The sequence below is a fragment of the Polynucleobacter sp. QLW-P1DATA-2 genome (assembly GCF_001870365.1).
Lineage (GTDB): Bacteria > Pseudomonadota > Gammaproteobacteria > Burkholderiales > Burkholderiaceae > Polynucleobacter.
The window spans coordinates 1,161,199-1,276,541 of the sequence record NZ_LZMQ01000003.1; the positions used below are offsets into that span (position 1 = coordinate 1,161,199).

Below are 115,343 nucleotides of genomic sequence, written 5' to 3' on the forward strand. Positions count from 1 at the left end.
CTAGGCATTTTTATTACTGCGAATTTAGAAACTTACTCCAAAGTTTCTAAATAACGCTGCGCATCTAGTGCAGCCATACAGCCTGTGCCTGCACTGGTAATGGCTTGACGGTAGATATGGTCTTGAACGTCACCCGCAGCAAACACGCCAGGGATATTGGTGGCGGTGGCATTACCTTCTAAGCCAGAGTGGGTCTTGAGGTAGCCGTTATTCATATCGAGTTGGCCAACAAAGAGATCAGTGTTGGGTTTGTGGCCAATCGCAATGAATGCTCCAGTCACAGCAATCTCTTCGGTGCTGCCATCTTGTTTCTTGATGCGTACACCAGTAACACCTTTTTCATCACCGAGAACTTCATCGAGAGTGGCATTCAATTTCAACTCCACTTTGCCTTCGGCAACTTTTGCCATGAGGCGATCATTGAGAATCGGTTCAGCACGGAATTTATCGCGACGATGAATCACGGTTACTTTTTTGCAAATACCAGTAAGGTAGAGCGCTTCTTCAACTGCAGTATTGCCGCCACCAACTACACAAACATCTTGATTGCGGTAGAAAAAACCATCGCATGTTGCGCAACCAGAAACACCACGGCCCATAAAAGCTTCTTCACTTGGGAGGCCAATGTACTGAGCAGAAGCGCCAGTGGAAATAATCAAGGCATCACAGGTATAGGTGCCGGAGTCACCAACTAAGCGAATTGGTTTTTCTGTGAGGGCCGCTGTATGAATATGATCAAAAATGATCTCGGTATTAAAGCGCTCCGCATGCTTTAAAAAGCGGTCCATGAGCTCTGGCCCTTGAACGCCATCAGCGTCGGCTGGCCAGTTTTCAACATCGGTGGTTGTCATAAGTTGACCCCCCTGGGCCAAGCCAGTAATGAGGGTAGGCTTTAAATTGGCGCGGGCGGCATAGACCGCAGCGGTGTAGCCAGCAGGGCCAGATCCGAGGATGAGGACTTTGGAGTGTTTTGGGGTATTTGTAGTCATATCCAAATTATAGGTTTGCTTGTTTACAATCGGTAGAACATGGCTAGAACCGCATACCCGAAGTCCAAGACTCCCAAGAGTCCCGAACCCCCAGAGATGGGCGGGCAGGGCAGGATGCCCCGCCTTCTACTAGAGGCCCGCTGGTTTATCTCCCTGGGCTTATGCCTTGGTCTATTCGCCGTTTTACTGACGTATTCCAAGGCAGATCCAGCTTGGTCTCATGCCAGTTTTGAGACCCCCAAGAACCTGGGTGGGCGTTTTGGGGCTTATTTAGCTGATTTAATGCTGTATATCTTTGGAGTTTCTGCGTTTTGGTGGGTTGTCCTTTTTGGGCGCCGTGTCCTCAATGGCTGGCGTGAACTCTGGAGTATCCCTTTGCCACCAGATCCAGATGCCAAACCAGACTCCCTGCTAATGCGTTGGTTGGGCTTTAGCCTGACTTTAGTCTGCAGCATGGGCCTTGAGTCTATTCGGATGCATACATTGTCCTGGCAGCTTCCTAGGCCTCCTGGCGGCATTTTGGGTGAGTTGATCGGCGATCCTCTCCAGATGTCCCTTGGTTTTACTGGCGCAACCTTAGTTCTTCTATTTGGTCTTTGCGCTGGCTTATCTCTATTTCTCCATTTTTCTTGGCTGGATGTTGCTGAAAAAGTAGGGCGTTTCTTAGAAGTAAGCTATCACCGCATTCGCGAGCGTCGCGATAGTGAAGAAGATCGCAAGTTGGGTGAAGCCGCCGCTGAAGAGCGTGAAGAGTTTGTGGAAGAAATTCGGGGTCGCGTAGAAGTGGCTGCCCCAGTGCAAATTGTGCGTGCTCCGATTGAGATTCCAAAGAGTGCTCGTGTCGAGCGTGAGAAACAACAGCCACTGTTTGTAGATATTCCAGATTCAGAATTACCACCGCTGGCATTGTTAGATCCCGTTCCCGAAGCAAAAGAAACAATCTCTGCAGATGTTTTGGAATTTACTTCTCGTTTAATTGAACGCAAGTTAGCTGAGTTCAATGTACAAGTGACCGTGATCGCCGCTTACCCTGGTCCAGTGGTAACGCGCTATGAGATTGATCCGGCAATTGGTGTAAAGGGCAGTCAGATTGTCAATCTCTCACGTGACTTAGCGCGTTCACTTGGTGTTGTGAGTATGCGTGTCGTAGAAACCATTCCTGGCAAAACATGTATGGCTTTGGAATTGCCAAACCCAACACGTCAATCGGTTTACTTGTCTGAGATATTGACTTCCCAGGTTTATAACGACAATCATTCTTTGTTGACTCTGGCTTTGGGTAAAGATATTTCTGGCAGCCCAATGGTGGCTGACTTGGCCAAGATGCCGCACTGCTTAGTAGCTGGTACGACAGGCGCTGGTAAGTCAGTTGGTATCAACGCCATGATTTTGTCTTTGCTCTTTAAAGCAAAGCCTGATGAAGTGCGTTTGATCATGATTGATCCAAAGATGCTGGAGATGGCTATCTACGACAAGATTCCGCATCTGCTTTGCCCGGTTGTTACTGATATGAAGCAGGCGTATAACGCGCTGAACTGGGCGGTAAACGAGATGGAGCGTCGCTACAAACTGATGAGTAAGTTTGGCGTACGTAACTTGGCCGGCTTTAATAAGAAAATTTTAGAAGCAGAAGAAAAAGGTGAAAAGCTCACCAATCCATTTAGCTTGACGCCAGAAGATCCAGAGCCAATATACAAAGCGCCGGTCATCGTGATTGTGATCGATGAGTTGGCTGACTTGATGATGGTTTCAGGCAAGAAGATTGAAGAGTTAATTGCGCGTATCGCGCAGAAAGCTCGTGCTGCAGGGATTCATTTGGTATTGGCAACACAGCGCCCAAGCGTGGACGTCATTACCGGCTTGATTAAGGCAAACGTACCAACCCGCATTTCCTTCCAAGTCAGCAGTAAGATCGACAGCCGGACGATTCTAGATCAACAGGGTGCGGAAGCATTGCTTGGTATGGGCGACATGCTCTACATGGCTCCAGGTACTGGCTTACCAGTGCGTGTTCATGGTGCTTTTGTATCAGATGACGAGGTTCATCGCGTGGTTGAGTGGCTCAAAGAGAAGGGCGAAGCGAACTATATCGACGGCGTTCTTGAAGGTGCTGACGAATCAAACGTTGATGCGCTCACTGGAGAGGGTGGTGGTGAAGCGGATCCACTGTATGACCAAGCAGTGGCCATTGTTCTTGAAAACAAGCGCCCATCGATTTCATTGGTTCAGCGCCACCTGCGTATTGGCTACAACCGAGCAGCACGCCTCTTAGAGGATATGGAGAAAGCGGGCCTGGTATCGAAGATGGGTAATGGCGGTAATCGCGAGATTTTGCATCGCCCCTCCGAGTAAGGCTTGATTTTGCAAAAACTCTTATCTGTAGTAGCGGTTCAATTTGCAATTAGTATCGCTGCGATTCTATTTTCCGGTACCGCATTCTCACAAGCTGAAAGTGGGTCAGAACAGCTACGTCAATTTGTACGCAACTCCAAAACTGCGGAGGGTGACTTTGTGCAACAACAATTGCGCGCACCTAAGGCTAACGAGCCGCAAGACAAGGGTCTCAAGGTTGTTCGCCAAACGCAAGGTCATTTTGTATTTCAGCGTCCAGGTCGTTTTGTGTGGGATACACAAAAACCGTATGAGCAAAAACTCATCGCTAATGGCAATCAACTCATTTTGTGGGACAAGGATTTAAATCAAGCAACCTTTCGCCCAGCAGGACAAGCACTTGCATCGACGCCAGCAGCGATTCTGTTTGGTGAAAGTTCTCTTGATCAGCATTTTGATTTAATCGAAGGTGAAGAGCGTTTGGGAATGAAATGGGTAGCCCTAGTTCCTAAAAGTGATCCCAACGCTAAAAAGAAAGACGATCTTCCTTACACCAAGATCTCGATCGGCATGGTCAATGGACTGCCTAAGGCGCTTGAGTTGATGGATGGCTTGGGCAGCGTTGTCCTAGTCACTCTCGATAAGATCCAGCTCAACGTCAATTTGCCAGCAAATCGCTTTAATTTCACACCACCTGCAGGCGCAGAAGTCTTACGCTTAAACTAGAGCCTAGTTCACCTTATATACCCAAACCCATAGAGCATCACATGATTGATCCGCAATTACTTCGTAAAGATATCGCCGCTGTTGCAGCGCGCTTAGCCACTCGTAAATTTCAGCTAGATGTTGAGAAATTCAATACCTTAGAGTCCGAGCGTAAGTCTTTGCAAACCCGCACCGAAGAATTGCAAGCCAAGCGTAATCAATTGTCTAAAGCCATTGGCATGAAAAAAGGCAAAGGCGAAGACGCTTCTGCTGAGATGGCTGAGGTTGCACAAGTGAATACTGATATGGAATCTGGCTCAGCAAGACTCGGAACTCTCCAAGCGGAGATTTCAGATTTCTTAATGGGCATTCCAAATCTGCCAGATGAGTCTGTGCCAACTGGTAAAGATGAAACTGAGAATCAAGAAGTAAAGCGATGGGGTGAAGAGCCCCTGTTTGATTTTGAGATTAAAGATCACGTAGATTTAGGTGGTCCACTTGGTTTGGATTTTGAAGTAGCAGCCAAGATTAGTGGCTCACGCTTTGTAGTGCTTAAAGGACCGATTGCGAGACTGCATCGTGCATTAGCGCAATTCATGATCGATACCCACTCAACAAATCATGGCTACCAAGAGGTCTATGCGCCCTATATGGTGAACGCTGCATCCATGCGTGGTACTGGCCAATTGCCTAAGTTTGAAGAGGATCTCTTTAAGGTCCCACGCCAAATGGGTGGCGAGGATGGAGCAGGAGAGGCGAAGACTGAAAATTTCTACCTCATTCCAACAGCAGAAGTTCCAGTCACCAATTTAGTGCGTGATGAAATCGTCAATGCTGACAGCCTGCCATTGAAGTTTGTAGCCCACACTCCATGCTTCCGCTCTGAAGCAGGTAGCTATGGTAGAGATGTACGCGGCATGATTCGTCAGCATCAATTCGATAAAGTCGAGTTAGTGCAAATCACTAAGCCAGAAGACTCTATGCAAGCCCTTGAAGATCTAACAGGTCATGCAGAGAAAATTTTGGAATTGCTTGAGTTGCCGTACAGAAAAGTATTGCTCTGTACTGGTGATATGGGTTTTGGCAGCACCAAGACTTATGACTTAGAAGTGTGGGTGCCCTCACAAAAAGCCTATCGTGAGATTAGTTCATGCTCCAGCATGGGTGACTTCCAAGCAAGACGGATGCAAGCCAGATTTAAATCAGGCCAAGGCAAACCAGAATTGGTTCACACATTGAATGGTTCTGGCCTTGCAGTAGGCAGGGCATTAGTAGCACTCCTAGAGAACAAGCAACAAGTAGATGGCAGCATTGCCATTCCAAAAGCGCTACAGCCTTATCTTGGCGGCTTAGAAGTATTGAAGCCAATCTAGTTAGAAAAAACCTAATAAACACCCCAAAGCTATAATTGCTCTTCGGTTCGGAGAGGTGGCAGAGTGGTCGAATGTACCTGACTCGAAATCAGGCGTAGGGTCAAACCTACCGAGGGTTCGAATCCCTCCCTCTCCGCCAAATAAGCAACCACTATGCTAGTTTGATTAATTGCTCAAAAGCTTCAACAAATGCTTCTCTGGGTTGCGCGCCTTGCAATAGGTATTGATCGTTCAGAATAATCGACGGAACTGAATGTATACCTAAGTTTGTATAGGATGCCTCTTCATTCCTGACTTCTTGGGTAAATTCATTTGTATCGAGAACGTGTTTGGCTCTGGCTACATCAAGGCCTGCGCGCTCCACGGCATCTAATATGTTTTGCTGATCATCTAAGTCTACTGCGAGGCAAAAGTAGGTGTTGAGTAATTCTTTTTTCAGGAAAGCTTGTTTATCTGCCCCATGCTCTTTAGCAGCCCAATAGAGGAGGCGATGAGCGTTGAAGGTGTTGTAAACCCTTTTACGCCCTTCTGGATGAAACTCAAATCCAGCCTCTAATGCTTTCGCGCGGATATTGGCTTGATTGACCTTAACTTGTTCTTCGCTTAATCCATATTTCTCGGTGAGATGCTCAATAGCATCTTGACCGCCGATAGGCATATTGGGATTGAGTTCAAAGGGGCGGAAATGTACCTCAAACTCTACCTTCTCGCTTAACTGCTTCATTGCTTGATTGAGGTTGCCCAAACCAACTGCGCACCAAGGGCAGGCTACATCAGATACAAAGTCAATCTTGATAGTGGGTTTCATATTCTCGATTCTACAGAGATTGTTTTGAAAGGTCTAAATAGGGCAGCCCTAAATCTGTTAGAGTATTTCTATGAAATCAAGCTCTTATCGCTACATTATTTGTTTGGGATTTTTACTGTCCGCTTGCTCAACACCGCCTAGTCAATTCGGCGTATATCAGCAGTCTGACGGAACGATCGGCGTCCATTCACCCAAAGATGCGAAAGAGGATGAGGCTCAAGAGATGGCTCTTGCTGAGTGCAAGAAGCTAGGAAAACGAACTGTGACGATTATTGATAGTCGGAAAACGGTCAATGACCGCTTTCCGATGACGTACAACTATTTATGTAGATAAGCCTTTAATTTGGCGCTCAGAAATTAACTGAGCAACCATTTCTTAATAGACTTATTGACACACATTGCATCTAGAGCAAGACCGAAAAACTCGGAGCCATTAGTAACCATGCTTTCAATTGCCTCTACCTTGCCTGACTTAATACCACGGAGGTAAGTTGCCGCACGGTAACGCAAGAAGTGCTCAGTTTCACCTTCTTCGTTCTCGGTAGAGCAGAGTTCTAGGCTGCCATAGCGAGTTTCAGGATTGATGTTCAGAATAGACAAGCTCAACGCGCCAACCAACTTCTCAGGTACTGGAATAGGCACATAAGAGTAGAGGGAGATGAGCATCTCTTCTTCGTCCACTTCAATAATGTGATCAATATCTAAAACATCTTGCTCTGTTAATTCGGTTTCTCCGGAATCGCCGCCACCAAAAGTAGACTCAAACTGCAACATGGCAGTATTGCTGCCCTTTGAGATCTCAATCATGTCAGGATAGCCAAGCAAACCTTTCCACCAATACATCAATGAGAAGGTGCATGGTTTAACTTCAACCAAGCCTTTATTGGTAGATTTTGCAAAGTACAGGCCATAAAACTCATCATCTTTTTCAAGGCCGTATTGATCGACCTTAGATGATTTGGCGGCAGGTTTAGCGGCTGTCTTTTTGGCCGCTTTCTTTACTGCTGGTTTCTTAGCAGCTGCCTTTTTAGCAACAGGCTTCTTAGCAGGAGCTTTCTTAGCTACTGGTTTCACTACCTTTTTCACTGTCTTTTTGGCTGCTACTTTTTTAGGAGCAACTTTCTTAACAGCTTTCTTTATAGGGGCTTTTTTTACCACCTTGGTAGCTACTTTCTTCTTTGCTGGTGACTTCTTTGTAGCCATGGTTTATTACCCTTCTTTATTGGTAGTTAATGTGCTTTCGCACCTATGAATATTACTGCAAATTCATTGCATTCATAATCAAAGGTATATGGGGTTTTACCTGCTAAATGCAAGGGTAGAGTTTCAATAAAAATCTTGCCATATTGATTGTTCTCTTGGTGCGAGCTTGCTACACTGGAAATACGCAGTTTTACTAAACCTAGTTACTTCTTTATAAGGAATTCTATGTTTCCAGAATATCGCGAATTAATCACCAAATTAAAAACAACGGATCGCCACTTTTCGCATCTGTTTGATAAGCACAATAACTTGGATGCCAAGATTCTGCGCATGGAGGATCACAAAGAACCAAGTACGCCTGATGAAATTGAAACTCTCAAGAAAGAAAAATTGCTGCTAAAAGATCAAATATACGCAGTACTCAAGAAAGCCAGCACGTAATTCAATTTACCTTAGGCTTTTTTCAGGAAGCAGGCTTTCAGTAGCATATTGCCTGCTTCTGTTTTGCAATCGACCTCATGGTCACCTGAAACCAAGCGAATACCTTTAATCTTGGTGCCTACCTTTAAGGTTGTGGATGATCCCTTTACTTTAAGGTCCTTGATGAGGGTCACAGTATCACCATCGGCCAATAGATTGCCGTTGGCATCTTTGACTATCAATCCTGCTTCCTCTTCAATCGCTGCGGTCATTGACCATTCATGACCGCATTGAGCGCAAACCCAGTTTTCACCATCCGGGTAGGTCATGTCTTCCTGGCAGGCAGGGCATTTGGGTGGGTTCTCTGTACTCATGGCTACTATTTTAGTCTCGCCATATAGAATGACTATTAAATGAATAAGTCACTCAAAACTATCTTGCTTGTATTGCTCGTCATCCTAGGTCTAGGTGGTTTAGGAGTTTGGTATGCCGCCTCATCGATCAATCCAGCAAAGTTAACCCAATTGATCAGCTCGTCTGTGAAAGATGCGACCGGTAGAGAGTTAAAGATTGCCGGCCCTGTCACTTTGAGGATATTTCCATCGCTTGCTATTACTGCAGAGCATGTCTCCCTGAGCAATGCCTCCTGGGCATCCAAGCCCGAGATGTTGATAGTTAAACACGTAGAAGTCGACATCAAATTGCTTCCCTTGCTATCTAAGGAGGTTGAATTTAATGCGATTAATCTCAATGGGGTAGATGCCTACTTGCAAACTAATAAAGCGGGAGATGGTAATTGGGATTTCACGCCCGCTGTAACTGGCAATACTTCATCCGCCAGCTTGCCTGCTTCCAATGAGAGCACTTCGTCTTCCGATCAATCTAACTTCATCAAGATGAGAAACCTAGTCATCACAGACGCTCGTTTGAGTTATCAAGATTTTGGATCTTGGGTAAAGAGGATATCCATTCCGCAATTATCTTTAAATGGGAGTGGTGACGAAACAGCAATAGCCGCTCAGGCCCAGTATGAAAACTATCAGTTAGGCCTCAAAGGAAAAACCACGAGCATTCGCCAAATACTCAATGATTGGAATGTCAACCCAATTAAGGTCAATGTCGATCTGGCAGCAACCCTAAATGGCAAAACGATGAATATCAATGGCGATATTGATAAGAAACCGCAAACCTTACCCAGCTTTAATCTAAGCCTGAGCTCTAAGTCATTTGAGATGGGCTCTTTGGCAGGCTCAGCGGCACTCACTAGCCCAGGTGGCGCTAAGGCCCCGGTAGACAGCCTAACTAAATCGCATGGAAGATTCTTATTCAGTGAAGAAGCGTTACCTCTAGGTGAGCTACCAATTGCGAACGGCAAGCTTACCCTCAATATAGATGAATTGAGTATTCCAGGACATGTTCCAATGACTGGCGTCAAAGGACATTTTGTATTTGAAGGTTCAAAAATAAATATAAATGACCTTCATTTTGGGCTGGGCAAAGGAAGCGCTGATGTGCAGGCGAGCGTTGCTCAATTCCAAAGCGCCAACCCTGAAATTGCCATCAAAGGCTTGGCAAGAGGATTTACTCTTGAACAGCTTATGGATGCAGTTGACTCCAATACCAAAGTAAAGGGCGGGGATACAGAGATAGCTTTCAACCTGCGTAGTACTGGAACATCGATGCATCAATTGGCTGGCAAAGCAAATGGTGCTGTACAGCTTTCAGTAGGCAAGGGAAGTATTGATTCGCGTTTCATCGATCGAGGTGGTGACTTGCTTATTACGATCGTCAACTCTATTAATCCTATGCGCAAGAAATCTGATCAAACGATATTAGAGTGTGCAGTAGTTTATCTGCCTGTGAGCAATGGACAGATTGCCTTGAATGACTCTATTGGTGTGGTAACCGATCGTCTGGATATTGTGCTGTCTGGATCAGTAGATTTAAAAACAGAAGCTCTCAATATTAAGATTGATCCGAGAGAGAAGTCGGGGCTGACAACGGGTGTGAATCTAGCTGGATTGGTAAAACTCCAAGGTACTTTATTAAATCCTAAGGCAGGTGTTAATAAAGAAGGAGTGGTTAATAGCGCTGTCTCGATTGGCTTGGGATTTTTGACGGGTGGCGCCACAATCTTGGCAGAAAACGCTAGGTCTATCGCAACCAAGAATGCAAATCAGCCCTGTAAGGCAGCGCTACATCCTTGGTCGGATATTTATCCAGGTACAAACTAGTTTTTTAAAAAACGAGACCGCTCACAAAGAGGCTGAATAAAGAAATAAAGATGCTAGCAAAGAATGCGGTCCAGAAGCTAGAGATCGTAAAGCCACTAACGACTGCCGAGACCAGCATCAGCACCAAGGCATTTACTACCAATAAAAACAGACCCATAGTGACTACTGTTAGCGGCAATGTCAAAAGAACTAGCAAGGGTTTCACAATCGCGTTAGCAAAGCCGAGAACGAGAGCGGCAATTAAGAGTGAGCCACCATCAGCAAATCTAAGCCCACTGAAAATATAGCTAGCCACCCAAAGAGATAGAGAAGTTAAACCCCACTGCACTAGAAATAGTGTTAAGTTACCCATGATCGATTCCCCTATAGTTGTTGATAATTGAACTCTTGATCAGTTTATATAGTATCGGTAAATTAGGCAGCAATTTTCTGTCTAGGGGTTTTCATGGGTTTAAAGTGAATTTGAATTTGTGAGTTTGTAGCCTGTGCAAACTTGGCCAAAGTTCTCATTGAGGGTAGGCTAGAGCCACTTTCCAGTCTTGCAATTGCAGATTGTGAGGTTTGCATACGAATCGCAAGTTCCTCCTGGGAGAGACCGCTTTTCATGCGAGCTTCAATAATTTCTCTTGCGATCTCAAATTCAATACGGCTTTGTTCGTAAGCTTTTTTATAGGATGGCTCTTTGAGCCAGCGCTTGTGAAGGGTGGAGATCTTGGTCATATTAATTTGGCGTCTTTTGCTCTTTGTGTTGCGATCTTTAAGGCTGCAGAAGGGGTCTTTTGTGATTTCTTTATAAATACGTGCAAGATGATGATCTTCTTTGTGAAGGCAATTACATAAATACCTCTTCCAATGCCATCTCTTCCGGAGACTCTAATCTCCCACAGCTTTTTGCCCAGGCTTCTAATGTGAGGCATACCAACTTCTTTTGGACCAAATTGCTCTAGAAGCATAGAGACCCTAACAAATCGCCCTCGCATATCATTCGGAAGACTTTCCAGCTCAGCATCAACAAATGTATTTAAGGTTTCAACTTCCCAATTAGTCATCCATAAATTATATCAATATTGATATATATCAAAAATGATATCTTATAGTTACTGATAATTCAAGGGGTATTAATAATGTGGCGGAATTTCATCCTTTAGGCTGCCGCCGCCAGATCCTGCGCTACTGGCCTGCTCTTTAACGGCCTTTAATTCACGATATAGAAATTCTATTTGCTGCTGTTGCTTGTAGACGGTCTCATTGAGCTTTTCAATGAGGTCTTCAGTAAAGCTCAGTTTAATTTCGAGATTAGTGATTCGATCATCAGTCATTATTTTCCCGCCTTATTCAGTAATAAGCTCAAAGCGACCATCTTCCATTTCGGCTTTTGGTCTAATCCAGAAATCATGTGACTGCATGGATTCATAAACGTACGCAGGCTCTAGAGAAGCTTCCACATTTGCTAGCAGGACAACCTGATAAAACCCACCTGTCTTTTTATGTCTTAGCTTAGCGCCAGGCTTAAACAGCCCATCATCGGGATCTGCCATTTTGGGTTTGCTCATAAAACGCACTTTCTAGGTATGATTTGAGGATGGCCAATTCCATCCAGTACTCCATTCTAGATATATCTCCTATTCCGCAGGGGTTTACTGCTGGCGACGCACTACGAAATTCCTTAGATGTTGCTCAGCATGCAGAGAAGTGGGGCTATACCCGCTATTGGGTCGCTGAACATCACAATATGACGGGGAATGCTAGCTCGGCAACCGCTGTCTTGATTGGCTATATCGCTGGAGGAACCTCGCGAATCAAGGTAGGTTCGGGAGGTATCATGCTGCCCAATCACGCACCTTTAGTCATTGCAGAACAATTTGGGACCCTTGAATCTCTTTATCCGGGACGAATTGAGCTGGGCTTAGGTAGGGCGCCTGGTACTGACCAAATAACGGCAAGAGCATTGCGCCGTGATTTATTGGGCAGTGATGATCGTTTCCCGCAAGATGTGCGGGAGTTACAGCATTACTTTGGTCCGATTCAAGAGGGTCAATCAGTTAAGGCGATTCCTGGGGCCGATACCAATGTGCCTATTTGGATCCTAGGTTCCAGCCTCTATGGCGCCCAATTAGCCGCGCACTTTGGCTTGCCTTACGCTTTTGCAGCGCACTTTGCTCCAGAGCAACTCTTGGAGGCGATGTCGATCTATCGTGAACTCTTCAAACCATCCGCACAACAAGCGACGCCTTATTCTGCTTTTGTGATGAACGTTGTGGCGGCTGATACTGACGAAGAAGCGCAGCATTTGTATACCAGCTTGCAACAACATTTCATTCGGATGCGTCGTAATACTCGGGGGCAATTACCGCCACCCATCGATGATATTGATAGTTTCTGCGAGCCTCATGAAAAAGTTGCCGTAACGCATATGTTGCAATGCTCTTTAGTTGGTTCGCTAGAAACGATTAAAAAGGGTATGCGTACCTGGTTAGATCGCACTGGTGCAAATGAAATTCTATTTACCGGTCAAATCTTTGATCATCAAGCACGACTCAAGTCCTTCGAAATTGCTGCTCAGGCTGCCCAAAGTTTATAAAGAAACTAATTGAAGATAGCGTTGTAGTCAGAGCTAATCAGGACGTCATCTGCAGCAGCTCTGTTGGCTAGCTTTAACACCTCATTGTCTTTACTCATGAGTAGGCATGGCCTTGCAGAGTAGGCGAGGTTTAAGAAGACCTGGTCATCAGGGTCTACGCATTGCCATGGGGCTTTAGAGAGATCTACATCATCAATTACTCTGGCATGAGCGCGCCACTGATCCAATATGCGCTCCTGGGCGCTAGACTCAAGAGAGAAGAGGGGGCGACTAATGACATCAGCAAGCTCTTCTAAAGTCTGAGGGCTTGCTATGGCATCCATTTTTTTATCCAGCAAAGCTTGCTTTAGATGAATTGCTCTGAAGTCATTAAAAACAAAAATGTCGAGCAAGACATTGGTATCAAAGACAACAGACTTCATTTGATTTAGTCTTGCTTAGAACGCCAAACTTCTGGTGTGATGGTCACTTGGCCATTGTCAGACGAGACATATACCTCACCGTCTTGTACGTTAACGTGAATAACCATACTACGTTCGACCAGCTTATTCAGTTCGTTTGCCTGATCTGCAGGAATCGAAACAATCTGCAGGTTGCGTGCCCGATTGAGCTTATTGGCGATACCATCCCACCAAATTTTGCTAGTGTGTCCACCATAGCAATACACAATCACTTGATCTGCTCTGCCACAGGCTTTGAGAATGCGACGCTCATCTGGTTGACCTACTTCAATCCAAAGCTTAATCGCATCGGTAAGGTCTTTAATCCATAGGTCGGGCTCATCGGTATCGCTTAAGCCTTTGGTAAAAACAAGATCCTCGTGGGCTTGAAGCGCAAAAGCGATGATTCTGACCATCATCCGCTCTTCGGTTTCAGAGGGGTGTTTGGCGATGGTGAGGGAATGACTGCCGTAGTAGTGGCGGTCTGAATCTGCGACATGAAGGTCGGCTTTGTGAATAGTTGCGCGTAGAGCCATACGGCATTATCGCCTTTTATGCCCGAGTGGGGCCCCATAACCAGTATTATTTACTCCATGATCCGCATTACTGAACTACGCCTTCCCATCCATCACGCTCCAGAAGATCTGGAGACGGCGATTCTCAAGCGCCTCAACTTATCGCCAAAAGACTTAATCTCTTTTGAGATCTTCAAGCGGAGTTATGACGCCCGCAAGAATGTTGCTCTTGCCTTCATCTATACGATTGATCTCTCGGTAAAAAATGAAGAGACTGTACTCAAGCAGTTTTCAGGCGACACTCATATCAGGCCATCGCCCGATACAAGTTATCACTTTGTGGCAAAGGCGCCGGAGTCCATCGCTTCCGGTCAAGTATTGCGCCCAGTGGTCATTGGATTTGGTCCTTGCGGTATTTTTGCTGCATTGTTATTGGCGCAAATGGGATTTAAACCAATTGTTCTAGAGCGTGGCAAGAAGGTGCGTGAGCGCACTCAAGATACTTGGGGACTTTGGCGTAAAAATGTCCTCAATCCTGAATCCAATGTGCAGTTCGGAGAGGGTGGGGCAGGCACCTTCTCTGATGGGAAGCTCTATAGCCAAATTAAAGATCCTAAGTTTTATGGCCGCAAGGTAATTAATGAGTTTGTCAAAGCAGGTGCGCCAGCAGAAATTCAGTATGTTGCAAAGCCCCATATTGGCACTTTCCGTCTAGTGGGCGTGGTTGAAAAAATGCGCCAAGAAATTATTGATCTTGGTGGTGAGATTCGTTTCTCACAAAAGGTGATTGGTTTTGATATTCAGAATGAGCAAATCACTGGAGTCAAAATTGAAGGGCATCCGGACTTACCGGCAAATCACGTAGTGCTCGCTTTAGGACACAGTGCGAGGGATACCTTTAAGGCTTTGCATGAAGCTGGCGTATTTATGGAAGCCAAACCCTTCTCGGTTGGCTTTCGGATTGAGCATCCCCAGTCTCTCATTGATAAAGCACGTTTAGGTCCTCATGCGGGTAATGAGTTGATTGGCGCTGCAGATTACAAGCTTGTTCACCATGCCAAAAATGGACGTGCTGTTTATAGCTTTTGCATGTGCCCTGGCGGAACGGTGGTAGCAGCCACATCAGAGCCAAATCGCGTTGTCACCAATGGCATGAGCCAATACTCCCGAAATGAGCGTAATGCGAATGCGGGCATTGTGGTTGGAATCACTCCAGAAGATTATCCTGGTGGCCCACTGGCTGGGATTGAGTTTCAGCGCCAACTGGAGTCTAAGGCTTTTGAATTAGGAGGCGGCACTTATGAAGCTCCAGGTCAATTGGTGGGGGATTTTATAGCTGGCAAACCTTCCACTGAATTTGGTAGCGTTCTTCCATCCTATAAACCAGGCGTTCATTTAACGGATTTGGCTGAGGCTCTACCTGCCTACGCCATTGAAGCTATTCGGGAGGCTCTACCTGCTTTTGAGAAGCAAATTAAAGGCTTCTCCATGAAGGATGCTGTTCTTACCGGTATTGAGACCAGAACCTCTTCACCATTACGTATCACTAGGGGTGCAAACCTGCAGAGTCTCAATATTAAAGGTCTCTATCCAGCGGGTGAGGGTGCGGGTTATGCGGGTGGAATCTTGTCTGCGGGAGTTGATGGGATTAAAGTGGCAGAAGCAGTAGCGCTTGATTACCTCGCTGACTAGTCTAGAAATATTTTCATGAGATCCTAATGAACTCTGTAGCATCAAATAGCCCAACCGATGAAAAAGAAGTTTTATTTCATCCAGAGTTGCTACAGAAGTTTGATATCAATGGCCCACGCTACACGTCCTATCCAAGTGCAGATCGATTTCATACTGACTTCTCCGAATCAGATTATTTAGAGGCGCTCAAAAGAGTGGCAAAGGTAAATGAGCCTTTATCGCTGTACTTTCATTTGCCGTTTTGCCCAAATATTTGTTATTACTGTGGCTGTAACAAGATCATTACCAAAGATCATGGCCGTAGTGCAAAGTACATTAAGTATCTAGCCAAAGAGATGGCAATGGTCACTGCCGCGATGGGTGCGCAGAAAAAGATCCCCATTACGCAGTTACATTGGGGTGGTGGTACACCAACCTTCTTGTCGCACGAAGAGATGATTGAATTGATGCAATACACCCGCGAGCACTTTGACTTATTGCCTGGCGGTGAGTATTCCATCGAGATTGATCCACGTCGCGTTACCGAGCAAGATATAGCTTTGCTTGCAGACTTAGGCTTTAACCGAATTAGTCTTGGTGTTCAAGACTTTAATCTGGCAGTTCAAGAGGCTGTGCATCGTGTTCAAACGATTGAGGAGACTCAAGCCGTAATCGATTGGTCTAGGAAGTATGGCTTCAAGTCACGTAGTGTCGACTTAATCTATGGGCTTCCCAAGCAAACTCCAGAAACCTTTAAAGAAACAGTAGATATTGTCTTAGCAATGAGTCCAGATCGCCTGTCGGTATATAACTATGCACATTTGCCGCATATTTTTAAACCACAACGCCGTATTGCTGAGGCTGATCTACCGCGAGCTGCTGATAAGTTAGATATTTTGTCAAATACGATCACGCGCTTAGATGAAGCGGGATATGTGTTTATTGGCATGGATCACTTTGCAAAGCCTGACGATGAACTAGCCATTGCACAAAAAGAAGGAAAGTTACATCGCAATTTTCAAGGGTATTCAACGCAGGCAGAGTGTGATCTCTTAGCCTTTGGAATTTCCTCTATCGGTAAGGTAGATGATTGTTACTCTCAAAATGTTCGTACCTTAGATGAATACTATGCGGCACTTGATTCTGGGCATTTGCCAGTTCTTAGGGGTTTGAGGCTGGATAAGGATGACTTACTGCGTCGTGAATTAATTGGTGAGCTCATGTGTCAATTTGCCCTAAATACCAAAACATTTGCGAACGATCATCAGATTGATTTCTCTGATTACTTCAAGACAGAAATTGAAGAGCTTAAGGGCCTAGAAGAAGCGGGACTTCTGGAATGGCAAGAGGAGGCCATTTATGTGCCGATCAAGGGGCGTCTATTAGCCAGAAGAGTAGCTATGACTTTTGATCGACATTTGCGCGAGTCCCAAGCAAAAGGCACTTACTCCAAGGTCCTTTAGGTTTATCTGTAGGCCATTTGATCTAGATCAAATAAGCAGCAAAACACTGTTGCTTTTAAGCCAAGAAAAAAATCACAACATCTATTCATTTGATTTATATCAAATGACTCACAAGGTATCAATTTCACAATGAACCCATCGAAATTGATAACAAAAGGGGTAACACCATGCGTCTTAAATCACTAGTAGCAGCAATGGCTGCAGTAGCTTCCTTAGCTCCAATTGCATCCCAAGCACAATCAGCTGAAGAAAATCCTTGGATGGTTCGTGTTCGTGCAGTGGATCTCCTTTGGAATAATGGACAAACGGGTATCGCTCAGACAGCCAATATCAAAGCAAAGGATCAAGTCATTCCTGAGTTTGATATTTCCTATTTCTTTACAAAAAATATCGCAACTGAGCTAGTGTTAACCTGGCCACAGCAGGTAAATATTACTGCTACTGGCGCCAATACCAATGTAGGTAAAATTAGTGCACTTCCTCCATCGCTATTGCTGCAATATCACTTCACAGATTTGGGTGCCTTTAAACCTTATGTTGGTGCTGGTGTGAACTATACGATTTTCGGTAATCGTCAAAATTTTTATGGTGCTGGTGCGGGCCTGCAAGTTCAGCCATCCAGTTTTGGTGCCGTTGGCCAGGTTGGCGCCGATTATTTCTTAGACAAAAATTGGGGTCTTAACGTTGACGTGAAATACGCAACCATGGCAACCAATGTTCAGGCAGTTGCAGGTGGTGCAAATCTAGGAAAATTGACTTTGAATCCTTGGATGCCGGCCGTAGGTGTGACATACAAGTTCTAAGAATTCAGTTCTTAGGTCTTACGATAGAGCCCTTTAGGGGCTCTATTTTTACTTGAGCAATGCGTTTATATACATTTCAAAGTTGACTTCATCGAAGTTCAGATTGTCAAAACGCTTTATTAAAGAATGGTCTGGTGGATTTGTTCTGCGCCTGGCATATTGATCCCAATGAGTCAGCTTCCATTGATCTCTAGAGTCATTCCGCTTTTGCATGCGCAATCTGGCCTCATCTTCGGCTAAATCTATCCACGCAATAGAGATGCTGGTTTGTGGGGGTATGCCTAATGCTTCTGGGTTGAACATTCTGCCACTCTGAATTTCTTTTGAGAATGGCCCAACCAAGATGACGTTTACCCCAAGCAGTAAGTTCTCTCGCGCAATATCAATAAGCCCTTGGTATTCCCAATCACGCAGGTTCTCGAGATAGTAGGGGCTATCTCGATCATGAGGGTTTTGGGTGGTGAGTTGCATCACATGGGCGCTATATGCCCCATAAACGGTATCTTTATCCAAAAAGAAGAAGTCTTCCCCAGTCTTCTCAATAATGAGAGGTAACGCCTTCTTGGCTAAGGTGGATTTACCAGTCCCGGCATGCCCTGCAAAGAGGATCAGGCGGGGTGCACTGGGAGTGAGTTTGCAGACCATTTACGGCTAGTCTCGCAGAAATCAGCAGAAATATCTCCTCTTTTGCCGAAGTGACGATAATGTCGCCATGGCTTTAATCGTACTTACTGATGCAAAACTGGCTTTTGGCCACGTTGACCTCCTCGCAAACACTGCTTTTTCTCTAGAATCTGGCGAACGTGTTGGCCTTATTGGCCGTAATGGCACTGGCAAATCTTCCTTATTGAAGATCCTGGCTGGTATTGAAAAAATGGATGATGGCCTGTTGCAATATCAACAGGGCCTGAGAATTTCTTATGTTCCTCAAGAGCCTATCTTCGAGGCTGAAGAAACCGTCTTTGAAGCGGTTTCTAAGGGTGTAGCAGAGGCCAAGGCTCTTCGTGAGGAGTACGAGGCTCTGAGTGTGGGCGAGTGGGATGACGCCGCGCACCATCGCTTGGATGAGGTACAGTCAAAGCTTGAAGCTTTGAGCGGCTGGAACTGGGAGCAACGGGTTCATGAAACCCTGGATCGATTGCATTTAGATGCTGATATCAAAATTAGCAATCTTTCTGGTGGAACCAAAAAACGAGTGGCACTGGCCCGTGCTTTAGTAGAAATGCCAGATGTTCTATTGTTAGATGAGCCAACCAATCACTTGGATTTAGATTCAATTGCATGGCTTGAAGAGCTTCTAAAGGAATATCAAGGCTCTGTGATTTTGATCACCCATGATCGAGCTTTCTTAGATAATGTTTGCACTCAAATCGTCGAACTCGATCGCGGTATTTTGCGTAGCTACCCAGGTAACTTCACTCAATATGAAGTGCTGAAGGACCAAGAACTCAATGCTGAATCACTAGCTAATGCAAGAGCAGATAAATTATTGGCTCAAGAGGAAGTATGGATTCGGAAAGGGGTTGAGGCGAGACGTACTCGCAGCGTAGCCCGGATAGCTCGCCTCGAAAAACTTCGCGCTAGTCGTACTGAGCGCAGAGACGCGATGGGGCAAGTGAAGCTCGCCGTATCTGCTGGAGATCGCAGTGGCAAGATTGTTGCTGAGCTCGATAACGTAAGCAAGTCTTATGGCAAGCCGATTGTGAAAGATTTTACGGCCACTATTTTGCGTGGTGACAAGGTTGGACTGCTGGGGCCGAATGGCGCAGGCAAAACCACTTTGCTGAAGTTAATTCTTGGCACGATCGCTCCAGACTCTGGAACTGCCACTATGGGCACGCGCATTGAAGTAGCTTACTTTGACCAGATGCGTGAGGGCTTGGACCTCAATGCTTCGCTGGAGGATTACATTAGCCCTGGTAGTGAGTGGATTGAAATCAACGGCAATAAGAAACACGTCAAAAGTTATTTGAGCGATTTCTTATTTGCTCCCGAGAGAACCAATTCACCTGTGAGTACATTATCTGGTGGTGAGCGTAACCGTTTGCTATTAGCGCGCTTATTTGCAAGACCAGCAAATGTCTTGGTGCTAGATGAGCCAACCAATGACTTGGACATCGATACTCTTGATTTGCTTGAGCAATTATTACAAGACTACAAAGGCACTGTGTTCCTTGTAAGTCATGATCGTTACTTCTTGGATAACGTGGTGACCAGCATTATCGCCAATGAAGGCGATGGTTTTTGGCGTGAGTACGAGGGTGGGTACGAGGACTGGAAGATTCAGAAAGCCCGCTCTGACAAAATTCGTGCCGCAAATTCCAATCAAAAGTCTACTGTCAAACTGGAAGCTAAGGCCGAGGCAAAAGTGGAGCCTATTGTCGAAGTAAAGCCAGTAGTAAAAAGTGGGGTGCAAAAACTCAATGGCAAAGAGCGACAAGAGCTCGAAACTTTGCCCATAGCGATTGAGGGTCTAGAAACAGAGCAGGCGGATATTGGTATTGCGATGAGCGATCCCAACCTCTATAAGAATGAACCAGAATTAGCCGCCAGCATGCAAGCACGCTTAAGTGAGATCACCGAACAGTTAGAGCAGAAGTTGCAGCGTTGGGAGCAGCTCTTAAGCCGCTCCGAATCTTAAACCCCTGGAATTTACTCACCACGCTTGATGTGGGCGCGCAACTCAGCGATTTGATCAAGCAAGTCCAAGGCAAGAGCAACTCCAGGTACATTGAGCTCTAAATCATGAGTGAGATGAGCGGCAGTCTTCGCTCTTCTCAAAGAGTCCCCGCCAAAGCGCCAGTCTTGCGGTGAAGATCCAGTTGGACTCAAAACACCTTCAGTCACCCAAGACATGATCATGTCTTCTGGTGTACGTGACGCATGTGAGAGTTCAATAATACTCATATGCACCTCGTTCTCAACAACGCTACCTTCAATCCAGGCGATATTGGTGATGTTAGTTTGTGTCATCGGATCATCCCTTCAAATGGGTTCTAGGATTGAAATCAAAAGCTTTCTCAAAATTTTGATAAGCCTCTTTATGAGTATCCGTGTCTGCGGGCGGTAGGGCGATTGTTGGAACTACGTAGAGATCTCCGGCTTCTGCGCTGGGAATGCCTTTACCTTTAAGACGCATCTTGCGGCCTGCAACCGTGCCTGCTGGAATTTTGAGCTCTAAAGTGGATCCTGCTGGCGTAGGTACGTTTACTGAAGTGCCTAGTGCAGCTTCCCATGGCGCCAATGGAGTATCAATGTACACATCTTTGCCATCAATGCGATAAATCGAATTGGGATGGAAATCAATCTCGAGATAGAGATCGCCTGCAGGCCCCTCACCAACACCAGGACCACCTTGACCAGAGAGCCTAAGGTTCTGTCCCGCTTTAATTCCTTTTGGAATGCTCACATCCAATTTGCGCTCTTGCGTGCTGACATGTCCATTGGCATCCTGGGTTGGCATATGTAATGCAATTGTGCGTTTGGCGCCGTTGTAAGCATCCGCCAGATCAATCAAAATTTTGGCGTGGTGATCTTGGCCTTTGAAGTTCATGCCCTGGCGTGTGTGACCACCTTGACTGCCTCGACCGCCTTGACGATGTTTGCCTCTGCCAAAAAGAGATTCAAAGAATTCGCTTTGATCGCCTTCAAAGCCTCCGCCGTAACCAGGATGGCCACCACCATAGCCATCATCTGCGTATTCAAAACCTTCATTCCAGTTTGGAGGAGGAGTGAAGTCCTGGCCATTTTTCCAGTTAGCACCAAAGCGATCGTAAGCTGCGCGCTTCTCGGTGTCTTTTAAAACCGCGTAGGCTTCACCAAGTTCTTTGAATTGCTCTTCGGCACCAACTTCTTTATTGACATCTGGGTGATATTTGCGAGCTAGCTTGCGGTAAGCCGCTTTGATTTCTGCCTCGGTGGCCGTACGGGCAACACCGAGGGTTTCGTAGTAATCCCTAAATTTCATAAGCCTGTATTAATCCTGAATACGTGGTGGATTAATTCTACAGGCGTATTAGCTCATCACACCAATTTGCCAGGGTACAAATTCATAATCCCCAAGACCCAAAAGCTCGCTCTTGGACGGTTCGCCTGAGGCAGTTCTAAGGAATAGTTCAAAAATACGTTGACCCATCTCCTGAACGGAGACGGTGCCATCCAAAATCTCTCCGCAGTTGATGTCCATATCTTCAGTAAGTCGTTGATACATGGGGGTATTGGTAGCTAGCTTGATGCAGGGTGCAGGCTTAGAGCCGAACATGGATCCACGGCCAGTAGTGAAGGCGACTAAATTCGCTCCCCCTGCAATTTGACCAGTAGCAGAGACTGGATCAAAGCCAGGGGTATCCATAAATACGAAACCTTTTGTGGTGACGGGCTCTGCATATTTGTAGACTTCCATGAGTGGACCAGTGCCCCCTTTCATGGAAGAGCCTAAAGATTTTTCAAAGATATTGGCAAGGCCGCCAATTTGATTCCCGGGGCTAACTTGACCGTTAATCTGAACATCCCGACCTACGGAGTATTCGTCTTTCCACCAACGAATGCGTTTGATGAGTTTTTCACCAATCTCTTTGCTAGCTGCACGACGGGTGAGAGTATGTTCAACACCATAGATTTCTGGGGTTTCAGACAAAATTCCGGTACCGCCATGACGAGACAAAATATCAATTGCCGCACCTAACGCTGGGTTAGCAGTAATCGAAGAGAAGCCATCAGAGCCACCGCATTGCAGGCCAACAGTCAGATGACTTGCAGATACAGTCTCACGCTTTGCTTTATTTGCTTCTGGCAATAAAGCTTTTACCGCCTCAATACCTGCTTCAATTGTTTTGCGAGTGCCGCCAGACTCTTGCATGATGAAGGTATGCAAGTTAGTTCCTGCCTGAAGGTCTTCTTGTTCCATCAAGCCTTTAAGTTGGTTGCGTTCGCAACCCAAGCCAACGATGAGTGCTGCAGCTAGGTTAGGGTGGCGAGCATAACCAGCCATAGTACGGCGAAGCAATTGCATTGGCTCACCACTCATTTCCATGCCGCAACCGATATCGTGACTAAATGCCACTACGCCATCCACATTCGGAAAATCTTTTAATCTTTCTGGAGTAAACCAATCAGCAATCTTGTTTACAACTGTCGCTGAGCAGTTCACGGTGGACAGAATGCCAATAAAGTTTCGTGTGCCTACTTTGCCGTTGGGTCTCACATAGCCCTGGAATGTGGCGCGCTCTGACTCTGGCAACATTTGGGTTGGCTTGAATTCGCTTGAATAAGCGTAGTCACGATCAAATTCGCGAAACTCGGTATTGTGGCTATGAACCATGGTGCCTGGCTCAATATCGACATTGGCAAAACCGACGGTTACGTTGTACTTTAGGATCGGTTCACCTTTGAGAATCTTCTTCGTGGCAATTTTGTATCCAGCCGGAACTTGGCTACGACTGGTGAAATTTTCACTAGGCACTTCCGTGCCAATACCAACATCAACACGTGCAACCACAATGTTGTCATTCGGATGCAGGCGAATGATCGGACCTATTAAGCGTTTTTCGGAGATTTCAATCATGGATTTCTTTCGTATAGATAGTTTGATTATTCGGCAGTTGCACCAGATTTTTTGACAATGGGGCGCCACTTAGCTACTTCGGATTTGATGTACTCCCCGAGTTGAGCTGGGGTGCTCGTAGCTACTTCAAAGCCTTTGCTGTTGATTTGCCCTTTGATTTCTGGATTATTTAATACATTAATGAGTTGTGAATTGAGTTTATCAATAATCGCTTTTGGCGTATTGGCTGGCGCAACAATCGCATAGACAAGCTCAACTTCATATTTTGGTAAATATTCCGAGATTGCAGGAATCTCTGGAGCATTAGGCGAGCGCTTGAGGCTAGTGATGCCTAAAGGAATTAATTTTCCAGAACGAACATAAGGCAAAGCGGCTGGCGTGCCAACGAGGGCAGTGTCAATTTGGCCACCAAGAACATCGGTTAATGCTGGTGCAGCACCTTTGTAAGGAACGTGAAGAATATCTGTGCCCGCCTGGGTATTAAAGAGTTCGCCACCTAGGTGAAGTGGTGTACCTGATCCTGATGAGGCAAAGCTGACTTTATTAGGATTGGCTTTGGCGTAAGTAATCAACTCAGGAATAGTCTTGAATGGCGCAGAAGGAGTAGCAACAAATAAGAGTGATGACGATGCAACCAAGCTGACTGGCGCAAAGTCCTTAATGAGGTTGTAGTTTAGTTTTTTGTATAAGGTTTCATTGATTGCTTGGGTGCCGACCATCATGAGAAAGAGGGTGTAGCCATCAGGCTTGGCATTGGCAACATATTCTGCAGCTAGGTTAGCGCCAGCCCCAGGCTTATTATCAATAATGATGGGCTGGCCAAGAGTGTCTCCTAGTTTCGGAGCGAAGCCTCTAGCCAATACATCAGAGGGGCCTCCAGCGGCAAATGGGACAATCAGCTTAATAGGCTGAGTGGGATAGTTTTGAGCTTGTGCGCTTACAGCAAGGCAGGTGCTGACAAGCGACAATGCCAAAAATATTTTTCTCATGTAATGTTCTCCTTATTCTGCATCATTATTCTTATTTAATTTCGATTTCAATACTTTGTAAAAATGAAAATTACTCAGGCAAGCATCTTTCCTCTTTCAATCCCGCTTATTGAGCCAATCAAGATGGCAAAAGAGTTCATTACGGATGCCAAAACAGTGTTACTTTGCCTAACTGATGAGCAAGGTCGCCAAGGGTGGGGTGAGGCCTCTACTGCGCCACTCATGACAGGTGAAACTTTGGATAGCCTGGTTGGAAGCCTAAGATATTTAGTTGAAAAGGCACGCGCTATTGAATGGAATGATCCCAAGCATTTTTCCAGCACTTGTGATGGCATTCTGTATGACAACCCCTCAGCAAAATCTTGCCTGCAGATGGCATTGCTCGATTTGTATACCCAGAAAGAATCAATTTCTTTATGGGAGTATCTACGCACCCTTAACAACCAGACTAAAGGCTCTGCGACCACTGAAATTCCTTTGTTGCGTATGCTTGGCGGTACCCTAGACAAGGAAATAGCTGATGCTAAATCCTTTCGCGAGGCTGGCTTTAAGCATTGGAAGATCAAGATTGGCTCTTTATCGCTTGAAGAGGATTTGCATCGCGTCCAAGTGCTGACTAATTTACTTGAGGGTGATGTCGTATCTGTAGATGCAAACGGAGCGATGTCTTTGGACAATGCCATACAGTTTTGCAGATCTTCACAGGCTACTAAATTGTCATTTGCAGAACAATTAATTAATGCCAATTCAGCTTTAACGGATTTTGTTTTGCTCAAGCAACGCTCTCCCATTCCTATAGGATTAGATGAATCTATCCACGGATCTAATGAGATTGAGGAGTTCATGGAGGCGAATGCTCTAGACGGTGCTAGCTTAAAACTCATTAAGACTGGAGGCATACTGGAGGCTTGGAATTGCGCGCAAATATTGCAAAGCCATGATTTGAGTGTGAATTTAGCTTGCAAGGTTGCAGAAACATCACTATCGGGAGCTGCTACAGCTTCGATTGGCTTTGCTATTGGCAATGTTCCTTGGGGATTTAGCATGTCAAATCAATATCTACAGTTTGATATCTGTGATAGACCATTAAGCGCAAAGCATGGCCATCTTGATATCACCCAATTGAACCCAGTGGGCGTTGGCGTGACACCAAACTTGGATCGCGTGAAAGATGCTATAGCCCAAGGTTATTCAATCACTCAATATTAAGCACGTCGAAAGCTGCTTTTAATCTACGAGAATAGGAATCTGAAACCGTTTTAATTTCTTCTGGGGTCCACTTTCTAAAACCTTCACCTGCTTTCATGCCCGTTTTTCCGTCAGCCATGAGTTGCAGCACTTTTGGCGGCAGGGTAGTGATATTCGAAAGCGATGGATAGATCTCTTTAGCAGCATTAGCCATGCCATCCCAACCAGAAATTTCCTTTTGGGTCATTGGGCCTACAGCAGCATAGCGAAAACCAAAGCTATATCTCACGGCATCATCAATATCTGCAGGAGTCGCAATTCCCTCTTGAACTAGTGAGAGTGCCTCTCTCATCAAGGCATGTTGAATGCGGTTAGCTAAAAATCCGGGGATATCTTTTTTAACCAGCACTGGTTTTTTATCAATGGCTCTATATAGCTCGCAAGCTTGCTCAGCATATTTGAGCTCAGTCTTTTGACCCATGACAATCTCTACTAGAGGAACTACTTCAGCAGGCATGAAGTAGTGTGCGCCCATCATGCGATTGGCAGTTTTCAGTCCCTCTGCAATTTTGCTAATTGGGAAGCCAGAGCTGTTGCTTCCAATGGGAATATCTGCCGGTACAACTTGATCAAGATACTGAAATACTTCTTTTTTGAGTTCTAAGTTCTCTGCCACGGTCTCGATGACCCATGAGCATTGATTCCAGTCTTGCCAATCTTCTAATATGCCAACGAATTGCTGTTTCTTAATGTCAGCTTCTTCTTTGGTGGCATTGTCTCCTACCACGTCAATTTTCTTTGCGAGACCAATGGCTTTATCCAAGCAGGCTTCAGCCTTTTCTTTGGATCGACCCAATATCACTACGGGTATGTTTTGGGCGATAAAGCCTGCAGCAATGCCAGCGCCCATGATTCCGGTTCCAATAACTGCAACTGATTTCATGTTTTATAAACCTATACGGTTAAGTAAAAATAATGGATGATCGATTCAGATCAATAAGCACGTAAGATTATCATTATTTGTGGTTTAATAGTTAAATAATAAAACTTACTTATCCGTATAACTTATCCCAGGAGACTGATTTATGACCATGCATAACCCCTTCCAGCCAGTTGAAAAAATCAAAACTGAAGTTTTCTCAACCATGCCTGAGAAATTTAGAAAAAAATCTCGCACCGGCTGGTCTGATCCAAACCGCCAGGGCGCTGAAGTAGAGTGTTTTTTAGAAGGTCCATCCTTTGATCGCGAAGGAAACTTATGGTTCGTTGATATTCCTTTTGGCCGTATTTTCCGTATTGATACTAAGGGTGAGTGGGAACTGATTACTCAATATGATGGCTGGCCAAACGGCATGAAGTTTCATAAAGATGGTCGTGCCTTTATTTGTGACTACAAAGCGGGCTTGCTTGCTTTGGATCCAAAGACTGGAAAGATTGAAACCATCTTGGGTTCTATGTATAGCGAGAACTTCAAAGGTCTTAACGATTTACACTTTGCTTCTAATGGCGATTTGTATTTCACGGACCAAGGACAAACTGGTATTGCCGATCCTACTGGCCGTGTATTTCGCTTGCGCGCCAATGGCCAATTAGATCGCTTGGCACTGAATGTACCCAGTCCAAATGGTATTACCTTGAATACTCAAGAAAAGCATGTTTTTGTTGCAGCTACAAGATCACAGCAAATTTGGAGATTGCCATTGATGGCTGATGGCTCTGTGTCTAAGACTGGCGTAGCTATTCAGTTAACTGGCGGTGTAGCAGGTCCAGATGGTATTGAAATGGACTCAGAAAATGGATTGTTGGTTTGCCATTTGGGTATCGGTATCTGGAGATTTGATAACAATATGCTCCCAACCCATTTGATCTACTCTGAAAATCCACATCATCATCATTTGGCTAATATGTGCTTTGGTGGTGCTGATGGAAAAGATTTGTACATCACCGAATCTTTATCTGGCGATATCTTGAAGGCACGCCTTCCTGTCGCTGGTAAGAAGATGTTTGGACAGTCCTAAGTTGGCAGACCGATTGCCGTTATATAAGACTCTAGCTAATGCGCTAGAGCAGCACATTTATAACGGCGATTGGCCTGTTGGTTCAGTCTTGCCTGCAGAGGCAGATCTATGCAAAAGTTTTCACTCCAGTAGGCACACTTTGCGGCACGCGCTGCAGATTCTGGAGTCTAATGGTTTGATCTTCCGTCGCCAAGGCGCGCCAACACAAGTAGTTTCAAGGCAGCGCTTAAGGCGTTTCACGCAGAGTTTCAACTCGCCAATTGATATCTTGAGTTACTCACGAGATACTTATCGTATCAATATGATTGAGGAGTTTATTGAGTTAGATCAACCCCTGAGTCAAATGGTTGGTGCCCCAGTAGGATCTTCTTGGTATCACATTGGGGGGATGCGTAAGCGCCAAGAGTCTGAGGATGTAATTGCTTGGACTGATATCTATATCTTGCCGCAGTTTGCTTCGCTGACAAAAGATCCGGAGCATACTCAGGTGATGGTCTACGAGCAAATCGAGAAAAAATACGGCGCCAGAATTGAGAGGGCGGAAGTAGATGTGTATGCGGCTCCTGCATCAGCAAAAATTGCTGCTAAGTTAAATCTTGGACCTCACGATTCTTGCTTGGTGATTGTGCGTCGCTATTTTGATGACCAAGATAAGCTCTTTGAGACTACGGTAACCCATCACCCTGAAAATAAATATGTATACAGCATGGAATTTAAAGCGAGCTCCGAGGTCTAACTCACGATGAAATATTTATCTATCGCCCAAGCTGAAGCGTTTATATCAAACGCACTTCAATCCGAAAAGGTTCCAGCTGCCGATGCGAACATCATTGCAAATTTAATGGTGCAGTCTGACTTGGTTGGCGCTGATGGGCATGGCATCTTTCGCTTACCAGCGTACTTAAAAAGGATTCGTGCAGGCGGCGTCAATCTCAACCCCAATATTCATATTGAACGTGAGCAGGGTGCAACAGCGCTGATTAATGGTGATAACGCTCTAGGTCATCTGGTTATGAATAGAGCGGTAGATTTAGCGATCGAAAAAGTAAAACAACATAGCGTGTGCTGGATTGGAAGTCATTATGGCAACCATTCCGGTGCAGCATCAGTGTATGTCCGTAAGTTGGCTGAGAGGGGTTACATCGGCATCTATATGGCCGTAGGTAATGCAAACCACATGGCCCCTTGGGGTGGAATCGATTTATTGTTATCTACCAATCCTATTGCGATTGCCGTTCCTGCGGGCGATGATCCGATAGTGCTCTTGGATATCGCCACGACAGTAGCCGCCTATGGAAAAGTCAAGGTAGCAGCTCAGAAGGGGGAGTCTATTCCTGATGATTGGATGATTGATCGACAGGGAAAACCGATTACCGATCCAAAGAGATCGGCTGAAGGCTCCTTATTGCCGATTGGTGGTTACAAAGGTTATGGCTTAGCAGTGATGATTGGTTTACTTGCTGGTGCTCTCAATAATGCAGCGGTTGGTAAAGGAACTATTGATTTCAATGCGCATCATGATCTGATTACTAATACAGGTCAAACCATCATTGCGGTTGATCCAAGTGCATTTGGTGATAAAGAAGAGTTTGTAAAGCGCGTCATTGCTTTGGTAAATGACTTGAAAAATTCATCAACCCTTCCTGGTGTTAAAGAAATTCGTGTACCAGGTGAGGGTGCAGCAAAGAAAATGGCGGAGAGAATGGCTTCAGGAATTCCTGTAGCCCCCGAACTGCTTGAGGCATTAAATACTTGCGCTAAGGAGTGTGGCATAGCGCCATTGAATTTATAGAATTACTGGAGGAGACAATATGTTTAAAAAATTAATAAAAAACATAGCAATAAGTGTTGTAGTGGTCCCAGTATTAATGGGTTCAGCCTTGGCTGCATACCCAGATAAGCCCATCAAGATGATGATTGGCTATGCACCAGGCAGCTCAACGGATATTGTTGGCAGAATGATTGCCAATGATCTCAGTATTGCTCTGAAGCAACCGATTATTGTTGAGAATCGCGGTGGTGCTGCAGGTAGCTTGGCTGCCGAGGCTGTTGCTAAAAGCAATCCCGATGGTTACACCATCTTATTTGCACAAAATGGCTTAGCAATTAACGTGGCAGCTAATCCAAAGTTGCCATTTAATGGTCAAAAAGATTTGCTTCCTGTAGTAGGAGTGGCTGCTACACCGCACATATTGATTGTGAATAACAATTCACCAGCCAAGTCAGTGGCAGACCTGATTGCTATGTTAAAGGCGGACCCCGGGAAGTTCAGCTTTGGATCTTCTGGAATTGGTAACTCAGATCATATGGCGGGTGAATTATTTTTGGCTACTACTGGCTTACAGGCTATTCACGTTCCATATAAGGGTGGGGCTCCAGCCGCGACTGATTTAATGGGTGGACAGATTGATTTTTACTTTGCTGGTATGCCGGTCGGTCTTCCTTTGTATAAAGGCGATAAGGTCAGAGGCTTGGCGGTTACTAGTAAGGGGCGCTTTAGTGGCGCGCCTGAATTAGTGACGATTCAGGAGGCTGGCGTGAAAGGTTATGAGATGGCCTTGTGGCAAGGGATCTTTGTTGCAGCGGGCACTTCACCTGCCATCGTTAAGCAACTGAACGCTGCCACTCTGAAAATCTTAGAAACACCAGAGATGAAAGAGCGTTTTCAAAAGGCGGGCGTTCAAATTGCCCCGATGAATACCCAGCAGTTCTCAGATCTCTACTTCTCCGATATTGCTCGGTGGAAGGTGGTTATGGAAAAGGCAAAGATTAAGCTAGATTAATTTTCAAAATCGATTAAGAAAATGCTTAGGCGCTGAGGTCAAATACCAAGACTTCAGCGCTTTTTCCATTGGCGATATCTATTTGAGATTCATCTTGAATTAATAGCGCATCTCCAGCATTTAAGTCTTGGCCATTGACGCTGAGCGAGCCTTGAATCAAATGAACATACGCTTTGCGCTTTGGATTTAATGACAGTGAAGCCGCTTGATTGCCATCAAAGAGGCCCGCATACATCTTCGCATCCGCAGTCATACTAACTGAGCCATCCTGACCATTAGGCGAGGCCACCAAACAAAGCTTTCCTTGCTTGTTTGCTGGCGGAATGGTTTTCTGTTCATAGCCAGGCGTGATTTCTAAGGCATTCGGTTCAATCCAAATTTGCAAGAAATGGGTTGTTTGATCTTTTGCATGATTGAATTCGCTGTGGGTTACGCCGGTGCCTGCACTCATGCGTTGCACATCTCCTGGCGGAATACCTTTGACATTGCCCATGCTATCTTCATGCGCCAATTCTCCGGATAGAACATAGCTAATGATCTCCATGTTCCGATGACTATGTTTGCCAAACCCCATTCCTGGTGCGACGCGATCCTCATTGATCACTCGTAGATTCCCCCAGCCCATAAAACGAGGGTCGTGGTACCCAGCAAAGGAGAAGGAGTGAAAGCTCTTGAGCCAGCCATGGTCTGCGTAGCCTCTATCTTGGGATTTTCTGAGAAATAGCATGTATTTAGCGCCGTTTATATCGTTAAGTTAGGAATAAGGACATTATCATTAGCTTTTACGATATTTGCCAACTGGTAGCGCATGGGAAGCTTTAAGCAGAATACGCAAGAAACCTTTTTAGGAATTTCTGAGACCGCTCGGGAGAACTGGGGGGACTTCGTTCAATTTTTGAAGGAAGCTTGGCCGCTATTGGCTTTATTGCTTGTGATTTTGATGGGAATCTGGTGGTATGCTGATCCACCGCCACCAAGACATGTGCTGATGGCTACTGGATCGCCTGGTGGGTCCTATGAGGAGCTCGGTAAAAAATATGCAGAATTCTTTGCGAAGAAGGGCGTTGTGCTTGAGCTTGTGCCCTCCATGGGAGCCGAAGAAAATATTGCCCGCTTAAGCGACCGTAAAGATCCAATTCAGGCTGCATTTGTACAGGCTGGTGTTGGACACCCAAAAGATGTTAGCGGCATTCAGTCATTAGGTTCAATTGGGTATGACCCGATTTGGTTTTTCTATAACGGACCTGAATTACCGCAGAGTGATTTTTCAATTGTTAATCAACATGCGAAATATTTTTCAAATCGTAAAATTTCTGTTGGGATAAAAGGTAGCGGAACCCATGAGCAAGCGATCCATATTCTGACTGCGTCAGGAATGGATAAAGCAGGCCTGCAATTGGTTCACTTGCCTGGAGAGCAGGCTGTTAAAGCTTTGCAACGGGGTGAGATCGACGGAACCTTTATCGTAGATGCCTTTGAGGCACCCAACGTTCAGGAGTTGCTCAATGATCCCAAGATTCATTTGGTGACCTTCAGGCGTGCAGCTGCTTATGCCAAGCGTATTCCTTTCTATCATATTTTAGATGTGCCTGAGGGCGCTTTTGACTTAGGGCGTAACTTTCCGAGTGAAGATATCAAGTTATTGGCCACTTCCACGAATTTATTAATTGACGATCGTATGCATCCAGCGATCCAATTTTTATTTCTTGAGGCTGCTAGAGAGATCAATGGCAAGGCTTCTTTCTTTGCACATAGAGGTGAATTCCCCTCCTTCAAAGATTCTCTTTTTCCAGAGAGTCCAGTAGCGGTTCACTACGAGAAAAATAATTACCCCTTACTCTCCGCGTATTTCCCATTTTGGGCAGCTGAATTTATTAGCCGTCTACTCTTTGTATTGTTGCCATTCTGTGTGCTTGCTTACCCTGTATTGCGGGTACTGCCAAGCTACCGCATGCGCTTGATGTATAACAAAATCAACCGCCTATATGGAACGTTGAAAACATACGAACAAGATTTATTAATGGGCTTTTCTGCTGAGAAACGCGATGATTATTTAAAGAAGCTCGATCTGCTGGAATATCAGGCTTTGAACATTCAAGTCTCTAAGCGCCTGGCGGGTGACTACTACGCCTTGCGCACTAGTATTGATTACGTGCGCAACTGTTTAAATCGAGGAATGCACCCTTATCAATCGAATGAAGAGCCTCAGCCCTATCAATACACTGACGGTGTTGACCCCGACCTTTAAAACCAGACTTTTTTATTCATTATCGTTATTTCTACTAGGGAACTTGAAGGACGCGTAACGCACTACTGCATTGGCTAATGCCAAAATGAGAATAGTGATGCCCATGAACAAAATGGCCATGTCTGCCTCATGCTTGGTATTTACGAGATCGATAATCAAGCGGGTAACTGCTGTGATGGCAACATAGATCAAGAAGCGCACAGGCATGTGATTGGTCTTGAAATAAATGCCCACCATGGCACCAATCTCTAAGTAGATAAATAGCAGCAATAAATCTTCAATTGAGGCTGAGCCCTTGCTGACCATTCCTAAGAATGCAACGGCTGCTGACCATACGGTGGCAGCGCCAATTCCAAATAGGGCGATACGATGAAACAGAGAAACAAATAAGTTGCCAATGGGGACTGTCCACTTTTCAATGGCGTCTTCTAGCTTAGTGGCATCTTTTGGTGAGGTAGGGGTCATACTCATAAAGCCTCCAGCGTTCTATTGATGGATCTCAGTATATTTCTCAATTCGGAGAAGTAAATCAAAAAAGAGGCGCAAAGGCCTCTTTTTTTGCAAGAGTTGACTTTCGTCAACCCAGGGAGTCCGCCCAGATATTGTGCGCCCACCCCCATGCATAAATACCTTCAAGCGCACTAGGCCCTGGTGACACCCCGCCAGATCCGTGGACGGGCTTGAAGGTTTTCTCAGCAGTGATGTATTGGTGAACGCTATCAACGTGGATAACATCCGTGGCATTGACGAAGCTGTAGCACGCATTGGTTAAAACAGGTGAGGGATTAATTTCCCAATCATTAAGTTCGGCAACGATAGCCGCTGCTGCAACTTTGGCTTGTTGATTGGCCATATGCCCAGATTTTGGCATTGCATTTGCTACCTGAATTGAATCTCCCAAGACGTGAATATCTTTTTGTGCAGTAGATTCGAAGTTCAGAAAGTTCACGTTTACCCAGCGACCATTAGAGTTGGCCAGACCAGTTTTGACTGCAATCTCACCTGCACTCATAGCAGGCAATATATTTAAAACATCTCCCTGTATTTGATCTTGGATTTCAAACTTCACAGTTTTAGTCTTTGCATCTACTGCAATCACATTGTATTGGGGGAGGTATTTAATAATTCCAGCGTATTGTTCAGCCCAGACCTTTTTAAATAAAGCAGCCTTGGTCAATACATCCTGGTTAGCATCGAGGATCAATACGGTTGATTTCGGCTTGTGTTGCTTGAAATAATTTGCCACTTGACAGGCCCTCTCATAGGGTGCGCTGGGGCACCGAAAGGGCGCTTCAGGAATGCTAAGAATGAAGGTTCCACCATCACGCATCGCCTTCAATTGTTGATAAAGCGCAACAGTTTCAGGTCCCGCTTTCCAGGCTTGTAAAGTAGCACCTTGCCTATTCGCTTGTGCAAGACCTTCAATGGAGTTGGTTAGCATGCTGATACCGGGGGAGAGCACTAATTTGTCATAAGAGAGTGTCTTTCCATTGCCAAGTTCCACTAGCTTTCGATGGGCATCAATCTTTATAGCGCTGTCCTGAATAATGTTAATGCCGTGAAGTTTGCTCAGATTGCTATACGGAATAGTGATATCAGCCAGCGTACGCGATCCTCCAACAACGAGATTGGAGAGAGGGCACGATATAAAGGCGGCATTTGGTTCTATTAAGGTAACCTTGGCCGTGTTATTTGAGAAAAGGCGCAGGTATTTGGCAGCTGTTGCTCCGCCATAACCACCGCCAATGACTAAGATTTCTGCCTTGGGTATATTCGCGCGCGCTTGAGTTGAAAAGCCAGATAGTAAGCCTAGAGCAGCAGCACCCTGTCCAATGAAATGTCGACGATTCATGATGCCCTTTATTCTTTTTTGCCGAGTTGCTGGGCGATGATTTCGATTTGCTCTTCAGAATAGCCCCGCATTAGTTGGGGCATGATTGTGCCCTCAAGAGCCCCAGACTTATAAGCCTTGAGTTGAGCTAGCATTTGCTCGCTAGTGATGTTGTTAATTAAGGGCATACCTCCGTCCACAACGCCTTTGCCATTAGTGCCATGACAATTTGCGCAGGTTGCTGCAAGACTGCGCTGATAGAGCGTAATAGCCTGGGGAGACTGGGAGTGACATAGAGTGGCAAAGGCACATAGGCTGCTGAAAAGGCAAGTGGCTATGGTCTGCCGGATCCGTCTTACTTGCAAAAAAATCATCTTCATCCTATTTTGTTACACCACTGTCTGTAAATACTATGCTCACTCTATCTTAAACAAGAAGTATCAAAAAGGTGGGTTTGAACACAAGCCCTATAAACTATAGGGATGCGTGGCTCATTTACCCTTCGATACGCCTTCTTAAGCCTGGTTTTGGCAATATTTGCCTATTTATATGGATTAGATAGTCGTTTTGCGCCTAAAAATGGTGATGAGTATCCCTACATGCACATTGTTCGCATGACAGCTGATGCTGGAAGCTGGTTGCCCCTTCAGTCCCAAATGGATGGCATCAAAAATACCAAGCCACCTCTGATATTTTGGCAAGGTATTGCGAGCACCCATTGGGCAAGTCAGTGGAGCTTGGAGTATCTACGTTGGCCGAGCGTGCTCTATACGGCCTTAACAGCCTTCTTTTTATTTTTAGCTGTGCGTCGCTTTAGTGGAAAAACGCAAACAGGATTTTTAGCCGCCTTAGTATGGTTATCCTTTTTTGCAACGTACCGCTATGGCCGTCCTTTTCTAACGGATCCTCCGGAAGTCTTTTGGATCAGCCTGCCATTTTTGGCCATCTTGTATTGGGGAAAGAGTGCCTTTGAATCTAAATTCTTTTTTCCAGTGCTGGCTGGTATCTGTTTTGGTTTGGCGCTCTTTGCTAAATCATTTGCCTATATTGCACCTGCCACCTTAGCCCTGGGTTTGTATTACTGGCATTGGCGACAATGGCGCATTTCTCAAACACTGATTCGTGATCTGTATAAATTAGTGTTTGTAGGGGTACTGGCCTTAGCAGTATTTGCTGTGTGGTTTGCGCTTGATCCCCAGCCGGAGGCGGTTTGGAGGGAGTTTGTGTTGGGTGAGAATGCTGGCAAATTTACGGCACGAAGCTCCAATTACTTATTAGATTTCGTCCGAGGTGGCGATAGCATTTGGATGCTCTTGCTCACTACGCTTGCCAATGCGGGATTATTTACTTTTGTTTTGATCTCAACGCTGATGCAATGTTGGCGTGAGCGTCGTTTTCTGTCTGCAGAGGAAGTTCTACTCTTGCTGCTGATCGCTGCATTCTTTCTTGTCTTTTCTTTGCCAAGCCAGCGTTCTGGCCGTTATCTTTTGCCAGTTATGCCGGCGTTTGCTACTTTAATTGCATTGCATTGGGATCGTTTGCCATTGTGGGGATTCCGGATTGCTTTGTTATTGCAAGTCCTTGTTTTAGGTCTCTTAATTTGGCTTGGTCTGAATTTGCAACTCTCTGGTTTTATGGGTGAGGCTGGGTCATGGATGTATAGCCCAATTCATTGGGTGTTCATGGCGATTAGCGTAGCCCTCGTCATCATCGGCTTCATCAAACGAGAGCAATGTAAAGCATTTGCCCTCATGGGCTGTTTTCTGACTTACTGTGCACTCACCAGTAGCTTAAGCCCCCTGGAGAGTCAGTTGGGGCGTTTCTCAGCGGCAAGCATTGCGCAAGTGCAGGGTAAGGATGTCTGGATTCCTTGTGACTACCGCGCTAAGGACGAGGAGTATCGCTTACTCATTCCGGGGGCCCAGCTGCATGGTTATCTTGCAAAAGATGCAGGAAATGTGGATGGTCTTACTAAAACCTATCCTCTAGTGGCGGTTCAGGCTCCATTGGGCGTTACTCCCGTCATCTGTGAGTCATGTCAGGTTATTGGTCAAAGAATGGAAATGAGGGCACGTCATTCTGACGAAGAAATTAAAGCAATGCTGTTAGGTCATATTGGCGAGCATCTTTTTGTTACTGAATATTTGATTGCAACACCCGTTTCTAATCCAGACCTTTTGAGTGCGAAGGACGCTTGTAGATGAACCGCGTCATTGCCCTATGTTTTTTATTGCTAGCTGCTGTGCTGGGTTTCATCCACATTGAAGGCCATCCTGCGTGGGCGCCATTTGCGATTCCAGAAGTCGCTCAAATAGAATCTGAAGAAGTTCAATCAGACTCCAAGCTGGGAGCATCTAAGCTCAAGTTGGTAACTCAGTCCGCAATAGCTGCCCCAAGAGCTGATTGGGTGCCTGACACTGGCGTCGCTTCAGTGCATGCTGCATCCTTAATTGCCTTAAAGGATGGAAACGTCAGAGCCTTTTGGTTTGCTGGTAGCCGAGAGGGTGCAGCTGATGTGGTGATTAATTCTGCGGTATTTGATACTAAGACAAATGCCTGGAGCACACCTGTAGTAGTGATGGATAGAGTCGCTGCAGAAAAGGGTTTGGCGCGCTATATCGCTAAGTTAGGCAATCCCGTCCCCGCAAGATTGTCGGATGGCCGACTGCAACTATTTTTTGTCACCGTTTCGATTGGTGGTTGGGCGGGAAGCTCTATCTCAACCATCTTTTCCGATGATGAGGGCTCAACGTGGAGCCGTCCTCAGCGCTTGATTACTTCACCATTGATTAATTTAAGCACTCTCGTGAAGTCACCCGCAGTCCAGTTTTCTGATGGCCGCTTAGGTTTACCGGCTTATCACGAGTGGATTGGGCGTTTTGGCGAATTCTTGAGATTGGACGCTGCTCAAGTGATTGATAAGCGGCGCATGAGTTCTGGCCGAAGCGCTATTCAACCGCTAGTGTTTGTCAACGCAGCCGAAGATGCCACTGCTTATTTCCGTCAAACAAGAAGTGCGGGACAGGCAAAGCAAATTCCCGTAAGTCATACTCAAAATGCAGGGCAATCCTGGCAATCTGTGAGTGATCTTGAAGTAGCTAATCCCAACTCTGCTGTAGCTGGTTTAACACTTCAGAGTGGCGCGCATTTACTAGCTTTAAATAATATCGAAGCAGGGCGTCATCGTTTGGTTTTGCTGATGAGTGATCCGAAGGTGGGGCAATGGCAGGTGATAGATGTGCTGGAAGATGATGAAGCGTTACCAAATGAGCAGCGCAAGGAATATTCCTATCCTTATTTAATGAGTGCCACTGGTAATGATGCCCATCTGGCCTACACCTGGGATCGCAAAAAGATTCGACATGTCTATTTCTCGAGTGCGTGGCTGACTCGAGCTTTTAGTCAGTTGCCACAGCAATCTAGCGCCCAATCCATGCCCGATTCTAAGGAGGCTCCATGATGAATAGCCTCATGCAAACTTTTGCATTGCTAGAGATGTCGATTACATGCTCTCTGATCCTGATTTGGATTCTCCAGAAAATTGCACAAGAGGTATTCCCATTTATCGTAAAAGTATTGCTTTTACTGATACTCGCTAATCTCTTTTTCTGGCCATTGGGCATGTCTCTTGAGCTACCTTTAGCAGCTTACGTGCGAGGTGTGACTGGCGACCTCAGCATTGTCACCACATTATTGTTATGGAGCACCTTGGTACACAACAATAAATCTACGCCAATTGCAGTGAAGTTTGTCATTCTGATAATTGCCCTTGCTTTTTATCCTCTTGCATTAGGTCTTGGCATGCATGATCCATACGCATGGGGTTATGGCTCAATTACCTTCTTGTTGTTTGTACTTCTACTCGCTCTAATCTGTGGGCTGGCCAATTGGAGCAAAGGCTTTTGGATTGTTGGTTTGGCCATCATCGCTTGGAGTGTCCATTGGCATGAGTCTGCCAATCTTTGGGATTACCTTTTAGACCCGTTCTTGGCTTTATGGGCATTCTGTTCATTGTTTGCTGCCGTTCTTGCTAAACGAAAAGAAAAAGCCCGCTCTGGTTATTTATTTAGACCAGGTTAATTCTTGCTCAAAAACAAAGTAGTAAAGTAGAGTGAACCGAGTAAGCTATTTGCAGAGATGAATACTGAGGCAGACATGAGACAGGAAGGTCATAAAAATATTTCAGCACTGAAGAAAAAGAGCTTACTTCTAGGCTTAGTTATTGCCTGCGGATCTCTTCTGGATGGATGTGTCATGAACCCAGGCCCTTATCAACCGAATGGATATTATTACCCTCAGGGATATATGCAAAGCGGGGGCTATGGTAGTCCTGGCTACACTCAAGATCCAAGCTATAACGCTGGACCGCAAACGATTTCTTCAGCGCAATTGGAATCATTGGTTTCTCCTATAGCGCTTTATCCAGACTCTTTACTTTCGCTGATGTTGCTGGCTTCGACTTATCCACTGGAAGTGGCGGAGGCGCATAACTGGCAAATGAGTAACGCTTCCTTGAAGGGCGATGCCTTGCAGAACGCACTTAAGGCCCAGTCGTGGAACGATAGTGTGAAATCGTTAATGTCGTTTCCAAAAGCATTCAATCTGATGGGTAAAAAATTACAGTGGACTCAAAACTTAGGAAATGCCTATAAGTTACAAGCCGCAGATACTATGAAGGCGGTTCAAGCTTTAAGAAAACTCGCTGTTAAAGCAGGCACCCTGAAGTCCAATAAGCAAATTACCGTAACTACGGATGCAAATGGCAATATCTTGATTGCTCCGGCGAATGCCAAAGTGGTTTACATCCCAAGCTATAACCCCACTGTAGTTTATGGGCCATGGCCATACCCCGAATACCCGCCATATCCTATTTATGACCCAGCCTGGGGCCTCATGGATTTTGGTTTTGGCTTTGCTGTTGGTGATGATTTTTGGACTTATCCAAATTGGAATAATGGCACGATTAATTCCACGAACATCAATCCATCTGGGCGCATACCTTCTCGCCCCGTTATTGGGCCAGCAAACATTGTGAATCAACAACGCTTGCTCAATGATTGGCAAAACAAAGCAACCCCGGAGGAGAAAGAGGCGGCTCGCATCGATGGCCAGCGTGCCAACAATGCGTTCCAGAAAGATGCCACTCCCCAAGAGAGAAATCAAGCGGCTCGCCTAAATCAGGAGGCGCGCAACGATGCGCAGATGGATAGGGCTGATCCAAATATCTATCGTGAGGCTGCTCAAGAAAATGCCCTACGCGAACAAGCGCGTTTTGATGGTGATCAAGATCGCTCACGTGGCTTTGGCGGAGGTCATATGGGTGGCTTTGGCGGTGGTGGCGGTGGCTTTGGCGGCGGCGGTCACATGAGTGGGTTCAGTGGTGGCGGTGGCGGAGGTCATATGGGCGGCTTCGGTGGTGGCCATATGAGCGGATTTAGGCGTTAACATTTATTAAGAGAAAAGAGTTATGAAAACATTACCGGTAACATTCATACTAATTGCATCCATTCTTTCTTTTGCTCCGAGTGCATTTGCGCAGAAAGATCTTCCTGCAGATGATGCTAGCACTGCTGCTTTTGTAGAGCTCTGCAAAAATCCCGCTGATGAACCAGGGCGCAGTTTTTGTTTTGGCTTTGGTGAGGGCGTCTATCAGGGGTACTTAGCAAATCGCCCTTCAAATTCTAAGTCAACCATCTGCTTTGCAGATAAAAACGAGACTCGCAATGAGGTCCTGCAAAAGTATCTGATGTGGACTAAGGCTAATCCTCAATTCAATAAAGATAAAGCAGCAAAAACTTTAATGCGCTTCTTTAAGGATAATTATCCTTGTAAGTAAGATTTCTACACAAGAAAAAAGCCAGCGAGATGCTGGCTTTTTTGTTTTCAGAGGCGATTCTTAGTCGGCGTAAGCGCCAGCCTTACGAATCACAGGACCCCATTTATTAATTTCTGCTTCAAGATGTTCTTTGAGGCCATTAGGAGTTCTTTTAGCAGGCGGAACAATTTCAATGTTGGACTCTGCTAAACGCGCCTTGATTTCAGGATCATTTAAAGCAACGTTGAGTGCTTTATTAATTTTGTTCACAATTGCTGGAGGTGTGCCTTTAGAAACGTACATGCCATGCCAGACCTTCACATCAAAACCTTTTAGACCTTGCTCATCCAGGGTGGGAATATTTGGCAGGGCTGCTAGACGTTTTGGTGTCGTTACTCCATAGGTTTTTACAGAACCTTCTCTGATGTAAGGGATTGTCTGGGTGGTTTGATCACAAAGCAAGTCGACCTGACCGCCCAGTAGATCAGTTAAAGCGGGGCCAGTGCCCTTGTAAGGGACAGTGGTGAGCTCAACACCCTCCCGAGACATGAACAGAAGGCCGCATAACTGTGAAACAGCACCAGGGCCTGCATTTGCTAAGGTAACTTTCTCTTTGTTGACCTTGATATAGGCTTCTAACTCTTTAAAGTTGTTAGGCGGAAAATTTTTACGACCCAAGATGACCATGGGCACATCAACTACTTGGCCAACGTATTCAAAATCCTTCATTGGATCAAATGGCAGTTTTTTATAAAGTGCTGGAGCAGTAGCCATCCCCATGTGGTGAATAAAGATCATGTAGCCATCTGGAGCAGAGCGTGCCACACGGGTTGCGGCAATCGTGCCGCCTGCGCCAACGGTATTTTCAACGATGACGGTTTGGCCCAAGTCTTTACCCATTGGAATGGCGATGAGTCTTGCAACCGCATCAGTTGGGCCGCCAGCAGCAAAGGGCACTACCAATGTGATGGGTTTATTTGGATATGGGTCGGCCGCAAGTGCATTGCTAGCAAACATCGCGACAGTAACAATCGCGCTGAAACCTGCCAGTAGTGATGAGCGTAATTTCATGATCAGTCTCTTATATTGGTTATCAAGAACGTATATGGCTTACGTTTAATGAAGCTATTTTGCCAGTTTTTAAATGTTCTGAGGCCAATAAGAGATTAGTGTTTACCAGCAAGTGCAAGCGTTCTTCTGGCTAACAAGACTACGGGGCGGTCAATCATTTTCCCGTCTAGCTTCACTGCGCCCCCTTTTGAGGCATGGTCAGCCCCGACTACCCTGTGGGCCCAGGCAAGTTCCTCCGCTGTTGGCATAAAAGCAGTCTGAACAATCGCCACTTGTTTTGGATGAATACAGAGTTTTGCACCAAATCCCATGCGTTTGGCGCGCTCGGCATCCTCTCTAATGCGTGGGAGGTCATCGGTAGACGGTGTAACCCCATCAATAGGAGGGGCAATGTTAGCCAAACGGGAGGCTAATACGATTTGGTATCGAGCAGTTTGAAGCTCAGTTTCTTGTAGATCACAGATCATGCCAAGGTCAGCTTGTAAATCTAAATTACCCAAGGCAAGTCGAAGAACTTGATTGGCATTGGCAATCTCACGCAAATGATCTAAACCTAGCGCAGTTTCAATCATGGGAATGATGGCGGTATGGGGTAACAGTAGCGCTGCACCATTAATTTGATCAAGAGATTCGCTCTTGGGAATCAGTATGCAGCTTACTTGTAATGCTTGCGCCAGTATTAAATCAGCGGAATAAAACTTGGTACCAGGTGAATTGGTGCGGATAACCAAACGTTTCTTTTGCTCATCAGAAAATGTAGGCCATGCAGCCCGAATGGCGGCACGCGCAGTCTCTTTATCCTCTTCTGGAACCGCATCCTCTAAATCCAATACAACTGCACCGGCACCACTATCGAGAGCTTTAACAAAACGCTCAGGACGCGTCCCTGGAACGAATAAAAGGTTACTGCTAAAGCCTAGTGGGGTATCAAGTGGATTCATGTAAGGGATCTATGGTTGCTAAATTATTGACTGGGAAGCAAAGAGCCAATCTTGGCTTGTTTGCGAATATTCCACAAGAGATCAATGGCTGTTTGCATCTGAGCAGGGCTTGCGCCGCCGCTAAACGCTGCTAAGCGTAACGCTTTGTCGGTAATTTCTGCTCGAGAAAGGGTGTTGCCAGGATCACCTTTGGGTTCGTCAATACGACCCTCCAATACTTGCCCATTCAGTAAATGAACTTTGACTTTGCCTATCCAGCGTTGTGGGTAGGCGCCGTCTACTTCTGGGTCAAGCATCATGGTGACGCGATCTCTAAATAGGCAAATGGCATCGTCATGGAAATGCTGATCAAACTCTTGCAAGCCAGCAAATTGGTAGTGCGCAATTAAGGCAAGTACGGTGCCCATAGAGAACTTCGATTGGTGGACGGTTGCTGGATCAGTCACCGGACCCAAGACATCAATTGCACCTTGGTGAACGAGGGTTTCTACTTTGGCAATATCACTCGGCTGTAGCTTATGTGTGAGCATGACTTGTAAAAGCGCATCGGCAGCAGGGTGCGTATGACGGCAAGACGCATGGTATTTAAAGCTGGTTTCTGCCAAAGTCCAGCGAGTCCCAAGGCGATCAATTAATTTGCTTGGATCAGCATCGCTTGACATACCGGCTGCTAAACCTTGCTTACCCTCTAAGATATGCTGTGCACCAGTAAAGCCTGCTTGCGCAATGTAAGCAGACATGAGACCAGTCGAAGCTGCGTGGGCTGTATGCAACTGTTTGGAATCTGCAGCATCTCGTAAGAATTCCCAAAGGCCTGCTGATTGAGTGCCTGCAGAGCCAAAGGCATGCAACATTTGCTCTGGATTAAGCTTGAGTAGGCGGCCTACGGCTGCAGCTGCTGCAATAGTGCCTGCAGTACCGGTAGTATGAAATACCTTGTAATGCGAGCGACCTAAAAACTCACCAACACGAATACCTACTTCATAGCCAGCTACTGCTGCAACGATCAAATCCTCCCCGGAGGCAGCAATTGCTTGCGCACAGGCCAGAGCCGGTGGAAATACAACTGTGGCAGGATGAAAAACTGAGCCGTTATGAACATCATCTTGTTCGGCAACATGTGAGGCTGCCGCATTTGCCATGGCCGCTAAAAATGGACTTGATGTTTTGCGTGAAATCAGAATTTCTGAAGGGCCTGTATGACCTAGATCAAAGCCACCCATGTTTTGCGCAAACTGGGTAATCGTTTCAACAGGGCGAGAACCTTTGCCGGCAATAGCCGATCCAAACCAGTCGACCAAAAGATCTTCGGCGCGGCTAATTACATCATCTGGAATATCAGTGATTTTTAGTTTGGCTGCAAAACTCGCAAGCTCGCGAGAAAAATGTTCAGTAGTCATATAGTGTGTTGTCTCGAATCTGATTGATAGACTTTTTACTTTAGGCCAAAACTGCTGTGGCTTGCATCGTGAGCCAACCCTCATGATCTTGCGCCCAAATCGCAATTGTTTTACCGGATGGATCTTTATCTAAATCAGGCTTAGCGCTTACTTTGAAAATATTGATATCAAATGTCGGGCGAATTGCGCGGAACTCAAAGCTCTTGAGCTTGCAACCAGGAATACTCTGACGCACTAGGTCAACCAAGAGGGTTGCAATCAATGGGCCATGCACAATCAGACCTGGATAGCCTTCTACTTCGGTAACATATTGGCGGTCGTAATGAATGCGATGACCATTAAACGTGAGGGCAGAGTAACGGAACAATAAAACATCATCAGGTGTAATTATTTTGCTCCACTTGGCATCATTTGGTGCTGGTGTAGGTGCCACTGGCTTGTCATCGGGGCCGGGCGCATCGCGATACACGATGTCATGCTCTTCAATAATGGCCAAACCTTTTTGGTTAGAGATTTCATGTTTAACCAAAACAAATATCAAATCACCGGTACGACCTGCTTTGTGAGTAACTGATTCAATTTTGGAAATGCGCTTGATCTCATCGCCTACAGAGAGCGGCTCCAACCATTGCACACGACTTCCGGCCCACATGCGACGAGGTAGGGGTACTGGGGGTAAGAAGCCACCACGCTTAGGATGACCATCTGGGCCAATCTCAGACTGACGTGCATGCGGTAAGAAATACAGCCAGTGCCATAACTCAGGAAGAAAGCTGCCTTTGCTAGGTTCTGGATCTGGACGATCTAATGTGGCAGATAGGGCGCGCACAGGGGCGGCCGTAACAGTATCTGAAAGTAACTCTGTTTTGCCGAGCCACTCTTGAAGATGGGTGATGGTTTGAGGTTCGATTCGCATAACTTCCATTATGCCAATCTTGAGAAAAATACTTAGCCTATTAAATTACGTAATCAACGCGCTAGAAAAGTAGACCAGAAGACCGGCCAAAGCACAGCCACCGAGAACCGTCATTACCCCTTTTTGGAATTTCAATAGCGCCAAAGCAGCTAATGCGCAAATCAGGATCGAGATCCAGGAAATAGAGCCGCCCAAGCCATGGGGTAAAAAGACGTGATACGCAAAAAAGAGACCTAGATTGACAATCACGCCAACTACTGCAGCAGTAATGGCAGTCAGGGGTGCCGTGAAGCTAATCTTGCCATGAGTCGACTCCACTAAAGGGCCGCCCACCAAGATAAAAAAGAAGGATGGCAAAAAGGTAAACCAAGTGGCTACAACAGCGCCCAATGCACCAAACCAAAATGGATTGCTATTGCCGATGAGATGCTGAATATGGCCAGCTAAATAACCCACAAAAGCAACTACCATGATGAGTGGGCCGGGAGTAGTTTCGCCAAGTGCTAAACCATCCATCATTTGATTGGCACTTAACCAATGGAAGTGATCTACTGCACCTTGATATACGTAAGGCAGAACAGCGTAAGCTCCACCAAAGGTGAGAAAGGCTGCCTTAGTAAAGAACCAGGCAATTTCTGGATAGAGTGTCTTCCAGCCAAAAATGAGAATCAAGATTGCAATAGGTAGAAGCCAACAGCCAAAGGCAATAGCGCTATGCAACACTGTTTTCTGTAGCTGGAATTGCGCGTGGACTGGAGTAGGGGTGTCATCATCAATGATGGCAGCGCCATAACGCTTGTCTTCCTTGCTTTCATGAGTGCTCGATTGCTGGAAATAATCTGGGTAATGTTTACTGCCCCAGTAACCAATTGCTGCAGCAATGATGACAATAATGGGGAAAGATAAATTCAGAATAAAGATTGCCAAGAATGAGCCTAAGGCAATCCACTTCAATGCTTGGTTATGAATGGTGCGCTTACCAATGCGAACCGCTGCGTGCAACACAATAGCGGTAACTGCTGGCTTAATGCCAAAGAAAATAGCGGCAATCCACGGCACCTGTCCAAAAGTGAGATACACCCAGGAGAGCGCAATTAAAATAAAGAGTGAGGGCAATACAAAGAGTGTGCCAGCCAGAATGCCGCCCCAACTGCGATGCATTAGCCAACCGATATAAGTAACCAGCTGCTGCGCTTCTGGTCCCGGTAAAAGCATGCAGTAGTTGAGCGCATGTAAAAAGCGCCGCTCAGAAATCCAGCGACGCTTCTCGACTAGCTCTTGATGCAGAACGGCGATTTGTCCAGCGGGACCACCAAAACTAATAAAGCCTAGCTTTGCCCAAAACTTGAGAGCTTCGGAAAGGCTTACGCTCAAACTTCTTCCATTCCGCCAACGACCTGGCTAAAGCCGTTATCTACATAAATAATTTCAGCAGTGATACCGTTTGCTAAATCCGACATTAAGAATGCAGCAGTATTGCCAACATCATCAATCGTGACGTTGCGGCGCATTGGCGCAGTTTGTTCAACGGCTTCCAAAATTTTGCTGAAACCTTTGATGCCAGATGCAGCCAGCGTTTTAATGGGACCAGCAGAAATACCATTCGCACGAATACCCTTAGGGCCTACTGATCCAGCTAGGTAACGTACAGAAGCTTCTAGAGAAGCCTTGGCTAAACCCATGGTGTTGTAGTTGGGAACATTCTTCATGGACCCAAGATAGGTCAAAGTTAAAAGGGAGGATTTATCACGCAACATTGGTAAAGCCTCTTTTGCCATAGCGGGGAAGCTATAGGCAGAAATGTCATGAGCAATTTTGAAGCCTTCACGCGAGAGACCTTCTAAAAAGTCACCTGCAATCGCTTCGCGTGGGGCAAAGCCAATGGCATGAACAAAACCGTCAAATTGAGGCCAAGATTTGGCTAAATCCTTAAATAGTGCAGAAATTTGCTCATCGCTACCGACATCGCAGTCAAAAATGAGTTCTGAATTGAATTCTTTTGAAAAATCGACGATGCGGTCTTTAAAGCGCTCGCCTACATAAGTAAAGGCAAGCTCAGCGCCCTCACGGTGGCAGGCTTTGGCGATGCCATAAGCGATTGAGCGGTTGGAGAGGAGGCCGGTAATGAGGATTTTTTTTGCCGGAGAGAAAGCCCATGTTGTGTCCTTTGCTTCAAATATGATTTGCTATCTACAATTGTTGCATATATGCCAGCCCAAACCCCTTTTCGCCAAATTACCCGTTTCTTGCTGCTAGCCCTTCTGGCAGGGCTTTGGGGTAACTTTGCGTTGGCAGGACAGGGTATCGCTCAATATGGCAAGCCAAAATATCCAGAGGGCTTTGCCTATTTTGACTACGTTAACCCCAATGCTCCCAAGGGCGGCACTCTGACTTTGCCTAATCCAGGTCAACGCAATAGCTTTGATAAGTTCAACCCCTTTACTTTGCGAGGGGTATCCGCGCCAGGCATCGAACTCATGTTTGAGTCATTAGCCGAGGGAAGTGCGGATGAAACCTCCAGTGTTTACGGTTTACTTGCTGAAGATATTGAAGTGGCAAAAGATCACAAGTCAGTGACTTTTCGAATTCGGCCTGAAGCCAAGTTTTCTGATGGCAGCCCGGTTTTAGCTGCCGACGTTAAATACAGTTTTGATGTGCTCATGAGTGGGCAGGCGCACCCTCGCTATAAAACAACTTTTGCCGACATCACTTCAGCAGTAATTCTTTCTGATCGCGTAGTGCGCTTTGACTTTAAGAGCAATAATTCCGAGCTTCCTATTCTTGCTGGAACGTTACCTATCTTTTCTCGTAACTGGGGCAAGAAAGCCGATGGCACGATAATTCCTTTTGACAAATTGGCATTCGAAACTCCCCTTGGGAGTGGCCCCTATCTGATTGAGTCATTCAAGGCTGGTAAGTCAATTGTGTACAAGAAAAATCCTCAATATTGGGCAGATCATTTAAGTAAGCCGCTCAATATTCGGGTGGGTTTTTACAACTTTGATAGGGTGCTCTATAAACTCTACAGCGACGACGCCGTTCGTCTTGAGGCGTTTAAAGCCGGAGAGTTTGATGCTTTAGTGGAGTACCGCGCCAAGATTTGGGCCAAGGGATACGTTGGATCGAAGTTTGATAACGGTACGCTATTAAAAAAGGCTTTTATTAATCATAATGGCGCAGGCATGCAAGGCTTTGCTATGAATGTCCGTAAGCCGATCTTTCAGGATGCGCGCGTACGTCAAGCATTGGGATTGGCATTGGATTTTGAATGGCTTAATCGTCAAATATTTTTCGATCAATATAGCCGTATCAATAGTTACTTTACCAACAGTGATTTAAGTGCCAACTTTGATGGCCCAAGCAAGCCAACGGAAGGGGAGCTGAAGTTACTCAAACCACTCAAGGCGAAATATCCCCAATGGGTGCCTGATGCCGTGTTTGGTCCGATGCCACCCGCACCTTCAACTAAGTCGCCGGGAAGTCTGCGTCAAAATTTACGCCAGGCGCGTGAGCTACTGATGCATGCAGGTTGGCAATATCGTGATGGCGCATTGCGCAATGAAAAGGGTGAGTCATTTCGGTTTGAGATGGTCGAAGATGGTGGTTTCTTTTTGAGAGTCATTTCTGCTTACATGCGTAATCTTGAAAAATTGGGCATCCAAGTAGACGTTCGTACTAGTGACTTTGCGTTACATCAAAAGCGCATGAATGAGTATGACTTTGATATGACCACAGTGAGGTTTCAAGATTCTCAGAATCCAGGCAGTGAGTTATGGGATCGCTATGGCAGTCAGGCAGCAAAAGAAAAAGGATCTGATAACGTAATCGGTATTCAATCTCCTGTAGTGGATGCTTTGGTAGGAGAGATTACGAGAGCACAAAACCGTGAACAATTACGTACCGCCGCTAGAGCATTGGATCGAGTGTTGTGGAATAGTTACTACGTTGTGCCGCAGTGGTACAACCCAACGCACCGTGTAGCTTTCCGTAAAGAGATGCGATATCCAGAGCCTCCTTTGTACTATCAAGCAGAACCGTGGATTATGCAGAACTGGTGGAAAGAAGAGTCTCAATAATGCAAGGACAAATGCGCACCTACATCTTCAAGCGTTTATTGCTGATGATCCCAACGCTCTTGGGCGTGCTGACTTTGACTTTTGCAGTTGTGCAGTTTGTGCCTGGCGGGCCTGTTGAACAAATGGTGCTCGAGCTCAAGGGCAAGGGCAATGCTGCTGTAGGGGGTTCAGAGTCTTCGGGGTCAGGCTCAACTTATCGCGGACGACAAGGTGTCGATGCGCAGCGCTTGGAGGAAGTAAAGGCCTTATACGGTTTCGATAAGCCACCGCTTGAGCGTTACTTCATGATGCTGGGTCGTTTTGCTCGATTTGATTTGGGCGAGAGCTACTACCAGCACGAAAGCGTTTGGCGCTTAGTCGTTTCCAAGTTACCTGTATCGATCAGTATTGGTCTATGGACTTTCTTCATTACTTATTTAGTATCGATTCCTCTTGGTATTGCTAAAGCGGTGCGTGATGGTTCCCGCTTTGATGCCGTGACCAGCACCATGATCTTGGTGGGCTATGCCATCCCGGGATTTGTTCTGGGCGTTCTCTTGCTGGTTATTTTTGGGGGTGGTAGTTTTCTGCAAATATTCCCCCTGCGAGGGCTCACCTCCGATAACTGGAGTGATTTGAGTTTGATCGGCAAGATCATGGACTATTTGTGGCACTTAGTGCTGCCAATCACTGCCTCTGTATTGGGAAGTTTTGCCGTAGTAACGATGCTCACTAAAAATTCTTTCTTAGAAGAGATTCGTAAGCAGTATGTATTAACTGCCAGAGCTAAGGGCCTGACCGAGAAGCAAGTGTTGTGGAAACATGTCTTTCGCAATGCAATGCTGCCACTTGTAACTGGTTTTCCAGCCGCCTTTATTGGAGCCTTCTTTACAGGTTCACTCTTGATCGAAACACTGTTCTCACTTGATGGTCTAGGTTTGCTTTCTTATGAATCAGTCATGCGCCGTGATTATCCAGTGGTCTTTGGCACTCTCTATCTGTTTACTCTGATCGGCTTATTTACTAAGCTCATCTCTGATCTTTGTTATGTCTATGTTGACCCTCGCATTCAGTTTGGCGCAGGAGGCGGATCATGAGCCGTTGGCAGCGCTTTAGAAGCAATCGCAGAGGGTATGCAAGCCTGTGGATATTCGTGATTCTGTTCGGCTTATCGCTCTGTGCTGAATTGATTGCCAATGACAAGCCATTGGTAGTGCGTTATGACGGACATTTCTATTTCCCGATTGTGAGTAATCAGGCGGAGACAGTGTTTGGTGGAGACTTTGCTACGCCAACAGATTTCTTGGATCCGGATATTCGTCACAATATTACGAGCAATGGCAACTGGGCAATCTACCCACCCATTACCTACAGCTACGAGACGCTGAATTATTTCTCCCAAGTTCCCAATCCCGCGCCGCCTTCATGGCAGAACTGGTTGGGCACTGACGATCGAGGGCGCGATGTGCTCTCTCGGCTCATTTATGGTTTCCGCTTATCGATTCTATTTGGATTAGCACTCACGATTGTGGGGGTAAGTGTTGGAATCATCACAGGTTCCTTGATGGGATTTTTTTGGTGGCAAGTTTGATTTGATTTCTCAGCGCCTGATTGAAATTTGGTCCGCAATGCCAGAGCTATATCTACTCATCATCTTTGCTTCGATCTTTAATCCCAGCGTTTCATTGCTGATCATCTTGCTGGCAGCTTTTGGTTGGATGGGTTTGTCGGACTACGTCCGGGCAGAGTTCTTTCGCAACCGCGCCTTGGAATATGTGCGTGCAGCCCGAGCACTTGGTCTGACCAATCTACAAATTATGTGGCGCCATATCTTGCCAAATAGTTTGACTCCTGTGATTACCTTCTTGCCATTCCGTATAAGCGCAGCGATTTTGTCTCTCACCAGCTTAGATTTCTTGGGCTTAGGTGTTCCTCCTGGCACGCCAAGCTTGGGTGAGCTCCTCTCTCAGGGTAAAGGCAATTTAGAGGCTTGGTGGATTTCGCTTTCCACTTTTGTGGTCTTAGTGGCAACCTTACTTTTGCTCACCTTCATGGGTGAGGCACTACGCGATGCATTTGATTCGCGGAAGTCGGGATTCATGAGCGGGGGCCGCTCATGAGTTTGTTGCGCTATGAGAACTTATGTATTTCATTTGGCTCGGGACGTCGCGAGAAATTTGCTGTTAACCATTTGGATCTAGAGATAGGTATTGGTGAGCGGGTAGCTTTGGTAGGGGAGTCGGGCTCAGGTAAGACACTCACTGCACTCGCGCCTTTAAGGCTTGAGCCTGAGGGCGCTAAGGTTTCAGGAAAAATTCTGTGGAATAAAAAAGATGGCAAAGGATCGGTTGATCTCCTTGCCTTGCCCATTGAGGATATTCGTGAGATCCGCGGTCGTGAAATCGCCATGGTGTTTCAGGAGCCGATGACGGCTCTGAATCCTTTATTCACAATTGGTAATCAAATTATTGAAGCAGTACAGATTTACCAGCCGCTCATCTCTAAATCCGATTGCATTGATGCTGCGATAGATTTGCTCAAGAAGACAGGGATTCCCGAGCCCGAGAGACGTTTTCACTCATACCCTCATCAGCTCTCAGGTGGTCAGCGTCAACGTGCAATGATTGCAATGGCTTTGGCTTGCAAACCCCGCCTGCTGATTGCGGATGAACCGACTACGGCTTTGGACGTCAGTTTGCGTTTGCAAATCTTAGATCTGCTTAAAGAGTTGCAGGAAGAATCGAAAGAGCATGGTGGTATGGGAATTTTGTTAATCACCCATGATCTCAATTTAGTAAAGCATTTTGCTCAACGTGTTGCCGTTTTAAATCAAGGTAACTTAATCGAAGCAGGCACAACTAAACAAGTCTTTGAGCATCCATCTGATCCGTACACTCGTGCACTTGTCAATAGCGAGCCGGTCCGAGATCTTGCGCCAGTAATGCCATTGGCGCCGGTGTTATTAAAAACAGAAGAACTCTCAGTTGCATACCCAAGCTCAGAGTCGGTATCGTGGTTTAAAAAAGCGCCGCCACATAAAGTACTAAGAAAGGTCAGTTTTCATTTAAAACAAGGTCAAACCATTGGCGTTATTGGTGAGTCTGGTTCGGGTAAGACCACGCTGGGCATGGCTGTCCTAGGCCTGTTGGGCGACTCAGCAGCGCTAGTGACCGGTGATGTCGATGTGCTCGGTCAAGATTGGCAAACACTCAAGCCTGTAGAGCGACGCGCAATGCGTTCAAGTTTGCAAGTGATTTTTCAGGATCCATTTGGCTCACTCTCGCCACGCATGAATGTCATGCAGATTATTTCTGAGGGTTTAGATGTTCACTATCCAAAACTTTCAGAAGCAGAGCGTGAGTCACGCGTTATCGATATGCTTAAAGAAGTTGGCTTAGATCGTTCAGCCTTAACTCGATATCCCCATGAATTTTCTGGTGGGCAACGGCAGCGTATTGCCATCGCACGCGCGTTGATTTTGCGCCCGCAAATTTTGGTGCTCGATGAACCAACCTCAGCCCTTGACGTGTCTATTCAGAAACAAGTGCTTGCCTTGCTGTCGGAATTGCAGAAGAAATACAATCTGGCCTATCTCATGATTAGCCATGATTTGGCTGTCATTCGGGCAATGTCTCACGAAGTCATGGTCCTGAAAGAAGGCAGGGTGGTTGAGTTTGGTGATACCGAAACCCTCATCAAGCACCCCAAACAGATCTATACCAAAGAGTTATTCGCAGCCGCTGAATTGACTTAATAGGGGCGGTTGGCCTTAGTGTTATGGGCTAATTTGGTGCATTTGCCCCGCATTGAGGCAAAAAAATGTTTATAAACAAAGACTTAAGTCTATCGTGAAGACTTGGTTAATAAGGGGTTCTTTGTTAAACTGGTGAAATGTCATTGAAAAAAGCGCTACTTTCTCAAATCCTGGGCCTAAGCTTGGGTTTGTCGGTCTCAATATCCGCATTTGCTGTAGATGCGGCTGCTGGGTCTGATGCCATCGCCCCATCGGCTGAAGTAGCGGTTCCTAAAGAAAGTATGTTCCAAGCTGGTAGGGCATACATCTCTCGTGTTTCCGACCGCTTGGTAGATACCGTTTCTGGAAAGCCTGAAGAGTTGATTAATCGCGCCATGCAAGTCATTGGCGTGCGTTATCGCTGGGATGCAGAGTTACCGCAGTCTGGTTTGGATGGCAGTAGTTTTGTTGGCTATGTATTTAAAGATAAATTGGGTTTCTTATTGCCACGTAAATCCACTCAGATGAGTCGTGTTGGCAAGCCGATTAACCGCGATGAGTTGCAACCTGGTGATCTCGTGTTCTTTAACACCATGCGATTAACGTTTTCACATGTAGGCATATATGTGGGCGATAACAAGTTTATTCATTCACCATCAAAAGGTACTAGCGTTCGAGTGGATGATCTCAGTAGTTTGTATTGGGATAAACGATTCGATGGTGCTCGTCGTTTAGATGGCAGCGACAACTTGAATGATTCCGAACGCCAAGAGTTATTAGACGAAGTAAAAGAGATTAAGCGTAAGTCACGTAGCCTCTAATCCCTCGCTAAGTACCAAAGCGCTTAGCCTCTCAGCCTCTCCTTAATTAATCCCATTTGTTCTTGGGCAGCGACTTCGCCCGCCAAGATCGCTGCATTTCTGGATTTAAATTCGCCGCTACTCATTTGTTTGAGTTGCGGAGTAATCACAATATCGGCACTCTTGAGTTCGTATTGATTAATGCTTCTTTGCATGATCGAAATGGTTTGCTGGAGCACGCCAAAGGTTCCGCTGGCATCTTGATGAACGGGCTCTGAGGAAATATTGACTGCTATGACTAAGGTTGCGCCCATTTGTCTGGCATAGCTCACCGGTACTGGTGCGACTAAGCCGCCATCAACATATTCTTTGCCACCAATCATGGTCGGCTGGAAGATTCCAGGTACGCTACACGATGCACGCACAGCTTGGCCAGTATTGCCACTGCGAAAGAGGACGCCTTTGCCAGATTGCAATTCAGTAGCAACAATACCTAGGGGAATGCGCATCTGCTCAATCGATTTATTTTGAACTTCACGGTTCACCATATTTTGCAGGGCGTCGCCTTTGATGAGTCCACCAAAGCGTCCAGCAAATGGCAGACCCCAGTCTGCAATCGTAGCCTCGTCTAAATTCAGGGCAAGGCGATTAAGTTCGTTCCCTGTAGCGCCAGAAGCAAGTAGGGCTGCAATCACACTGCCAGCGCTGCTACCAACAACAATATCTGGGCGAATGCCTTGAGCTTCTAAAGCTTTAATTACTCCAATATGGGCAAATCCACGCGCTGCTCCCGCACCAAGGACAAGGCCTACCACTGGCTTTTTGGGTCCCATAAGGCCACATGAGCTTAAGCTGCCTGCGCCCACTATGGCACCCAAGCCCATGCCAATCCCTAATAATTGGCGTCGTGCGATGGAAACAGGGGGTTTTGAGGATTTATTGTGCATATGGCTATTGTATTGAGCCTACCTTATAATAGGTGCACGGTGAACGAAATGGACTTCGTTGCAGCGCGGGCATATCCCCCAACTAGAAATAATGAGATGGATTGCCCGTAGTCGCTAGAAAACACCAAAACCCATTATTGAAATACATTTTTTAAAGCCTCATCAGGAGTATTCCTGATAGCCCGACTTTTATGGACGATCACAACAAGCGCGTTATTGAAACAGCCCTCCTATGTGCGCAGGAGCCACTCACCGTTGCTGACTTGTCTCGTCTCTTCGTTGAAGACGTTACCACTGCTGATATTGATGACGCACTGCTTGAGTTACAGCGAGCTTGGGATGAGAAGGGCATGGAGTTGGTGCATATTGCTACTGGTTGGCGTTTTCAGAGCCGCCTATCTATGCGCGAGTATCTTGATCGCCTTACACCTGAAAAGCCGCCAAAGTATTCACGCGCTGTGATGGAAACCTTGGCGATCATTGCTTATCGTCAACCCGTTACTCGTGGTGAGATTGAGGAAATTCGTGGAGTTGCTGTAAGTAGCAATGTCATGAAGCAATTAGAAGATCGTGGTTGGGTAGAAGTGATTGGTCACAAAGAGACGGTTGGTCGACCTGGTCTATACGCCACTACAAAACAATTTTTAGATGACTTAAGTCTTACCAATCTACAAAGCCTGCCAATCTTAGAGGATGCTGCACCAATGGCTGCAGCTGCACAGTTAGGTCAAGCCGTAATGGAATTTGATCCTAGTGCTACTGTCGAAACGGTAGTCATTGAAGAGACTGAAGAAGTACTTGTGATTGAGACAACTGAAGTCATCACAGAAGAGCTCGGCGAAGAAGTTGAACAAGCTGAAGAAATCGAGCAAACCGAAGAAGCAACCCCTGAGTCTGATGAGCAATCAGACGAAACAAAATAATCATTAATGACAAGCTCTAACGAAAACGATTCATCCCCAGCAGCACCAGCAACGCCTTCTCAAACTGATACAGGCTCTTCACATACAGAAGGCTCTCAGGGGGAAGGTGGCGAGCGTATTCCACGTGAGGACCGTGGTCCCCGTCATCCGCGCCGTGCTGGAACGGGTAAACACCCTTTTAATAAGAAGCGTCCCTTTAACAAGGACAAACCACGTCGTGAGGGTGATTCAAGCAATGGCCCGCGCGAAGGCGGCGGTAATCACTCAGCAAAGTTGGCTCCAAATCCTGCAGACGTTGAGGCATTGTTTGCTTCTGTGGTTTCAGGTGAGTTTGATGCCGCACTGGATGCTCCAGAGGTATTGGAGACAAAGAACCCCGATGGTTTAAATGAAAGTGACATCTCCCATCAGACTGGTGCTGAGCGTCGTGCACAGCGTTCGCGCGAGGACGAAGATCCTGATGCGCCTACCGAAGAAGAGATGAGCAGTTTGCAGTTTGCAAATGTAGATGATTTGCCACTCAGTTTGCGTGATGAGGTTTGGTCTGACCTGGATGGTCTAGACGATGATGCTGATGACGAAGATACCGTTAAGTTGCACAAGGTATTGGCTGACGTTGGCATGGGGTCCCGTCGCGATATGGAAGATTTGATTATTCAAGGTCGCGTATCGGTAAACAGCTTGCCTGCACATATCGGTCAGCGTATCGGGCCAACAGATCAAGTGCGCATTAATGGCAAGCCAGTACATCGCAAGATTCAAACTAAGCCACCACGCGTGATCATGTATCACAAGCCGGCTGGCGAGATCGTGAGTCAATCCGATCCAGAAGGCCGCCCAACCGTTTTTGATCGCTTGCCCAAGCCACGTCAAGGGCGCTGGATTGCAGTCGGGCGTCTAGACTTTAATACTGAAGGTTTGTTGTTGTTCACTACTTCAGGTGAATTAGCTAACCGCCTAATGCATCCACGTTATGGTGTCGAGCGTGAATATGCAGTACGCATCTTGGGTGAGCTGAGTCAGGACAACACAGCACTATTAAAGAGCGGTATCACGCTCGATGATGGCCAAGCGAAATTCTTACGCCTAGCGATGGGCGGTGGTGATGGTGCCAACCGTTGGTATCACGTTGCATTAACGGAAGGTCGTAACCGCGAAGTACGTCGTATGTTTGAAGCAGTTGGTCATACGGTATCTCGCTTAATCCGAACTCGTTATGGCATTTTCCTGTTGCCTCCACGCTTAAGGCGGGGTAAATGGGAGGAGATTGAAGCCGGCGGTATTTATAACTTGATGAAGTCTGCAGGCTTAAAAATGCCGCAACCGCAAGATAAAGGGCGCAATCCTAACGCTGGTAGACAAGGTCGCAACCCAGAGGGTGCCGATTTCCAGCCTGATCCAATGCAAACCTCAGTTTCTTATTGGGGTTCACGGGACGCTTTAACTCTGGCGAGTGGCCATAATGGCCTTACTCACCAAGGTAGGGGCGGCAAGCCTGGCGGCGGTGGATCTGGCGAAGGGCGCGGACCTTTCCGAGGCCGTACGCAAGGCGGCAGGCCAGGTCAAGGTGGCGGGCAGGGCGGACAAGGCGGTCAGGGTGGTCAAGGCCAAAACCGCAATAAAGGTAAAAAAGTACACCATGGGCAGTCTGCATTTGTGACTGCAAACCCTCAAAGTCCTGGAAATGGACCTAAACGGGGTGCACCAAAAGGGCGGAAACCTTTCAATAAAGGCCCTAGAAAGCCCCGAAATCCTGGCGAAAGCTTCTGATTTCTATCGGTTTTCTCTAAAAATCGGCTATAATTTTGGTCTTGCAGCACAAACATGCTGCAAGTGTTGTTACCGACTGATGTTGCGATCAACGTAAGTCGGCCTGTTCTGAATTTCGAGAATATGGGCTTTGAAGCCCATTTTTTTTTGCCATTTTGGTTTGAAGGGTGTTGTGAAAGATCAAAAGATCATCGCTGCAGAGCTAGAAAACTTAGGCTACACGCTAGTAGATATTGAGCGTGAAGCCGGGGGTTTGCTGCGCGTCACAATTGAAAACCCGGATTACGAGCGTTTGATTAATGTTTTGGATTGCGAGAAGGTGAGCCATCAATTGAGCTACGCCTTACCGGTAGAAAACATTCCTTACGAACGTTTGGAGATTTCTTCTCCAGGCTTAGATCGCCCTGTAAAGACGGCGGTTGATTTTGAGCGCTTTGCTGGAATGGAAGTAGATTTGAAGTTGCGTGTTGCTGTTGGCAGCCGTAAGAATTTTCGTGGTGTGTTGCAAGGTTTGCTGAGTGGTGAGTTGGATTCACCTGATGCGAAATTTGGTTTGGTGTTCGAGGGTGCTGATGGTCAGCCCTCTCAATTGGAGTTTTCTTTAGCCGAGGTCGATAAGACCCGGTTGGTCCCTGTTATTGATTTCAAAGGAAGAAAGTCATGAGTCGAGAAGTTCTCATGTTGGCAGACGCCCTAGCGCGTGAAAAGAACGTTGATCAAGCGATTGTGTTTGAGGCACTTGAAATGGCGTTGGCATCAGCCACTAAAAAGCGTTACGCAACTGAAGATGTGGATATTCGCGTATCTATCGACCGTGAGTCTGGTGAATACGAGACCTTCCGTCGTTGGTTGGTTGTTCCTGATGAAGCCGGTCTCCAAGAGCCAGATAAAGAAATTTTGCAATTTGAGGCTAAAGAGCAAATTCCAGATATGGAAGTTGGCGACTACATCGAAGAGCAAATTGAATCATTGGCATTTGGTCGTATTGGCGCACAAGCTGCTAAGCAAGTGATCTTGCAACGCATTCGTGATGCTGAGCGTGAGCAGATTTTGAACGATTACCTTGAGCGTGGCGAAAAAGTCATGACCGGTACCGTGAAGCGTGCCGATAAGAATGGCTTAATTATTGAATCTGGTCGCGTTGAAGCTTTGCTGCGTCGCGATCAAATGATTCCAAAAGAGAACTTGCGTTCCGGTGACCGCGTCCGTGCTTACATCCTTAAAGTGGATCGTGAAGCCCGTGGCCCACAAATTGAACTCTCTCGTACTTGCCCAGATTTCTTGATCAAGTTGTTTGAGAACGAAGTTCCAGAAATGGAGCAGGGATTATTAGAGATCAAGGGCGCTGCTCGTGATCCTGGTATCCGTGCAAAGATTGCAGTGGTTACCTATGACAAGCGTATCGATCCAATCGGTACTTGCGTTGGTGTTCGTGGCACACGCGTTACCGCTGTTCGTAACGAAGTAGCCGGCGAGGCAGTAGATATTGTGTTGTGGTCCGAAGATCCAGCGCAGTTTGTCATTGGTGCCTTAGCGCCAGCACAAGTATCTTCAATTGTGGTTGACGAAGAGCGTCACGCGATGGATGTGGTGGTTGATGAAGAGAACTTGGCAATTGCGATTGGCCGTAGTGGACAGAACGTTCGCTTGGCGAGCGATTTGACTGGTTGGCAAATCAACATCATGACTCCTGAAGAGTCTGCTGAGAAAACTGAAAAAGAAGCTTCTTCTGTACGTCAATTGTTTATGGACAAATTGGACGTAGACCAAGAAGTTGCTGATATTTTGATTGAAGAAGGTTTCAATACATTAGAAGAAGTGGCTTATGTGCCATTGTCTGAAATGTTAGAGATTGATTCATTTGATGAAGATACTGTGAATGAGTTGCGTACCCGCGCACGTGATTCTTTGTTAACGATGGAGTTAGCAAAAGAAGAGCGTATTGGCGAAGTGTCGCAAGACTTACGTTCCCTCGAGGGAATGACCACAGAGTTGATTGCCAAGCTTGCTGACAATCAAGTACATACCCGTGACGACCTTGCTGAATTAGCTGTTGATGAGCTAGTTGAGGCGACACAAATTGACGAAGAAACTGCGAAAACGCTCATCATGAAAGCGCGCGAACATTGGTTTACTTCATGAGAGGAAGTAGTGCATGGCAACAACAGTAAAAGTACTCGCTAAAGAATTAAAACGTACCGCGCCAGACCTCTTGGAGCAGTTGAAGGCGGCTGGTATCGAAAAAGGTTCTGAGGACGATAGCATTACCGAAAAGGACAAAACTGTCCTGCTTGAGCATTTGCAAAAAGCACACGGTAATGTTGATGCAGGTGTACGCAAGAAGATCACATTGATCAAGCGTGAGAGCTCTGAGATTCGTCAGGCTGACTCAGCTGGACGTACTCGCACAGTGCAAGTAGAAGTTCGTAAAAAGCGTGTGTTAGTTAAGGCAGGCGAAAAAGCCCCTGAAGAAACTCCAACACCAGCTAAAGAAACTGCACCTGCACCACCAGCTAAACCAATTCTTTCTGAGGAAGAATTAGAGAAACGCGCAGCGGAAGCTACTCGTCAAGCTGAGTTATTGGCTCGTCAAGAGGCAGAAATGAAGGCGGCTGAAGAGGCGCGTCAAAAAGAAGCGGCTGCACCTGCTCCTGAAAAGGAAGTAAAGCCAGTTGACGCTGCACCAGATGCTGCTGCTGAAGCTGCTGAGAAAAAGGCGCAGGCAGATAAAGCTTCCAAGGAATTGGCTGCAAGTAAAGAAAAAGAGTTGGCGGATATTCGTGTGCGTCGTGCTGCTGCTGAAGCTGAAGCTTTGGCAATTCGCGACATGATGAGTGCCCCAGCCCGTGTGCTTAAAGCGCCGAGCGAAATTGCTGCTGAAGAAGCGAAAAAAGGTACATTGCACAAACCTGCTAAAGCAGAAGGTGCTGATGACAAGAAGAAGGCCGTTGCTAAGGTTGGCGGTAAAACAATTAAGTCCTCTGAGACATCCTCTACTTGGCAAGAAGAAGGCGCTAAGAAACCGGGTGGTTTGAAGACGCGTGGCGATAGCTCTGGTGGTGTTGGTGGTTGGCGTTCTGGTGGTGGTCGTAAAAAACAGCGTCAAATCGCTGAAGCGAACGTTGACACTAACTTCCAAGTTCCAACTGAGCCAGTAGTGCGTGACGTACAAGTGCCAGAAACGATTACGGTTGCTGAGCTTGCTCATGCAATGGCAGTCAAGAGTGCAGAAGTGATTAAGCTCCTGATGGGCATGGGTCAAATGGTCACCATTAACCAAGTGCTCGATCAAGATACAGCCATGATCATTGTCGAAGAAATGGGTCATAAAGCACACGCAGCAAAATTGGATGATCCAGATTTAGACTTGGGTACTGATGGCCATGATGCTGAGTTGTTGCCACGTCCTCCAGTAGTGACAGTGATGGGTCACGTTGACCACGGTAAAACCTCTTTGCTCGATAAGATTCGTGCAGCAAAAGTAGCCACTGGCGAAGCTGGCGGTATTACCCAGCATATTGGTGCCTATCACGTTGAAACTCCACGTGGCATGATTACTTTCTTGGATACTCCGGGTCACGAAGCATTTACTGCAATGCGTGCTCGCGGTGCTAAGGCAACTGATATTGTGATCTTGGTAGTTGCGGCTGATGACGGCGTGATGCCGCAAACTAAAGAAGCAATTCACCATGCGGTAGCTGGTGGCGTGCCTTTGGTAGTGGCAATCAATAAGATTGATAAACCTGAAGCCAATGCAGATCGCGTTAAAACAGAATTGGTTGCAGAGCAAGTTGTGCCAGAGGAATATGGTGGCGACGTGCCATTTATTCCGGTATCTGCAAAAACAGGTGAAGGCATTGATGCGCTTTTAGAGAACGTACTCTTGCAAGCAGAAATCTTGGAACTCAAAGCTCCTAAAGATGCTCCTGCACAAGGCTTAGTCATTGAAGCCCGTTTGGACAAAGGTAAGGGTCCTGTTGCAACCATCTTGGTTCAATCTGGAACGCTCAAGCGTGGCGATATGTTGTTAGCCGGTTCAACCTTCGGTCGCGTACGCGCTATGTTGGATGAAAACGGTAAACCCTGTAACGAAGCTGGCCCATCTATACCTGTTGAAATTCAAGGTTTATCTGAAGTTCCTGCGGCTGGTGAGTCAGTGCAAGTGGTTCCTGATGAGCGTAAGGCTCGTGAGATTGCACTTTTCCGTCAAGGTAAGTTCCGTGATGTGAAGTTGGCTAAGCAACAGGCATTCAAACTTGAAACCATGATGGAAAACATGGAAGAGGGTGCGATTGAAGCTAAATTATTGCCATTGATTATTAAGGCTGACGTACAAGGCTCTCAAGAAGCGTTGGCACAATCTTTAATGAAGCTATCTACACCAGAAGTGAAGGTGCAAATCGTCCACGCTGCTGTGGGTGGTATTACCGAGACTGACGTGAACTTAGCGGTTGCTTCTAAAGCGGTGATCTTTGGTTTTAACTCTCGTGCAGATGCTGCAGCGCGTAAGTTAGCTGAGAACAACGGTGTTGATATTCGTTATCACAACATTATTTATGACGCAGTTGATGAAGTGAAGCTCGCCTTGAGCGGTATGCTGACTCCGGATAAGAAGGAAGAGATCACCGGCTTGGTTGAAATTCGTCAAGTCTTCCTAGTGTCTAAGGTTGGCGCAATTGCGGGTTGCTTAGTAGTTGATGGTGTCGTTAAGCGCACCTCTAGTGTTCGCCTCTTGCGTGACAACGTAGTGGTATGGACTGGTGAACTCGACTCTCTCAAGCGCTTCAAAGATGACGCAAAAGAAGTTCGTGCCGGTGTTGAGTGCGGCCTGTCATTAAAAGGCTACAACGACATTAAAGAAGGTGACCAATTAGAAGTGTTTGAAGTGACTGAAGTCGCTCGTTCACTCTAATAGGTAATTCATGCATAAGACCAGCCCACATCGTAACCAGCGTCTTGCTGATCAAATTCAGCGAGACCTGGCCGAGCTGATTCCGCGTGAATTGCGCAGCCCTAGTTTGGGTTTGATTACCTTACAAAGTATCGAACTCTCTCCCGACCTAGCGCATGCCAAAGTGTTCTTCACCGTATTGGGTGCAGAGCCTGAGCATGCCTTGAAGGCGCTTCAGGAAAAAGCAGGTTACTTGCATTCTCTATTATTTAAACGTTTGCATATTCACACTGTGCCAACTTTGCACTTTCACTATGACAGCTCAGTAGAGCATGGCATAGAGATGTCTCGATTGATCGATCAAGCGGTAGATAGTGATCGCGGCGATCAAGAAGACGAGAATAAATAAATATGTCCACGCGTATCGACGGCGTAGTTTTGCTTGATAAACCTGCGGGAATGAGTTCCCAGGGTGCGGTTACTGCCGTCAAGCGCGCATTTAAGGCTGATAAAGCAGGGCACACTGGTACTTTAGATCCGATGGCTACTGGTTTATTGCCAATTTGCCTTGGTGAAGCCACTAAATACTCACAGGATTTACTCGAGGCCGATAAGACTTATGTTGCTCAAGTGAAGTTTGGTGCGCGGACTGATACAGGTGATGCTGAAGGCCTTGTAATCGAAGAGCTTCCTCTGCCTGCTTTTGAGAATGAAGCCGCTATGCGGATAGCCTTAGATGCTTTGTTGCCAACATTTACAGGGCCCATTTCTCAAGTGCCGCCAATGTATTCGGCGCTCAAACGTGATGGCAAGCCTTTATATGAGTACGCCCGTGCTGGTGTTGAGTTAGAGCGCACTGCACGTGATATCACTATTCATAAAATTCGCTGGACCAATATTCAGTGGCCAGAGGCAACTTTAGAAGTATCTTGTAGTAAGGGAACGTATATTCGCGTCCTGGCTGAAGATCTTGGTAAGGCCTTAGGTTGTGGAGCCCATTTGGTTGGGTTGCGCAGAACTGAAGTTGGGCATTTAAATTTAGAGCAGTCTTTCACTATTGAATCCATTCAAAATGCACTGCTTGATAGCTCTAGCTACATTTTGCCAATTGATGCCTTATTGCAGACTCTGCCGCATCTGACGGTTGATGAGCAACAAGCTAAACGTTTGGAAATGGGGCAACGCGTTCCATTGAACTTACCTTCGATCGAGGCTTTGGTACGGATTTATCGTGCTACTGCTGCACCCCATAACTTTATTGGCACTGCTGATTGGCGATCAGGAGTTTTACATCCTAAACGCTTAATTTCTTCAGCCCATTAATATTTTTTATACGAAACACTCATTACCCCTTTTACTTATCATTAACTTTAGAAGCTTCACATGACTAAACGCGCACTTCGTAACATCGCCATCATCGCCCACGTTGACCACGGTAAAACTACTTTGGTTGACCAACTCTTGCGTCAATCTGGCACATTCCGCTCCAATGAAAAAATGACCGAACGTGTCATGGACTCTAACGATCTTGAAAAAGAGCGTGGTATTACTATTTTGTCCAAGAACTGTGCGGTTGAATATGACGGCACACACATCAATATCGTTGATACCCCAGGACACGCTGACTTCGGCGGCGAAGTAGAGCGTGTGCTCTCCATGGTTGATGGCGTATTGCTATTGGTGGACGCGGTTGAAGGCCCAATGCCACAGACCCGTTTCGTAACTAAAAAGGCTTTGGCTCTAGGGTTAAAGCCAATCGTAGTAATTAATAAAGTTGACCGCCCAGGTGCTCGCACTGATTACGTGATCAATGCAACTTTTGAATTGTTTGACAAATTAGGCGCTACTGAAGAGCAGTTGGACTTCCCGGTAGTGTATGCATCAGGCTTGAACGGTTACGCTGGCTTGACTGATGATGTTCGCGAAGGCGACATGCGTCCACTGTTTGATACTGTACTAAAGCATGTTCCTGTACGTGATGACAATCCAGAGGGTCCATTGCAGTTGCAAATTACCTCTATTGAATACAGTACCTACGTTGGTAAGATCGGCGTTGGCCGTGTAAATCGTGGAACTGTTAAGCCGTTGATGGATGTGGTGTTCATGGATGGTCCAGATGGAGTGCAACGTAAAGGCCGTATTAACCAAGTATTGAAATTCCGTGGTTTAGAGCGTGAGTTGGTTGATGAAGCTCAAGCAGGCGACATCGTATTGGTAAACGGTATTGAAGATTTGGCGATTGGTACTACGATCTGTGCGCCTGACGTACCAGAAGCGTTGCCAATGCTCAAGATTGATGAGCCAACACTGACCATGAACTTCATGGTGAACACTAGTCCATTGGCTGGTCGTGAAGGTAAGTTCGTTACGAGCCGTCAAATTCGTGAGCGCTTAGACCGCGAATTGAAATCCAATATGGCACTTCGCGTTAAAGAGACTGATGACGATACTGTATTCGAGGTGTCTGGTCGTGGCGAATTGCATCTCACCATCTTGGTTGAAACCATGCGTCGTGAAGGTTACGAATTAGCTGTATCCCGTCCGCGCGTAGTGTTCCACGAAGTAGATGGTGTGAAGATGGAGCCATATGAAAACTTAACGGTGGACTTAGAAGACACGACTCAAGGCGCCGTCATGGAAGACTTGGGTAAGCGTAAAGGTGAATTGCTTGACATGGTTAGTGACGGTAAAGGTCGCACGCGTCTTGAGTACCGCATTCCTGCCCGTGGTTTGATCGGCTTCCAAGGCGATTTCATGACTATGACCCGTGGCAATGGCTTGATGAGTCACACTTTTGATTCCTATGCACCAGCTAAAGATGGCATTTTGGGTGAGCGTCATAACGGCGTATTGATTAGCCAAGATGATGGTGAAGCAGTTGCTTACGCCCTTTGGAAGTTGCAAGACCGTGGTCGTATGTTTGTGAGCCCTGGAGATCCTTTGTATGAAGGTATGGTGATCGGTATTCATAGCCGTGATAACGACTTGGTTGTTAATCCGATTAAAGGTAAGCAATTAACCAACGTGCGCGCATCCGGTACTGATGAAGCAGTTCGCTTGGTAACTCCAATCGCAATGAACCTAGAGTACGCGGTAGAGTTTATTGATGATGATGAGTTAGTTGAAGTAACGCCGAAGAGTATTCGTATTCGTAAGCGCTACCTCAAGGAGCATGAGCGTAAGAAAGCTTCACGCGAGTAATCTGTTTTTGCTTGAGAAGTATTTATGAAGCCACCTACGGGTGGCTTCTTTTATTCTGTCAAATAGAAAATGAAGCCGGCTGCAGGGAACGCAAACCCAATCCAGGCAACAAGGGTCCAACCCCCATAGATATAGGCTGTACTGGCAATGGCCGACCCAATTGCACCACCGGCAAAAAAGATGGTCATATAAAGAGCATTGAGTCTGCTACGAACCTCGGCGCCCAAAAGATAAATGGTGCGCTGACCTAGAACAACATTACTCTGTACGCCAAGATCAAGAATAATTCCAGCTATAACTAGCCATATTAACGATCCTGAGCCGCCGAGCTGTGCAATCAGAAAAGCAATTGCAGCTGCAGCAAGAGAAAAGCCTGTGGCGATTTTGGTATGGCCACGGTCAGCTAATCTTCCAGCAATCGGTGCCGCAATGACCCCTAAAGCACCGGCTAAGGCAAACAGCGCAATACCTTGTTGAGAGAGCTTGAATTGTGGTCCAGCAAGCAAGATTGGAGTGATGGTCCAAAACAATGTAAAGGAAGCAAACAGGGACGCTTGATACAGCGCGCGACGCCTGAGTATGGGTGTATTCCATAAAAGCGTCCACAGTGAAGCAATCAGTGAGAAATAGTGGTGCACAGCATGTGGTTTACGTTTTGGCAGTAATAACCACAGAATCATTGACAGTGCTATCAGCAGGATTGCTGAAGCACCAAAGACTGCTCGCCAGCCAAAAGAGTGGGCAATGAGGCTGGCAATAGGGCGAGCCAACATAATGCCCATGAGTAAGCCACTCATAATGCTGCCAACGGTACGTCCCCGATTTTGTTCAGGGGTAATGTGCGCAGCCATGGGAATGAGCATTTGCACGGAGACCGAGCCAATGCCAATAATGAGCGAAGAAAACAGGAACATTGCTGGGGTCTTGGCTAGCATGGCAATAAATAAGGCAAGGATTCCGCCGCAGATCGTCAATACGATGAGTTTGCGATTCTCAAGGAGGTCCCCAAGCGGCACCAGAAGTATTAAGCCAAGGCAATACCCTAGCTGAGTAAGAGTCACAATAAGACTGGCAGCCGTATCATCCAGACCTATTTCAGGGGCAATTAGGCTAATGAGAGGCTGGGCATAATAGAGGTTTGCAACGATTAATCCACAAGCGCAGGCAAACAGAAAAATCATCCATTTCGGCATGGATTCGCTTGGCTTTGAAGGGTTGATTGTGTTCATGTTCGATAGTTTATTCTCTATCTTTTGGGTTTGCCGAACCCGTTATGTATCTTTCTATAAGTCTTTATGCTGCCTTCAATTGAACAACGTCTTGCCCAAGAACTTTCTGCCAAACCGAACCAAGTAGTTGCAGCAGTAGCACTGCTAGATGAGGGTGCTACCGTTCCCTTTATTGCCCGTTATCGTAAAGAAGCCACTGGTGGTTTAGATGATGTGCAATTGCGTTTACTCGAAGAACGCTTAAGCTACTTGCGTGAGCTTGAGGATCGTCGTAAAACGATTGTTGCCTCGATTGAGGAGCAGGGCAAGATGACCCCGGAATTACTCAAGGCCATCATGCTGGCTGAAGATAAGACTCGCCTGGAAGATCTCTATCTACCCTATAAGCCTAAGCGCAGAACGAAGGCGCAGATTGCTTTGGAAGCTGGTCTAGAGCCGTTAGCAAATGACTTGCTGGCTAATCCAAATCTGGATCCCGAAACCGAAGCAGCAAAATATATCAAAGAGCCGTTCAAGATCGATGACACGGATAATCCGGGGGTAGTTGACACTAAAGCTGCTCTGGAAGGCGCACGTCAAATCTTGATGGAGCGTTTTGCAGAAGATGCTGCCCTAGTTCAGTCCTTAAGAGTCTACTTGCAAGACCATGGTGTCGTGGAGTCCAAGGTTATTGCTGGCAAAGAGCAGGAGGGTGAGAAGTTTGCAGATTATTTTGATTACTCTGAACCGATTAAGGCGATTCCATCACATCGTGCCCTAGCCTTGTTCAGAGGCCGCCGTGAGCAAATGCTGATGGTGAATTTGCGTTTAGATACTGAAGCAGAAAAGCCCAAGTGGGATGCTCCGCACAATCCATGTGAAATGCGTATTGCTAATCACTTTAAGATCAAAAATGAGGGGCGAGCAGCAGATGCTTGGTTAGCTGATACGGTGCGTTGGACTTGGCGTGTGAAGTGTTCCTTGCATTTGGAGTCAGAACTGATGACTGCTTTACGTGAACGCTCAGAAACTGAAGCGATTAATGTCTTTGCGCGCAATTTAAAAGATCTTCTGCTGGCTGCGCCAGCTGGCCCAAGAGTAACCATTGGCCTAGACCCAGGTATGCGTACTGGTGTGAAGGTGGCGGTAGTAGATGCCACAGGCAAAGTAGTGGATACCGATGTGGTTTATCCGCATCAACCAAAAAATGATTGGACAGGATCGCTGCTGACTTTAGCTAAATTGGCTGAGAAGCATAAAGCCAGCTTAATTTCGATTGGAAACGGCACTGCATCTCGTGAAACCGACAAACTCGCACAAGATCTGATTAAAGCAAAACCAGAATTAGGTCTCACGAAGATTGTGGTCTCTGAAGCAGGGGCATCGGTTTATTCTGCATCCGAATATGCCTCAAAAGAATTGCCAGGCATGGATGTGTCTTTACGCGGCGCTGTATCGATTGCCCGCCGATTGCAGGACCCTCTGGCAGAATTGGTGAAGATCGATCCCAAATCAATTGGTGTTGGTCAATATCAGCATGATGTGATGCAGACCCAGTTAGCAAAATCTCTAGTGGCAGTAGTGGAGGATTGTGTGAATGCAGTAGGAGTTGATGTGAATACTGCCTCAGCGCCCTTACTTGCGAGAGTTTCAGGATTAAGCTCAACCGTAGCCGAAGGTATTGTGGCTTATCGCGATAGCAAGGGTGCATTTCAGTCCAGAATGGAGCTCAAGAGCGTGCCGCGCCTTGGCGATAAGACCTTTGAACAAGCTGCTGGCTTTCTGCGCATCATGAATGGACAAGATCCTTTAGATGCTTCTGCAGTACATCCTGAATCTTATCCATTGGTAGAAAAGATTCTGAAAGATATTCAGAAAGGCGTCAAAGAGGTTATTGGCGATGCCAATCTATTGAAATCTCTTTCACCAGAAAAGTACGCTGATGGCCAGTTTGGCGTCCCAACCGTTACCGATATTCTCAAGGAATTAGAAAAACCAGGCCGCGATCCACGTCCTGAATTTACTACCGCCACTTTTAAAGATGGTGTGGAAAAAATAAGCGACCTGAAGGCCGAAATGATTCTGGAAGGCGTAGTGACTAACGTTGCCGCCTTCGGAGCATTTGTTGATATTGGCGTTCACCAAGATGGTTTAGTTCATATCTCTGCGCTATCCAACACCTTTGTCAAAGATCCCCATTCTGTAGTCAAGGCAGGTCAGGTTATCAAAGTGAAAGTGCTTGAGGTGGATGAGAAGCGTAAGCGGATTGCTTTAACTATGCGCCTTTCAGATGAGGCTCCTAAGGCAGGCCCACACTCAAGCCCAGAACAAAGGGTTGCTAATAAGCCTAAATCTAATGAGTCTAGAAAACCTCATGAGGATAGACGGCAGGCCGCACCAATGAATAATGCGATGGCCATGGCCTTAGCTAAATTCAAGAAATAAATTCTGGATTGCTGCGCTAAGATATTTTCATGGAACAGTTCCTCAATAACAAGCAACTCATTTATTTCCTACCCTTGGTTGTATTTGCCATCTTGGCAGAATCTCTGCTCTATAAGTGGCGTTATCGTAAATCCTACCCTTGGGTTGAAAGTGCCACCTCGCTTGGAGTTGGAATAGGGCATCAGATCACCGGCATTATTAATCGATTATTGATTCAGGGTGTGATGGCTAGCTTCATTTGGCAATATCGCCTTTATACGGTTCCTGAAGCATGGTGGAGATACCCCGCCTTATTTTTAGGCCTAGAGTTTTGTTACTACTGGTATCACCGCGCCTCACATGAAGTATTTCTGATGTGGGCGACACATAGTACTCACCACTCGCCAAATGAAATGACGCTCTCAGCAGCCTACCGTTTAGGTTGGTTGCCGCTTCTTTCCTTTACTTGGGTGTTTTTCTTTCCGCTCGTGTTGATTGGCTTCTCGCCAATCGAGGTATTCACCATGCTCTCCATTAACCTAATGTATCAATTCTGGTTGCATACAAAATTGATTCCAAGATTAGGCTTTCTAGAGGGCATTATTAATACTCCATCAGCACATCGAGTTCATCATGCGAGTAATCCTGCCTACCTAGACAAAAACTATGGGGGGATCCTCATGATTTTTGACAGAATATTTGGAACCTATATTGCAGAAGATTTCAATACCGAGATTGTCTATGGCTTAACGCACCCAAACTATTCCAAAAATCCTGTCAACGTTGTCTTTAATGTCTGGAAGCAATTCCTTAAAGGGGTTGCGCAGAAGAAAACGCTGCGTGAGAAAATCAGGCTCATCTTCTCGGCACCGCAATAAGTCTGAGGACTACTCAATAGGCATTACTGTTACAGCAACATCTAGTGTGTGATCAGCGCCACCATGGATGACACCACGAATAGGGGAGACATCGGCATAATCTCTGCCTTGCGCTAGATGGACATAATCTTCGCCTGGCGTCTCATAGCCCCAGCGGTTATTGGTTGGGTCTAGATCGCACCATAGACCTGAAGATAGCTGACCATTTTCATCTATGCTTGGCACATAGACGGATACCCAGGCATGGGATGCGTCTCCACCAATCAGTCTAGCTTGTCCAGGAGGTGGCTTAGTCAAAATATAGCCACTGATGTATTTAGCAGGTAGACCAATACTGCGTAATGAGGCAATTAAGATATGTGCAAAGTCTTGGCATACACCTTCGCGCTTTGCTAAAGCCTCAAGCGCTGGAGTTCCAATATCAGTGCTCTTGCTGACATAATGAAATTCACCATAGATACGCTGTGTTAAATCAATTGCTGCTTCTAGAATTGGTCTGCCGTTTGTAAAGTTTGCTCTGGCAAATTCAGCAAACTCAGGGCGTAGAGCAATAAATGGGGAGGTGAATAAAAACTCTGAAGCAGCATCCCATTTAGTATTGGAGTGATAGCGAAAATACTCTCGAACCGCTTCCCATGGAGGGGTATCTTCTGGCTTGGGGCCTATATAAACATTGTCATTAGTTTCAATCAAAGACTTGGCAACGATGGAAAGTTCACTATGTCTATTTTGCAGTGAGAAGAATGTGCAAATATTGCCGTAGTTATCTAAATTTTCTTCTGACCAAGCTGGCTTTGGATTGACCTGTATCTCCGTCTTCAAGACTTGCTGCGATCCAGTGGATGCCGGCTTGAGATGGGCAAAATGCTGCGCAATTTCTACGTTGGGGTCGTAAGAGTAATGGGTGTCGTGAGTAATTTCGAGCAGCATGATGGGTAATTGTTATAGCTGAACGCTATATTCATTCGTATGTATTAAATTAAAGTAGCGCGCGCTAATTTCATCAGATACATTCCAGGCGGAATTAGAAACAGAAAGAAGACAGCTTCTTAAATCAGAGAAATTTCCAAAGCCATCTGCCGAGGAGAGGTTCAATAAATCGTAATCTTGTAGATTGGTCACGCTACGAGTGAGCTCGTCTGGATTGTTACGTTCAGTGCCTGCTAATTTCGATAGTCTGGCGCGCAACGCTTTGCTCACCCAGGCTAAAGAGCGAGGATTTTCATCATCTAGAACCAAAAGACTTAAAAGTGGGGCAATCTCGCGGCTTTGTTGATGCTGCGCATGGAAAGTAATCGTACTGTCAAATAAATTGAGGAGTGCCGTATAGCCAGAGCTATCAGTATTGGGATTAAACAGCAGACCCATCTCAATTGCGGTATCTAATACGGTAGTCAAGAAAGACAAGCGCTCAATATGTCGGCCAATCGAGAGAAGTTGCCAGCCATCATCACGTGTCATGCGATCTGTTTGGGCGCCGGTAATTGCCGCTAAAGCGCTGCTCGCTTGCTTTAAGGCGTCAATCGCTAAAGAAGATGAGAAGTCTTGGAAGGTGGTTGCCTTATTGCAGTCTTTTTCAAAGCTCTCAATACAGTGATTGATAGTGCTCCATTGTTCTTGAGAAAGTCGCTCTCGAACTGTTGATGCAGTTCGTTTCATTGCGTTAAGGTTATAGCCTACGCTAGTCACATTTTCTGTGGCATTGAGTGAGTTGATGAGCGTTCTCTCAAAAATACGGTGACGGACATCCCCTTGATCCAGGTTGCTTGGGACACCTTCGGGTACCAGACCATAGTGGTGGGAAAGTTTCTCTAGCCAAGCCCAAAGGGATCTAGAAGGGGTGTATTCACTATTGATATTTTCTAGATAGAGTTTGGCAAGTCGTAAGATATTTTCACTACGTTCTGTATAGCGACCAAACCAGTACAAATTTTCAGCTGCACGACTAGTAACCATCCGTTTGCGCATAACTAATTCTTTTGTCTGGATGGCATGTTGAGGATGGGGTTCTGTTCTCTCCTGCTGTTGATTGTTTTGGACCCAAACATCAGCGCTACTGCCACCTCTTTGCATCGAGGCGATACCTGAATCAGAGCCATCAATACGCGCCAGACCGCCTGGTAATACTTGCCAACTATCTGAACCATTGCTGAGGGCAAAAACTCGCAACATATAAGAGTGTGGCTCAACCAAAGAAGCATCGTTGAGGTTAAATGCATTGAGCCATGTGGGCATTTGAGCGAGAGGAATATAGGTTTGAACGGTGTGTTCATCTGGTTTGCGAGTGATGCGACCAACCCATTCATCTAGTTGCGCTTGTGAGAGGTCGCCACCTAAAGCCGATTCATAATTTTGATGTCCAGAACCATTAGGATAGGTAGGTCTAATAGTGCTGTGACTCAGATTGGGAATGGCTGCCTCTAATGCCACTCTCTCACCACACCACCAAGTATCCATTGCTGGCAATTGAATTTGTTCCCCCAATAGTTTTTCGCTAATGGCTGGCAGGAATCCCAGCAATGCGGGTGATTCCAAGAAAGCCGATCCTGGAGCATTAGCAAGGATGACATTGCCAGCACGAATCACTTGCAATAATCCAGGGACGCCTAAAGTAGAATCTACGCGTAGTTCCAGTGGATCCAAGAATTCATCATCTAAGCGCTTTAGCAAAATATCAACGGGCTCTAAGCCGCGTACAGTTTTGAGATAAAGACCTTGATCTCGCACAGTAAGATCGCCACCTTCTACCAGCGTCAAACCTAAGTAGCGAGCCAGGTATGCATGCTCAAAATAGGTTTCGTTATAAGGTCCAGGCGTGAGGAGTGCAATATGTGCATTAGCGCCAGCAGGATTTTCTAGTTTGAGGGCGTCAATCAGATCTCGATAGGCATTTGCTAGTGGAGCAATTTGCATATGCTCATAGGCGCTGGGAAACTGCCTTGCAATCAGATTGCGATTCTCTAATAAATAGCCTAAGCCAGATGGTGCTTGTGTGCGCTGTGACAAGACAGACCATTTACCATCAGGTGCTCTAGCCAAATCAAACGCAATAATATGGAGGTGCTTGCGATTGTGGAGCTTTGCGCCATGCATAGCTCGTAAGTAACCTGGATGCCCATGAATCAAAGCAGGGGGAATATATCCTTCTTTGAGCAAGGTCTGCGAGCCATAAATATCTTTAATAATTCCCTCTAACAATCGCGCTCTTTGTAGAACACCTGACTGAATTTCTTGCCAAGACTCTGGACTGATGATGAGGGGAAATAAATCAACGGACCATGGACGCTGTGGACCGAATTCATCGGCATAGACGTTGTAGGTAATGCCGTTATCGCGAACTTGGCGGTTCAGCTCGAGTGTGCGTTGATCTAAATCTGAAAGTCCTGAGGGTTCTAGCTGCTCAAAGAATGTTTTCCAGTGCGGTAGGAGGGTAGATGAGTTGCCGCGCAACTCATCAAAATGACCCTCCTTAGCTTTCGGTGCCAGGCGAGCAATCTCATCCACCAGAGAGGGGTTAGGAGTAGATTTCAAAGAATTGGCTTGAGAGGATTCCACAAGCTATTGTCTCATCGACGCATATCGAGCGTAAATGGAAACTCTTTGCTCGCTGCTTGCTCAATATTCGCAGCAACTCCCTCTACTAAGCCTGGTGTGTGACCCATTCGGAAGAAGCGCGAAAGACGACGACTTTCTGCTTCATAGGCGTTTACTGGGAAGGTGTCATAGTTGCGTCCGCCCGGGTGAGCCACGTGGTACTGGCAGCCGCCTACTGAGCGCTTCATCCAGGTATCAATCACATCAAATACTAAGGGAGCATGTACCCCAATGCTTGGGTGCAGGCTAGATGGTGGGTTCCAGGCTTTATAGCGCACACCAGCAACATACTCGCCAGCAATTCCCGTTGGCTGAAGGGGCAAGGGCTCTCCATTACAGGTGATTGTGTAACGGCTTTGATTGAGTCCAGTAACTCGCACTTCAATACGTTCAATCGAGGAGTCTACATAGCGCGCAGTTCCTCCAGCAGCACTTTCTTCACCCATCACATGCCATGGCTCGAGACCATTGCGCAAGGTGATTTCAGTGCCCATCGTTTGAACTTGACCAATAAGTGGAAAACGGAACTCAAGATGCGGCGCAAACCATTCGGGCTTGAAATCATAGCCGTGACCTTGCATTTCTTCGATTACATCATCAAAGTCCATTTTGATGAAAGTCGGTAAGAGGCAGCGATCATGGAGTTCAGTACCCCATCGAGTTGCGGGAGCAAGATAGGGCTCATCCCAGAAGCGGGCAATCAGAGCGCGAATCAGTAATTGCTGAACAATACTCATATGCGCATGTGGGGGCATTTCAAAAGCACGCAGTTCTAGTAGCCCTAAGCGACCAGTTTGGCTATCCGGCGAATACATCTTGTCGATACAGAACTCACTGCGGTGTGTATTACCAGTTACATCAATCAAGATATTACGCAGAGTACGGTCAACTAACCATGGTGGCATGCTTGCACCATATTTCTTGCGATTCTCATGAATCTCTTTAAGTGCTATCTCAAGTTCATAGAGTTGATCATTGCGCGCTTCATCAACCCGTGGCGCTTGGCTCGTAGGACCAATAAACATTCCGCTAAATAGATAGCTTAAGCTAGGGTGGTTATGCCAATACAAAATCAAACTCGCTAAGAGTTCTGGTTTTCGTAGAAAAGGGCTATCAATTGGAGTTGCACCACCCATTACAAAGTGATTGCCACCACCAGTGCCAGTATGACGACCATCCGTCATAAATTTTTCGGCCGATAAACGGGATTCAAAGGCAGCTTCGTATAGGAATTCGGTATGCTCAACCAATTCATTCCAGTTATGCGCCGGATGAATATTCACCTCAATCACACCTGGATCAGGAGTCACCTGCAAGAGCTTGAGGCGAGGATCTCGTGGAGGAGGGTAACCTTCGATGACGATTTGGAATTGCAATTCTTCGGCGGTAGCTTCTACTGCTTCTAATAAATTGAGATAGTCTTCTAAGCGTGCAAGCGGTGGCATAAACACATAGAGGGCACCATTTTTACCGCCATGCTTATTTTCTGCGTCGGGACCGTTAGAGCGCATTGGGTCCCGTGTTTCAACACAGAGTGCGGTGCGAGTAATCCAGGCTGCAGATTCTTGGCGTTGGGGATGACGCACTTCCTGAGATTGACTCCAAATTGTTTTTCCAGTGCCTGATGATTTCAAAGAGGGGCCAGGATTGCCTATGCCAGAAGCAGCAGAGGACCCAGAAATACTCTGGCCTAAACCTTGGTGCTGCTGAATGACTGGCGCAGCAGTTTGTAAAGGTGGTCGTGGAGCAAAGGGATCTTGCTCAATCATGTAGGGGTAGTCAGCCTTGCTAGTCCAGGGTAGGGAATCTAATGGCAGGCGATAGCCCATTGGAGAGTCGCCCGGCAATAAATAGAGACGATCATCGCGATAAAGCCAGGGGCCTGTTTTCCATTGGGTATCAAAGTAATTTTGACCTTGATCTGCCTCGATTGGAAGAACATAGCCAATCACAGAATCGAGTTTTTGAGTAAACACACGCTTGAGACGAGTGCGCTCCATCTCATCATCTAAGTTGGACTTAAATGGATCAACATTGACTGGTAGTTTTGATTCACGCCAGAGGTAATAAAAGACATCTTCATAAGCAGGTTCAATAAACTGATCTGCTAGTCCTAAATTTTTAGAAAGGGTACGTACAAATTTATCGGCATCTTTGCTGGTATACATGATGGGATCACGTTCATCGGCAAAGAGTTTAGGATTCTTCCAAATGGGATGGCCGTCCGCTCTCCAGTAAATGGAAAGAGCCCAACGGGGTAATTGTTCCCCTGGGTACCATTTGCCTTGACCAAAGTGCAAGAAGCCGCCATCGCCGTATTCTTTTCGTAGGCGCTCCACTAGCTCGGTTGCATAACCTCGCTTAGTGGGTCCAAGTGCATCGACATTCCATTCGCGCTCATCACGACCATTGATCGAAACAAATGTAGGTTCACCACCCATGGTGAGGCGTACATCACCAGCCTCTAATTTCTTATCAACCTTGTGACCTAAATCGACAATTGCTTGCCATTGATCTTCTGTATATGGTTTAGTAACTCGCGGAGACTCGTAAATGCGAGTGACTTCCATCGTGTGCTTGAATTCCACTTCGCAAGGATCTACGCCACCTTCAATGGGCGCCGCACCAGAAGGTTCTGGAGTGCAGGCAACCGGGATGTGGCCTTCACCAGCAAAGAGACCAGAGGTAGGATCCAGGCCAATCCAGCCAGCACCTGGCAGATATACCTCGCACCATGCATGCAGGTCAGTGAAATCAACTTCTGTTCCGCTAGGGCCATCCAGTGCTTTGACATCTGGCTTTAGCTGAATTAAATAACCCGATACAAAGCGTGCGGCCAGGCCACATAAGCGTAATAGGTTTACCATCAACCATGCAGAATCACGGCATGAGCCGCTGCGCAAATCCAAAGTCTCATCGGGAGTCTGAACACCTGGCTCCATGCGAATGAGGTAATTGATATCTTGTTGAACTTGTTGATTTAGTTTGACTAAAAAATCAATCGTACGCATTTCACTACGATCAATCGTTTTGAAATACTTATTCAAAGTTGCATTGCGCATTCTTCCGAGGTAAGGGCGCAATTCTTTTTTCAGATCAGAGTTATATGTAAAGGGATAATTCTCTGCATCAGGCTCTAAGAAGAAATCAAATGGGTTGTATACCGCCATCTCGGTAACAAGATCAACCGTTACTTTGAACTTCTTCGTTTTTTCAGGAAAAACCAAACGCGCCTGGTAGTTGGCGTAAGGATCTTGTTGCCAGTTCACAAAGTGACCTTCTGGCTCTACTTTGAGTGAATAAGAAAGAATGTGACTGCGGCAGTGGGGAGCTGGGCGGAGACGGACTACCTGCGGCCCGAGCTCGACCAAGCGGTCATAGTCATATTCAGTAACGTGATGCAGGGCGGCGTGTATTGACATGGCTAAAGTCTATAAGTTCCCCAGAAGGGTGCATTATTGCGGCGCACAAGTTTAGTGCGCCAACAGTCACTATGCCCATTATCGGGCAAAAGGCCACAAAAACAGGGCATTCCAGTCATTTGACCTATTAATAAGGGAATAAGTTGAGGGTGTAGGTCTTTATCTACTTTCTTCAAGAGAGGTAAATATGGTTGTCTATATCACTCGAAATATCATCGCCAGAATGCGCAGAAATGATGGCACTGATAATGGCTGTTATCCATTGCACCCAGGCAAATATGAAGCCAATAAAACGAATGACGGCGCATTAGAGATTTTGCAAAGTACAGGAGAGCCCGTTTATCTACTACCGTTCATTTGGTGGGAAAAGATGGAAATCGGAGATATCTTGATTGCTGCCTAATGAATGGATGGCGAAGACAGGGCGTAAACATAGAAATGAACTATCAATACATTAAAACTGAGCAGGCAGATTTAATCGCTACCATCCGCTTCAATCATTACGGAAAACGCAACGCCCTAAGCGAATGCTTGATTGAAGAGATGCATCATGCGCTCGAGGTATTTGGCAAAGAAGATGTTCGGGTATTAGTACTCAGATCGGATCAAAAGAATAAAGTTTGGTCAGCTGGTCATGATGTCATGGAGTTACCTAGGTCTGAGCGTGACCCTTTGCCAGCCGATGATCCTGTCATGGTATTGCTCAAATCAATACGTGCCTTTCGGGCACCAGTTATTGCGATGGTCGATGGATCGGTTTGGGGTGCCTCTACCGACTTAATTATGAGTTGCGATATTGCGATGGGAGATCATGATTCAACCTTTGCGATTACTCCTGCAAAGTTAGGTCTTCCCTATACTGCGAGCGGTATTTTGCATTTCATGTCACGCATGCCGTTGAATGTCGTTAAAGAAATGTTCTTAACAGCAGACCCAATAGGTGCCGACCGTGCATTACAGATTGGTATCTTGAATCATCTATACGTATCTAGCGAGCTGGAGGCAAAGACTTATCAAATGGCGAGAACGATTGCATCGCGCTCACCACAAGCGAACTCAGTGCTCAAAGCCCAGGCACAAATGCTCTCAGATGCTGCGGTGATGAACCCTGCGGTATTCGAGCATCTTCAGTCCTTGCGCAAGAACGTCTATATGGGTAGCGATTACCGTGAAGGTATTACTGCATTCCTAGAAAAGCGCGATCCCGTCTTTGGTCAAGCCAAGTAGTTAAAATAGGGCTCCAATTCATGGGGCGCTATGAGCATTCAGGTTAATTCAGAAGGGGTTTCTGCATCACGGGTATTTTTACCTGCTGATCAAACACATTCCAATTTACTTGAGTTCTTTATTGCACAATTTCCACATATTAGGGCAGTAGAGTGGGAACAAAGGTTTGACGAAGGGCTGATCCTAAATATGGAAGGGGAGACTCTCTCAGCCAAAGATCCTTATCAGCCCAATACCCATTTGATGTACTTCAGAAGGTTGGCGCGCGAACCAGAAATTCCTTTTGAGGAACAGATTCTCTTTCAAGATGAACATATTCTGGTGGCTGATAAGCCGCATTTCTTGCCAGTCACACCTAGTGGGCTTTACCTACACCAAACCTTACTCAATCGACTCAAGAAAAAAACCGGCATTCCAGCATTAAGCCCTATTCATCGCATTGATCGTGATACTGCAGGCCTAGTGATCTTTTCAGTCAATCCTGATGAGAGGGCGCAATACCAAAATCTGTTTCGCGATCGTGTTGTGAAGAAGGTCTATGAAGCGATTGCACCATACTCTGATGCGCTGATTAAGAGATTGCCGATGACCTATCAAAGCAAAATAGAAGAATCGGAGCATTTTTTGCAGATGCAAGAGGTTCAAGGTGAGCCTAATACGGACACGCTTATTGAGCTTATTCAAATCAATCAACCTTGGGCTAAATATCGCCTAACACCTGGAAGTGGCAAGAAGCATCAATTGAGGTGCCACCTCAATGTATTAGGGGTACCAATCAAGCATGATCAGATCTACCCAATCCTGACACCATATCAAGAATATGAACTAGATATTTCTAAGCCATTGCAATTACTTGCTAAGGAAATCGCTTTTGATGATCCCATTACAAAACAGATGAGATCATTTGGCAGTCAGCAAAAACTGGAGTTTTAGCGAGCCCTAATCCTTGAGGGCAGCAAAGCTACTCGCTTGAGCTTTATGCCAGTACAACTCGAATACTCTCGGTAAATTCAGCGACGGATCAATCCCTTCATTCTTGAGTAACAGACCCTTGGGCATTTCGGGGAGTAAAAAAGAGAGTAGGCGAACTTCATTTTTACTAATGCGGCGAACGATATGGGGCGCATCGATTTCACCTGGATGATGTAAACCGGCTGCTTCGACTAATTCTTTCAGTGTCTTAAGGGTTTCATTATGGAAATTGAAGACGCGCTCTGACTTATCGGGAACAACAAGTGCTTTTTGGCGTTGCGGATCTTGTGTAGTTACACCAGTAGGGCAGAAGCCTGTATTACAGACCTGCGCCTGAATGCAACCTACCGAGAACATAAAACCACGGGCACTATTGCACCAATCGGCTCCCAGCGCAAAGGCAACAGCCATATCAAAGGCGCTGATAATTTTTCCTGAACAACCAATTTTGATGTGTTCGCGCAAATTAGTGCCCATCAAAGTGTTATGAACTAAGCGCAAACCATCTTGGAGAGGCGTTCCAACATGGTTGGTAAATTCCACTGGTGAAGCACCGGTTCCGCCTTCTGAGCCGTCGACAACAATAAAGTCTGGATAGATATTGGTCTCTAGCATAGCTTTAACAATGCCAAACCATTCCCAGGGATGGCCAATACATAATTTAAACCCAACCGGTTTACCGCCAGAAAGGTCACGCAAGCGTTTGATAAAGTGCATCATTTCAATAGGAGTTGAGAAAGCACTATGAGAGGAAGGGGAGATGCAGCTTTCACCTTCCTTTACTCCCCGAGCAGCTGCTATTTCAGCGGTGACTTTAGGTCCCGGCAATATCCCGCCGTGTCCAGGTTTAGCGCCCTGACTGAGCTTGATCTCTAGCATTTTGACCTGGGGATCTAATGCGTTTTGGGCAAACTTGTCTGCATTAAAACTCCCATCTTCATTGCGGCAACCAAAGTAACCTGAGCCAATTTCCCAAATGAGGTCACCACCATGGGTGCGATGGTATTGGGAGATAGAGCCTTCACCGGTGTCATGCGCAAAGCCACCTTTTTTTGCCCCTAGATTTAATGCCATGATTGCGTTGGCGCTTAAGGACCCAAAACTCATTGCAGAGATATTAAAGATACTGGCAGAGTATTTTTGTGTACAGTCTTTGCCGCCAATCTCAACTCTAAAATTATGGTTTGGTAAATGGGTTGGCATTAAGGACTGATTAATCCATTGATAACCAGGAGCCATGACATCGAGAGTGGTACCAAATGGAATTTCATCGGCGACCGCTTTTGAGCGGGAGTAGACCAGGGTCCTTTGTTCTCTAGAGAAAGGAGTTTTGTCGTTATCTCCTTCAATAAAGTATTGACGTATTTCTGGGCGGATAAATTCCAGTAAAAAACGCATATGTCCCAAAACAGGGTAATTGCGCAAAATGGCATGTCTTTTTTGAAGACAGTCATAAGTACCCAATGCTGTTAGAAAACCAAAAATAAGTAATGCAAGCCAATCGATTACTCCCATCATATGAATAGCTACGCTAATAATGAGACCTAAAATACAGAGTGAAAAGGTAATCAGTCTGATGGGGAAGAAGGGATTAGATTTTTTGCTCATGGTCTTTTAGGGAGATTATTGTCTTTAATTAAGTATAAGCATTAAATATGCAGGCTTTATGATGACTTAAATCAAATTCTGACATAAATAATCAAAGGGTCTGGAGTATCCTGAAAGGGTAGTCATTATTAATAATAGGAAGAATATGTCATTAAATCACGCCGTTATTTGGATAGACCATCAAGAAGCGCATGTCATGTTTTTGAGCGCAGATGCTAGCGAAGCTGAAATCATTAGAAGTAAATCTACTCATACCCATTTGCATCACAAGGCAAATGAGGTTGGTAGTGGTAGAGCAGCCCTGGATTCTAAATATCTTCATTCTGTGCTTCAGGCAGTGAATGAGTCCAAGGAAATCTTGATTCTTGGGCCTGGCTCAGCAAAGTTGGAGCTGATTAAGCATGCCCATCATCATGATGCTAAGATCGCTGAAAAGATTGTTGGCGTTGAAACTGTTGACCATCCTACGGATAAAGAAATTCTGGCGTATGCACGTAAGTTTTTCTATAAAGTAGATCAAATGCTCTAAGGGTAATAAGGATAGCGAACATGAGTAAAGAAACCAAAGAGGCACTGGGTCCAGACGGGCTGCCAGGCCATGATTATTTCCTGGATGCTGTAAACCATATTGATGAAGCAGTAGCCAATAAGACTATTGCAATAGGTGCAGCCAAAGGCATCGTCTACAGTCTGGTCGAAACACTCGGATCTATGGTTGGCGACCCTGATTTACCAAGCCATTTGAAGTCCGGCTATATGGGGGCACTTGATCTGGCCGTGGAATTGGAAGCAAAGTTAAGTAAGTAGGTTGGATCTTTTAACTCAAATCAAGGGCAACTTCGGTTGCCCTTATGCATTTAAAATGGTCTCAAATCGCTACTGAATTGAAGTCCATGACAAATCCCCTTAAGAAACGCTTAGCAGTCGCCCCCATGATGGAATGGACCGATCGCCATTGCCGTTCTTTTCATCGCGCGCTGACTAAGGAGGCTGTTCTCTATACCGAGATGGTAACCACGGGGGCATTGATGCATGGGGATGTACCACGTCATTTGGATTACTCACAAGATCAACATCCTGTTGTCTTGCAACTGGGGGGTTCTGAGCCCAACGATTTAGCAAGGTCTGCTGAGTTGGCGCAGCAGTGGGGCTATGACGAGATTGATCTGAACTGTGGTTGCCCATCTGAGCGTGTGCAACGCGGTGCATTTGGAGCTTGTCTAATGGCTGAGCCCAATTTAGTTGCTCAATGCGTGACAGCGATGAAGAATGCAGTCAGCATTCCGATCTCGGTAAAGCATCGCTTGGGCTTGGACTCAATGGACGCCGCTAACTCTGAAAAAGATTATCAGTTTGCACTTGATTTCATTTTGGCCGTGGCAGATGCAGGGGCAAGCCAGGTAACGATTCATGCTCGCAATGCAGTACTCAAAGGATTGTCGCCAAAAGAGAATCGTACTAAACCTCCGTTACGTTATGAAATTGCTAAAAAGCTGAGACTAGATGCGCAAAAGCAATTTCCTAATCTCAAAGTACTGCTGAATGGCGGCTTAGAAACGAATGAACAAATTGCAGGTCATTGGGATGACTTTGATGGCTTTATGGTCGGAAGGGCTGCCTATCATTTTCCGGCATTGCTGTTGGGTTGGGATGACTTGATCAACACGAATGGGGATGCGGCGGGGTATCTGTTTAGCGAAACCGAATGGCATCGCATTCAGATTGCTTTAGTAAGGCAAGTGCAATCGTGGTTTGATGAATGTCGATCTAAAAATAAGCCTTTTTATATCGGTGCATTCACAAGGCATATTTTAGGGCTTGCCCACGGCAGGGCGGGTTCCCGCTACTGGCGTCAACGACTCTCCGATCACCATGCTTTAGCGAAAGTACAGAGTAAAGCTGCCATCGCCGACTTCTTTCTTGATGCCAGCTTATGCCTTGGAGATTGGGCTGCTTTTGAGCTGGAAACGGCAGAATAAGACTGTTTTGGCAGGTTTTTGCCCAAAAAGGCTATAATCTTCCCTTCTACAACGGCGGACGTAGCTCAGTTGGTAGAGTCCCAGATTGTGATTCTGGTTGTCGCGGGTTCGAGCCCCGTCGTTCGCCCCATTAATTCCTTCCCGCCTCCCAACTGCCCATCTTAGTGGGAGCACTTTTCTAGGCGGTAACGCTAGAATAGGTTTTATGGATCTAGTTAACCAGACCTTTTACTTCTCCGCCTTTATTATTTTGATGGGGTTGATGCTGGGCTTTGTTTCTCATCGTGATGAATATAAAGAAACCCAGAAAATTTGGTATTGGCCAGCCAGCCTTTCATTTTTATCGCTGGCAGCTCTTTCTTTCTTTTTTGCCTCTTGGGAAAGCTTATTTTTTCTAGTTTTGTCTAATTTTCTGTTATTTGTTGGAATGCTTTGCCTTGCACTGTTGTTCAGATCTTGGCGACCAAATATTTCTCAAGAAATTAGCCCATATGTTTGGGTTGGATTTACTATCCTATCCATCACCTTTTTTATCTTATTTGGATATGCTGATCCAGTAAGTCGAATTTATATTGCTAGCGCTTTCATAACGGGATTTTCTGTTTGGCAGTTATGGGAATTACGCGCAGTTATAAAACATAATTCAGCTCAGCAAATCAAGATTTTGATTGGCATCATCACTTTACAGATTATTTTGCGCGCAGCAAGATTAATCGTTTTACGCGAGTGGCCAGACGAGCATATTGAGTATTTATTCCACGAAGGTGCTGTTGGATTTTCAATTCGGATCCTATCTTCCCTATGCATCATCCTTTCTTGCATGGTCATTACCCACTACTATTTAGATACTCTGTGGAAGCTACACCGAAGCAGCTCTAGGGCAATTGAAAGTGGTTTACTCCATAGTTTGAATGCACTGTCGATGGCTCGCGATAATGAGACAGGTGACCACATCATAAGGACGAAAGCATACGTACAAAGATTAGCAGAGCGACTTAAAAGTATGGGCATATACGAAGCCCAACTGACCCCTTCTGATATCGAACGTATGGTAAAGGCAGCCCCCCTCCACGATATTGGTAAGGTGGGTATTCCCGATAGTATTTTGAGAAAAAATGGTCCCCTGAATGCAGAAGAGTGGGAAGTGATGAAGACGCACGCTGCTCTAGGTGAGCAGGTATTAAGAGCTGCCAACGAAGATAGCGATAAGAGCCTAAAGGTCTTAGAAATGGCAATAGATATCGCTGGCGGACATCATGAAAAATGGGATGGTAGCGGGTATCCACGCGGTCTTGCCGGCGAAGGTATTCCTCTAGCAGCGCGCATTATGTCGCTCGCAGACATGTATGATGCTTTAGTCAACGAACGTGCCTATAAAGAAAAATGGACACATGAGGCCGCATGTGAAGAAATCGCGCGTCATAAAGGGAAGATCTTTGATCCAGCAGTGGTAGAGGCCTTTGTTCTGGAAAAGCCATTTTTCTATGAAATTGCTCAACAGTATGCTGAGGACTAAATAGCAATGGCAGAGCTATTATCAATCGATCATGCTACACAAGAAAAAGTAAACAGAAATATCAAGCTCATCACTTTAGTCAGTGTTGCTCTCATTTCTATCTTTGTTGTTAATGGATTCATTTCTGCCCTGATCTTGCGCGACAACATCATTAAAGCGCGTATTGATCAGGTTGCTAATCTGACTGAAATTCTATCTGCCCATACGACGCAAACGATCTATTCAGCCAATACAGCCCTGCAAAGCTTAGATGAAATTGAAAGGTTTTCCGAGATCTCTACCGAGAAAGAATTTATACACTTTGCTTCTCAAAAGCAGCAATACAACTTGCTTTTGGATAAGGTGAAATCAAACCCAGTTCTTGATGTGGCTACTTTTGTAGATAAAAACGGCAAGATTCTCAATTTCACAAGATCATTCCCGCCACCAGACATCAATTTAGCCGATCGAGATTATTTTCAATGGTTAAGCAAACATGATGACCAGGCTACATTTTTTAGTCTTCCCGTCAGAAATAAGGGAACGAGCAAATGGGTTTTTTATCTTGCTAAACGAGTGAACGGTGCAAGACATGAGTTTTTGGGTTTGATATTGGTTGGTGTTTCTGTAGAAATTTTTTCTTCTCTCTATGAAAAGATTGGCATGAGTCTTGGGGAGGGATCCTCGGTTGTGCTGTATCGAGACGACCATCGCCTTCTGACTAGATGGCCACTGGTGGATAACCTCATCGGTGGGCTTAACACGGGAGGTCTAATTCAGTCTTCATTATCCCAAGAAAATATCGATAATGGAGTCATTATTACTGATTTACCCGGATTTACGCGGGGCAATAATCCCGGCGAGCGGATGCTCTCGTATCGCAAGGTTGAGGGTTATCCGCTCATTGTCGGAGCTATTGTCAGTAAGCAAGTTTATTTGGCGCGTTGGTATAGCGCACTCATTAGCTTGGCCTATACGACACTTTTCAGTATCGCCATTATTTGCCTGGGTGCTTACTTGCTGATTCGCGCCTATAAACGTAATGCACAAGCACAGTATTTTGCGCATCATGATGTTCTGACTAAGTTACCTAATCGATTGTTCTTCTCTGATCGTCTTGAGCAAGCCTTAGATCGAGCAAGAAAAGATAATGAAAAACTTGCACTCTTATTTATTGATTTAGATAACCTTAAAACAACGAATGATATCTACAGCCATAACGTTGGAGACAGCCTACTGATTACTGTTGCAAAGCGCATGATGGGCTCTATACGTGATGTGGATATCATCGGTCGAGTGGGGGGAGATGAGTTTGTTGTCCTCTTGCCAAAGATTGATTCTGAAAAAGATGCCTATGTTGTTGCTGAAAAAATTCGTTCTGCAATATCGATGCCAATTACATTAGATAATTTGGTGCTGCATACTTCGGTCAGCATCGGGATAGCGCTTTTCCCTGATCACGCCTTAGATGAAGCTGAGTTGATGAAGAATGCCGATGCTGCAATGTATCTCGCTAAGAATACTGGTAAGAATAATATTCAAATCTATAGCGGATCTAAGCCAATCAATTCTTCGCTTTAAAGCTGTTCTCGAATAGATAGCGCAATTCAAAGAAAACACTATCAAGCTGGCAAGGCGCCCTTAGCTTTAATCTTTTCGCTAGCAATTGCGGTGGTAGAGACTCAGCCGAGAAGGTCCGGTCATGTTGGGTTTGCTCGAAGATCTCGAAAATGAATCCTGAAGCATTTGGCGAATTACATTTTGTGAGTGGCGTCAAATATAAAGCCCTCTCAGATGAGTTTAGTTTGCCGGTGCCAGCACCGTCTTGGACCCAAATACGTAGACCAGAAGTCTGCTGCAGACTAGAGATCATTTTGCTATAGTCATTTGGAGACATATTTCCAGTAAAAAAGCTCGAAATATAAATCGGCTTCTCTGATGCCATATGAATCTTTTGGCTCTCTTCCTTAAGATATTTTCTGAGAATATCAAATGCCTTTACGTCACGCCATGCGCGGTCATCAATTTCCAGTGGCAGATACCAGCCCGCTAACTTATCCTCCGGGATATTCTTCTTCCAATAATCTACCAATAAGGCATCTTTTCTACTGTAGTTTTTTTAAAAACACTTCGCTGGTAGTTGACGGTTCTTTTAAGCGATTAAATATTTCTGGGTCACTAGAGAGGCCAATAATCAGTTGCAATTTTTCTGCAGTTGCTTGATCTAAGCGCTCTTTGAGCCAAACCTGATTTTCTGGGTTCTTGAGAAAGTCTCCGTATTGCGTCCACTGGATGGCTAGAGTATCAAATCCCTTTTTCTTTAACTGATGAAAGATCATCTGCCATTCTTGAGAAGCAATGTTTTTATCAGACTCTTGAGGCTGGTAAAAAATGGCTGTAATGGCCATTGTATTCAGCGGTAAGAGGAGGGTAAATAGTAATAGGATTTGAATGCTTAACTTTTTCACCATCTACCTCCTAAGGATAAAAAGATCACATTCTTTTCATTTAAGTAGGTAGTGAAGGCATGCTGAGCCTCAAGTCCAATGTAAACCTTGCTGGGATAGGCGTTGTACTGGGTATTGCCACTCCAGTAGTTCCACCGCACCCCTAAACCTACGCGTAAATCATGATTCACCTGATTGTTGAGTGTATTTAGTTGCAGATGGGTATAGGGTTCAATCGTTTGTCCAATTACAATTTTGTCGTGGTAACTGATCCGGTAATCTGAGGTGAGGGATGTAAGCCCGCTGGTCATATAGTGAGCTGCATCGAGATATAGGTTTTGAGCAACCCAGCCTGGCCCAGTTGGATGCCAATCATCGCTATAGGCTCCGCTATTTAAAAAAGAGGCGCTGGCTCTAAGCATAGCCTGAGTTTGGTTGCCGGCTACGTGATCCAGCGGAGTTTGTTCTTCAACAGCAAGATTGATGTTTTGACTGCCGATGGGTTTCCATCTGAAGCCTGCGGCAGCCATTGGTGCATAAAGAGGAAGTGCGGTATTTAAGGTTCCGCTTCCTGCAAAGACCCTTGAGTAAGCCGAGAAGGTTTTGCCATCATCAATAGCGGGATCTCCTAGGCGGTAAGCAGCCTCAGCTTGAGAATAGCTCCGAGATGTGAGACCTGGTTGACCAGAGTTAGGAACGGTAGTCACTTGATTTCCACCTGTAGCATCTACTGAGAATGTCCAGCGGCGAGTCAGATCTTCATGCATGCGCTGCAAACCAAATAGCTGATTTTGGTTTTCAGCGGTTAAATCATCTGGTGCTTGGAGATGGTAATCATCGATTGCGAGTTCGGTGTACTTCAGTGCCTCCTCATTGAGGCCAAGCTTTTGATCGGTATAGGCTAGTTGCTTAATAGCTCGAGAGTCGTCAGGCTGAGCTTGGTTTGCCGATAGAAAGAGCGTGCGTGCCTGAACCATCTGCCCATTTTGATAATACGCATAAGCTAAAGAGGCTTGGGTATTGGTGTTGCTTGGATCAAGCTTGAGAGCAGCCTCCAAAGAGCTGGTAGCTTCAGTGGTTTGATTTAATTCTTGTTGAATTGAGGCGAGTTGGGTGTAATAAGCAACAGTTGGAGCAAGCGCAATCGCTTTTTTGAGATCTTCAGCTGCAATGCTGGGATACTCTTTGAGTTCAAGTTGGGCCTCAAGCCACCAATAGAGTGCATCTTTTGGGGCACTGCGTTGATCAAGTTGAGCTAGATAGTCTAAAGCGTATTGCGGCTCTTGCGCACTGATCGCAGTGAGGGCGGCACTTTCAAGATCTTGATTGGACATTTCCTTAATATCCATTGAGCGCCATGCTGAAAGCGATTGAGAATAATTTTTAACCGCAAATGCTTGATAGGCATAAGCGCGAGTATTGACAATATTGGGGTTCATCGCCATTGCTTTTTGGTAGGCGTATTCAGCCAATCCCGGCTGGTTGACTTGATAACATTGTCCAAGCAGGCGCCACTCGGTTTCGCTATGCGGAATTGAAAAATCACTCAAGAGAGATCGGACTACGCTACAGTTTTTAAGTGCAGCAAATAAATTGGCTTGTATGCCTCTGAGATCAAAGGAATTCATCGGCTTAGCCAGAATGCCCAGCTCGGTGGTGCTCACCAGTTTGGGGTTTTGTTCAATCATAGTTGCTAAACGGAGAACCAACTTTTTTTGTAGTTGAGGGCTAGCATCAACAAAAGGGTAGGCCTGCATCAAAATTTGAATAGCTTGCGCGGTTCCTCCATCCTTTGCCAGTTGATAACTCAGAAATTCAACAAGCTGAGGATCCTTATTTAGTTTTGAAGCAAGTTCCTTGATGTAAGCAGAGGCAAAAACTTGATTTCCTGAGGTGAGAGCGGCTTCCAATACGATCTGGTCTTGATATGCTTGATTAGTGGCAAAGTGTGGAGTGAAACTTAGTATGCGCTCAGGCTCTTTAGCGAAGGCTTTGGCTAATAAATCAACCCAGCCATGTTCGTCATAAGCATCGAAGAAAAAAGGCTTGTTATCAGCAAGATATGTTTGAAGTTCGGAAATATTATTTTCTAGTGCGCGACCCTTTTCGAGCAGTTGGAGATCGTAAGCTTTGCGATTATTGCCAAGCGCGCTTATGACGGTGGCATTTTTAGGGGTGTATATCAATTGCGCTTCTAGTACTTCGACTGCATTTTGATACTGGCCATCAAGGTTGTAGGCATTTGCCAAGTACAGTGCGGTCTCCGGTCTCTCGGTTGACCAAGATCTGGCTTGCTTGAATTCTGCTACTGCTCTACCGTAATCATGATTCGCAATTGCGGATAAGCCTTTTTCCACATGCGGATAAGTTAGGAACTCTTGAAAAGAGCGAGCCTCTTCCGGAGTGTTCTCTGCGCTTGCTACATGAAAAAAACTTGGCAAGGTCACAAGAGAGAGAAGAATAAGGGCTTTGAGATTGAACTTCATCTAGCTAAAGCCTCTTTTTCAATCAAGTCCTTGATATTAGGCTGCAACTCCTTTTGGAGGTCCAGCGCTTCTTTTAGAGTCTCATCAGAAATAATATTGTTCCCAACCAAGAATTGACTTAAGTTCTCCTCGCTATTCTCATGCTGAAGAAGTAGGGCATTTAAGGAAGCTTTATCAATGCGACCAAGAGACATTAAAATTTCAGCAAACAAAAATTGTCGCGGGACAAAATAGTCCCAAATTTTGTCTGCTTGGGCTCTGGTAAGTTTTCCAGCACTAATCGCATTTTCAAGCAGTTGCTTGGGATCTTCGGTTTTAATATCGGCATACCAATGTCTGAGGCCGACGGTAATTTCACCATGTCTTGCTAGTACATTTTTGACTGGCATCTTGAGTTTGCGAGCGATCGCAGCTAAAGAGACGGGATCGATATTGGACTCCGACGCCAAGACTAGCTTGCTACCTTCTTTGCGAACCGGTAAAGCTGCGTAGTGAAGGGCAAGCGCTTGGGGTAGTAACTTGATGATATTTTGGGGAATGGCATACGCATCCACTGATTCAGAGCTCACACCGGATTGAGTAGATAGGGCTTTGGCTAATTCTTCTGAATTAATCTTGCCGGTATGAATCAACCAGTTGCCAATTTTGAGGCCTCTGGTTTTCTTCAATAACGCGTTATTTAATTCTGCTTCACTAATAGCGCCTTGCTCAACGAGTATTTGACCTAACATCTGACGCTCTCGATTTTCTTGTCCTAGTGAAGGAAAGTCATGCATGGTTTTATCCCATGCCACTCGATGGGGATCTCCCTGCTTGATAATGGACCTGAGCGCACGCCAATTAGCAACAAAGTTGATGTAGTTTCCCCAAAATAGACGAGGAATGGACATAAGCCCTTCACTTAAGCCGTAATATCTAGAGACAAAATAGACTCGCTGCAGCATGCGATTAATCATGAGGTAGAGATTAATCATCAAAACAGCAACAAACCACTTGTCATCTGAGAATATAGATAAGAAGTGATAAGCATCTGGCCATAAATGCTGATAAAGCCAGAGGAGGGTGAGCTGCATCAAAATCAGCGTTGCAGCAAAGCTAATGAAGTTCGTAACTGCACCTTTACGATCACGCCACAAAAAATAGTTAAGTAACCAATCCTTGGTCCAGCCATGCGTTTTGTAGCCTTGGTAAACGATGCCAGTAATCCAGCGAGCCTTTTGTCTTACGGCAGTCTCAACCGTATCTGGAAAATATTCTCGGACACAAATCACATTGGCATCCAGAATATCTTGTCCAAATGGTTTAGATGTTTCACCTTGCAGTTCTTCTGGCTTGAGGACAGGAAAGCGTACGAAGATTTCTTTAAGCCCTTTTTCTTTTAAACGAATGCCAATGTCATAGTCCTCCGTCAGACTCTTGATATCAAAGGCAATGCCATCACCATCGGCTAGTAATGCCAGAACTGCGCGTCGACTAAAGCAGGTTCCAACCCCTGCACTCGGTACTTGTCCAGCTACTGCTTCACGAATCGGAATGTCTTTGCCGTGCAGCTCAGTGAACTCGTCTAGGTAGTGCATGCTGGTGAAGTTATTCCACTTGCGCTCAAATGGATAAACGGGAACCTGAATCAGATCCTTTTTATTAACTAGGTAATTAAAGAGCTTGAGCTCCATACTAGAAATGACATCTTCTGCATCATGCAGAATAAACCCAGCAAATTCGAGGTTCGTTTGACGCTCAAACTGCAAGATGGCATCTAAAACGTTATTGAGACAATCCGCCTTGCTAGTTGGGCCTGGTCGTGCACAAATGACTTTATGCACATTAGGGAAAATAGCGCATGCGCGATCCACATCTTTTTGAGTATCAGGATCATTAGGGTAGGTCCCAACAAAGACGTGATAGTTCTCATACTCCATAGTGGTAGCTGCTAACTCAGCCATCTTGCCAATTACGCCAGTTTCATTCCACGCCGGAACCATGATGGCTAGGGGTTTTTCAGGGATTTCATTCAGAGCGGTGTACTGAAGATGCTCATTTTGCTTATAAACTGTTTGTGAGCGCCAAACCTTCCTGACCCAGTAGGTGATATCGATTAATACATCATCGATGCTGCTAAAAAAAATGATGATGGCTATTGTCATGGCAACATACTTCAAGCCATACATATAGATCGATACAAGATCGACTAGCCAAATTTGAATATCAGAAATCAAGGTTAGCTTTTAGATTCGCTTTTAAATGGGTGCCGATGAATAGTGTCTGCAATTCGCTCGCTCGCCTTGCCATCGCCAAAAGGATTTTGCTTCGCTTGCATTGAGCTGTATAGATCCGCGTTGCCCCACAGTGTCTGCACTTCATTGATGATGTCCGATTGATTGGTGCCAATGATCTTGGCACAGCCAGCATTAATCGCCTCGGGCCGTTCAGTTTCTTTTCGTAAAACTAGAACGGGGACACCAAAGGTAGGCGCTTCCTCTTGGATGCCACCAGAGTCAGTAAGAATGAGCCAAGAATTCGCAATTGCTTGTTGCATTTCTAAGTAATCCAAAGGGGCAACTAGACGCACATTATTTAACTCCCCAAGTATGGGATAGACCTGGTTTTTAACCAATGGATTGAGATGAACCGGAAATAGGAATTGCATTTCAGAATGCTGTCTTGCTAAATGGGCAATGGCATGACAGGCTTGCTCAATTTCATCGCCCCAATTTTCACGGCGATGCATCGTGATTAATATTTGTTTGTGGTCTAGTTTCTCTGCTTGAATATGGTGATGCTCAATAACCCAATATTGCGCATCGATCACAGTATTACCGGTCAAAACGATTGTGGAGGGCTTGATGTCCTCCTTCAGGAGGGCGGCTTCTGCTCCAGGAGTAGGCGCAAAGTTCAAGGCGGTAATTCTGGTGATCATCTGGCGTAGCCCCTCTTCGGGGAAGGGGCGATCGAGGTTGTAAGTACGCAGACCTGCCTCAACGTGCGCAACTGGAATTCTTTGATAGAAAGCAGCAAGAGCGCCAACGAATGCGCTCTCGGTATCGCCTTGTACGATCACCATATCGCAATGCAGTTCTTGGAGCACTTTGTCGAGTTGTCTGCGCAGACCAATAGTGAAATCAGAAAGGCTTTCACCTTCTCTAACTAAAGTGATGTCAGGGCTTATATCGAAGCAAGCCAAGATTTTTTTGGACATCTCATCGTGTTGGCCTGTATGAAGCCATAGAACATCAGCCCAAGTCTGTTTTTTCAAATAATGGTAGACCGGCGCTAATTTGATGATTTCGGGGCGGGTACCACAAATAATGAGTATCTTCGGCATATTGTGGCAGAGGTAGCGGGTTGGAGGGAATTGCGGTAATTTACCGTGATTCTATTTGATTATTTTTATAAATAAGTCATATATAACAATAACTTATAGGATTATATAGACAACTTTTAGCGCTTTAATCAAATTTTATTTCGAGCTGAACGAATACTTTCAAAAGTGGTATTTGAGATTCTGATAGCCTCAGCTGCAGCCTCTGCAGCTCTTTTAGTTGCCTCTGCAGCTTCGGCAGAAGCCTGGATAGAGGATTCTTCAGCTCGATGAGCGACTGCCGCAGCCGCAGCCGCAGCCGCAGCCGCAGCTGCCGCAGCTGCTTCAATTGCTGCCTGAGCTGATGCTGCCGCTGCATCTGCGGCGGCCTCAGCAGCATCAATCACTTGTTTTGAAGCGGCTAGATTAGCTGCATCAGACGATTTTTTGGCTGCTACCAAGGCTTTTTCAGCTGCAATAGCGGCACGTTTTGCAGCCTCTAAGGCGCTAGTAGTGAGGAGTTTTAGCGCCCCAATAGCCTCTGTATATCGTTGATTCACAACAATATATCCCTGCCGCAGATTGCTCACCTCAGCTTCTAGGCTAAGTAATTTGGCATAAATTTTTTCAATTTCACTGGTCATTTTGTACTCTCTTAATTACCCCTTTCAGTATCTAGTCTTTTTGATTCGTCTTGCAAGTTATTTACTTGTTCTTGATCAAATATATAACTTGAATTTAAATAAATATTAATAGCACTTTTTTAGATTCATAATCAATAAATGAGCAATTTAAAAGAAATCGCATCTAGCCCGGTCCAGAGTATTCCTACATTCGATTTGCAGAGACAAGAGTGGGCTTTATCGGCTTTTGCGGAAGCGGCGGCAGCCCTAGCGAGGGCAGAGTCAACCAATTTGCTGATTCAAGAAGTTTGCTCTGCGATTGCGGCGCAAGGACCCTATGTCTTGGCTTGGGTTGGCAAGGCAGAAGATGATGAAAACAAGACAGTCAGATTTTTAGGTGCTGCTGGTGAGGCTATTGCCTATACCAATGAAATTCAAGTGAGCTGGTCGGATAAGCAGGCAAGCGGCCTTGGTCCGGCGGGGTTTGTTATTCGTACTGGAAAGTCCTGCATTATTGAAGATACCCAAACAGATGACAATTTTTTAGCTTGGCGCAAACTCAGTGAAAATTTCGGCATTCGCTCCGCACTGGGCGCACCCATACCCGATGGTGGTGATCATCCATTCGGAGTCTTGCTGGTTTACTCAAAAATTCCTAGCGCTTTTGCCCTCACTGATGTCATTCTTTTTGAAAGTCTGGCAAAGGAAATTGGGTTTGGTCTCAGGGCGATTGAGCGTCAACATCAATTAGATGATCAGATTCATGAAAAAGAGCTAATTCAAGAGCGCCTTGCAACATCACTGCGTGCCACCATTGAAGCGATGTCCAGGACTATGGAGTGGAGAGATCCCTACACTGCAGGCCATCAAAAAAGAGTTGCAGAAATTTCAATGGCGATTGCTCGAAAATTGCAATGGCCTGAAGAAAGGGTAGAAGCTCTGTACATGGCGGCTATGGTGCATGACATTGGCAAGATGTCTGTCCCCTCAGAGATATTGACTAAGCCATCACGTCTAACAAATATCGAGATGCAATTAGTTCAGGGGCACGTAGATTCTGGATACCAAATTTTAAAAGATATCCCCTTCCCATGGCCAATTGCCGATATGGTCAGACAACATCACGAACGTTTAGATGGAAGCGGGTACCCTCAAGGCTTAAAAGGGGATCAGATCTGCCCAGAGGGTCGAATTCTAGCTGTAGCAGACACTATTGAAGCAATGTCTTCACATCGCCCTTATCGCCCGGGATTGGGATTAGATGCGGCCATGAAAGAGATTCGCGCAGAAGCTGGTAGTAAATTGGATGCCTCTATTGTTGATGCGGCATTCGCGCTTGAGGGCGAGCAAGTCTTACAAAAAATTCTTGAGGCTAAATAAAGCATGATCGCGGGTATTGGGCTCTATCTCTTAGCGCTCATCACGCAAGCAACTGCAGTTGGTTTTTCAATTTACTTACTATTGCGGACCAACTCTTATCGTAAAACCTTTTCATATCTTTCTGTTGCATACATTTTAATGCTTGGAAGACGAATTACTCCATCATTTGATTTCTCGAATGATGGCAATCTTAATTTATTGGATGCGGCGCTTGCTGCAGTGATTTCAACGCTCATCTTGTTGGGCACTCTCTACATCAAGCGTTTACTGAGCAATTTAGAGAGTTTAAATTTAACGCTTTTGCAAATTAATAAAACAGATTCGTTAACTGGTGCACTCAGTCGTCCAGAGACATTTTCAAGAACCTTATTAGAGATTGAAAGAAGCTTTCGAACTAAAAATAAACTAGCGCTTTTGATGATTGATATTGATCATTTCAAGCTTGTCAATGACACCTATGGGCATTCCGTTGGTGATGCTGTGCTTCTAAACCTTGCAAGATATTGTCAAGCAGAGTTGAGGGTGATTGATATTTTTGGACGAGTGGGTGGCGAAGAATTTTTAGTAGTACTTCCAGGCACCGATCAAGCTCAAGCTTTCGAGGTTGCGGAGCGTCTCCGAAAACATGTTGCTAAAGAGGTGCTTGCTAAAGTTGCTGATACGGAAATCCACATCTCCATAAGCATTGGTATTACAGTATTTGACCCCTCCCAGAGGCACGATGGTTTTGCACCCAACATAATGAGTCGATATTACGAAGAATGTGATCGGGCAATGTATCAGGCTAAAACGGCAGGTAGAAATCAGTGCAAGCTCTCAGTTGGACCCTAGTTTTTCTTGAGCATGAAACAATAGGGTATGTCTATCCCAACTGCCCAAGCCTCCGAAATTGAAATCACCCCAGATTACCAGGCGGTAATCGAAGCCATTGACCGCCATGACCCCTATATCTTTGTGAGCGGTAAGGCAGGTACAGGCAAAACCACTTTAATTGGTTATTTGCGGGAACACATTCCAGGTAACGTAGTGGTCGTTGCTCCAACTGGTGTAGCTGCATTGCAGGTGAAGGGTGTCACCATTCATTCATTCTTTAGATTGCCGCCACGACTGATATTTCCCGAAGAAGATATCAAGCCATTAAAAGATAAGCGACTTTATAAAGATATTCGTTTGCTCATCATTGATGAGATATCGATGGTGCGAGCAGATGTAGTTGATGCGATGGATTTATTTTTGCGCGCTAACGGCCCACATAAGAGTCAGCCTTTTGGTGGTATTCAGGTAATGTTTGTAGGTGACTTGTTTCAGTTGCCGCCTGTTGTTTCGAGTGCGGATATGCAAGTACTTGCGGATCGCGGCTATGAAGGGCCATATTTTTTCTGCGCAATGGCATTGCATCGCAAAGATGTGACGATGGTTGAGCTATCAAAGATCTTCCGTCAAAAGGATGAGCATTTTGCAAGCCTGCTTAACCGTATCCGAATCAACCATGATGTGGATGAAGCCATTGATACCCTCAATGCTCAGTGTTATCGAAAGGATGCGCAGGTTGATGAGCAGACTATTACTCTTACAACGACTAATGTTCGGGCCGATCAGATTAATGGAGCGGGGCTGCGAGCTATTACGGCTGAAGGTAAGGTTTACACAGGTAAAACCACCGGCAAGTTCAATGTCGATGAACGTAATTTGCCCTCCCCGAATAACTTAGTCTTAAAGGTGGGTGCCAAGGTCATGTTTACGGCTACTGATCCAGGGTTTCCGAAGCGTTGGGTCAACGGTACGATTGGTGTTGTGCGTGAATTACTTCCAGACAAGATCAAAGTCATGGTCCAAAACGGACCATACTCAAATACAGTTGAAGTCACTGGACATCAGTGGGAGTCTTATCGCTACGATCACGACATGATGTCTGGAAAAATCTCCCCCAGCATTATTGGTACCTATGTGCAGATTCCATTGATGCTTGCTTGGGCTGTGACTATTCATAAGAGCCAAGGCAAGACATTAGATAAGGTGAAGGTAGATCTCTCCTCTGGCGCCTTTGCCTCAGGGCAGGTCTATGTAGCGCTTAGTCGTTGCAAAACGATTGAGGGTATTTCTTTGCAACGACCGATCGAACCTAGAGATGTCAGCTGCGATCAAGAGATCAAGCGGTTTTATATGAATTGCTTGCCTTCAAAATAGGATCTTAGGCTGCTTTCCGGATTCTTTTGATTGCATTTAGTTTTGGTTTGGATGCTTTTTGTTTTTCAAGCGCCTCGCTAGCTATCAACTTAAATTCACCCTCAACAAATCTTTTTAAAGCTTCGCGCATCAGAGGCTGGTATCCCATGTCATATTTTGTACCCAAGAGCTTGTATGACTCAATCAAGTCTTTTTCTAAACGAATGGAGATCATCTGCAGACCAAGGGCTTCATCAACTTGAGGCGCCAGTTTTTTATCTACAGCTCTAGCATATTTAATATCCCTACCTAATTCACCGCTTTCCCAGGCATCAGCGGTGTTATGGGCTTTTACTTTCTTCATTTTTGCGATCATCGCTTTCCTCGCTTGCAATCTTTATGTTTTGTGAATGCCATAGAAATGACACTTTCAGTAAGGTAGTGATATTGTATTGTATATACGAATTTCTGTTGAATTTGGCAGAAATGCGCTTTTTAGGTAAATGAGTCCACTATCAAATACAAAAACTACTTTTATTAATATTCCGCGATTATTCTCGGAGATAAACCATTCAGTTGGAGGCTCTGTTAGGTGATCTAGCCTATTATCCAAAAGGTAGGAGCGTGTTCTATTTAAAAAGCATTGCTCAACATCGCTGCGGCTTATACCGTGCTTTAGTTCCAGCTTTCTTTGGGTCTCTGGACTGATAACTAGATTTTGCATGCGCTTACCTAAAATATGTATATACATATTTTATCAAAAAGGCAAACTCAAAAATGAATGAGAGCACCAATGTCCACAATAGGAGGGCAGGAATTTATCCCAGAAAGTTGATGCTCGCTCTAAATTAAAATTGAAGTGTCTCCCATCTTTTTATTATTGGGAAAAATGAATTCAATCACTGTGAAAAAATATGAACTCCTTCGCCTGGCAAGTTTTAATACGGCAGGGCTACAACAATCTAAAAAGAATGCAAGGGTAGGTTGGTCAGAAAGTGCTAAAGCTATCTCTATGGATGATGACAATTTACCAATTGCTGAATTTTCAAATCCAGGGGATAGTGATCTGGACTGGTAAGTTAGCTACCAAAAAATTCATTTTTACCTTAGAAGCCAGCTGCTAATCCATCCCGCCGGTGATCACTACCAGCAATATAAGCAGAATCAGGATCTTCACTTAATCTAGCAATCGCTTGAGCACTACCAAAGTCAAGGCTGTTAGCAGGCTGCACAGCGACTTCATGACCCATGGCTTTAAGTCCATCGACAACACCTTGTGGCATCGCAGCCTCTACAGTGAGTTTGCCTAGATCATCGATACGCCAACGTGGAGCATCAGAGCACGCTTGCGGATTGAGATATTCATCCACAAAGCGCATCACAAACTGAATATGGCCTTGGGGTTGCATATTGCCACCCATCACACCAAACGCCATTGCTGGCTTACCATCCTTAGTTAAAAAAGCAGGCAGGATGGTGTGGAAAGGGCGTTTACCAGGGGCAACTTGGTTGGGGTGTCCGTCAACCAAACTAAAGCTCATGCCGCGGTTATGGAAAGCAATGCCGCCAGGAGCAACCACGCCAGATCCAAATCCCTTGAAGTTTGACTGAATATACGAAATCATCATGCCTGACTCATCAGCGGCGCAAAGATAGACAGTGCCGCCAGAGTGGGGGTCCCCAGGGCCATAACTACCGGCCTTATTATGATCAATCAGTGCAGCGCGACTTGCTAAGTAATCACGATCTAGCAAGCTAGATACTGCAGTCGTCATCGAGTTTGCATCAGATACATGAGCATAGGCATCAGCAAACGCCAGACGCATTGCTTCAATTTGTAGATGGATGCGTTGTGCTGAATTAGCAGGATATTGTTTGACATTGGCTGCTTGCAAGATGCCGAGGGCCATCTGCGCTGCAATGCCTGAGCCATTGGGTGGGATTTCAAGAAGAGTGTAATCACCATAATCAAAGGCGAGGGGTTCAACCCACTCGGGTTGGTTGTCAGCAAAGTCTTGCATTGTGAAGCAGCCACCCGATGCTTGTGCAAAGTCCACCATGCTTTGGGCTAAGGGGCCTTTGTAAAAAGACTTGCCTTCAGTAGCGGCAATTTCTTTAAGGGTTTTAGCTTGCGCGGGATATTTCCAGATTTGTCCAGCTTGAGGTGCTTTACCCTCAATTAAAAAAGATTTACTAAAGCCTGGTTGATTTTTGAGAATCGGAATGGCTTCGCGCCATTGACGTGCAATGACTGGAGAAACAGGAAGGCCGTTCTCTGCATAAGCGATCGCTCGCTTGAATAACTGCGCAAAAGGTAGCTTCCCAAATTTTCTAGATAGTGCAATCCAACCTGCCACCATACCTGGAACAGTGACAGTATTCCAACCAATGAGGTCCATGGCAGATTTGCCCGCAAAATACTCGGGCGTCCAAGCCGCAGGCGCACGACCAGAGGCATTGAGTCCATGGATTTGGTTACCATCCCACAAAATCGCAAACCCATCACCCCCAAGCCCATTCATCGTGGGTTCAACCACAGTGAGCGTAATCGCTGTAGCTAGTGCGGCGTCCACTGCATTGCCACCATTTTGAAGCGCCTCAATACCCGCTTGGGTAGCTAAGGGCTGCGAGCTCGCAACGGTATTTCTGGCGAGTACTGGGGCGCGACCACCACCAAATGGAGGAGAAATAATCATGGCTTTACTTATTCAAGGATTGGAGATTAATTAGTCCACTTTAACATTCGCAGACTTCACTATTTTCTCCCACTTACTTGCTTCGCTAGCAGTAATTTCAGAAAGCTTCTCTGAGTTTGCAAACTGAGGATGGATACCTTGGTTTGCCATGCGAGACTTAAAGTCTGGATTGGTCAGAATTTTCCGAATCTCATGCTCCAGTTTGCTAACAATTGCTGGTGATGTCCCTTTGGGAACATAAATCGCATAAAAGTTCTCTACATCAAACTGCTTCATGCCATCTTGTCCGAGCGTTGGAACATTAGGCATCAGTGGTGAGCGCTCGGCTGCGGCAATCGCAATCGGGCGTAATTTGCCGCTTTGAATATGAGGTAGTGAGGCAGTAACGCTATCAAACATCATTAAGGTATTGCCCGCGATTAAGTCGGGAAGGGCAAAGCTGCTGCCTTTGTAAGGAATGTGGGTACCCGTTGCCCCAATACGCTGCATAAATAAAGTGGCCTCAAGATGAGACAGGCTGCCATTGCCTTGAGATGCGTAATTGAAATCACCCTTTTTGGATTTAATAAAAGCAATCAGTTCGGGAAGATTTTTTGCGGGAACACTGGGATTAACCACAATGAGGTGGGGAATGGTGCCAATGAGTGCAACTGGTACAAAATCCTTTTGTAAATCTGCTGGCGGATTTTTAAATAAAGCCAAGGCTATTGACTGATTGGTGAGGGCGCTAATGTGAATGGTGTAACCATCAGGTGCTGCTTTAGCAGCTGCTTGCAGCCCAATCGTCCCGCCGGCACCAGGCTTGTTCTCAACAATCACGGACTGACCTAAAGCTTCGCCAAGAGGTGCCGCAACTGCGCGTGCAAATGTATCGGTAGATCCGCCGGCTGGAAAAGAAAGAATAGCCACGATTGGTTTTTTGGGCCAATCGGCTTCATTAGCAGCAAAAGCGGTGCTCAATAAACCAAAAAGAGTGCAGATGCTCAGAAATAGGGATTTGGTAATAGTCATTTCAAGGTTCATTCGTTCGGTGGTTAATATAGTATTGGATATTCAAAAGCAAATCACTGCATTAAGACTACAAGAGAAATCGATGAGCGCATCAAATAAAACTTCTAATGGGATTGATATGTCGGCCTACTGGCTGCCATTTACTCCCAATCGCTACTTTCATCAGCATCCTAAGATCATGCAGTCTGCCAAGGGAGCTTACTACTACGATGACCATGGTCGTAAGTTGTTTGATGGCCTTTCAGGGCTGTGGTGCTCTCCCTTGGGGCATGCTGATCCACGTATTGGTGCAGCCATCACCAAACAATATGAAACCATGGACTATTGCCCGGCGTTTCAGATGGCAAGCGAGGCAACTTTTAGCTTGGCAAGCCGCATTGCAAAGATGGCTCCAGAAGGTCTTAATAAAGTATTTTTTACGAACTCCGGCTCAGAAGCAGTCGATACCGCATTAAAGATTGCGATTGGCTATCACCGCGTGATGGGTAATGCCTCGCGTATTCGGATGATCGGTCGTGACCGTGCTTATCACGGTGTTGGTATCGGTGGTATCTCTGTTGGCGGAATGGTGGCGAACCGAAAAATGTTTGCCAGCATGATGATGCCTGGGGTAGATCATTTGCCGCACACGCTTAATCTCTCACAAATGGCTTATTCAAAAGGGCAGCCTACTTGGGGTGCACATCTAGCAGATGAGTTGGAAAAGATTGTTGCGCTTCATGACGCCAATACGATTGCAGCAGTGATTCTGGAACCAGTACAGGGTTCAACTGGTGTGATTGTTCCGCCACAAGGTTACTTGCAAAAGATTCGTGAGATCTGTACTAGGCACGGTATCTTGTTGATATTTGACGAAGTTATTACTGGCTTTGGTCGATTGGGCGCTAACTTTGGTGCCGACCGATTTGGCGTAGTGCCTGACATGATTACATTTGCTAAGGCAATTACGAATGGCGTCATTCCATTAGGAGGCGTGATTGTGCGTGATGATATTTATGACAGCATCATCTCGCATGGCGGGCAAGAGCAGGCGATTGAGTTCTTTCATGGCTATACCTACTCAGGTCACCCAATACCAACAGCCGCAGGGCATGCGGTCTTGGATATTTTTGAGTCTGATGACCTCATTAATCGTGCCAAAGCATTAGAGCCCGTTCTCGAAAATGGCCTCCATGCCATGAAAGGCAAGTCAGGAATCTTAGATATTCGTAACTTTGGCTTATCTGGTGCGGTAGAGCTTGAGCCCGTGCCCGGTAAGCCAGGCCTAAGAGCGCTCAAGGTCCTGGAGGCCTGCATTGAAAGAGGTGCACTAGTGCGTGTTGCTGGCGATGTGATTGCTGTAGGCCCACCGTTTATCTCAGAGCCAAAAGAAGTTGAATTCTTATGCAGTGTCTTGGGTGACGCAGTAGATGCTGCAATGAAAATCAATTAACCATAGCCCTCGTAGGCTTTAAAAAGTACTTTATTTTTTCTTGAATGGAAATTGGAGAATGACATTCAAATTTGAAGGGGAAGATGTAATACTGGTCAATTATCAGGATTATCATTAGTGATAAAAATGAGAAAAATGTATAACCCACCTCATCCAGGATTCACTTTGAGAGATGATGTTCTGCCTGCGTTAGAGCTTACGGTGACAGCAGCGGCTGAACAACTGGGGGTAACTCGTCCAGCCTTATCTCGCGTATTAAATGGTAAGGCTGCGATTTCTCCTGAGATGGCATTACGCATTGAGGCCTGGCTGGGTGTTGAGAATGGCGGTAGTGCTAGTCTTTGGTTGGCACAGCAATCTACTTATGACCTTTGGAAAGCAAGAAAAACAATCAAACCAAAAGTAAAACATGCACGCATCCCCACCTTGCTTGCTGCTTAAACTTATTGTGAAGATTACTTATTAAATAAGTGATAGATGATAGGAATAGCAATGGCGCTGATCACACCATTCATCCCCATTGCAAGGCTGGCATAAGTTCCTGCTTCCGGATGGATGCTAAAGGCACGTGATGTGCCGATACCATGGGCACCAATACCAATGGCAAAGCCTCTTTGCCACCAAGCTTTCATACCCAGTGCATTCAAAACAAAGGGCGCCAGAATTGCCCCAAGAATGCCTGTACTCACAGCAAAGATCGCAGTCAAAGTTGGTGAGACTCCGATACGTTCAGCAATGCCCATCGCGATTGGCGCTGTCACTGACTTTGGATACATTGCACCAGTAATACTGCTATCAGCACCCAATAGAGTGGCTATCTCTACTGCGCTCACAATCGACACCAAACCCCCGGTACAAAGAGCTGCAATCAAGGGAAGAGATCTGCCCTTGAGACTGTCTAGCCCGCGATAAATCGGGATTGCTAGAGAAACAGTCGCAGAGCCCAGTAAGAAGTGAATGAACTGGGCACCTTCAAAGTAGGTGGAGTAAGGCATCTCAATGAGTTGAATCGATGTTGCCACGATGAGGATGGCAATGGCTACTGGGTTAGCTAAAGGATTTTGTTTTGCGTGACGATAAATCGTCAATCCTATTTGATAAGCGGCCAGGGTAATAAAGAGTGCGAAGAGCGGGCTACCTGAGAGGTATACCCAAATTTCTACGATGGAATGTTTCTCATTCATCGCTAACTCTCTTGCTTAAGAAGCGCACAACAACGGCGCTCGAACCAATAGTCAAAATGACACTGGCTACTAAGGCGGTAATGATAGCAAAGGCATTTGCCTTTAACTGCGGTAGAAATAAAACTACCCCTACGGCAGCGGGCACGAAGAGTAGGCCAAGATATTGACTAAAGCCATCTGCAACAGCTGCTAATTCTGGGTTAATTCCTTTGCGCAAAACCAGCCATCCAACCAGTAATACCAAACCAATCACGGGCCCAGGAAGGGTGGGTAGTAAAAGCTTGGAAACAAGTTCGCCAATGCTTTGAAACAGAAGGATTTGTACGAGCCCAGAAATCATGCCCCGATCTTACAGGCACTCATTTATGTTGCATCGCAATAACTTATTTCTTCAGTAAGATAAAGACACGAAAAAGCTAGGGTTTTTGCAATACCGCCTAGCTGATAAGAACAAGTAACAAGAACAGAGACTAATAGGAGATCACTCATGGCTGAGTTAAACGTCAATGGTAAGAAGTACAAAGTAGATGTTGATCCCGATACCCCATTGTTATGGGTGATCCGCGAGCAAATTGGCTTAACCGGAACGAAATACGGTTGTGGTGTTGGTCAATGTGGTGCTTGTACAGTTCTGTTCGAGGGTCAAGCGATGCGCAGCTGCTCATTGCCGGTTGCGGCTGCAGAAGGTAAAAAAATTGAAACCATCGAAAGCTTGGAGAAGAGTGGACAGCTTTCTAAAGTTCAAAAAGCTTGGGTTGACAATCAGGTGCCACAGTGTGGCTATTGTCAATCTGGCATGGTGATGGCAACAACTGCTTTGTTGCGTAATAACCCAAAGCCAACAGATGCTCAAATCGATGAGTCGATCACCAATATCTGCCGTTGCGGCACATTCCAACAAGTGCGTGCAGCTATTCATGCTGCTAGCAAAGCCTAAGGAGGAAACATGACTACTACTATTAATACCTCCCGCCGTCATTTTGTAGTTGGCTCTAGCGCAATCGCTACCGGCCTTGCAATTGGTTTTGATTTCACATTCATGGCTGAAGCCAATGCTGCCATGGGTACCGGCACCACTTCTATGGCGCCTTTGGCAACGCCAGAGATTGGTGTGTGGGTCGTTGTCAAGCCGAATGATGATGTGGTTGTTCGTATCGTGCGCTCTGAAATGGGCCAGGGCACGATAACTGGCTTGTCACAAATGGTTGCAGAAGAATTAGAGTGCGACTGGAAAAAAGTTTCTTATGAGTATCCTTCTCCAGCAGAGAGTTTGGCTCGTAAGGGTGTTTGGGGAAGCTACTCCACTGGCGGTAGCCGTGGCATTCGTACTTCAGAACAATATGTTCGCAAGGGTGGAGCTGCAGCCCGCATGATGTTGATTCAAGCGGCAGCAAATCAATGGAATGTACCTGCTTCAGAGTGTATGGCTGCTAATAGCATCATTACTCACACTCCATCTGGCCGTAAGACAAGTTTCGGTAAGGTTTCTGTTGCGGCATCTCAGTTACCAGTGCCGACTGAAGTGCCATTGAAAGATCCAAAAGAGTGGAAGTTAATCGGTAAGCCTGTCAATCGTATTGATGGTGTTTCTGACAAGGTCACTGGTCGTCAAGTATATGCAATTGACTTGAAGATGCCAGGTATGTTGATAGCGAACATCAAAGAGTGCCCAGTATTTGGTGGCAAGGTCAAGAGCTATGACGCTGCAAAAGCCCAGAACATGAAGGGTGTCAAGAAAGTAGTTCAGGTAGGTGACTCAGCGGTTGCGGTAGTGGCCGAAACCTTCTGGCAAGCGAAAACGGCTTTGGATCAAGTCAATATCGTTTGGGATAACGGTGCAAACGGCAATGTTTCTAGCGCTTCCATCAAAAAGATGCTGGAAGAGGGCCTAACTGCCGACGATGCTTTTGTCCATAACACCAATGGTGATGTGAACTCCGCACTTTCTAGTGCATCTAAAAAGATTGAAGCTACTTACTTCTATCCATTCCTCAATCACGCCACCCTTGAGCCACAAACAGCTACTGCAAAGTGGACAGCGGATTCATGCGAAGCTTGGGTTCCAACGCAAGATGGTGAAGCCTCTTTGGCTGCTGTTATTGCAGCTTCCGGATTGCCAGCTGAAAAGTGTAATGTCTATAAGGTAAATTTGGGCGGTGGCTTTGGTCGTCGTGGCGCCTTCCAGGACTACACAACACAAGCGGTGAATATTGCTAAGCAAATGCCCGGCACACCAATTAAGTTGATCTGGACGCGTGAAGAGGATATGACGCAAGGCCGTTACCACCCGGTCATGATGTGCAAAATGACGGCAGCAATTGACGACAAGAAAAACGTCACAGGTTTGAATGTGCGCTTATCCGGCCAATCTATTTTGGCATCAGTACGCCCAGCAGTAGTTGCTTCTAATAAAGGTAAAGATCCTTTGGCATTCCAAGGTTACGAGCCTTTGGGTGAGCATGCTTTTGGTTATAGCTTTGACAACCTCACGATTGATCATGCCATGCGTAACACTCACGTCCCGCCAGGATTCTGGCGTGGTGTGAATGCAAATCAAAATGCCATCTTTATTGAAACCTTTATGGATGAGTTGGCTGATGCCACCGGCATGGACCCGGTAGAGTTCCGTCGTAAGCATATGAAAAACTATCCACGTAACTTAGCAGTGCTTAATGCGGCTGCTGAGGGCATTGGGTGGACTAAGCCAGCAGCTCCCGGGGTCTATCGTGGCATTGCTCAAATGAAAGCCTTTGGTAGTTATGTTGCTGCAGCTTGTGAGCTTTCTGTGACTAATGGCACCGATGTGAAGATTCATCGCATTGTTGCTGCAACTGATCCTAGTTATGTTGTTAATCCGGCGCAGATTGAACGTCAAGTTGCAGGCTCATTTGTCTATGGCTTGTCAGCACTTTTCGAGGAAGAGATCACCATTGAAAAAGGTGCGGTTGTGCAAAAGAACTTTGACACCTTTAACTCCATTCGTTTATCGCAAATGCCTAAGGTTGAAACTATTTTGATCCAAGGCGGCGGCAGTGAATGGGGTGGTGTTGGTGAGCCTACTATTTGCGTTGCTGCTCCGGCAGTGCTCAATGCAATTTACCGCGCTACTGGCAAACGCTACCGCACAGTTCCTTTGAAAAATAGCGGCATTAAGCTCGTTTAATTATCAAAGCACTGTGAAGTATTTATGAGAAAGGGGTGCGTACTGGCAGTTTTCTTGCTAGTCGCCCTCAATCTTGGTCAGGCTAGTGCACAAAGTAATGCGAGCATTGTTGCAGGAGAAATTACGCAACCCTTAACAGCAACACCGGGTGATCCGCTGCGCGGGCGCGGTATTGTTACCAGTCGTCAAACCGGCTTATGCATACTGTGTCACAGCGGCCCATTTCCTGAGGAGCGTTTTCAGGGAAATCTAGCCCCTGAATTAAGCGCTAGTGTTGCACGCTATACGGCGCCCCAACTCAGAGCGCGAATTGTGAATTCTAGTTACTTTCATCCTAATACCATCATGCCAACTTACTTCAGCGTTGACCATCTCAATCGCGTTGCCCCTAAGTTCATGGGTCAAACCATATTGAATGGGCAAGAGATTGAAGACGTTGTTGCCTTTTTATTGACTTTAAATTCTAGTAAGCCATGATTGAACCAACATTAACCCATCAAACCAGTCGCCGTAATTGGTTTAAACAATTACAGAGCCTTGGCGTTCTTGCTTTAGGCCTTTGGTTTAGTCCTTTAACTGCATTCGCTAAAAAGGAAGATGCAGCAAAAGCCATTCAAGAAATTACCGGTGGCAAGTTAGTGCAAGACGGCAAGGTCAATCTAGTCATTCCGCCTTTGGTAGAGAACGGTAATCTGGTGGTGCTGAAGGTTAGTGTAGATAGCCCTATGACTGCCAATGATTACGTTAAAGCAATTCATGTGATTGCAGAAGGTAACCCTCTACCCAATATCTTTACTGCTTACTTGAGTCCTCGTTCGGGTTCAGCAAAAATTACCACGCGTGTTCGCTTGGCTGATAGTCAAACTGTGTGGGCGATTGCGCAAATGAATAATGGTAGTTTTTATAGAGGTAGCGCAGAGACCTTGGTCACGCTGTCTGCCTGCACGGAGTTGGTATGAGTAAAACATCACGCACCTCTATCACCATGCCATCGAGCGCTAAGAAAGGTGCCATTATTGAGATCCGTGCGATTGCACAGCACGATATGGAGTCTGGCTTTCGGTATAGTGAGGGCGGGAAATTAATTCCACGCGATATTATTCGTGTCTTTACTTGTACCTATAACGATGTCGAAGTATTCAAGGCAGATTTTTACCCTGGTATTGGCGCTAACCCCCTTATCATTTTTACAACGATTGCTACCGAGACTGGAACATTAGAATTTAAGTGGTCTGGCGATGATGGTTATGAGGCCATCAATCAAGCGCACATTACAGTTTCATGAGAAATCTACTGCTCACCCTGGTTTGTGGCTGTAGCATCTTATTTTTCGGCCCCCAGGTAGAAGCTGCCTCTGATAATGGCAAGCAAGCACTTCAATCGAGCTATCAATTGATGTCTGCAGAAAATAAAGCAATGCAAGATGATCCCAGTCTTAATCCAGCCATGTTTTGGGTAGGTGATGGTCAAGCGCTTTGGGATACGCAGGTAGGCAAGAGCAATAAGTCCTGTGCCAGTTGCCATGGTGATCCGAAAAAATCTATGCGGGGAGTTGCCACTCAATTTCCAAAGATCATGAACGGGAAGTTGCAGACTCTCGAGGGTCAAATCAATCAATGTCGCGTCGGCGCGCAAGGTACCTCATCACTTGCTTACGAAAGCAAGGATCTTTTATCGCTCACAGCATTGGTCGCATACCAATCCAAAGGAATGCCAATTTCGGTTAAAGAAACGCCTCAAAATAAAGCTGAGTTACAAAAAGGTCGTCAATCTTTTTATGAGCGAATGGGGCAGTTGAACCTATCCTGTGCTCAATGCCATGAAGAGAGGGCGGGCTTGAAGTTGGGTGGCGCCCCAATACCGCAGGGTCATCCCAATGCATATCCTATTTATCGTCTGGAATGGCAAACGTTGGGATCATTACAGCGCAGACTACGTAACTGCATGAGTGGTGTCAGAGCGCAACAGTATGAGTATGGTTCGCCAGAGATGGCGCAACTAGAATTATTCTTAGCGTGGCGTGCACGAGGACTTCCCCTGGAATCTCCAGGGGTTAGACCTTAACTAAAACGAATATCAAAACAAATATTTATTAGTCGGAAAAGACAACTGAAGTTGTGCCGTTAATCAACACACGGTCATGCAAGTAATAGCGCAATGCACGAGATAAAACAGTGCGCTCTAAATCTCGACCTTTGCGGACCAAGTCTTCTGGTGTGTCGCCATGAGTAACGCGAGTAACGTCCTGTTCAATAATCGGACCCTCATCTAAGTCGCTAGTAACAAAGTGGGAGGTAGCTCCAATCAGCTTAATGCCACGCGCATGAGCCTGGTGATAGGGCTTTGCGCCTTTGAAGCTCGGTAGAAAGGAGTGATGTACGTTAATGCAACGTCCCGATAATTTAGTGGATAAATCATCGGATAAGATTTGCATATAGCGAGCCAGAATCACCATATCTACTTTAGATTCCTCAACGATTTCCAATAACTTGGCTTCTTGAGTAGGCTTAGTTTCAGGGGTAACGGGCAGGTGATAAAAAGGAATGTCAGCAAAATCAATGCTGGCATAGACATCACGAGGATGATTGGAGACGATACCGCAGATGATCATTGGTAATTCACCAATGCGCCAGCGGTACAAAAGATCTACTAGGCAATGATCTAACTTGGATGCCATGATGAGTACGCGTTTTAAATCCTTGACTGCACGCAGATTCCAGGTGAGTTCAAACCGCTTCGCAATTTCTGTAAATCCGGAGCGTAATGTGTTGCCATCTGTCGGACAGCTAAAGCTCACGCGCATAAAGAATCGCTTGGAAGCTTTGTCATCAAACTGTTGAGCTTCTTCAATGTCGCCGCCCGCCTGAAAGATATAGGTGGATACAGCAGCTACGATGCCAGGTTTATTGGGGCAGGTAAGGGTGAGGTAATAGTTTTCAGTAGTCATTGCTAAATTAATCGTTTCAATAGTGATTTATTGCTAATAAACGATGATTTTAGTCCCTGAATGGTGTTATTCCAGGGTTTGTGAGGTGCTATTGCTGAGAGGCTTCTTTTATTTGGTCTGCAGGTCCACTCAGTGGGGCGCTATTGTCAGTAATTTTAGGTAGAACTACCTCTTCGCAAATAGGCTTGGGACCAATGATATTGGTAAAGCTGCATTCCTTTTTAGTGGCTACAGAAGCTGCATGCTCTAAGGGGGATTTTCCAGTAGTTACCGAGGAGGCAATGCTAGTAGCTGTTATGGGGTTGGCTACTGCAGCTCCTACTACAGTTGTTCCTGCTGAGCTAGCTGCGGCAGTGCTAGTAGTGCCGATGGCTGCTAAGGGTGCCATACACCCTTGCAGTATCGGGCAAGAAACAATCAATACATAAAACCAAATTGTCCGCATGGACAGATAGGCGCTTACTTATTCAGTTTACAAACAGAGTTAAATACGCCAGCAGCCCAAGTCTCGCTGACTACAGGCTCAAATTTGCTATCCGGAGTATTGTTTTCCGAAACCACTTTGCCAGTTGCTTTGTTGCCAGCAAATTCTTTGTAAGCGATTGGACGGTAGCTTACGGTAGGGCAATCAAATTCATTTACACCAACGATCGAGTTGACAGTCTCTTTATTGTTTGGATTAACACCGGGCTTTTTGAGATCAAGCATCGAAACAATTTGAGTTTTTTCACCTTGGGTGCGTGCAGTATCAGTATCGACATAGACCACCATCAATTCATTTGATCCCAACTCTTTCCAGGCCGCATTAGCGTTGCTATAAAAAAGTAGCAGAGCTGAGGAGGTTAAGCTAGCAAGAAGAATTTTTTTCATTTAAAGACTTTCAAAAGGTTGCTTACGAATGCTTTTGCAATATTTTATACGCCCTAGATACAGGGAATTACTTATTTATCAGCTCTAGAGTGCGCTTACTATTCTCTGGCTTCATTTGGAGCGGGAGGTACTCATTCTTAGCCCATAAGGGATTCATATTGCGATAAAGCTTGCTTTGCACCCAGCCCGACTGACCTGTTTGATAGATGAACACCGATTTTTCAAGGTCAGAGAAGTCATATATTGTTCTTAAGCTGGGCGCTTGTAGTGTTTCGTAGGGGTTTTGGGAGTGTAATAATTCCAGCCTACCGACATTAATCGTATTGCTATCACCCGGAAATGGCACTTCTAGATTAAAAGCTTTGCCGAGTATAGGAACCTTGCTTAATGGGCGATGTTCAGAGATGGCGATATGCGCTTTACCCCATGACCACTTATTAGGATCATCTCCATATTCTTTACTCAAATAATCAAGCGCTTTATCAAATGCATTATTGGATGCATCAATACAGGTTTCGATCAGCTGTGTTTTTGGATCATCACACCAAGGACTATTGGGATTTTTAATTTGTGCGAGCAGGGCCCCGCGATAGTTGCGATCGCCGTAGGTTTGAGTAAAGATATAGCCCAACCTAGAGAATAGGTTACGCGTGAGTTGATCAGCCCAAGCATTAAACAATAAAGCAGCTGGACTATTGATTGACATATCCGCATTAAAGTTCTTACTCATTTCTAATGCTTGAGCCCCCAAACGATGAGTAGGCTTACTAGATTTAAAAAGATCCAATAGAGGAACCGAGCTCAAAGAAAGGGTGTCTGCCTGCATCGTTTTCATAAAGTCGAGATCATGACTACCCCTAGATTTGATGAGCTCAACAATCCGATCGTAACGAGCAGACAAATCCCAATCAGCGGTAAGTGGGTTGGGATCATTGCTGGCAATAATGCGTTGGTTGGCTGTAGCAAGCCAACCTTGCTCAGGATTATTGCTCGCTGGTAGCTGGTCAAAAGGCACATAAGCGCTCCAGTCGTATTGCTTTTCCCAACCTAGAGCAGGGGCGACACCATAAAGGCCTTGATGCAGCAATCGCTTAGGGGCAACTCCAGCAGCTTGATAGGCAATATTGCCATCGCTATCTGCCATAACAACGTTTTGCATCGGCGCGTAATTTTTGCGCAGCGCATCTTTAAAAGTATCTAGATCTTTGGCACGATTCATGTCTAAGAGACCGACTACAGATTGATTCTCAGAATCTAAAGCGGTCCAGCGTAGTGCTAATGCAAAACGACTGGTGTCAATTGCTCGCTGAGCACGTGCATAAGAATCAGATATTACTGGACCATGCCTGGTTTCTTTCACAATAAAGTTAAGCGGTGGAGCACCTTTGATATCGATGACCTCCTGGCGCACTTTAAAAGGTAGCATGCCATCTGGACCCCGATACATGCCAGGATTTTTTGGATCAAGCTGTTCTATATAGCTATCTTGGACATCAGGATTGGTATTGGTAAAGCTCCAGGCGATCTTCTCGGTTCTGCCTAAAATCACCGCCGGAATACCTGGGAGGGTTGCGCCAATCACATTAAGGCCCGGTGCATCTAGATGGGCAAAATACCAAACTGCGGGTGCAGATAAACCCAAGTGGGGATCATTGGCCAGCAAAGGCTTACCAGTAGCAGTCAGTTTGCCGCTCAAAGCCCAGTTATTGGAGCCAATGCCTTCCTTCCCCCCGGGTAGCTCAATTTGCGTCAACTCTGTAGTGGGAAGGTTTTTGGATTTGCTGTTAGCCGGTCCAGCTTGCGGGTTAAATACATTGAGGTCGCGGTAGATTTTGGCAAAATCTGTATTCGTAGGCGGCTCACCAATTTCATAAGGGGGTAGCACCTCCCAGATTTGTTTGGTACTGAGGTATTGAGAAAGCTCTAGCCTTTGTAATTCTTTTTGCCAGTTACCACCCAAGTCATAGGCCATCATCAGCATCCAAGCAACGCTATCCGTTGGTGACCAGTGACCCGGTTTGGACCCGGTTAAAAAATATTCAACAGGTAGCGCCCAACCCAAGTTAGCGTTGCCAGCATTCACGCCATCTGCATACGCTTGCAATAAACGTTTTGCTGAAACTGGGTATTTATCAAACTGATGCTCAGCAGCACGCTTTATTCCCAACGTTCGTATAAAGCGATCGATGCTGACGGTCTCACTACCCAAAATTTCGGAGAGGCGTCCACTAGCAAGCCGACGATTAATCTCCATCTGCCAAGAGCGTTCAGTGGCATGCAGATACCCCAAAGCAAACAATGCATCAGATTGACTATTGGCTTTGATATGAGGAATGTCTGCTTCATCAAAAGTGATGACTACAGAATCACCGAGAGTCTTAATCGTGCGCTTTCCGGCGGGGCTCGATTGCGCGGAATACAGATAGCTCAGCGTGACTACCAAGGCAAGTATCAATATGACTAAAGCAACCCATGCGATAGGGCGCATCAATTTGTGAAGTCCTGCTGAATGGCCTTTGGGTTTCATGGGCGTATTTTAGTATTTTTGCCCTGCGAGCAGTCTGGGTCTCTGACCTTACCTCTTCCCAATGGTCATTTAGGCTTACATGCTAAAATTTCGCTTGTCTTGGTTTATTTAGCACGGCTTTATTGTTTGTGCGAGCCCGAGTGGTGAAATCGGTAGACACAGCAGATTTAAAATCTGCCGACTCAAAAAAGTCGTGCCGGTTCGATTCCGGCCTCGGGCACCACCTCAAAACCACACAAACCCTCCCTTTTCCCCTTAAATGAGGCGCAAAGCCGCGATTTAGCTGCTCAGAGCCTGCTTTTTGTGATAAATCCTCGTAAAATCAAGGCACTAACGTACTAAATGGATGCTTTTGATTAATGCCTCGGGGATTTCATCCTCGTACCATCCTGTTGGGCATTTCAGTACCTTTTCTTCTAGGATTAAGGCTGTATTAGCACTTTCTTTTTTCCTGCTCTCATGCTCTGGCATAAGTCAGGGAGCCACAGTTTCACCTCCAGCAAATACGCTCCCCACTAACGGCCAAGTCGTCGCTGGCAGTGCTTCGATTAATTCATCCTCAACTGCCACTTCTGCCGTGATGAACATCAATCAAACTTCGCAACGCGCAGTGATCAATTGGGATACTTTTAATGTTGGCAAAAATGCAGCGGTTAACTTTAACCAACCAAATGCAAATGCGGTGACTTTGAATCGGGTTACTAGTGCAACCCCATCGATGATTGAGGGTGCAGTTAATGCTAATGGCCAAGTTATTTTTGTAAATCCGAATGGCGTCACCTTTGGTAAGGGTGCAGAAGTCAATGCCGCTGGTGTAGTGGCAACAACCATGAATATTGCAGATAGAGATTTCATGGATGGAAGGTCAATCTTTAATGGTAACGGCGTAGGCCAAGTCATTAATGAAGGCAAAATCAAAACTAATGTAGATGGTGGGTATATCGCTTTATTGGCGCCGGAAGTCCAGAATCAGGGCTATCTCTTTGCTCAAAAGGGCGGCACAGTCGCCATCGGCTCCGGTACCCAGATTTCTTTGAAAATTCAAGGCCTCAGTTTGATCGCCCTTAGTGTTGATGAAGGTGTTTATAACGGCCTCATCTTTAATAAGCGGATCATTGAGGCCCCAGGAGGTTTGGTTGTAATCTCAACTGGAGCTGCCAACCAGCTTCTAGCCTCTGTTATCAAAAACACGGGTCGCATTTCTGCCTCATCAGCAATTAACAATGGCGGCATTATTGAGCTCGTGGCTAACTTCATCACTCAGGCAGGCAAGCTTAGCGCGAATAGTCAGCAATCTCAGGGCGGTCAAATCAATCTAGTTGGCAACGAAATAACAGTTGCATCTAACTCTAAGACTACTGCTACCGGTGCAACAGGGGGCGGACAAGTCAATATTGGTTTAGCAAGTACTCAGGTATCCGGTGGCACTCAGATCAATATTCCTACTCCAGATGCAATCAAAGTGAATGCAAGCCAGGCAGCGCAAAATAATCAATTAGCAAATGTAGTTACTGTCGAACAAAACGCCACCATCGACACCTCTGCTACTAAAGCAGGCAATGGCGGAACTATCGCAATCTGGTCTCAGGTTCAAACCACAGTAGCTGGCATTTTGAAATCGTTGGGTGGTGTTATCTCAGGTAATGGTGGATTTATCGAGACTAGCTCTACTGGCAAAGTCATTTTTAGCCAAGGCCTGGTAGTTGATACTTCAGCCCCTCATGGCAATTTTGGTAATTGGTTAACTGACCCGGCTGTTATCGTGATTGATACTGCTGCTGCAAATGCACTTACTAATGCTTTGGCCACCACTAACGTTACCTTGAATGCTGCCGCCTCAGCGTGTGGACCTATTGCAAGTTGCCCAACTAGCTCTACTCCTGTTATCACTTTCTTGGCGGATGTCCTTTCATCCAATCCGTTAACTAGTCTTTACCTATATGCAGATAACGGCAGCATCACTATCAATAGCACTATTCAGGCGGGTGCTGTTTACGCTCAAGCTCAGGGTGGAACAATCAATATAGGGGGCTCGGGCAAGATTCAGGGCTTCAATGATCTACTTGGAGCAAGTCCTGGCAGCCTAAGTTACGCAATTGAACTCCTAGCCCAAGCAATTTATGTTTCCGGAAGTCTTGTTAGTGCAAGCCCCTTAGTTGGTGGGACGGGGGCCAATATGAGACTTGTTGCCAACACCATAAACCTGGGATCAACCAGTTTCTTAATTGCAGATGGTTCGTCTGGCGGTTTAATTACAGTTGCCGCTAATGATTCTATTTATTCCGAGGGCTCTATTCGTGCAAATGGTATTAACGGTAATGGCGGTACGATTAATCTGATTGCAGGAAATGCAATTACCCTTGCCACTGCAAACACTGCATCTCAACAGGCTTACTTACAGGCCAATGGTTCGATTAATGGCGTTACAAATGGTGGCAATATTATTATTGCTACGGTAGCGGGTGACACTACTATTTCGCAGACCATTATTGCGGCAAATGGAAATGCAGGTGGTGTAGGAGGCGATATTGCTATTACCGCAAGTGGTACCGCTAAGATTGGCAATTCACAGATCTTTGCAGATGGCGGCACTACAGGCGGAATTATTTTGATAGGTGATGCCTCAACAATTGCCACCACTATTGATGCTAGCACTCTTATCGATGCCAGTTCTTCTGGTGTAGTAGGTGGCGCTCCTGGTTACATCGATATTGCAGGTCAAACAGTGAATTCTCTTGCGATTCTCACTTCCGCTGGCAGCACTACGATTTCTACTGCGCAAATTGCAAATTTCTCTGCTATGCTTCTTGCGGATGAAAGTGTTGTAGCTGGCGGTACAACAACTACTACAACCACCACCGGCACAACAGCTCCCGCTGTTGCGCCTGTAGTCACCGCGCCACCTCCGCCCCCGCCCCCTCCAGTAATAGTGTTTGCGCCTCCGATTGCCGCACCTGCACCTGCTAAGTTAGAAGTGGCAGCCTCACTATCTTCCTTTGTTGCGCCACCTCCAGCTCCAGCAAATCCGCCGCCAGCTCCAACTGGAGGAGAAGTTTCTATGCCTGCTCCGATTAGCGCAGCTCCATTGGCGGTTATGGCCGACGGTAGCATTCAGCTCACACCACCTGCACCACCAACTGCGCCCCCATCCGCTCCTGTGGCAGTAGTCGCTAATTCTTCTGCAACACAGGCTCCCCCAGCGGCGGTAGCTCCACCTCCACCGCCAAGTAATCGCGCTGCCTCTAATGCTGGCAGGGATGGATCAAACAATAATTCAGATGGTCGCAGAACGGGGACCGCGCAAGATGTTGCTGATAAAAAAGAATCTAAAAACGGAACTGCAAAATCGACCACTACTGCATCTAAGTACGTAAGTAAATATGCCAACGGCTTTCACAATGGTGGAAAGGCGAGCGCCAAAGAGAGTGGCAATAAGGCGCTTACTGTGGCTAAAGCAGCGCCACAAAGAGAGGGTAAATACAGTCATCGTATAAATGCGATGAACAGTAATCCTGCAGTAATTGCCTCTATGGCCCAAAACCGATTTGCTGGAAGTATTTCACCATTTCCGCCAGGAGTGCCTCATGAGATATCTACGCCTGTGGCTTTGCGGGGTGGGGATAGCCTAGTGCAATCCTACGATGATGTGCCATCGATCCGTAATTCTGGGGTTGCAACTGCGAGTCG

General features: G+C 45.9%; 106 protein-coding genes, 3 tRNA genes and 1 pseudogene (1 of these 110 running past the window's edge). 62 read left to right on the forward strand and 48 right to left on the reverse strand.

The annotated features are described in order from the left end of the window. Positions 1-32 precede the first annotated feature (32 nt). Entirely contained in the window at positions 33-989 is a 957-nt protein-coding gene (gene trxB / locus A9236_RS08595; RefSeq protein ID WP_071464967.1) for a thioredoxin-disulfide reductase, read from the reverse strand. A gap of 39 nt (positions 990-1,028) precedes the next feature. On the opposite strand from trxB, the gene A9236_RS08600 reads away from it, so the two are divergent. The 4 genes from A9236_RS08600 to A9236_RS08615 all read left to right on the forward strand — a co-directional run bounded on the left by A9236_RS08600 (position 1,029) and on the right by A9236_RS08615 (position 5,537). Next, positions 1,029-3,341: a DNA translocase FtsK gene (locus A9236_RS08600; RefSeq protein ID WP_071464968.1), complete on the forward strand. Its 2,313-nt coding sequence runs from the start codon at positions 1,029-1,031 to the stop codon at positions 3,339-3,341. Between the two features lie 9 nt (positions 3,342-3,350). Next, complete coding sequence (locus A9236_RS08605) at positions 3,351-4,046, forward strand: outer membrane lipoprotein carrier protein LolA (RefSeq protein WP_083393446.1); 696 nt, start codon at positions 3,351-3,353, stop codon at positions 4,044-4,046. A gap of 41 nt (positions 4,047-4,087) precedes the next feature. Then, positions 4,088-5,398, forward strand: coding sequence for a serine--tRNA ligase (gene serS, locus A9236_RS08610; RefSeq protein WP_071464969.1), 1,311 nt, complete (start codon positions 4,088-4,090; stop codon positions 5,396-5,398). A gap of 49 nt (positions 5,399-5,447) precedes the next feature. Continuing rightward, a tRNA-Ser gene (locus A9236_RS08615) sits at positions 5,448-5,537 on the forward strand. Between the two features lie 12 nt (positions 5,538-5,549). Here the strand turns inward: A9236_RS08615 and A9236_RS08620 are convergent. Next, complete coding sequence (locus A9236_RS08620) at positions 5,550-6,206, reverse strand: DsbA family oxidoreductase (protein ID WP_071464970.1); 657 nt, start codon at positions 6,204-6,206, stop codon at positions 5,550-5,552. 70 nt (positions 6,207-6,276) lie between these two features. Between A9236_RS08620 and A9236_RS08625 the strand changes: the two genes are divergently transcribed. Beyond that, positions 6,277-6,540: a hypothetical protein gene (locus A9236_RS08625; protein ID WP_071464971.1), complete on the forward strand. Its 264-nt coding sequence runs from the start codon at positions 6,277-6,279 to the stop codon at positions 6,538-6,540. A 23-nt stretch (positions 6,541-6,563) separates the two neighbouring features. Here A9236_RS08625 and A9236_RS08630 read toward each other — a convergent pair whose 3' ends face one another. Further along, positions 6,564-7,409 carry a hypothetical protein gene (locus A9236_RS08630; RefSeq protein ID WP_071464972.1) on the reverse strand — a complete coding sequence of 282 codons (846 nt, stop codon included), beginning with the start codon at positions 7,407-7,409 and terminating at the stop codon, positions 6,564-6,566. Between the two features lie 225 nt (positions 7,410-7,634). Between A9236_RS08630 and A9236_RS08635 the strand changes: the two genes are divergently transcribed. Continuing rightward, on the forward strand, positions 7,635-7,850 hold the full coding sequence (locus A9236_RS08635) for a YdcH family protein (RefSeq protein ID WP_071464973.1): 216 nt from the start codon (positions 7,635-7,637) through the stop codon (positions 7,848-7,850). Positions 7,851-7,861: 11 nt separating this feature from the next. Here A9236_RS08635 and A9236_RS08640 read toward each other — a convergent pair whose 3' ends face one another. Continuing rightward, complete coding sequence (locus A9236_RS08640; protein WP_071464974.1) at positions 7,862-8,203, reverse strand: zinc ribbon domain-containing protein YjdM; 342 nt, start codon at positions 8,201-8,203, stop codon at positions 7,862-7,864. A 39-nt stretch (positions 8,204-8,242) separates the two neighbouring features. On the opposite strand from A9236_RS08640, the gene A9236_RS08645 reads away from it, so the two are divergent. Continuing rightward, positions 8,243-10,063: an AsmA family protein gene (locus tag A9236_RS08645; protein ID WP_071464975.1), complete on the forward strand. Its 1,821-nt coding sequence runs from the start codon at positions 8,243-8,245 to the stop codon at positions 10,061-10,063. Positions 10,064-10,067: 4 nt separating this feature from the next. Here the strand turns inward: A9236_RS08645 and A9236_RS08650 are convergent, their stop codons facing one another. From A9236_RS08650 to A9236_RS08670, 5 genes are all read right to left on the reverse strand, one after another. Then, on the reverse strand, positions 10,068-10,418 hold the full coding sequence (locus A9236_RS08650) for a phage holin family protein (protein ID WP_071464976.1): 351 nt from the start codon (positions 10,416-10,418) through the stop codon (positions 10,068-10,070). A gap of 59 nt (positions 10,419-10,477) precedes the next feature. Beyond that, positions 10,478-10,783 carry a helix-turn-helix transcriptional regulator gene (locus A9236_RS08655; protein WP_071464977.1) on the reverse strand — a complete coding sequence of 102 codons (306 nt, stop codon included), beginning with the start codon at positions 10,781-10,783 and terminating at the stop codon, positions 10,478-10,480. After that, positions 10,780-11,112, reverse strand: coding sequence for a type II toxin-antitoxin system RelE/ParE family toxin (locus A9236_RS08660; RefSeq protein ID WP_071464978.1), 333 nt, complete (start codon positions 11,110-11,112; stop codon positions 10,780-10,782). Before A9236_RS08660 ends, A9236_RS08655 begins: the two co-directional genes overlap by 4 nt. A gap of 69 nt (positions 11,113-11,181) precedes the next feature. Then, a complete protein-coding gene (locus A9236_RS08665) occupies positions 11,182-11,382 on the reverse strand; it encodes a SlyX family protein (protein WP_071464979.1) in 201 nt (66 codons plus the stop codon). Between the two features lie 12 nt (positions 11,383-11,394). Beyond that, positions 11,395-11,616, reverse strand: a complete 222-nt coding sequence (locus A9236_RS08670) for a hypothetical protein (protein ID WP_071464980.1) — start codon at positions 11,614-11,616, stop codon at positions 11,395-11,397. 29 nt (positions 11,617-11,645) lie between these two features. Between A9236_RS08670 and A9236_RS08675 the strand changes: the two genes are divergently transcribed. Further along, the gene (locus tag A9236_RS08675) at positions 11,646-12,644 is read left to right on the forward strand and encodes an LLM class flavin-dependent oxidoreductase (protein WP_071464981.1); all 999 of its coding nucleotides are present in this window, start codon (positions 11,646-11,648) and stop codon (positions 12,642-12,644) included. 5 nt (positions 12,645-12,649) lie between these two features. Here A9236_RS08675 and A9236_RS08680 read toward each other — a convergent pair whose 3' ends face one another. Next, positions 12,650-13,066 (reverse strand): putative toxin-antitoxin system toxin component, PIN family, encoded by a 417-nt coding sequence (locus tag A9236_RS08680; RefSeq protein WP_071464982.1) that lies wholly within the window; start codon positions 13,064-13,066, stop codon positions 12,650-12,652. 5 nt (positions 13,067-13,071) lie between these two features. After that, a complete protein-coding gene (locus tag A9236_RS08685; protein ID WP_071464983.1) occupies positions 13,072-13,620 on the reverse strand; it encodes a YaeQ family protein in 549 nt (182 codons plus the stop codon). 57 nt (positions 13,621-13,677) lie between these two features. Here A9236_RS08685 and A9236_RS08690 point away from each other — a divergent pair, with 57 nt between their 5' ends. The 3 genes from A9236_RS08690 (at position 13,678) to A9236_RS08700 (ending at position 17,536) form a co-directional block, all read left to right on the forward strand. Next, positions 13,678-15,291 carry an NAD(P)/FAD-dependent oxidoreductase gene (locus A9236_RS08690; RefSeq protein WP_071465140.1) on the forward strand — a complete coding sequence of 538 codons (1,614 nt, stop codon included), beginning with the start codon at positions 13,678-13,680 and terminating at the stop codon, positions 15,289-15,291. A gap of 26 nt (positions 15,292-15,317) precedes the next feature. Next, positions 15,318-16,733: an oxygen-independent coproporphyrinogen III oxidase gene (gene hemN, locus A9236_RS08695; RefSeq protein ID WP_071464984.1), complete on the forward strand. Its 1,416-nt coding sequence runs from the start codon at positions 15,318-15,320 to the stop codon at positions 16,731-16,733. A gap of 167 nt (positions 16,734-16,900) precedes the next feature. Beyond that, positions 16,901-17,536, forward strand: coding sequence for an OmpW family protein (locus tag A9236_RS08700; protein ID WP_071467841.1), 636 nt, complete (start codon positions 16,901-16,903; stop codon positions 17,534-17,536). A gap of 48 nt (positions 17,537-17,584) precedes the next feature. Here the strand turns inward: A9236_RS08700 and A9236_RS08705 are convergent, their stop codons facing one another. Further along, entirely contained in the window at positions 17,585-18,181 is a 597-nt protein-coding gene (locus tag A9236_RS08705; RefSeq protein WP_071467842.1) for an AAA family ATPase, read from the reverse strand. A 67-nt stretch (positions 18,182-18,248) separates the two neighbouring features. On the opposite strand from A9236_RS08705, the gene A9236_RS08710 reads away from it, so the two are divergent. Next, complete coding sequence (locus tag A9236_RS08710; protein WP_071467843.1) at positions 18,249-20,177, forward strand: ATP-binding cassette domain-containing protein; 1,929 nt, start codon at positions 18,249-18,251, stop codon at positions 20,175-20,177. 11 nt (positions 20,178-20,188) lie between these two features. Here A9236_RS08710 and A9236_RS08715 read toward each other — a convergent pair whose 3' ends face one another. The 4 genes from A9236_RS08715 to A9236_RS08730 are packed head-to-tail and all read right to left on the reverse strand — an operon-like array spanning position 20,189 to position 24,088. Then, positions 20,189-20,509: a chaperone modulator CbpM gene (locus tag A9236_RS08715; protein WP_071467844.1), complete on the reverse strand. Its 321-nt coding sequence runs from the start codon at positions 20,507-20,509 to the stop codon at positions 20,189-20,191. Positions 20,510-20,513: 4 nt separating this feature from the next. Continuing rightward, positions 20,514-21,503, reverse strand: a complete 990-nt coding sequence (locus A9236_RS08720) for a DnaJ C-terminal domain-containing protein (RefSeq protein ID WP_071467845.1) — start codon at positions 21,501-21,503, stop codon at positions 20,514-20,516. A 48-nt stretch (positions 21,504-21,551) separates the two neighbouring features. Beyond that, positions 21,552-23,099: a UxaA family hydrolase gene (locus A9236_RS08725; RefSeq protein WP_071464990.1), complete on the reverse strand. Its 1,548-nt coding sequence runs from the start codon at positions 23,097-23,099 to the stop codon at positions 21,552-21,554. Between the two features lie 26 nt (positions 23,100-23,125). Continuing rightward, positions 23,126-24,088: a tripartite tricarboxylate transporter substrate binding protein gene (locus A9236_RS08730; protein WP_071464991.1), complete on the reverse strand. Its 963-nt coding sequence runs from the start codon at positions 24,086-24,088 to the stop codon at positions 23,126-23,128. A 63-nt stretch (positions 24,089-24,151) separates the two neighbouring features. Here A9236_RS08730 and A9236_RS08735 point away from each other — a divergent pair, with 63 nt between their 5' ends. Beyond that, complete coding sequence (locus tag A9236_RS08735) at positions 24,152-25,297, forward strand: mandelate racemase/muconate lactonizing enzyme family protein (protein ID WP_071467846.1); 1,146 nt, start codon at positions 24,152-24,154, stop codon at positions 25,295-25,297. Here A9236_RS08735 and A9236_RS08740 read toward each other — a convergent pair. Further along, positions 25,284-26,219, reverse strand: a complete 936-nt coding sequence (locus tag A9236_RS08740) for a 3-hydroxyacyl-CoA dehydrogenase family protein (protein ID WP_071464993.1) — start codon at positions 26,217-26,219, stop codon at positions 25,284-25,286. The genes A9236_RS08735 and A9236_RS08740 overlap by 14 nt on opposite strands. A 142-nt stretch (positions 26,220-26,361) precedes the next feature. On the opposite strand from A9236_RS08740, the gene A9236_RS08745 reads away from it, so the two are divergent. The 4 genes from A9236_RS08745 to A9236_RS08760 are packed head-to-tail and all read left to right on the forward strand — an operon-like array spanning position 26,362 to position 30,077. Then, positions 26,362-27,294 carry an SMP-30/gluconolactonase/LRE family protein gene (locus tag A9236_RS08745; protein ID WP_071464994.1) on the forward strand — a complete coding sequence of 311 codons (933 nt, stop codon included), beginning with the start codon at positions 26,362-26,364 and terminating at the stop codon, positions 27,292-27,294. Positions 27,295-27,307: 13 nt separating this feature from the next. Next, positions 27,308-28,030: a GntR family transcriptional regulator gene (locus A9236_RS08750; protein WP_143070602.1), complete on the forward strand. Its 723-nt coding sequence runs from the start codon at positions 27,308-27,310 to the stop codon at positions 28,028-28,030. Between the two features lie 6 nt (positions 28,031-28,036). Then, positions 28,037-29,086: an Ldh family oxidoreductase gene (locus tag A9236_RS08755; protein ID WP_071464996.1), complete on the forward strand. Its 1,050-nt coding sequence runs from the start codon at positions 28,037-28,039 to the stop codon at positions 29,084-29,086. 19 nt (positions 29,087-29,105) lie between these two features. After that, positions 29,106-30,077 (forward strand): tripartite tricarboxylate transporter substrate binding protein, encoded by a 972-nt coding sequence (locus A9236_RS08760; RefSeq protein WP_071467847.1) that lies wholly within the window; start codon positions 29,106-29,108, stop codon positions 30,075-30,077. 25 nt (positions 30,078-30,102) lie between these two features. Here A9236_RS08760 and A9236_RS08765 read toward each other — a convergent pair whose 3' ends face one another. Beyond that, a complete protein-coding gene (locus A9236_RS08765; RefSeq protein ID WP_071464998.1) occupies positions 30,103-30,804 on the reverse strand; it encodes a pirin family protein in 702 nt (233 codons plus the stop codon). A gap of 81 nt (positions 30,805-30,885) precedes the next feature. Between A9236_RS08765 and A9236_RS08770 the strand changes: the two genes are divergently transcribed. After that, a complete protein-coding gene (locus A9236_RS08770) occupies positions 30,886-32,325 on the forward strand; it encodes a TAXI family TRAP transporter solute-binding subunit (protein ID WP_071464999.1) in 1,440 nt (479 codons plus the stop codon). Between the two features lie 12 nt (positions 32,326-32,337). Here A9236_RS08770 and A9236_RS08775 read toward each other — a convergent pair whose 3' ends face one another. The 3 genes from A9236_RS08775 to A9236_RS11460 form a co-directional block, all read right to left on the reverse strand. After that, entirely contained in the window at positions 32,338-32,796 is a 459-nt protein-coding gene (locus A9236_RS08775; protein ID WP_143070603.1) for a phosphate-starvation-inducible protein PsiE, read from the reverse strand. 106 nt (positions 32,797-32,902) lie between these two features. After that, complete coding sequence (locus tag A9236_RS08780) at positions 32,903-34,177, reverse strand: NAD(P)/FAD-dependent oxidoreductase (RefSeq protein WP_071465000.1); 1,275 nt, start codon at positions 34,175-34,177, stop codon at positions 32,903-32,905. An 8-nt stretch (positions 34,178-34,185) separates the two neighbouring features. Then, on the reverse strand, positions 34,186-34,536 hold the full coding sequence (locus tag A9236_RS11460; RefSeq protein ID WP_236639034.1) for a c-type cytochrome: 351 nt from the start codon (positions 34,534-34,536) through the stop codon (positions 34,186-34,188). Positions 34,537-34,638: 102 nt separating this feature from the next. Here A9236_RS11460 and A9236_RS08790 point away from each other — a divergent pair, with 102 nt between their 5' ends. The 5 genes from A9236_RS08790 to A9236_RS08810 all read left to right on the forward strand — a co-directional run bounded on the left by A9236_RS08790 (position 34,639) and on the right by A9236_RS08810 (position 39,992). Next, positions 34,639-36,360: a glycosyltransferase family 39 protein gene (locus A9236_RS08790; RefSeq protein WP_071465001.1), complete on the forward strand. Its 1,722-nt coding sequence runs from the start codon at positions 34,639-34,641 to the stop codon at positions 36,358-36,360. Continuing rightward, complete coding sequence (locus A9236_RS08795) at positions 36,357-37,616, forward strand: exo-alpha-sialidase (protein WP_071465002.1); 1,260 nt, start codon at positions 36,357-36,359, stop codon at positions 37,614-37,616. Before A9236_RS08790 ends, A9236_RS08795 begins: the two co-directional genes overlap by 4 nt. Beyond that, entirely contained in the window at positions 37,613-38,236 is a 624-nt protein-coding gene (locus A9236_RS08800; protein WP_236638804.1) for a hypothetical protein, read from the forward strand. The genes A9236_RS08795 and A9236_RS08800 overlap by 4 nt, the downstream gene beginning before the upstream one ends. Before the next feature lie 75 nt (positions 38,237-38,311). Continuing rightward, the gene (locus A9236_RS11170; RefSeq protein ID WP_201721769.1) at positions 38,312-39,601 is read left to right on the forward strand and encodes a DUF3300 domain-containing protein; all 1,290 of its coding nucleotides are present in this window, start codon (positions 38,312-38,314) and stop codon (positions 39,599-39,601) included. A gap of 22 nt (positions 39,602-39,623) precedes the next feature. Then, positions 39,624-39,992 carry a Rap1a/Tai family immunity protein gene (locus A9236_RS08810; RefSeq protein WP_071465004.1) on the forward strand — a complete coding sequence of 123 codons (369 nt, stop codon included), beginning with the start codon at positions 39,624-39,626 and terminating at the stop codon, positions 39,990-39,992. Positions 39,993-40,052: 60 nt separating this feature from the next. Here the strand turns inward: A9236_RS08810 and A9236_RS08815 are convergent, their stop codons facing one another. The 6 genes from A9236_RS08815 to fabI form a co-directional block, all read right to left on the reverse strand. Next, positions 40,053-41,042 carry a tripartite tricarboxylate transporter substrate-binding protein gene (locus A9236_RS08815; RefSeq protein WP_071465005.1) on the reverse strand — a complete coding sequence of 330 codons (990 nt, stop codon included), beginning with the start codon at positions 41,040-41,042 and terminating at the stop codon, positions 40,053-40,055. A gap of 95 nt (positions 41,043-41,137) precedes the next feature. Beyond that, complete coding sequence (locus A9236_RS08820) at positions 41,138-41,983, reverse strand: CoA ester lyase (RefSeq protein WP_071465006.1); 846 nt, start codon at positions 41,981-41,983, stop codon at positions 41,138-41,140. 23 nt (positions 41,984-42,006) lie between these two features. Further along, positions 42,007-43,383 (reverse strand): MmgE/PrpD family protein, encoded by a 1,377-nt coding sequence (locus A9236_RS08825; protein WP_071465007.1) that lies wholly within the window; start codon positions 43,381-43,383, stop codon positions 42,007-42,009. A 40-nt stretch (positions 43,384-43,423) separates the two neighbouring features. Beyond that, positions 43,424-44,308 (reverse strand): MaoC family dehydratase N-terminal domain-containing protein, encoded by an 885-nt coding sequence (locus A9236_RS08830; RefSeq protein WP_071465008.1) that lies wholly within the window; start codon positions 44,306-44,308, stop codon positions 43,424-43,426. Between the two features lie 36 nt (positions 44,309-44,344). Further along, positions 44,345-45,673: a chromate efflux transporter gene (chrA, locus tag A9236_RS08835; protein ID WP_071465009.1), complete on the reverse strand. Its 1,329-nt coding sequence runs from the start codon at positions 45,671-45,673 to the stop codon at positions 44,345-44,347. After that, positions 45,670-46,479 carry an enoyl-ACP reductase FabI gene (fabI, locus tag A9236_RS08840; RefSeq protein ID WP_071467848.1) on the reverse strand — a complete coding sequence of 270 codons (810 nt, stop codon included), beginning with the start codon at positions 46,477-46,479 and terminating at the stop codon, positions 45,670-45,672. Before fabI ends, chrA begins: the two co-directional genes overlap by 4 nt. Before the next feature lie 27 nt (positions 46,480-46,506). On the opposite strand from fabI, the gene A9236_RS08845 reads away from it, so the two are divergent. From A9236_RS08845 to A9236_RS08865, 5 genes and pseudogenes are all read left to right on the forward strand, one after another. Then, positions 46,507-48,375 (forward strand): extracellular solute-binding protein, encoded by a 1,869-nt coding sequence (locus tag A9236_RS08845; RefSeq protein WP_071465011.1) that lies wholly within the window; start codon positions 46,507-46,509, stop codon positions 48,373-48,375. An 11-nt stretch (positions 48,376-48,386) separates the two neighbouring features. Then, positions 48,387-49,451 (forward strand): microcin C ABC transporter permease YejB, encoded by a 1,065-nt coding sequence (locus A9236_RS08850; RefSeq protein ID WP_201721753.1) that lies wholly within the window; start codon positions 48,387-48,389, stop codon positions 49,449-49,451. Beyond that, positions 49,448-50,474, forward strand: a pseudogene (locus A9236_RS08855) (ABC transporter permease). Before A9236_RS08850 ends, A9236_RS08855 begins: the two are co-directional and overlap by 4 nt. After that, the gene (locus tag A9236_RS08860) at positions 50,471-52,108 is read left to right on the forward strand and encodes an ABC transporter ATP-binding protein (RefSeq protein ID WP_071465014.1); all 1,638 of its coding nucleotides are present in this window, start codon (positions 50,471-50,473) and stop codon (positions 52,106-52,108) included. Before A9236_RS08855 ends, A9236_RS08860 begins: the two are co-directional and overlap by 4 nt. Before the next feature lie 137 nt (positions 52,109-52,245). Beyond that, the gene (locus A9236_RS08865; RefSeq protein ID WP_071465015.1) at positions 52,246-52,908 is read left to right on the forward strand and encodes a C40 family peptidase; all 663 of its coding nucleotides are present in this window, start codon (positions 52,246-52,248) and stop codon (positions 52,906-52,908) included. Between the two features lie 23 nt (positions 52,909-52,931). On the opposite strand, the gene A9236_RS08870 is transcribed toward A9236_RS08865, so the two are convergent. Then, positions 52,932-53,834, reverse strand: coding sequence for a patatin-like phospholipase family protein (locus A9236_RS08870; RefSeq protein ID WP_071465016.1), 903 nt, complete (start codon positions 53,832-53,834; stop codon positions 52,932-52,934). Between the two features lie 191 nt (positions 53,835-54,025). On the opposite strand from A9236_RS08870, the gene scpB (A9236_RS08875) reads away from it, so the two are divergent. From scpB (A9236_RS08875) to typA, 8 genes are all read left to right on the forward strand, one after another. Continuing rightward, positions 54,026-54,757 (forward strand): SMC-Scp complex subunit ScpB, encoded by a 732-nt coding sequence (gene scpB, locus A9236_RS08875; RefSeq protein ID WP_071465017.1) that lies wholly within the window; start codon positions 54,026-54,028, stop codon positions 54,755-54,757. Positions 54,758-54,763: 6 nt separating this feature from the next. After that, complete coding sequence (locus A9236_RS08880; protein WP_071465018.1) at positions 54,764-56,527, forward strand: pseudouridine synthase; 1,764 nt, start codon at positions 54,764-54,766, stop codon at positions 56,525-56,527. Positions 56,528-56,699: 172 nt separating this feature from the next. Further along, entirely contained in the window at positions 56,700-57,191 is a 492-nt protein-coding gene (gene rimP / locus A9236_RS08885; RefSeq protein WP_071465144.1) for a ribosome maturation factor RimP, read from the forward strand. Then, the gene (nusA, locus tag A9236_RS08890) at positions 57,188-58,669 is read left to right on the forward strand and encodes a transcription termination factor NusA (RefSeq protein ID WP_071465019.1); all 1,482 of its coding nucleotides are present in this window, start codon (positions 57,188-57,190) and stop codon (positions 58,667-58,669) included. The genes rimP and nusA overlap by 4 nt, the downstream gene beginning before the upstream one ends. 13 nt (positions 58,670-58,682) lie before the next feature. Continuing rightward, positions 58,683-61,439, forward strand: coding sequence for a translation initiation factor IF-2 (infB, locus tag A9236_RS08895; protein WP_071465020.1), 2,757 nt, complete (start codon positions 58,683-58,685; stop codon positions 61,437-61,439). Between the two features lie 10 nt (positions 61,440-61,449). Further along, positions 61,450-61,827, forward strand: a complete 378-nt coding sequence (gene rbfA / locus A9236_RS08900; RefSeq protein ID WP_071465021.1) for a 30S ribosome-binding factor RbfA — start codon at positions 61,450-61,452, stop codon at positions 61,825-61,827. A gap of 2 nt (positions 61,828-61,829) precedes the next feature. Then, positions 61,830-62,741, forward strand: coding sequence for a tRNA pseudouridine(55) synthase TruB (gene truB, locus A9236_RS08905; RefSeq protein ID WP_071465022.1), 912 nt, complete (start codon positions 61,830-61,832; stop codon positions 62,739-62,741). A gap of 60 nt (positions 62,742-62,801) precedes the next feature. After that, complete coding sequence (typA, locus tag A9236_RS08910) at positions 62,802-64,619, forward strand: translational GTPase TypA (RefSeq protein ID WP_071465023.1); 1,818 nt, start codon at positions 62,802-62,804, stop codon at positions 64,617-64,619. Positions 64,620-64,669: 50 nt separating this feature from the next. Here typA and A9236_RS08915 read toward each other — a convergent pair whose 3' ends face one another. Next, positions 64,670-65,848: an MFS transporter gene (locus A9236_RS08915; protein ID WP_071465024.1), complete on the reverse strand. Its 1,179-nt coding sequence runs from the start codon at positions 65,846-65,848 to the stop codon at positions 64,670-64,672. A 66-nt stretch (positions 65,849-65,914) separates the two neighbouring features. Here A9236_RS08915 and A9236_RS08920 point away from each other — a divergent pair, with 66 nt between their 5' ends. Beyond that, positions 65,915-68,272 (forward strand): Tex family protein, encoded by a 2,358-nt coding sequence (locus tag A9236_RS08920; protein ID WP_071465025.1) that lies wholly within the window; start codon positions 65,915-65,917, stop codon positions 68,270-68,272. Between the two features lie 29 nt (positions 68,273-68,301). After that, positions 68,302-69,129 (forward strand): sterol desaturase family protein, encoded by an 828-nt coding sequence (locus A9236_RS08925; protein WP_071465026.1) that lies wholly within the window; start codon positions 68,302-68,304, stop codon positions 69,127-69,129. Between the two features lie 9 nt (positions 69,130-69,138). Here A9236_RS08925 and A9236_RS08930 read toward each other — a convergent pair whose 3' ends face one another. Genes A9236_RS08930 through A9236_RS08940 form a run of 3 tightly spaced genes read right to left on the reverse strand, consistent with a single transcriptional unit; the run spans position 69,139 to position 76,145 of the window. Beyond that, positions 69,139-70,059, reverse strand: a complete 921-nt coding sequence (locus tag A9236_RS08930) for a transglutaminase family protein (RefSeq protein WP_071465027.1) — start codon at positions 70,057-70,059, stop codon at positions 69,139-69,141. 12 nt (positions 70,060-70,071) lie between these two features. Continuing rightward, positions 70,072-72,660, reverse strand: a complete 2,589-nt coding sequence (locus A9236_RS08935) for a circularly permuted type 2 ATP-grasp protein (RefSeq protein WP_236638807.1) — start codon at positions 72,658-72,660, stop codon at positions 70,072-70,074. A 35-nt stretch (positions 72,661-72,695) separates the two neighbouring features. Then, positions 72,696-76,145 (reverse strand): DUF2126 domain-containing protein, encoded by a 3,450-nt coding sequence (locus tag A9236_RS08940; protein ID WP_071465029.1) that lies wholly within the window; start codon positions 76,143-76,145, stop codon positions 72,696-72,698. A 187-nt stretch (positions 76,146-76,332) separates the two neighbouring features. Between A9236_RS08940 and A9236_RS08945 the strand changes: the two genes are divergently transcribed. From A9236_RS08945 to A9236_RS08955, 3 genes are read left to right on the forward strand one after another with little or no spacing between them, the layout of a single operon-like run. Beyond that, a complete protein-coding gene (locus A9236_RS08945; protein WP_071465030.1) occupies positions 76,333-76,548 on the forward strand; it encodes a hypothetical protein in 216 nt (71 codons plus the stop codon). Positions 76,549-76,583: 35 nt separating this feature from the next. Then, on the forward strand, positions 76,584-77,372 hold the full coding sequence (scpB, locus tag A9236_RS08950) for a methylmalonyl-CoA decarboxylase (protein WP_071465031.1): 789 nt from the start codon (positions 76,584-76,586) through the stop codon (positions 77,370-77,372). A 30-nt stretch (positions 77,373-77,402) separates the two neighbouring features. Next, positions 77,403-78,305 (forward strand): pseudouridine synthase, encoded by a 903-nt coding sequence (locus tag A9236_RS08955; RefSeq protein ID WP_071465032.1) that lies wholly within the window; start codon positions 77,403-77,405, stop codon positions 78,303-78,305. A gap of 6 nt (positions 78,306-78,311) precedes the next feature. Here the strand turns inward: A9236_RS08955 and A9236_RS08960 are convergent, their stop codons facing one another. Then, positions 78,312-79,952 (reverse strand): FMN-binding glutamate synthase family protein, encoded by a 1,641-nt coding sequence (locus tag A9236_RS08960; RefSeq protein ID WP_071465033.1) that lies wholly within the window; start codon positions 79,950-79,952, stop codon positions 78,312-78,314. 145 nt (positions 79,953-80,097) lie between these two features. On the opposite strand from A9236_RS08960, the gene A9236_RS08965 reads away from it, so the two are divergent. The 6 genes from A9236_RS08965 to A9236_RS08990 all read left to right on the forward strand — a co-directional run bounded on the left by A9236_RS08965 (position 80,098) and on the right by A9236_RS08990 (position 85,007). After that, positions 80,098-80,481: a translational machinery protein gene (locus A9236_RS08965; protein WP_071465034.1), complete on the forward strand. Its 384-nt coding sequence runs from the start codon at positions 80,098-80,100 to the stop codon at positions 80,479-80,481. 20 nt (positions 80,482-80,501) lie between these two features. Next, positions 80,502-80,759, forward strand: a complete 258-nt coding sequence (locus A9236_RS08970; protein ID WP_071465035.1) for a hypothetical protein — start codon at positions 80,502-80,504, stop codon at positions 80,757-80,759. A gap of 86 nt (positions 80,760-80,845) precedes the next feature. After that, positions 80,846-81,931 carry a tRNA dihydrouridine(20/20a) synthase DusA gene (dusA, locus tag A9236_RS08975; protein WP_071465145.1) on the forward strand — a complete coding sequence of 362 codons (1,086 nt, stop codon included), beginning with the start codon at positions 80,846-80,848 and terminating at the stop codon, positions 81,929-81,931. A gap of 54 nt (positions 81,932-81,985) precedes the next feature. Further along, positions 81,986-82,061, forward strand: a tRNA-His gene (locus A9236_RS08980). Positions 82,062-82,136: 75 nt separating this feature from the next. Then, positions 82,137-83,447, forward strand: a complete 1,311-nt coding sequence (locus A9236_RS08985) for an HD-GYP domain-containing protein (RefSeq protein ID WP_071465036.1) — start codon at positions 82,137-82,139, stop codon at positions 83,445-83,447. Between the two features lie 6 nt (positions 83,448-83,453). Beyond that, positions 83,454-85,007: a sensor domain-containing diguanylate cyclase gene (locus A9236_RS08990; RefSeq protein ID WP_071465037.1), complete on the forward strand. Its 1,554-nt coding sequence runs from the start codon at positions 83,454-83,456 to the stop codon at positions 85,005-85,007. Here A9236_RS08990 and A9236_RS11465 read toward each other — a convergent pair. From A9236_RS11465 to A9236_RS09020, 6 genes are all read right to left on the reverse strand, one after another. Next, entirely contained in the window at positions 84,991-85,518 is a 528-nt protein-coding gene (locus tag A9236_RS11465; protein WP_071467849.1) for a DUF4434 domain-containing protein, read from the reverse strand. The genes A9236_RS08990 and A9236_RS11465 overlap by 17 nt on opposite strands. A gap of 13 nt (positions 85,519-85,531) precedes the next feature. Beyond that, positions 85,532-85,834 carry a DUF4434 domain-containing protein gene (locus A9236_RS11470; protein ID WP_255402242.1) on the reverse strand — a complete coding sequence of 101 codons (303 nt, stop codon included), beginning with the start codon at positions 85,832-85,834 and terminating at the stop codon, positions 85,532-85,534. Between the two features lie 56 nt (positions 85,835-85,890). Continuing rightward, positions 85,891-88,359, reverse strand: a complete 2,469-nt coding sequence (locus tag A9236_RS09005; protein ID WP_071465039.1) for a tetratricopeptide repeat protein — start codon at positions 88,357-88,359, stop codon at positions 85,891-85,893. Then, positions 88,356-90,575, reverse strand: a complete 2,220-nt coding sequence (locus tag A9236_RS09010; RefSeq protein ID WP_083393448.1) for a glycosyl transferase family protein — start codon at positions 90,573-90,575, stop codon at positions 88,356-88,358. The genes A9236_RS09005 and A9236_RS09010 overlap by 4 nt, the downstream gene beginning before the upstream one ends. A gap of 2 nt (positions 90,576-90,577) precedes the next feature. Then, positions 90,578-91,681, reverse strand: a complete 1,104-nt coding sequence (gene wecB, locus A9236_RS09015) for a non-hydrolyzing UDP-N-acetylglucosamine 2-epimerase (RefSeq protein WP_071465040.1) — start codon at positions 91,679-91,681, stop codon at positions 90,578-90,580. Between the two features lie 128 nt (positions 91,682-91,809). Further along, a complete protein-coding gene (locus A9236_RS09020; protein ID WP_071465041.1) occupies positions 91,810-92,301 on the reverse strand; it encodes a hypothetical protein in 492 nt (163 codons plus the stop codon). 138 nt (positions 92,302-92,439) lie between these two features. Here A9236_RS09020 and A9236_RS09025 point away from each other — a divergent pair, with 138 nt between their 5' ends. From A9236_RS09025 to A9236_RS11490, 3 genes are read left to right on the forward strand one after another with little or no spacing between them, the layout of a single operon-like run. Further along, positions 92,440-93,660 (forward strand): HD domain-containing phosphohydrolase, encoded by a 1,221-nt coding sequence (locus A9236_RS09025; protein WP_071465042.1) that lies wholly within the window; start codon positions 92,440-92,442, stop codon positions 93,658-93,660. 3 nt (positions 93,661-93,663) lie between these two features. Continuing rightward, positions 93,664-94,491 carry a GGDEF domain-containing protein gene (locus A9236_RS09030; protein ID WP_071465043.1) on the forward strand — a complete coding sequence of 276 codons (828 nt, stop codon included), beginning with the start codon at positions 93,664-93,666 and terminating at the stop codon, positions 94,489-94,491. A gap of 27 nt (positions 94,492-94,518) precedes the next feature. Continuing rightward, entirely contained in the window at positions 94,519-95,847 is a 1,329-nt protein-coding gene (locus A9236_RS11490) for an ATP-dependent RecD-like DNA helicase (RefSeq protein WP_071465044.1), read from the forward strand. Positions 95,848-95,851: 4 nt separating this feature from the next. Here the strand turns inward: A9236_RS11490 and A9236_RS09040 are convergent, their stop codons facing one another. Continuing rightward, positions 95,852-96,202 (reverse strand): hypothetical protein, encoded by a 351-nt coding sequence (locus tag A9236_RS09040; RefSeq protein ID WP_071465045.1) that lies wholly within the window; start codon positions 96,200-96,202, stop codon positions 95,852-95,854. Between the two features lie 513 nt (positions 96,203-96,715). On the opposite strand from A9236_RS09040, the gene A9236_RS09045 reads away from it, so the two are divergent. Further along, entirely contained in the window at positions 96,716-96,904 is a 189-nt protein-coding gene (locus A9236_RS09045) for a hypothetical protein (protein ID WP_071465046.1), read from the forward strand. A gap of 28 nt (positions 96,905-96,932) precedes the next feature. Here A9236_RS09045 and A9236_RS09050 read toward each other — a convergent pair whose 3' ends face one another. Then, on the reverse strand, positions 96,933-98,522 hold the full coding sequence (locus tag A9236_RS09050; RefSeq protein WP_071465047.1) for a gamma-glutamyltransferase family protein: 1,590 nt from the start codon (positions 98,520-98,522) through the stop codon (positions 96,933-96,935). A gap of 30 nt (positions 98,523-98,552) precedes the next feature. Further along, positions 98,553-99,533 carry a tripartite tricarboxylate transporter substrate binding protein gene (locus A9236_RS09055; protein WP_071465148.1) on the reverse strand — a complete coding sequence of 327 codons (981 nt, stop codon included), beginning with the start codon at positions 99,531-99,533 and terminating at the stop codon, positions 98,553-98,555. Positions 99,534-99,615: 82 nt separating this feature from the next. On the opposite strand from A9236_RS09055, the gene A9236_RS09060 reads away from it, so the two are divergent. Genes A9236_RS09060 through A9236_RS09065 form a run of 3 tightly spaced genes read left to right on the forward strand, consistent with a single transcriptional unit; the run spans position 99,616 to position 101,406 of the window. Then, a complete protein-coding gene (locus A9236_RS09060) occupies positions 99,616-100,965 on the forward strand; it encodes an aminotransferase class III-fold pyridoxal phosphate-dependent enzyme (protein WP_071465048.1) in 1,350 nt (449 codons plus the stop codon). Positions 100,966-101,005: 40 nt separating this feature from the next. Further along, positions 101,006-101,083 (forward strand): type II toxin-antitoxin system RelE/ParE family toxin, encoded by a 78-nt coding sequence (locus A9236_RS11545; RefSeq protein WP_369821176.1) that lies wholly within the window; start codon positions 101,006-101,008, stop codon positions 101,081-101,083. A gap of 8 nt (positions 101,084-101,091) precedes the next feature. Then, positions 101,092-101,406, forward strand: a complete 315-nt coding sequence (locus tag A9236_RS09065) for a HigA family addiction module antitoxin (RefSeq protein ID WP_071465049.1) — start codon at positions 101,092-101,094, stop codon at positions 101,404-101,406. Between the two features lie 14 nt (positions 101,407-101,420). On the opposite strand, the gene A9236_RS09070 is transcribed toward A9236_RS09065, so the two are convergent. Together A9236_RS09070 and A9236_RS09075 are read right to left on the reverse strand one after the other, a co-directional pair. Continuing rightward, positions 101,421-102,149 (reverse strand): LrgB family protein, encoded by a 729-nt coding sequence (locus tag A9236_RS09070; protein WP_071465050.1) that lies wholly within the window; start codon positions 102,147-102,149, stop codon positions 101,421-101,423. Next, entirely contained in the window at positions 102,142-102,489 is a 348-nt protein-coding gene (locus tag A9236_RS09075) for a CidA/LrgA family protein (RefSeq protein WP_071465051.1), read from the reverse strand. The genes A9236_RS09070 and A9236_RS09075 overlap by 8 nt, the downstream gene beginning before the upstream one ends. A gap of 147 nt (positions 102,490-102,636) precedes the next feature. Between A9236_RS09075 and A9236_RS09080 the strand changes: the two genes are divergently transcribed. From A9236_RS09080 to soxA, 6 genes are read left to right on the forward strand one after another with little or no spacing between them, the layout of a single operon-like run. Next, positions 102,637-103,086, forward strand: coding sequence for a (2Fe-2S)-binding protein (locus A9236_RS09080; RefSeq protein ID WP_071465052.1), 450 nt, complete (start codon positions 102,637-102,639; stop codon positions 103,084-103,086). A 9-nt stretch (positions 103,087-103,095) separates the two neighbouring features. Continuing rightward, complete coding sequence (locus tag A9236_RS09085; RefSeq protein ID WP_071465053.1) at positions 103,096-105,312, forward strand: xanthine dehydrogenase family protein molybdopterin-binding subunit; 2,217 nt, start codon at positions 103,096-103,098, stop codon at positions 105,310-105,312. Positions 105,313-105,336: 24 nt separating this feature from the next. Continuing rightward, entirely contained in the window at positions 105,337-105,789 is a 453-nt protein-coding gene (gene soxX / locus A9236_RS09090; RefSeq protein WP_071465054.1) for a sulfur oxidation c-type cytochrome SoxX, read from the forward strand. Continuing rightward, positions 105,786-106,271 (forward strand): SoxY-related AACIE arm protein, encoded by a 486-nt coding sequence (locus A9236_RS09095; RefSeq protein ID WP_071465055.1) that lies wholly within the window; start codon positions 105,786-105,788, stop codon positions 106,269-106,271. The genes soxX and A9236_RS09095 overlap by 4 nt, the downstream gene beginning before the upstream one ends. Next, positions 106,268-106,597: a thiosulfate oxidation carrier complex protein SoxZ gene (locus tag A9236_RS09100; protein ID WP_071465056.1), complete on the forward strand. Its 330-nt coding sequence runs from the start codon at positions 106,268-106,270 to the stop codon at positions 106,595-106,597. Before A9236_RS09095 ends, A9236_RS09100 begins: the two co-directional genes overlap by 4 nt. Continuing rightward, positions 106,594-107,376, forward strand: a complete 783-nt coding sequence (gene soxA, locus A9236_RS09105) for a sulfur oxidation c-type cytochrome SoxA (protein WP_071465057.1) — start codon at positions 106,594-106,596, stop codon at positions 107,374-107,376. Before A9236_RS09100 ends, soxA begins: the two co-directional genes overlap by 4 nt. Before the next feature lie 28 nt (positions 107,377-107,404). Here soxA and purU read toward each other — a convergent pair whose 3' ends face one another. From purU to A9236_RS09125, 4 genes are all read right to left on the reverse strand, one after another. Continuing rightward, positions 107,405-108,259 (reverse strand): formyltetrahydrofolate deformylase, encoded by an 855-nt coding sequence (gene purU, locus A9236_RS09110; protein ID WP_071465058.1) that lies wholly within the window; start codon positions 108,257-108,259, stop codon positions 107,405-107,407. Positions 108,260-108,347: 88 nt separating this feature from the next. After that, the gene (locus A9236_RS09115) at positions 108,348-108,704 is read right to left on the reverse strand and encodes a hypothetical protein (protein WP_143070604.1); all 357 of its coding nucleotides are present in this window, start codon (positions 108,702-108,704) and stop codon (positions 108,348-108,350) included. Between the two features lie 14 nt (positions 108,705-108,718). After that, complete coding sequence (locus A9236_RS09120) at positions 108,719-109,129, reverse strand: surface-adhesin E family protein (RefSeq protein ID WP_071465060.1); 411 nt, start codon at positions 109,127-109,129, stop codon at positions 108,719-108,721. A 67-nt stretch (positions 109,130-109,196) separates the two neighbouring features. Further along, positions 109,197-111,656, reverse strand: a complete 2,460-nt coding sequence (locus A9236_RS09125) for a penicillin acylase family protein (protein WP_071465061.1) — start codon at positions 111,654-111,656, stop codon at positions 109,197-109,199. Positions 111,657-111,790: 134 nt separating this feature from the next. On the opposite strand from A9236_RS09125, the gene A9236_RS09130 reads away from it, so the two are divergent. Both A9236_RS09130 and A9236_RS09135 read left to right on the forward strand, forming a co-directional pair. Further along, positions 111,791-111,879 (forward strand) — tRNA-Leu (locus tag A9236_RS09130). Between the two features lie 123 nt (positions 111,880-112,002). Then, positions 112,003-115,343, forward strand: the 5' portion of a protein-coding gene (locus A9236_RS09135) for a filamentous hemagglutinin N-terminal domain-containing protein (protein WP_083393450.1). Its footprint extends 82 nt past the window's final position; 3,341 of the gene's 3,423 nt are visible here — the first part of the coding sequence; it begins with the start codon at positions 112,003-112,005; its stop codon lies beyond the right edge, outside the window.

What these genes read in the sequence shown, in the direction of transcription:
- A9236_RS08920 (WP_071465025.1), top strand. Translation starts at nt 65,915, where the DNA reads ATGCTGCCTTCAATTGAACAACGTCTTGCCCAAGAACTTTCTGCCAAA.
- A9236_RS09115 (WP_143070604.1), bottom strand. Translation starts at nt 108,704, where the DNA reads ATGCGGACAATTTGGTTTTATGTATTGATTGTTTCTTGCCCGATACTG.
- typA (WP_071465023.1), top strand. Translation starts at nt 62,802, where the DNA reads ATGACTAAACGCGCACTTCGTAACATCGCCATCATCGCCCACGTTGAC.
- A9236_RS08830 (WP_071465008.1), bottom strand. Translation starts at nt 44,308, where the DNA reads ATGGAAGTTATGCGAATCGAACCTCAAACCATCACCCATCTTCAAGAG.
- A9236_RS08680 (WP_071464982.1), bottom strand. Translation starts at nt 13,066, where the DNA reads ATGAAGTCTGTTGTCTTTGATACCAATGTCTTGCTCGACATTTTTGTT.
- A9236_RS08990 (WP_071465037.1), top strand. Translation starts at nt 83,454, where the DNA reads ATGGCAGAGCTATTATCAATCGATCATGCTACACAAGAAAAAGTAAAC.
- A9236_RS08745 (WP_071464994.1), top strand. Translation starts at nt 26,362, where the DNA reads ATGACCATGCATAACCCCTTCCAGCCAGTTGAAAAAATCAAAACTGAA.
- A9236_RS09065 (WP_071465049.1), top strand. Translation starts at nt 101,092, where the DNA reads ATGAGAAAAATGTATAACCCACCTCATCCAGGATTCACTTTGAGAGAT.
- A9236_RS08825 (WP_071465007.1), bottom strand. Translation starts at nt 43,383, where the DNA reads ATGACTACTGAACATTTTTCTCGCGAGCTTGCGAGTTTTGCAGCCAAA.
- A9236_RS11470 (WP_255402242.1), bottom strand. Translation starts at nt 85,834, where the DNA reads ATGGCCATTACAGCCATTTTTTACCAGCCTCAAGAGTCTGATAAAAAC.
- A9236_RS08955 (WP_071465032.1), top strand. Translation starts at nt 77,403, where the DNA reads ATGAGCATTCAGGTTAATTCAGAAGGGGTTTCTGCATCACGGGTATTT.
- A9236_RS09030 (WP_071465043.1), top strand. Translation starts at nt 93,664, where the DNA reads ATGATCGCGGGTATTGGGCTCTATCTCTTAGCGCTCATCACGCAAGCA.
- A9236_RS09040 (WP_071465045.1), bottom strand. Translation starts at nt 96,202, where the DNA reads ATGATCGCAAAAATGAAGAAAGTAAAAGCCCATAACACCGCTGATGCC.
- nusA (WP_071465019.1), top strand. Translation starts at nt 57,188, where the DNA reads ATGAGTCGAGAAGTTCTCATGTTGGCAGACGCCCTAGCGCGTGAAAAG.
- A9236_RS09085 (WP_071465053.1), top strand. Translation starts at nt 103,096, where the DNA reads ATGACTACTACTATTAATACCTCCCGCCGTCATTTTGTAGTTGGCTCT.
- A9236_RS08760 (WP_071467847.1), top strand. Translation starts at nt 29,106, where the DNA reads ATGTTTAAAAAATTAATAAAAAACATAGCAATAAGTGTTGTAGTGGTC.
- purU (WP_071465058.1), bottom strand. Translation starts at nt 108,259, where the DNA reads ATGACTACTGAAAACTATTACCTCACCCTTACCTGCCCCAATAAACCT.
- A9236_RS08710 (WP_071467843.1), top strand. Translation starts at nt 18,249, where the DNA reads ATGGCTTTAATCGTACTTACTGATGCAAAACTGGCTTTTGGCCACGTT.
- A9236_RS08725 (WP_071464990.1), bottom strand. Translation starts at nt 23,099, where the DNA reads ATGATTGAAATCTCCGAAAAACGCTTAATAGGTCCGATCATTCGCCTG.
- A9236_RS09100 (WP_071465056.1), top strand. Translation starts at nt 106,268, where the DNA reads ATGAGTAAAACATCACGCACCTCTATCACCATGCCATCGAGCGCTAAG.
- A9236_RS08780 (WP_071465000.1), bottom strand. Translation starts at nt 34,177, where the DNA reads ATGAATCGTCGACATTTCATTGGACAGGGTGCTGCTGCTCTAGGCTTA.
- A9236_RS09055 (WP_071465148.1), bottom strand. Translation starts at nt 99,533, where the DNA reads ATGACTATTACCAAATCCCTATTTCTGAGCATCTGCACTCTTTTTGGT.
- A9236_RS08845 (WP_071465011.1), top strand. Translation starts at nt 46,507, where the DNA reads ATGCCAGCCCAAACCCCTTTTCGCCAAATTACCCGTTTCTTGCTGCTA.
- A9236_RS09045 (WP_071465046.1), top strand. Translation starts at nt 96,716, where the DNA reads ATGAATTCAATCACTGTGAAAAAATATGAACTCCTTCGCCTGGCAAGT.
- hemN (WP_071464984.1), top strand. Translation starts at nt 15,318, where the DNA reads ATGAACTCTGTAGCATCAAATAGCCCAACCGATGAAAAAGAAGTTTTA.
- A9236_RS08670 (WP_071464980.1), bottom strand. Translation starts at nt 11,616, where the DNA reads ATGAGCAAACCCAAAATGGCAGATCCCGATGATGGGCTGTTTAAGCCT.
- trxB (WP_071464967.1), bottom strand. Translation starts at nt 989, where the DNA reads ATGACTACAAATACCCCAAAACACTCCAAAGTCCTCATCCTCGGATCT.
- A9236_RS08870 (WP_071465016.1), bottom strand. Translation starts at nt 53,834, where the DNA reads ATGCACAATAAATCCTCAAAACCCCCTGTTTCCATCGCACGACGCCAA.
- A9236_RS08960 (WP_071465033.1), bottom strand. Translation starts at nt 79,952, where the DNA reads ATGAGCAAAAAATCTAATCCCTTCTTCCCCATCAGACTGATTACCTTT.
- A9236_RS08740 (WP_071464993.1), bottom strand. Translation starts at nt 26,219, where the DNA reads ATGAAATCAGTTGCAGTTATTGGAACCGGAATCATGGGCGCTGGCATT.
- A9236_RS08850 (WP_201721753.1), top strand. Translation starts at nt 48,387, where the DNA reads ATGCGCACCTACATCTTCAAGCGTTTATTGCTGATGATCCCAACGCTC.
- A9236_RS08770 (WP_071464999.1), top strand. Translation starts at nt 30,886, where the DNA reads ATGGGAAGCTTTAAGCAGAATACGCAAGAAACCTTTTTAGGAATTTCT.
- A9236_RS09005 (WP_071465039.1), bottom strand. Translation starts at nt 88,359, where the DNA reads ATGAAGTTCAATCTCAAAGCCCTTATTCTTCTCTCTCTTGTGACCTTG.
- A9236_RS08655 (WP_071464977.1), bottom strand. Translation starts at nt 10,783, where the DNA reads ATGACCAAGATCTCCACCCTTCACAAGCGCTGGCTCAAAGAGCCATCC.
- A9236_RS08800 (WP_236638804.1), top strand. Translation starts at nt 37,613, where the DNA reads ATGATGAATAGCCTCATGCAAACTTTTGCATTGCTAGAGATGTCGATT.
- A9236_RS08645 (WP_071464975.1), top strand. Translation starts at nt 8,243, where the DNA reads ATGAATAAGTCACTCAAAACTATCTTGCTTGTATTGCTCGTCATCCTA.
- A9236_RS08715 (WP_071467844.1), bottom strand. Translation starts at nt 20,509, where the DNA reads ATGACACAAACTAACATCACCAATATCGCCTGGATTGAAGGTAGCGTT.
- A9236_RS08685 (WP_071464983.1), bottom strand. Translation starts at nt 13,620, where the DNA reads ATGGCTCTACGCGCAACTATTCACAAAGCCGACCTTCATGTCGCAGAT.
- A9236_RS09120 (WP_071465060.1), bottom strand. Translation starts at nt 109,129, where the DNA reads ATGAAAAAAATTCTTCTTGCTAGCTTAACCTCCTCAGCTCTGCTACTT.
- truB (WP_071465022.1), top strand. Translation starts at nt 61,830, where the DNA reads ATGTCCACGCGTATCGACGGCGTAGTTTTGCTTGATAAACCTGCGGGA.
- A9236_RS09050 (WP_071465047.1), bottom strand. Translation starts at nt 98,522, where the DNA reads ATGATTATTTCTCCTCCATTTGGTGGTGGTCGCGCCCCAGTACTCGCC.
- A9236_RS08600 (WP_071464968.1), top strand. Translation starts at nt 1,029, where the DNA reads ATGGCTAGAACCGCATACCCGAAGTCCAAGACTCCCAAGAGTCCCGAA.
- A9236_RS08860 (WP_071465014.1), top strand. Translation starts at nt 50,471, where the DNA reads ATGAGTTTGTTGCGCTATGAGAACTTATGTATTTCATTTGGCTCGGGA.
- A9236_RS08810 (WP_071465004.1), top strand. Translation starts at nt 39,624, where the DNA reads ATGAAAACATTACCGGTAACATTCATACTAATTGCATCCATTCTTTCT.
- serS (WP_071464969.1), top strand. Translation starts at nt 4,088, where the DNA reads ATGATTGATCCGCAATTACTTCGTAAAGATATCGCCGCTGTTGCAGCG.
- A9236_RS08660 (WP_071464978.1), bottom strand. Translation starts at nt 11,112, where the DNA reads ATGACTAATTGGGAAGTTGAAACCTTAAATACATTTGTTGATGCTGAG.
- A9236_RS08930 (WP_071465027.1), bottom strand. Translation starts at nt 70,059, where the DNA reads ATGCTGCTCGAAATTACTCACGACACCCATTACTCTTACGACCCCAAC.
- A9236_RS08675 (WP_071464981.1), top strand. Translation starts at nt 11,646, where the DNA reads ATGGCCAATTCCATCCAGTACTCCATTCTAGATATATCTCCTATTCCG.
- A9236_RS08925 (WP_071465026.1), top strand. Translation starts at nt 68,302, where the DNA reads ATGGAACAGTTCCTCAATAACAAGCAACTCATTTATTTCCTACCCTTG.
- dusA (WP_071465145.1), top strand. Translation starts at nt 80,846, where the DNA reads ATGACAAATCCCCTTAAGAAACGCTTAGCAGTCGCCCCCATGATGGAA.
- A9236_RS08985 (WP_071465036.1), top strand. Translation starts at nt 82,137, where the DNA reads ATGGATCTAGTTAACCAGACCTTTTACTTCTCCGCCTTTATTATTTTG.
- A9236_RS08630 (WP_071464972.1), bottom strand. Translation starts at nt 7,409, where the DNA reads ATGGCTACAAAGAAGTCACCAGCAAAGAAGAAAGTAGCTACCAAGGTG.
- A9236_RS08970 (WP_071465035.1), top strand. Translation starts at nt 80,502, where the DNA reads ATGAGTAAAGAAACCAAAGAGGCACTGGGTCCAGACGGGCTGCCAGGC.
- A9236_RS09075 (WP_071465051.1), bottom strand. Translation starts at nt 102,489, where the DNA reads ATGATTTCTGGGCTCGTACAAATCCTTCTGTTTCAAAGCATTGGCGAA.
- A9236_RS11460 (WP_236639034.1), bottom strand. Translation starts at nt 34,536, where the DNA reads ATGAAGATGATTTTTTTGCAAGTAAGACGGATCCGGCAGACCATAGCC.
- scpB (WP_071465031.1), top strand. Translation starts at nt 76,584, where the DNA reads ATGAACTATCAATACATTAAAACTGAGCAGGCAGATTTAATCGCTACC.
- A9236_RS08915 (WP_071465024.1), bottom strand. Translation starts at nt 65,848, where the DNA reads ATGAACACAATCAACCCTTCAAAGCCAAGCGAATCCATGCCGAAATGG.
- A9236_RS08865 (WP_071465015.1), top strand. Translation starts at nt 52,246, where the DNA reads ATGTCATTGAAAAAAGCGCTACTTTCTCAAATCCTGGGCCTAAGCTTG.
- A9236_RS09025 (WP_071465042.1), top strand. Translation starts at nt 92,440, where the DNA reads ATGAGCAATTTAAAAGAAATCGCATCTAGCCCGGTCCAGAGTATTCCT.
- A9236_RS11170 (WP_201721769.1), top strand. Translation starts at nt 38,312, where the DNA reads ATGAGACAGGAAGGTCATAAAAATATTTCAGCACTGAAGAAAAAGAGC.
- A9236_RS08775 (WP_143070603.1), bottom strand. Translation starts at nt 32,796, where the DNA reads ATGAGTATGACCCCTACCTCACCAAAAGATGCCACTAAGCTAGAAGAC.
- A9236_RS08965 (WP_071465034.1), top strand. Translation starts at nt 80,098, where the DNA reads ATGTCATTAAATCACGCCGTTATTTGGATAGACCATCAAGAAGCGCAT.
- A9236_RS08640 (WP_071464974.1), bottom strand. Translation starts at nt 8,203, where the DNA reads ATGAGTACAGAGAACCCACCCAAATGCCCTGCCTGCCAGGAAGACATG.
- scpB (WP_071465017.1), top strand. Translation starts at nt 54,026, where the DNA reads ATGGACGATCACAACAAGCGCGTTATTGAAACAGCCCTCCTATGTGCG.
- A9236_RS08625 (WP_071464971.1), top strand. Translation starts at nt 6,277, where the DNA reads ATGAAATCAAGCTCTTATCGCTACATTATTTGTTTGGGATTTTTACTG.
- A9236_RS08705 (WP_071467842.1), bottom strand. Translation starts at nt 18,181, where the DNA reads ATGGTCTGCAAACTCACTCCCAGTGCACCCCGCCTGATCCTCTTTGCA.
- A9236_RS09020 (WP_071465041.1), bottom strand. Translation starts at nt 92,301, where the DNA reads ATGACCAGTGAAATTGAAAAAATTTATGCCAAATTACTTAGCCTAGAA.
- A9236_RS08755 (WP_071464996.1), top strand. Translation starts at nt 28,037, where the DNA reads ATGAAATATTTATCTATCGCCCAAGCTGAAGCGTTTATATCAAACGCA.
- A9236_RS08735 (WP_071467846.1), top strand. Translation starts at nt 24,152, where the DNA reads ATGAAAATTACTCAGGCAAGCATCTTTCCTCTTTCAATCCCGCTTATT.
- wecB (WP_071465040.1), bottom strand. Translation starts at nt 91,681, where the DNA reads ATGCCGAAGATACTCATTATTTGTGGTACCCGCCCCGAAATCATCAAA.
- soxX (WP_071465054.1), top strand. Translation starts at nt 105,337, where the DNA reads ATGAGAAAGGGGTGCGTACTGGCAGTTTTCTTGCTAGTCGCCCTCAAT.
- A9236_RS11490 (WP_071465044.1), top strand. Translation starts at nt 94,519, where the DNA reads ATGTCTATCCCAACTGCCCAAGCCTCCGAAATTGAAATCACCCCAGAT.
- A9236_RS08815 (WP_071465005.1), bottom strand. Translation starts at nt 41,042, where the DNA reads ATGAAATTACGCTCATCACTACTGGCAGGTTTCAGCGCGATTGTTACT.
- A9236_RS08730 (WP_071464991.1), bottom strand. Translation starts at nt 24,088, where the DNA reads ATGAGAAAAATATTTTTGGCATTGTCGCTTGTCAGCACCTGCCTTGCT.
- A9236_RS08700 (WP_071467841.1), top strand. Translation starts at nt 16,901, where the DNA reads ATGCGTCTTAAATCACTAGTAGCAGCAATGGCTGCAGTAGCTTCCTTA.
- soxA (WP_071465057.1), top strand. Translation starts at nt 106,594, where the DNA reads ATGAGAAATCTACTGCTCACCCTGGTTTGTGGCTGTAGCATCTTATTT.
- rbfA (WP_071465021.1), top strand. Translation starts at nt 61,450, where the DNA reads ATGCATAAGACCAGCCCACATCGTAACCAGCGTCTTGCTGATCAAATT.
- A9236_RS08940 (WP_071465029.1), bottom strand. Translation starts at nt 76,145, where the DNA reads ATGTCAATACACGCCGCCCTGCATCACGTTACTGAATATGACTATGAC.
- A9236_RS09060 (WP_071465048.1), top strand. Translation starts at nt 99,616, where the DNA reads ATGAGCGCATCAAATAAAACTTCTAATGGGATTGATATGTCGGCCTAC.
- A9236_RS08795 (WP_071465002.1), top strand. Translation starts at nt 36,357, where the DNA reads ATGAACCGCGTCATTGCCCTATGTTTTTTATTGCTAGCTGCTGTGCTG.
- A9236_RS08880 (WP_071465018.1), top strand. Translation starts at nt 54,764, where the DNA reads ATGACAAGCTCTAACGAAAACGATTCATCCCCAGCAGCACCAGCAACG.
- A9236_RS09080 (WP_071465052.1), top strand. Translation starts at nt 102,637, where the DNA reads ATGGCTGAGTTAAACGTCAATGGTAAGAAGTACAAAGTAGATGTTGAT.
- A9236_RS08765 (WP_071464998.1), bottom strand. Translation starts at nt 30,804, where the DNA reads ATGCTATTTCTCAGAAAATCCCAAGATAGAGGCTACGCAGACCATGGC.
- A9236_RS08790 (WP_071465001.1), top strand. Translation starts at nt 34,639, where the DNA reads ATGCGTGGCTCATTTACCCTTCGATACGCCTTCTTAAGCCTGGTTTTG.
- infB (WP_071465020.1), top strand. Translation starts at nt 58,683, where the DNA reads ATGGCAACAACAGTAAAAGTACTCGCTAAAGAATTAAAACGTACCGCG.
- A9236_RS09070 (WP_071465050.1), bottom strand. Translation starts at nt 102,149, where the DNA reads ATGAATGAGAAACATTCCATCGTAGAAATTTGGGTATACCTCTCAGGT.
- A9236_RS08720 (WP_071467845.1), bottom strand. Translation starts at nt 21,503, where the DNA reads ATGAAATTTAGGGATTACTACGAAACCCTCGGTGTTGCCCGTACGGCC.
- A9236_RS09125 (WP_071465061.1), bottom strand. Translation starts at nt 111,656, where the DNA reads ATGAAACCCAAAGGCCATTCAGCAGGACTTCACAAATTGATGCGCCCT.
- A9236_RS08690 (WP_071465140.1), top strand. Translation starts at nt 13,678, where the DNA reads ATGATCCGCATTACTGAACTACGCCTTCCCATCCATCACGCTCCAGAA.
- A9236_RS08635 (WP_071464973.1), top strand. Translation starts at nt 7,635, where the DNA reads ATGTTTCCAGAATATCGCGAATTAATCACCAAATTAAAAACAACGGAT.
- A9236_RS08820 (WP_071465006.1), bottom strand. Translation starts at nt 41,983, where the DNA reads ATGAATCCACTTGATACCCCACTAGGCTTTAGCAGTAACCTTTTATTC.
- A9236_RS08945 (WP_071465030.1), top strand. Translation starts at nt 76,333, where the DNA reads ATGGTTGTCTATATCACTCGAAATATCATCGCCAGAATGCGCAGAAAT.
- A9236_RS08620 (WP_071464970.1), bottom strand. Translation starts at nt 6,206, where the DNA reads ATGAAACCCACTATCAAGATTGACTTTGTATCTGATGTAGCCTGCCCT.
- A9236_RS09095 (WP_071465055.1), top strand. Translation starts at nt 105,786, where the DNA reads ATGATTGAACCAACATTAACCCATCAAACCAGTCGCCGTAATTGGTTT.
- A9236_RS08665 (WP_071464979.1), bottom strand. Translation starts at nt 11,382, where the DNA reads ATGACTGATGATCGAATCACTAATCTCGAAATTAAACTGAGCTTTACT.